The sequence below is a fragment of the Parabacteroides sp. HGS0025 genome (assembly GCF_000969845.1).
In the GTDB taxonomy this organism is placed as follows: Bacteria; Bacteroidota; Bacteroidia; order Bacteroidales; family Tannerellaceae; genus Parabacteroides; species Parabacteroides gordonii.
In genome coordinates this window covers 1-115,343 of sequence record NZ_KQ033902.1, presented here as the reverse complement: position 1 = coordinate 115,343, position 115,343 = coordinate 1, and the positions used below count along the sequence as shown (strand labels likewise).

Sequence of the window (115,343 nt, the reverse complement as noted above, 5' to 3'; positions counted from 1 at the left end):
ACATACGACTGCAATCCTTCGCGGGCTACCGGTTCATCGTCGGTAATTATACATTTTATTTTCATACGCTTTCTATTTCAATCATTAACTTTGCCACAAAATGATCCGGATCATCCTCTATGTCCAGACTATACTTCTCAGGATACAAAAGAGTCAATCTTCTTCTTAGATTCTCCAAACCGATTCCTTTTCGTGGCAACTCTTTTTCTGCATACGGCGGTTTGGAATTAAATATAGTAAATAGGATTCTCTCTTTATTCCACGACATATCCAGATCAATATGATAATCACCACCTACATATTTAAATGCATTCTCAATCAACGGAAGGAAAAGTAACGGATAAATCTTCTGTTCTTTCAACTCCTCTGATATATGGATATTAAGAATCAAGCGTTTACTCATACGCAAACGTTGAAAATTCATATATGTTTTCAGGTAATCGATCTCTTTTTGAATGGGTACTTTCTTATTTCCTCCATATAATTGATAACGCAACAAGTCCGACAACATTTCCAATGTATGACGCGGCATCGTATTCTTCTCGTCAATCTGAAAATAGACTGTATTCAATGCATTAAAAAGGAAATGGGGATGATATTGCGCCCGAAGAAATTTAAGTTCGATTTCGAGTTGATCGACCTTTATCTTTTCCAACTGTAAAGATTGCTGATTATACTCCTTTTCCAGTTTATCATTACGAATGATGATATAATACAGAAAGAAATATAATATACAAACGACATCCGCTATCACATAATCGGCAACCTTATCACCCAGATATAAAATACCAATGTAATCACCCAGATACAATATCAGATTTACACCCAAAAACAAAAACACCAGCAATATAGAATACTCCAATGTGACTGAAATGTTTTTGGCCCGGACTTTTTCCATATAGTAACGACCCTGAAAGTCAAATCCATAACTCATCAATACCGACACTAATAATGCCAGCATATGAAAAGGAACCGAGTCTGCCCAAAATGGATTATGTGCAGGTAAATCAGTCACTAACCGGATGGTGTTAAACATGACAACACCCAGGATCAGCGGAGATATCCAACGGGAAAATGGCTTCATATCCTTTTATTTATTTTATTCTTACAAATTTATTCTTTTACTCTGATCTATATCACTTTTCCGACCGGATTCTTTCGTTTCATACCCTTTGCTGAAGCGCCAGGAGAAAGATACGCCGACAAGGGTGTTATCATACCGTTCTTTGGTAAAAGCCCGTTGCCCCGGCACTGTCAGTTCCATATTGTATCGATAAGAATGGAAAATATCCCGTGCAAACAAACTGACGGTAGCCTTATTTTTCAGGATACTCTTCTGTATTCCGCAGTTTACCTGCCAGACAGGGCTGATTGTGGCCTGTCCCGCCGCCATTCTTCCATTATAATAACCGGATAGCTCGGCACTCCATCCTTTACCGAAGCTAAACTGGTTATTCAGTCCGGCGATCCAGGTATAGTCTTCATTTACTTTATTGGATAATTCCTCCGACCATTGATAACGGTTGTAGACAAATGCAGCATTGGCACTCAAATTCCAGAAAGAAACCGGCGAAAGTACTCCTGTATTCACACGCGGGCCTAACGAGATGGCCCGATTCAGATTGAGAGGAGTAACAAAAACCCGTTTATTCTCCTCTACGATATAACTTTTCACCATTGCTTTACTGGTATAAGAAAACAGAAAAGCGGCCTTGAACAAATCTTTAAACGCATAGGAAAGCTCCAGATTGTCCGTCTTTTCCGGCTTTAACAATGTATTGCCCCGTTCATAAGTGTAATTATCAAATATATAAGTCGACGGATTCAAGTCGCCGTAGTTGGGACGGTTGATACGTTTTCCGTAGAACAGGGATAATTTATTTTCTCCTAAAGCGTATTCCAGTAATACGGTCGGAAACAAATCTATACTATGATCGGAAAACGAAGAATCGCAGGCTACAGCTGTTTGACGCCCTTTATATCTAGTATTCTCCAGGCGAAGGCCGGCTTGTACGGATAATTCACCCAACCGGGCATTCCCTTCTATATAAGCGGCATTGATATTTTCTTTATAAGAGAAGCCCTGGGTCAATCCCTCATTGCTACTCCATGCATTCTGTATACGGTTTGCATACAGGGCTTCGTTATCAATGGAAACATATGACGATTTAACGCCGGCATTCAATACCCAACCATTTTCAAACGGGAATTTCATGTTGATCTGTCCGGCATACAGGTTTATGTTTCCTTTGATATCTCCCCGCATGGAGTCTTGTCTTTCAGTCTGATTGATCAGATTCCGGAAAGAGTTATATATGAATTGATCTTCATCTGAATGAAAGTTCAGGTAGTCGAATGAGGCATCCAGCACTTTGCCAACGGAATCAAACCGATGCGTCAAACTGATCCCGCCGGAAAAATTGATCTTATGCCTGTCATTCAGGTTTAACGTATGTGCCGTCGAATCCGGAGCAGTCTGTGGATACAGGGAAAAAGAAGAGTCCATATCGCCTTCGTTTTCCCCATGAAAAATATTTCCATTGGTTGAAACACCGATTGTCGTTTGAGGGGAGAGATAGAAGTCTACACCTGCCCGATAATAATGAGAGGCATAAGGGGATTCACTATAAGAATCCTGGTACAGCTTCAGGTCAGAAGCCAATCCCGTCAACTCATTGGAATATAAACGGTTTATTTCCAGATCATGCTGGTCGTTTCCCTTATAAAAAGAATATGTCAGGTAAAAATTAAACTTACCGTTCCGCCTGTTTAAAGAAAAGCTACCGTTTCCTTTGCTTCGTATACCTTGTGAAAATCCACCGTTTACCGAGAGATTCAATCCCTGAAGCTTAATCTTTTTCGTATGGATATCGATCAGACCGGAGTTACCGCTGGCATCATAGCGGGCGGATGGGTGGGTGATCAGATCTATCTTGTCAGCCGTAGATGCCGGGGTAGCCTTAAGCAGATTCACCAGTTCCTGGCCGGAAAGATAGGTTTGTTTTCCATCGATCAGGACATTGATACCGCTTATCCCGTTCATATAGATAGAACCATCCTTATTAACAACCACTCCGGGGAGCGTTTCGAGTACCTCATACAGGCTGCCTTGTTTACGTACGACGGATGCATCCAGATGATACGTCATTTTATCCGCTTTTATCTCCAGTTCCGGCAACTTGGCAACCACTACAACCTCCTCGATATCCTGATCGGGAATAGTATCCGGCATAATGAACTGTGCAAAGACATCACTTACATAAAAAGCCAACAGTAATGCGATTAAAAGAAATTTACTTCTGCCCATATCTTTTGTTTTTGTCTCAAAAGTAAATAAGCAGAAACTCCCCGGGAAATTATTGTGACAAACGACAGGAGTTCGTTGACGAATGGTTTATTATTCTTAAATATGGATACGACCAAACAATCTCCGGTCTATGGGAGTACCATATCAAAAGCGACTGGCTTCTGATATGGCAACAAAATGATACGGAATTGATCTTGATCATGACCGATACGGGGACACATGCAGATTTATTCTAAACAGTTTCCTCTTCCTCAAACTCCTGTAATTCTTCCAACCCTTTTTTCATTGCTTCCACCTTCGAAGAGTCCATACGATATTCGACCAAACTCCCTATTAGTGCTGTAAGAAAAGCAAAAACATAAATAAAAGTCATCCTGTTCGCTCCTAACTTCCAAAAATAAAAAAAGATACCACTCAGCAAGACCAAGCCAGATACAACAACAACGGGATATGCAATCCGCATATATTTTTGAAAAAACAATAATCGCCGGAAAGAATACATTAATGGCTTCTTTATATCAATCCGACAAAAAGAGATAAAAGCCGGCAAACCTCCCAATGCAACGACAAGCAGGAGTCCACCTACGGAATAAGCTATAAATAAAGGGGTTCCAAACAAAACAGGGGCAAACACAGCCAACAACAAAGCAATTAAATAGACGCAATATCCAATTACCATCTTCCACTGTAACCGTTGCTGAGCCGTTAATATCCGGTTGGTAATCATATCTTTGATAATTCTCCTATTCAATATCTCATTCTTTTGCAAACGTTCATTTAATATATTCCAGTTCGCTTTTAATTCTTCCAGTTCCATATTCTTTTTTTGATTTAACTGTTCGACATCGTTCTTAGTTTCTCTTTAATACGATTGAGTTTAACGGCCACATTATTACGTGATATACCGGTGATATCCGCCATTTCCTGATAACTTCTTTCTTCCAGCCAGAGCAGGATCAAGGCACGCTCCAAACGTCCCAGGCAATTGATCATCCGGTAGAGCTCATGAAGTTGAGCCGTTTTATCTTCTTCCTCTGCCACCGCTTCCAGGTCGACCGAGATAGGTACCACTTCCGGCCGTGATTTGGATTTACGGAAAAAGGAAATACAAGTGTTCAGTCCGATGCGATACACCCAGGTCGAAGCCTTACACTCGCCCCGGAAGCGGGGAAAAGCTTTCCATAAGTTGATCACGACTTCCTGATACAAGTCGTTCAGATTGTCCGGATCGGTAGCGTAGATATAGCATACCTTATATATCACTTGTTTGTATTCCTCTACAAGTTCTATAAACTCCTTCTCTTGTTGTTGTGCATTCATTAAGCTTGCTCTATCGTATTATTTACTATATCAGTCGTAAAAGAAATCGGATAATTACAGTAAAGGAAGGAAAATTAACAAAATAAATAAAGTCGATTACTGCAAAAGGGTTATTTTTGTCCCTATCGATAAGTAGACCAATCTATTACACATTCAAAGACGTAGCATATGAAAAACTACAAGCTAATCTTTATACTCCTGGCAGTTGTATATGGTGGAAATATACAGCTCCCCGCCCAGCAAATGATTCCCAAGACAATTACACTGACCCAAAAGGCAAAAGAACAACTGGCCGGTAAGCAAATATTGTATATCGAACGGGAACAGTATGCACCCGACCATCACAACACAGCGACCCTATTCCAGAAGGGAGAGATCAACGAGAGTAGTTTCTGCCCGGGAGGAGCCATGCGTATCTATGACGTCAACACCGGAAATATTACCACACTGATAGAACTGAAAGACGGCGTGATACGTGATCCCGAACTGTCTTTCGACGGGAAAAAGATCATCTTCTCCATGCGGAAGAACAAGGACGATTTCTACCATATCTATGAGATGAATACAGACGGAAGCAACATGAAACAGCTTACGTTTGCGGAAGGGATATCAGATATCGACCCGCTTTATCTGCCCGACGGCGGCATTGTATTCAGCTCCACCCGCCAACCGAAATATTGTATGTGCAACCGCCATATCATGTGTAACCTCTACCGGATGGAAGCAGATGGTGCCAACATTACACAGATCGGTGTCAGTACGCTGTTTGAAGGACATTCCTCTCTGCTGAGCGACGGACGCATCCTGTACGACCGCTGGGAATACGTAGACCGTAACTTCGGTGATGCGCAAGGCTTATGGACGGTAAACCCGGACGGGACAAAGCATTCCATCTATTACGGTAACAATACCCAATCGCCGGGCGGAGTAATCGATGCCCGCCAGATCCCCGGAACCGACCAGGTGATCTGTATCTTCGGTTCCTGCCATGACCGCCCCTGGGGTGCACTGGCTATTATCGACAGGAAAAAAGGAGTGGACGGTGTAGAACCTGTCCTGCAAATATGGCCGGAAGAAAGCCTGAAACTGGTAGATAAAGGCGACCTGGACTCTTTCAAATGGATCGAATACTTCTTTGAAGATCCTTATCCGCTGAACGAAAACTTCTTCCTCACCTCACGCACAATCTGGACAAAGCCCGGCGGGTGGATGCACCTGGACTCTAAATCGGGCATCTACCTGGTTGGCCGCGACGGCACACAAGAGTTGCTCCTTGAAGGAAACAGAAGCCTTTTCGACCCGATGATCATCGAGCCACGCCCCAAACCGCATGCAATCCCTTCCAACAGGAACTATACGGATAAGAAAGGTACTTTCTACGTACAGAATGTTTACCACGGCACACATATGAAAGGCGTAACTCCCGGCACCGTAAAATATCTGCGTATCATCGAGTCTCCGGAGAAAAGAACCTGGACACAGAGTGGCTGGGGCGGACAAGGCGAACAGGCTCCCGCCGTAAACTGGCATAGCTTCGAGAACAAACGTATCCTGGGAGAAGTACCGGTAGAAGCCGACGGCTCTGCCAACTTCGAAGTTCCTTCCGGCACCTTCGTCTACTTTCAGTTGCTGGATAAGGATAAGAAAATGATCCAGTCCATGCGAAGCGGCACGATGGTCATGTCGGGTGAGGTAAACGGTTGCATCGGCTGCCATGAAGACCGCCTGAGCATTCCGAGCGCGATGGGTACGACACCGTTAGCCCTGAAGAAAGCCCCGGCCAAGCTGAACGGCTGGATGGGGAAAGCCCCGAAGAACTTCTCCTTCATGGAACAGGTACAGCCGATCCTCGATAAGAGCTGCGTACGTTGCCACGACTTCGACCCGAAGAACCGGGAAAAGCTCGTACTGGCAAAAGACAAGAACCCGTTCTTCAACGCAGCCTATGTCAACCTATACGTAAAGAAAGAGATCACGCTGATAGGCGGCGGCCCGGCTCCGATACAGGAACCGTACACCTGGGGATCGCATGTCAGCAAACTGACCAAAGTGATAGACGGAGATCATCATGGCGTCAAACTGTCTCCTAAAGACAAGGAAGTCCTTTACACCTGGATGGATCTGAACGGCGTTTATTATCCGGTCTACGAGTCCGCATTCGACTCTACACTGGCCGGACGAAGCCCGCTCTTTAACCACGAGATAGAAGAGTTGAAACAATTAACCAATATAAATATCTGGGATCTGAACCACCACGGACGAAAGCTGACTGCACAAATCTCTTTCGACCGTCCCGAAGTAAGTCCCTGCCTGGACGGTATACGGAATGATAAACAGAAGTATTCCCGTGCGGTAGAAATCATCCGCACCGGACAGAAGCGGTTGAAAGCCACTCCTCGGGGGGATATCGAAAAAGACCTTGTTCCTTGCGAACGTCATAAGGCGCAGCTGCGCAAATACGCCGAACGGCTAAAGGTGGAACAGCAAAACTGCACGGTCATCAGCGAACAAGGCAAAGTGTACGACAAATAAGAAGACAAGTGCCTCACTTATGGCACAAAAATGCACTATAAGTGGCACACTTGTGCGCTGCCTGTGGCACAAATGTGCAGACTGCATGGCACAAAACTTCCCTGCATAACTAATTACACAGGGAAAGCAACAAATGGGGAAGAGAGCTGACTATCTGTTGTTCTTGATCAGGTTCATAAACTCCTCGCGGGTCTTTGCCTGCTGGAAGAAGCCTGTGAAATCGGAAGTTGTAGTCAGGGAATTCTGCTTTTCCACACCACGCATCTGCATGCACATGTGCTGTGCTTCGATCACGACCATAACGCCCAGTGGATCGAGTGTCTGCTGGATACAATCTTTGATCTGCATCGTCAGGCGTTCCTGTATCTGCAGGCGGCGGGCGAAGATATCCACCACGCGGGGTATCTTGCTGAGCCCCGTAATATATTTCTTAGGAATATAAGCGACATGTGCCTTACCGAAGAAGGGAAGCATGTGATGCTCGCAAAGAGAGAAGAAATCAATATCTTTCACAATAACCATCTGCTTGTAATCTTCTTCCTGAAACATGGCGGAAGCCAATACCTTTGCAGGGTCTTCGTTATATCCTTTGGTTAAAAACTGCATAGCCTTTGCTACGCGCTCCGGCGTCTTAAGCAGGCCTTCACGTTCGGCATCTTCACCTAACAGATTGAGTATTCCTTTGTAATGGCCAGCCAGTTCCTCACGTGCCGCCAAGGTCTTGTCGTTTATTTCTTCTATCATTTCTTAATTCAACGGGATCTTTACTTCTTCTCTAACAATATACATTTCCTTTCCGAACGAAGGGAAAGCCGTCATCAGCAGGCGCTGCATGTGATAAGCCTCTTCGTGTGAACGGAAATCTCCTACACGCAACTTCCAGAACGGTGCCGTATAGGTAACATAAGTCGGAACAGTCGGGAAAAGTTCTTTGATCTGCTTTTCCTTATCAAACGCTTCGTCTTTCGACTTGCGCTGGTTATTACCGGAGAAAACCTGTGTCCGGAACCCCTGTATCTTCAGGAAAGCGGTGCTGTCCGTCTTTTCCACATTTTCGCCCGACAAGCGTACTCCTACCATATTCCGGAGAGCTTGCGACTGGTTGATTATCACCTCGCCTTTACCCGGTTTCGATGTCTGGAGATCATCGAAGATTGTCTGAACCGATCCGTCGACACTTGTCTGTGCAGACGCTCCGGTCACACAGGCCAGCAACATGAATAATAAAACGATACAAGGGGAATTCTTCATTGTGATTGTTTTTTTGTTTAAAAGAGAGACTTGTCCCCGTGCTTGACACGGGGCCGCAAAAGAACCAGCGACATCAAATAAAGGACACTGTCCGTTCCTTTGCGATCCCGTGTCAAGCACGGGAACGGTCTCTACTCATAATGTCATTAAAATGCTTCGATGATAGGCATGAACTTATCAACAGCCAGAGAAGCACCACCGATCAGACCACCGTCTACGTTCGGTTTAGAGAACAATTCCTTCGCGTTACCGGCATTTGCGCTACCGCCATACAGGATTGTGCAATCGTCAGCTACTGTGTTGCCATATTTAGCAGCCAGTGTAGCACGGATATGAGCGTGGATTTCTTCAGCCTGTTCTGCAGAAGCAGTCTTGCCTGTACCGATAGCCCAAACCGGTTCGTAAGCCAATACGATCTTACCGAAGTCTTCAGCAGAAAGATCGAACAAAGATTCTTTGATCTGAGCGTCTACTACTTCGAAATGTTTGCCTGCTTCTCTTTCTTCCAATACTTCACCGATACAGAAGATCGGAGTCAGACCGTTAGCCAGAGCCAGTTCAACTTTAGTTTTCAGGATAGCCGGAGTTTCGTGATAGTAAGCACGTCTTTCAGAGTGGCCGAGGATTACATATTTAGCACCTGTTGAAGCAACCATAGCAGCTGAAACTTCACCCGTGTAAGCACCTTTTTCCTTATCTGCACAGTTTTCAGCAGCTACACCGATCTTATCTGTATCGATAGCAGCAGCGATGCTTGCCAGATGAGTGAACGGAGTACCGATGATTACATCACAGTTGATAGCTTTGCCTTTCAGGGCTTCGTTTAATCCTTTTGCTAATTCCAGGCCTTCCTGAAGAGTAGTGTTCATCTTCCAGTTTCCTGCAACAATATTCTTTCTCATGACTTAATTAATTAAATATATAAATACAATAAAATCTTTTTATTCTGCCTTATCTTTACGTCTCCGGCGGAAACGAAAGAAGTCGTAAACCCAAACGAGCAGCAAAGGTACGGTAAAAGTTAATAGGATGGTTATTAGCCAGCCATCTTCTTTTTCTTTTGTTTTATTTACGTCGAGATACTTCTCTACTTCGGCCTTTACATGTTCCTCATCGGGGATGTCGTTGTAATGCCATTTAGCCAGTACCGTGCCGTCTTTCAGCAAAACCAGGCCGGGATTCGAGCGGATGATCGTCTTCAGCAGCACTTCATCGGCCATACGGAACGGATATTCGGCTCCGGTGTTGTCGCTCCACTCGTCGATCACTTCCGGCGAAGATCCTGTGACGCAATAGAACGGTAATTCATATTCGAGGGCATAATCGTATACGCTGTTGATCTCGTCGATGCGTTCGTCGTCCGCCGTTTCCAGCTTCGGAGCGATCAACAGAAGGACAGGGTTCGGATTATGCAAGATATCTGCTGTCACATCGTCTCCTTCGGCATTGTAGATATTGAAGGATGCCACAGGCGGTTCATACCCTTTCTTCAACAGCTCGGTCTTCGACTCTACAAAAGTCCAGGTACTGTCATTCTCCGGATAATCTTCCAGTGAGAATTCTTTTTTAACACCATCTTTCTCGTAGACAAATGTATAACGGTATTCATCTTCGGGTGCCCCGTCGGGGATTTCCATCAGGGAAGGAATGTTCGCGCCGATCTTATACGGGCGGAAGTCAATCACCGGCAGATGATTGTAATTCCGGTAAGCGAAGCCGATACCGAAGAAATAGGAAAACAACGCAATAAACCAGTAGACCTTAAAGGTGTAACACTGGAACATCTTGCCGGAGTTCATAAACACCACAATGGCAGCGGCCGACAATACAAGGTTCTTGAAGAAGGTCTCCCAGTTGGAAATAACGATCGCATCACCGAAACAACCGCAGTCGGACACAGGATTGAACAGCGCCAGATATAACGTCAGCGGCGTCATAAACGCCATGAAAAGCAGGACAAGGAAAGAATTGTAACGGCGGTACACGCCCAACAACATGCAAACACCCATAGCAAACTCAGCCGCCGAAAGGGCGAAAGAAGCAAGGACGGTAAAAGGCTGCAGGAAATCCAGTCCGAAAGAAGTCAGGTAATCGCCAATCTTAATGGCTCCCCCCATCGGATCGACCGCCTTCACAAAACCGGAAAAGATAAACACGACCCCGATCAGCAGACGGCTGCACTCTGTCAGTATTTTTATTGCAGTCTCTTTATAGTTCATATATTACTCTTCGCCGTACTCCAGTTTAATCAAACCGAACAGGGCGTAATTTATCATATCCATATAGTTGGCATCCACACCTTCCGAGACGATCGTCTTACCGCCGTGGCTTTCGATCTGCTTCGTGCGATAGATCTTCATCAGGATCAGGTCGGTATAAGAGCTGATACGCATACTGCGCCAGGCTTCATCGTAATCATGGTTCTTGGCATACATCAACTCTTTGGTCTCCGTTATGTACTTATCGTACAATGCCAACGCTTCCTCGTTTGTCATATCGGTCGTATCCGAAAAGCCCTTAGCCAGCTGGATCAGTCCGATCACCCCATAATTAACGATGGCGACAAATTCGGGACGTATCCCTTCATCCACCATGCTCACCCCTTTTATCTCGAGGCTGCGGATACGGTTTGCCTTAATAAATATCTGGTCGGTCAACGACTGCGGACGCATGATCCGCCACGAGGGACCGTAATCTTTCAACTTCTTTTCGAACAACTCCCGGCATTGGGAGATCACTTTCTCAAACTGTTCTTTCGTATCAGCCATATCCTACATTTATTATGCCGCAAAGATAGTAAAAAAACAACAAAGGCACAGATGTATGATTTCATCCGTGCCTTTCCTTTATCTTAAAAATAACTTATTTACAACGGATGGAACGACCTAATTTTAACACGGTTGTTTTAGATATTCCGTTCATTTCGCACAACTTGCTTACGGTTGTTCCGTATCTGGCTGCTAATGCACCTAACGTATCGCCGCTTTTGATGCGATGATAAACAGGATCGGCCGTCTGGGTAGCAGAGGCATTACCTGTCAGTGAGGCAACCGGGGTCGCAGCTTCTACAGTAGTTGTTTTTGTAGTCTTAGCCGCTGTTGTCGTAGCCTTTGCGGTAGCTTGCTTTGCTTCCGGTTTAGCTGCTACGCTGGCACTTCTGCCTGCACTGCAACGGATAGACTGCCCCAGGCGGAGCATAGAAGTACTCTTGATGCCATTCAAACGGCAAAGTTCGTTCACTGTCGTTCCGTACATACGGGCGATCTTACCTAATGTATCTCCGGATTTCACACGGTGATAAACCATCTGGTCGCTTGAGGAAGTATAGATATTACTCTTGCGTCCGTTAATCTTTATATTATGAAATACATAAGTATCCTGGTGGGGAACTCCGTTTTCGAAGTCAATAATGTCGGCCGGGTTAAGAGCCTGTCCCAGAAAGCGGGTTTCAAAGTGAAGATGAGAGCCGGTCGAACGTCCGGTATTTCCACCTAATGCGATCGGATCGCCTGCACGTACAATATCATTTACATCGACAAGTGATTTGGATAAATGCCCGTAAACTGTTTCCAGTCCGTTCGGATGGCGAACTACCAGATAATTTCCATATCCGCGACGTTCGAAGTTACGGATACGTACCTTTCCGTCAAATGCTGCACGGATCGTATCGCCTACCTGAACTTTCAGGTCGATACCCTTATGCATACGACGACGGCGGGGGCCATATTTGGAGGTAACTTTAATCTGACTGTCTATAGGAAGAGTAAAAGCGGAACAATCGATTGCACAGGAGTCCGGCATCTCGATCTTTGAACCGCCACGGAAAGGATCCACCCAACGGGTATCCCAGTTAGAACCGTATAATTCATCTGCCGGGAACAGTAAATCTTCTTTTGCTGCAAGTGATTCATCCACTCTTGCATTAATTTCTGCCAACTCTTTCAGTCCCATATCTTTCCGGATCGTTACGCGGTCAGCCATCAGTTCCGATACGCGCTTATCCATCTTTACGATATGGATTGTCTGCTTTGGTGTCTCTTTTCCTTCCGGATCCTTAGCTGATACAGCCGATACCATCAGGGAGGTACAGCAAACAAAAAGTAGTGTTCTTATCTTCATTTTTATCATTTTTCGAAATAGAATACAGGGGTAAAATAAGTCGTGAAACAGACCCTATTTTTTTACAAATCGACCAAAGTTCGTTATTTTGAGTAAGTTGACAAAATTCAATCCGGAAAAATTTCCGCAATGAAAGTGAAGATATTCAAAAGCGCTCAGCATTCACATTGAAATACAACCGTTTTAAAAGAAACATGTTTCACAACATATCAACTAATCATACTCCAATTTATCTTCCTGGAAAAGAGCGTTTTTAACCTTTCGTTCAAAATCCGGTTAGGTTCGGACAACAAATCCGGGTCTTTGTCCAAAACTTCCAACGCGATATCCCGTGCATATTGGAGGATCTGCCCATCGGCTGCCAGATTGGCTATTTTGAGGTCGAGCCCTTCACCGCTTTGCTGGGTTCCTTCCAGGTCTCCATGACCGCGAAGACGCAAATCGGCTTCGGCTATTTCAAAGCCGTTATTACTGTTCACCATAATTTCCAGCCGCTTACGCGTGTCGTTGCTTAATTTATAGGAAGAGACCAGAATACAATAGGACTGTTCCGCACCACGTCCGACACGTCCGCGCAACTGATGCAATTGCGATAGTCCGAAACGTTCGGCACTCTCGATCACCATGACGGAGGCATTCGGCACATTCACACCGACTTCGATCACAGTCGTCGCCATCAGGATATGGGCTTCGCCCGATATGAATTTCTGCATTTCCGCATCCTTGTCCGCAGCTTTCATCTTTCCATGAACCATACAGACCTTATACTCCGGAAAGACTTCCTTAAAAGTTTCGAAGCCATCTTCCAGGCTCTTATAATCGAGCTTTTCGCTTCCTTCGATCAAAGGATAGACCACATAGATCTGGCGGCCCAGCCCGATCTCCTTCCGCAGGAAATCATACAATTGGGCTTTCTTGTTGTCGTAGCGATGCATTGTCTGGATCGGCTTACGACCGGGGGGCAACTCATCAATGACGGAGACATCCAGGTCGCCGTATAGCGTCATGGCCAATGTCCGGGGAATAGGCGTCGCCGTCATCACCAGCACATGGGGAACAATGGCATTCTTTTTCCATAAACGCGAACGTTGTTCGACTCCAAAACGGTGTTGTTCGTCGATGATAGCCAGTCCCAGCGAAGAAAAAACGACTGTCTCCTCTATCAGGGCATGCGTTCCTATGACGATCTGGATTTCTCCGTTGGCAATAGCCGGAAGTATCGCATTCCGTTCTTTCTTTTTCGTAGAACCGGTCAATAAGGCGACACGGATATCCATATCCTTCAGAAATGCCATGACCGTAGCATAATGCTGGGTAGCCAATATTTCAGTCGGCGCCATCATACAGGCCTGGCAATGGTTATCGACAGCCAGCAACATAGAGAGCAATGCGACCAATGTTTTCCCGCTTCCCACATCTCCCTGCAACAAGCGGTTCATCTGCCGTCCGCTTCCCATATCGGCACGGATTTCTTTTACTACCCGCTTTTGTGCCCCAGTCAGTTCGAAAGGCAGGTAATCTTTATAGAAGGTATTGAAATAATTCCCCACGGTAGGAAAGACTATTCCTTTCAGCTTCAGTTTCCGGAGACTGGCAGTACGGAGGATATTTAATTGTATAAAGAAAAGTTCGTCAAACTTCAAACGTACCTGTGCCTGTTTGAGTTTCTCAGCCGATTCGGGAAAATGAATATTCCGGATCGCCTCTTTCAACGGCATCATCCGGATACGCGACAACACATCCGGGGGAAGTGTCTCGGGTAACTCCCAGTTCAACGCACTTAATAAGGTGTATTGCAGATTTTGTATCGCCTTCGAATGAAGGAACGATTTCTTCATCTTCTCCGAAGTATTATAGAAAGGGGTCAGCCCGGCCGCCACCTGCCCTTCCTGGTCTACCGGATCGATATCAGGATGGGGGATATTATAGATATGCCCGAATTCGGTGGGTTTACCGAAAACGATATACTCTGTACCAGTCTTATATTTATCCGTCACATAATTCAGCCCCTTGAACCAGACCAGATCGATCGTCCCCGTTCCATCCGTAAACTTAGCCACCAGACGACGGGTTCGTCCCTCGCCCACCGTATCATAATACAGGATACGCCCTTTCAATTGAATATAAGGCATATTTCCCGTAATCTCGGCCACCTTATAGAAACGGCTACGGTCAATATATTTATACGGAAAATAAAACAACAAATCTTCATACGAAGATATTCCGGCTTCTTTCCGTAATATCTCCGCTTTCTTCGGGCCTACACCCGGCAGATACATGAGGGATCGTTTGTCGAGATCAAGCATAGCTGTCTATTTGGACAGCGAATTTATTATTTTTATGGTCACAATGCAAATTTATAGCCGATAGAGAAATGCAGACGGGCACAATTTTGATTGATAAAGTTTTGAAGCCAGGAAACGCCGACATAATATTTATGATATTCGATACCACCTTCTACTGCTGTTCCTAGATTTAGAGGAGAAGCAAATCCGATAAAAGGCCCTGCATTCAAACGAACTTTCAAAGTATTATTTACAGGTATCCGAAAAGAGGCATACAGAGGGATATCCAAGCCAAAATTCCAATCGCCGGTTTTCTTATAAGTACCACTAACGGTATTAATCAAAGCCCCCGGTTGAATATAAAACAGATCCGACATCTTAAAAGACGCCATTGCCCCCAAATGAAGCCCCCATACATCCGAATAACTGGCTCCAATACGAGGTTCCAACTCGATCCCTTTTGCATTCCCAGCAGTACACAACAAAATCATCAACACCGACAGCAACAATACTTTTTTCATAACCTTTCTATATTAAATAAATAACAACACTTCAGTTAAAACGAAGTGTTGTTATTTTTATTATAATCAAATTCTCACAAAGGTAAGATTTTAAACGTCTCGCTACTAGAATCGCACTGATTATAAATGGAATTTATAGCCGACATACACTCTAAACAGGATATGCACCACCATTCAAATGAGATTAACTTTCTTATTTAGCGAAATATAATAAAGTTATAATGAGAATTTATAACCTACACCCAAAGAGATCAGATGATCTTTATTACGATCTCTCCGATTCAAATTGGTTTCGTAGTTCATCTTTACCAACCAGTGATTAACTTCCAATGAAAGCATCGTTGAAAGACCAACTTCGAAACGATTATTAAGGCTAGCCTCATATTCCGTAAAAGAGAACTCCTCTTTTTTCATATCATATTCCTGGAGATTTATTTTATGTTTACCTGCTATATTCCAAGCTACATAAGGACCTACACCCAAAGAAAGACTTGAGTTTTGCGCAAACTTCCAAGTATATGTAGCTAAAAGTGGTAATTGCATATAACATCTTCGAATACTAGACTCCCCAATACTAAACTTCTCAATATCTGCTATTTCCACTTTATCATACATAGGTCTATCCAAGTCAAAAACCAGGAAGTCATTGTTTTTTAGCCACATACTCCCACTACTTCCAGTTTCCTTTTTCTGATAAAAATACAAACCAGAACTTAGTCCCCAACCTTTGATATTAGAAAACGAATAATCCACCCCTACTCCTATACGAGGTGAACTTGTTGCTTTCCTATATTCTGTCTTAAACATCGACACTCCCACTTCTGGTGTTATACGAAACTGGGCGCTCATCGTCACTGTCGTTAACAACAGCGCAAATAACAATAATACATCTCTTTTCATAGAACAAATTTATGAATAAAAAGGAGGTGTCAAAATTCCTCCTCAATTATATATCATTTCAGATCATTAGTTGACAAACTAAAACTAGCCTTATAATGCTGATCTTTAGCAGTATCGTTTTTATAAAAATCATAATATGCCGTTATTTGACAACTATGAAAATAATCCAGTGCTGTAAGTGGATAAAGAGCCGGATTAGATGCTTTTTTCACATTTTCAAATCTTGGGATAAATATATTCGGCATTTGTCCACCGTCATTTATAATAACCTGTGCATAACCTGTTCCCCAAAGCATTTCATCATCAAATGTATTTCCCCAAATACCTATTTTCTTTTTCTGAGCTCTTCCAGTCATATACATATTTAAATATGCATACCTATTATCTCGAGATAAACTAAATTCAAACTTCACATGCTCTCTTCTTTTACTCGACACTTTGACCAAAACTGATCTTGACTCATCATTACCCTGATGCACTGCATCATCATAGTTAATATCTTTTGTTGATGCCATTGTAGTAGACGGTACAACATTAAAACGAACAGTATGTTTAAAACGAATATCCTGATATTTTTCCGGATTAGACTCCACGTCAGATAAAGTGATTTGGGAATTCTCCGGTATTTGATAAATATAATCATCAATTACTTTATAAAGAGTGTCACCTATTATAAGTAGACCTTTATCTGAATATAAAGTTTTTCTAACATCATCAAGTCCACCTTTCTCTTCCAATTCTTCTTCGCTATCATCTATAACCTCCACTGAATTCTTCGTATTAAAATCTTTAGTAAGTAAAGATTTATAGCCCAGACTTTCATTCCATTGTATTAACTCATCTGAATTTAATTGATACAATTCTTTGAATACATCAAAATACGAATCATAATCAGGAAAAACAAGAATGTCATTTTCAATTGTCATAACCTCTGCTGAGCGGGTTTTCAATTGACCTGGCATGTTTTCAATAGTCACATCTTCATTACTACAACCCGTAAACAAGAGTAATGACAGCCCCCAAATAGATAATTTTTTTTTCATTTTCAAATTGTTAATTGTTAATAATATAATTAATACCGTATTATAATCTCAAATATTACTCAACACAAAAATATCCCTTAAGTATATGTTCTTTATTAGTAATAATAAGAAGATAATCTCCTTTTTCCAATTCCAAAAGAAAAGTACCATTACTTCCATCAATTACTGAACTGAATATCACATTACCGGAAATATCTTCTATTAATATATCCAATGTTCCCAAGTCTTCTGAAATCTCAAACTCTAATATCCGTTCATCGATATACGCTTCGATTAGAGGGAATATAGAACGAGAGCGATCATCTAAACAAATCTTCTCTCTTTTTGCAAAACCAGCCACTGTTACACATAACAACGCCGTGATGAATAAAAGTTTTTTCATTATTCTAATTGTTTTATTTCCGACAGCAAAGGTATGGAGTCTATGAACGAAGGAGCAAATTTTAAACAGCAAATACATGTACAGCGAGCCCATTCCACAAAGCACGATAACTAACAGATTATCAAACAATAAATACCCCCTGTACATATAATTATATATGTACAGGGGGTATTTCACCCATCCCGAAGTAATACTTAAAGCCCGAAAATGACTTCTTCCAAGGTTGTTTCTGTATTTTCCAAATTTCCCTTTATTCGGATCCTATAACGCTTACGATCAACAGATGTTGGTTGTATATTTAAGAATACAGCCAACTGCTGATTATTCAAACCTAATTTCAGTAAACAACAAAAACGCTTTTCCGTCTCAGTCAAACCAAGAAATTTCTTTTGCAAACCATCCATAAAAAACGGATAAGCCATTCGTAATAACTCATACAATGCCAGCCATTCCTGATCCGTCAACAGATTCTTTTTAGCGTCCTCTATCGATTGGGCATTTTGAATCATTTTTTTATATACCTCCGAATTCTCCAATATACCCTTTCGGATACCTGATATTTTTTCACTTAACCCCTGCACTGCATATTCTTTCTCCTGCAATACATTATTTATTTCCATTTGTTTATTTCTCAACTTCTCATTTTTTTTAGTAAGACTATATTTATACTTAGCAATAAGAATAACAAATATCAAAAACACCAAAATACTACAAATGAAATATCGATAATATCCCAAATCTAATTTCGTATTTTCATTCAATATCTCTGCATATTCATATCGCTTCTCTGCTTTTAGAACATCTGTTTTAGCCTGTAATTCAGCAACGGAATCAGCAAAATGGTTAAAACGTTCATAATAGTCTAACGACAAAGAATAATTACCCAACTCTTTTTCCAGCACATACGATTCGTATAATATACCACCGGTCAGTGGGCGATCAGTCGTTCTATGCAAAATAGCCATTTCTATATATTCACGTGCTTTAGCGTATTCTCCTTTTTCTGTATACAAATCAGCCAATGCCAAATAAGTCGGTGCACTGCCTGCTTCATCATAAGCAATCGATTTAAACAGATAATCTTCTGCCAACGAATAGTTCTTCATTTCTTTATAATTATTCCCCAACCGATTTGTCAAAGAACTCAACAATAAAGAATCATTCATAGGCAAAGCCTGTTGATAAGCTTTCTGAAAATATTTCGAGGCCTCTTCATATTCTTCTTTTAACATATAAAGCCTTCCAATATTCCGAATCGAATAAATATATTTTACGCTATCATTTCCCTGTAGGTAAGATTTACCACTCAGTAAAAGAAAACGTTCTGCCTCATCATAATTATCATCAAAATCATGTAATTCAGCAATCTTATTATACAATTTCCCCACCAACAAATATTTTTTCGCTTTTTTCGCTATCTCCACCGCTTGTAAATACGATTTCATCGCCCATTCGAAATCTGTTTCCTCTTCATAAGACATCCCCAAATACAACAAACAATTCATCTTTTCATCCGGAGAGCCATGCTTTTCAAAATACGCATTAGTCCGTTCCATCTGCGGGACAAACGGCATATCTTCACCCAACTGTTCAGACAATCGGGCATAAATCAAACAGAAATGAGCAAAGGCCTTATCATTCAGCACATCCGGATTCGTAATGCTCTCCAAAAGAACGAAAGCACTATCCGGTTTTTCGGACATAATCAGTTCTTCTGCTTCTTTTATCTTTAAGCGGGCTTCGCTGTCTTTATTACAACCAAAGAACAGACAGGAAAGAAGGAATAGTAATACGGCGTTTTTCATAATTAATACTTGTGTGTCGTTTGGAGTGCAAAATACAAATAAAAATAATAAGTATGTAAATTATGAGAGGGGATTCTCTGAAAGATTATTGACTGTTAATGCCCATTCTAAATTATCTACTGAAGAAATTAAACTTTCCTGCCGATCTATTTTGGATTAGTCGCCGTACTAATTTAAATTAGTACGGCGACTAATCAACGGTTGATAGCCATCAGCCGAATGGCCGATAACTGTCAGCCGTATGGTTGATAATTATCGACCGTATGGCTGACAATTATCAGCCATTAATTTGAATAGGAGATTATTTAAAGTAGAATGGGATAAGCCCCTGATAACTAAGGTCTATTTCGAGAGAGGAAAGATATACAAATTCCCTGTATTTACAAATACATTCAACCATTTTTTTTCTTGAGCGGAAGCCGGGGAAACAGCTTTCTGAAACGGATCAGATAAGTCGTGACATTGCTTCCGGCAATAATGAGCGTGACGGCCAGAATGATCATCACAATGCCACAACCCAGCCGGGGTGTCAGCACTTCGCCGAAGATGGTAACACCGAAAAAGACAGCTGTCAAAGGCTCGAGAGCACCGAGTATGGCTGTCGGAGTAGAACCGATATATTGTATGGCCTGCGTGGTACACAGAAAGGATATGGCAGTGGGAAAGATAGCCAAAGCGACCAGGTTACCCCACAGATACCAGTCATTGGCTATATGCAGGCTCCGCCCGAAATCCACACGGATCAGAAAAAGCGACACACCGAAAAGCAAAACGTAAAAGGTCAGCTTAAGAGTCGCTATATCTTTCAACCTCGGACGGTTCACGCCTACGATATAAATAGCGTAGCTGAGTGCCGATCCCATGACCAGAAGGACACCCACCGTATTGAGTGTCGCACCGCTACCGGTTTGATAAAGCAACCCTATACCTCCTAATGCGAGCATTATGCAAAGGACGGTTTGCAAGGTCAATTTCTCCTTAAAAAGCAGCGACATGATCAGCGCGACCATGATCGGATAGACAAACAACAAGGTCGATGCAATGCCGGCTTCCATGTAATTATAACTTTGGAACAAAGCAAGCGAAGAGAAAGCTACCAGAAATCCCAGGACAACCAACGGCACCAAATCTCTCCGGCATAGCTTAAAATTCCGGCCTCTCGCCTTCAACATAATACCCAGCACCGGAATGGCAAACAGGTATCTGAAAAACAAAACAGAGTCAGGATCCATCCCCGCTTTATAAAGAGGAAGAGCAAAAAGAGGATTCATACCATAAGTGGCAGCCGCTATGGCTCCCAGCATGTATCCTTTCACCTTTGCATTCATATAAGTAGATATTTGCTGATTAATATATCGATAATGGGCGGCAAATGTAGAATGTACTTTTTACATACACAACACCATTAAACGATATTTTCAGAAAAACATCTTGGCAACAATTTATACTTTTCCTTCTTTTAAAAGAATCAGTCCTTCTGCTTCATTTTTCTTTAAGCGATTTCACATCTGTCTTCTCCTTTAACAGCACTTAGACAAGCGCCAAAAGCGGCCTCCTCCTGATACAAAGAAAAAGATAACTTGCATCCGAATAATTCTTCAAATGCCTGACATAGGAGCGGATTTCTCTTAAGGGCATTTCCCGAACCAACGATAACATCTTTCCCATGACGGATATTCTCCGGTAGCCTTTGATAAAAATCATGCAGTTCACGACTGATACCTTTCAGAAAACCCAATATCAAATTTTCCGGAGTAAAATTAGAAAGAGATATATTTTCAATATGACCACGTTTCCACGGAGCAAAACGGGGTCCGTCAAATAGAGTTTCAACAATGGGAAGATCACAAACGTCTTCTTTATAGGAAACAGAAGTCATCACCCGGTAAAGATCCAAACCGCCGGCCTGGAGTTGTTCATCTGATAATGCCGGTAGAAAAGCCCGCAGAGTCTGTTCAAAAAAGTTTTTCAACATAACAAATGCCTGACCGCCACAAAGAGCGGCTCCCACCAATATATATCCACCGCCGGGGAAGGGCCTTGTATCCAGTTCCGGTATTTTTATAAACTTATCGGAGTAGACAGAGATCTGGCTGCTTGTCCCTACGGTTATATGAATAGAATGATGGATATCCTTTACCGATCCGAGGAAAGCGGCCTGGTTATCTCCTATCGCTGAATATACAGGTATCTGCCGCTTATTATAACCACAGCAAGTGGCAGATTCCGACAATTCCGGTAAAATAGAAAGATCGATCCCCACTTTTTCCAGAGCGGCATGATCAAAACACAGGTTTTTCGTATCGAAAAAGCCGATGCTTGCGCCATTCGAGTAATCAGTAAGAGGCGTTTTCTGTCCGGATAACTTCATGACGACATAGTCCATGATCGTACAGATCCGTTTCGCATTGTCGGGAACCAGCCCATTTACCTGGTTATAGAAATGCGTTACCAGACCGAAACCTGTTGCCAGCGCATAGCCTGTTTCTTCCGACAAATAAGCAGCATAGGTCTTATTCTCACGATATAACTGATTTCCTCTTCCATCTTGCCAGGTATAAAGCGGACTGACCGCTTCGCCTTGTTCATTCAAATAAAGTATTCCATGCATTTGCCCCGTAACACCAATTCCTTTAATATCCGGGTAACGGGAAGAGAAATCCTCCATTATTTCTTCCACAATCTCGATGATTCTGTCCGGAGATTGGGTTTTCTCCCAAAGAACCTCCGAGACAATCACTGAGTCGTTGGCGATTGTGAGCGATTCTATTTTGTTCTTTTTCAGATCATAAGCTACACTGCTGATAGAACTGGTTCCGATGTCTATTCCAATAAAGCACATATTTTATTTCTTTAATTACTAATCATTAAATGTATATTCAGGAAAATCCTATCTTTAAATTTTATTATAGAATTTTAGGACACAGCGAATTAACAGCAAAGTTACGTATTTTAGCATGAATGTTCGTCCAATATCTATATTTCGACAGGATTATATCTTTTCATGTATAGATTTAAACTTCAACATAAGAAATACAAGGTAAGCCACACAAACCGTCAACACAACGACAGCTCCGACCTGGCCACCGAGATTATCGGAAGCAAGCCCCATCAGCAATGGGAAAACAGCACCTCCGGCTATTCCCATGATCATCAATCCGGAAATCTCATTGTTGCGTGCCGGCTTATACATTAAGGCACGTGAGAAGATGATCGGAAATACATTCGAGTTTCCTAAGCCGATAAATGCCACACATATATAAATTGTCATCGCATTAAAGCTGAAGTAAAGGCCAAGAATACCTAAAAGCATCAGACAGACGCTAATGATAAAGAAATTCCTGGAAGAGAACCTGGCCAGGATGAAAGTACCTGCAAAACATCCGCAAGTACGGAACAGGAAATATAAACTGGTTGCATAACCAGCTTCAGCCAGCTCCATACCGGTACGTTCAATCAATAGTTTCGGAGCTGTAATATTCACTCCTACATCGATCCCAACATGAACCAATATACCCAAAAACAGGATCAGAATGATGAGATCCCCCAACATTCCGATACACTCTTTAAAAGAGGAAGGCTTACCTTCGATGGCATGTTCTTTGATTTCGGTAAAGTAAAGGTAAAAGACAGCAATCAGGGTGATAACAGCAAAGAGCGGGAAAAGCAGTTTCCAATTGCCATAATGAATCAATGCCTGAGCTGCAATAATCGGAGCAGCAAAAGAAGCTATAGCTTTTACGAATTGTCCCAATGTCAGGAAGCTGGGTAGTTTATTCCCGCTTACGATATTGGTTAGTAAAGGGTTTAATGATACTTGCATCAATGTATTCCCCAGTCCGAGAAGAGAAAAACATAACAGCATGGAAACGCTGCTGTAAGCGATAAAAGGAACACATAAAGCAACAAAGGTGACTATCAGGCTCAGCAGCACCGTCTTTTTCCGGCCGATTTTATTCATAAGTATTCCTGTAGGAACAGAAAAGACCAGGAACCACAGAAAGACCATCACCGAAAAGGCATTGGCTGCCGTATCGGAAAGGTCAAAATCACTCTTCACATAATTCGTAGCTATCCCGATAAGATCTATAAAACCCATCGTAAAGAAGACCAGCATCACCGGGATAATTCTTGCTATCACATTTTCATTTTTCATGGTATTTGTTTATTTATTTGTTTTCTTTTCAATACTTATCAAAGAGGCTTCTTTCAGATTAATATGCCCTGACTCCGTATAACAATCAATCGATTCTATAGCCTCATCCGTAAAACAGAGAGAGGTCATAGCGACTTTATTGTCTCCTGCAAACCATTCAGCCGAGCCCCGATCGACAAGAAGGTACCACTCATCGGCTGGAGGATTTACCCGGTAAGCGGCCCCTAACTGGCTTGTATAATCTTCCGAAAAAGAAATATCCGACAATCGGGAACGATCCACATAGTAGTAATTCATCTCAGCCCGATAAGCAAAGGTTATTTCTCCGCCGGAAGCTGTTCTCAAACGAATGCCATATTCACGGGGATGCCACATCGCATAACGGTCGGATGCATCGAAAACCAAATGAATAACGAAAGGATATCGGGAGACTGATTTTTTATTGAAAATAGTTTGAATACCTGCTATTTCCGTATTCTCGATTTTCCGTGTCTTGCCGTATAAACCGGTCAGTTCACGCACCGGCTTTGAGCAAAGCGTATAATTGTTACCTTCATAAGTCAATGTCAATTCACGGGGGAACGTTATGCTTCCACGCTTCCCGGTTTGTGGTGTCAGATTTGCATATAACCAACAATTCATCCAACCGACCATGACAGTACGGTCATCCGGCAGGTTATTACATAAGATGCCGCCATAATTATCTTTCCCATAATCGACCCAGAGCTCTTTCGATTGTGTCATATGAAAACCGGAGTTATTGAAATCGCCAATAAAATAGCGTGTGCCCGGTGCCCCATCCGACACTCCTTCGTTTACATTGATAAATAATACCCACTTCGTATCATTCGAGCCCTCTATCTTCAGCGGGCTAAGCGTTGAGTTTTCCCAACTTCCCGTTATCTCCATCTCCCCGCCGAACTCATTCAGGCTTTTCCAGTGGATAGCATCCGGCGAAAAATAAAACCGGATTGTACGCCCTGTAGAAACAGTCATTACCCATGCATCTATTTGTTTATTCCAGCAGACATTGGGGTAACGCTTATTATCGGAACCATCTTCCCACTCCATAGCAATATCCGTCCAGGTCATCCCTTCGTCTCTGCTGTATGCCGTTCCAACCGAATAGGGAGAGGAATTGCTGTCTGTACCTTGTTTCGGTTTATAACGGGTGTAGTAGGCGATAAAAACCGGGTGATCCGCAGTGCCTAATCCGGAAGTATTATCCTTGTCGACAATGACACTGCCGGAATAAACCTGGCCGTTCTCATCTGCGGCTATTGCGACCGGGCATTCCTCCCAACGGATCAGGTCTGTACTGACGGCATGTCCCCAACTGATATTCCCTGAAACGACATCCGACGGGTTACATTGATAAAACAGATGGTATTTTCCGTTATGATACACCAAACCGGCCGGTTCTCCCGTCCAGTTCTGTTCCTGTGAAAAATGTATCTCCTCACCGCCAGGAACGTTTCCCTCTCCGCAAGAGGACAGAAGTCCGGTTATTATTCCTATAATCAAAAAAGCAAACTGTTTCATTTTACTATTACATTAAATGTGCCAGGCGATTTTAAAATTGCAGAAAGGAGCCATACTCAGGAAACTGAGCACAGCCCCTACAATCACCGGGTATATTACCATCCGGTATTCTGCTTGTATAATCCTTTCACATAACTGATCTGTACCTGAGGGATCGGGAAATATTCATCCCGGTTCTTTGTAAACTTCGCATCCTTCAAATAAGAACGGCGTGTCTTCTCCACTTCGAAATATTCGTTCATGTATTCTGCGGCAATACCCCAGCGTACAAGATCGAAGAACCATTTACCCTCTGTCGAGAATTCAAGGTGACGTTCCCAGCGAAGAGCCTGCATCGCAAAGTCTTTTGTCCATGCCGGACAATTCACTCCCGGTCGATAAGGTTGAACATCAAACTTACCGGTAGGAGTTCCATCTTCAAACTTCAATCTGCCTGTACTTGCAGCAGCACGCATACGGATCTGATTGATCAGGTTTAGAGCCTCGTCCATTCCTTCTCCTAATTGAATCAGCGCTTCCGCTCTCCACAGCATCACTTCATCCAAACGAAGCACATCCCAGTTCAAGCCTGCTCCCATAAACGGGTTGGTCTTTTTAAAGCAATCGCATGTCGGTAAAACAAGTAGTTTCTGACTCATGGAATAACCATAAACCTCGGGCGTACGTGTCCAATTCTCCTGCATCACATAAGAAGGTTCGTATTTCCAGGGCATCCCCGGAACACAAGCCGTATGCATTAAACGTGGATCCATCGGTATCTTTGCAAAAGCTTCTTTATTATCCAGTGTTTCACCATTGTTGAACTTTTCGAAATCGGGCACTCCGTTCACTGTTTTATACCGGTTCATCATATTCACAGACGGTTGCAGGAATCCGCAACAGCCATAGTCCGAATTAACGGGAGACACCAACCAGGAATTCAATCGTCCCTGAGGAGTATCTGCTGTATATTGGATTGCCCATATAGACTCGGGGCCATTTTCGAACTCACACAAGAAGTTTTCCGCAAAATCAGATGCCAAACTCTTACCGGAGTTATCTATGATATCTTTACACAGACTTGCTACTTCCGTTAGTTTCTCACGATTAATATTCACTACATTGTGCTTATCATCCTGTTCATAAGCGGCAAAAATCAATACTTTCGCCAAATAAGCCTTTGCGGCGAATTTATTCGGGCGTCCTACTTCATCCTGTTTTTCAGGTAAAGTACTCACTCCGTAACGAAGATCCTCTATCAATTTACCCCAAAGTTCCTGATCGGTCAATTCATCGTTGCTTACTTTGTCATACATATCCTGTGGAGTATCCTCATCGATATAAGGGAAGAATTTGAAACATTGCTTCATGTACATGTAGATATGCGCCCGTAAGAAACGCAACTCTGCGATCCGCTGGTCTTTTAACGGGTATTCTTCCGGCGTCAAGGCTTTTACTCTTCTCAAAGCATCATGGATCCTGCCTATCGCTACATAATGAACCCACCAGAGGTTATCCAGGTCTCCCACATTGGTTGACTGCATATATGTGAATGTTTCCCAGCGGTTTCTTTCCGCATTGTCATTTGTACCGGAACCTCCTTTATACGCTTCCCCACCACGAACAGATCCTTCTTCATAGGGCATACCCATCTGTTTATTGAAATGGTTTTGTCCGCAAAAAGAATAAGCCGCATTCACCATCTGCTCAACTCTTTCAGGTGTATTTAAATCTTCATCGGATACAACTCCCTGTGGCTTCGTATCGAGCATGGAATCACATGAGGTACAGAAGAGTAGAGATAAACCGAAAATGGCTATTGTTATCGCTTTCATATTTCATTATATTTTAGAAGTTATTAAAAAGAAACATTTACCCCGAACGTCATAGAGAATGGTAACGGATAACCATTACCGGGAGTTTCAGGATCAAGGCCGGTATAGGCATTGTCACCCCAGGTTTTCTTCAAGGTGAGCACATTATCGGCTCTCAATGAAAGTCTCGCCCTGCTCATTCTCACTTTTGCCAGCACATTCTTGGGTATAGTATATCCTAATTCGATATTCCGGATTTTCATATAAGAACCACTTTCCACATAATAGGTAGAAAAACGTCCTTCGTCATTATAGTTATTAATTGACATCGCCGGGATGGTAGAACCGGTATTCGTCGGAGTCCAGGCATCCAACATACGTGTTCCGTAATTCTCACCGGAAGTACTTAATGCATAGATATCAGTCCATGACTTCCATCCGCTGACATCCAGTTTTTTTCCAAATACTCCATTGAAGAATACAGAGAAATCGAAGTTTTTCCAGTTTAAGGCAACGTTAACACCATATTCAAGGGCCGGATTCTGGTCGCCTAACCATGTTCTATCTTCACTATCGATCTTTCCGTCTTTATTGATATCCTTGTATCGAATACGGCCGGGAGCAGCACCTACCTGCGTAGCATGTGCATCGACTTCAGCTTGAGACTGGAAAAGTCCGTCAGCGATATAACCATACATAGAAGATTTGGGACGGCCAAGAATATTCTGGTCTGTACCGTTACCGGCAAAATTGTTTATTACTTCATCGGGAACATGGATTATTTTCTGCTTATTATGTGAGAATACTCCACTTACGTCAAAGCCTACATCACCAAATTTATCGGTATAGTTCAAGGTTAATTCAAACCCTTTGTTATCAATATCAGCACCATTCAACCACATCTGGGCTCCTTCACCTAAAGTAGCAACAGTACCCGGCTTCATCAGGATATCGGATGTCTTCTTTATATAGTAATCAAACGATCCGCCGAACTTAGAATCAAAGAAACCAAAATCCAATCCAAAGTTATGCTGTGCGGTTGTTTCCCATTTCAGGTTAGGATTGTCTCTTTGAGTCCTGCGAAAACCTGAAGGTAGATTATTTCCGCCTTGCCCTGTAAAGTCATAAGCCGTACCCCAGTTCCAATCTTCCGCATAATGGTCATAGAGAGCCTCGTACATCAGGTAAGCTGCATAATCATCTATACGTGAGTTACCGTTTTGTCCCCAACCGTAACGAAGTTTCAAAATAGAGAAATTGGATAATGCCTCTTTCAGGAATGCTTCATTATTCAGTACCCATCCCAATGAGAATGCAGGGAATGTTGCCCAACGGTTATTCGCTCCGAATACGGAAGAAGCATCGCGGCGGAGAGTAACAGAAGCGAGGTAACGGTTTCCATAATTATAGTTGAATTTACCAAACCAGGATATCAGCGTATTATAACTGGAAGAACCTCCGTTATCCCGGTCTTCTTCACCTGCACCCAATTGCATATAGTCCGGTGTTTCCAAAGCAAATACGCGTCTGCTTCCCCAGTGTTTCTGATAGCTATGGTCTACTGTTTCCTGTCCCAGCATAATATCGAAACCATGCTTATTTATATCAAAGACATACTGCAAAATATTACTGTTATTCCAGTCGAAATTATAGTCTGAAGTTTGAGTTACCTTATTTCGATTTTCGCTCATAAAACCGGAGCTATAAGTCAGATTCATTTCTCTTCTCCAGTAACCGACAAAATCGGCTCCAAAAGAAGAACGGAAAGTCAATCCCTTCAGTATTTCAATGCTGATAAAAGCATTACCGAATAAACGCAGGTTATCCTGATAGTTCTGGTCATTATCCTCAATTAAGCGGACAGGATTCTGACGGTCACTCATACCACCTATAGGGCCGCCCCAACCAATACCATCGACCGTATGAACAGGGACAATAGACATCAAGGATTTACAACCTCCCAGGTTGCCGTCCCCGACATTCGAACTAGTCCTCCATTTGGAAACAGTAAAATTCTCTCCGACTTTCACACGTCCGTCCAACCAACTGTAATCGGTATTTACACGGGCATTGAAACGATTAAAATAACTTCCTTTTATCGTACCTTTGTTATCGTAATAGTCAAGAGCGAAAAGAGCATTTCCGCTATCTGTACCGGACGATAAAGTGACATTATATTGCTGGATCTGTCCCGTACGTAAAATTTCTTTTTGCCAATCCGTATCAGCCGAACGCATAGTCTTTTCGACCGGATCCAGATACTCTCTCCAGGAAACATTGTCCAAAATCCAATTTCCGTTCGAATCCTGATGATCCTGGTATTGATACAAACCACCATAACCATTCACATATCCGATACCCACCTGGTTAGGATCAGCTTGCGAATTATCGTTTTTGATCGCCCAGTATTGAGCAATACCGCGCTGTTCGGTATTCATCAGTTCATAAGGCTTCTTACTGCTTGCCACTGTATAGGATGCCTTAAAATCGACTGTTGTTCCTTTCTTTCCTTTCCGGGTCGTAATAATAATAACCCCATTAGCTGCACGCGAACCATAGATAGAAGCAGAAGAAGCATCTTTCAACACCTGGATCGATTCAATATCCATCGAGGACAGTTCTTCCATGGAACGGGTTGTAGGCGTCCCGTCGATAATATACAACGGGTCGTTGTTGTTTAAAGTACCTTCTCCACGTATACGGATAGTTGCCTTGGAATCGGGAGATCCATTGGTAGAGATAGCCATACCGGCTACTTTTCCCTGAATGGCACGCATAGCATTACCTGCGATATTTGAACGAATCTGGTCGACCTTGACAACAGACACGGAACCGGTCAAATCAGCTTTGCGCTGGCTGGTATAACCTGTTACTACTACCTCATCCAAATTCTGTGCATCTTCTACCAATCTGATCGTTATGTCTTTCGCTGTCGAGATTGGGATTTCCTTCGTCTTATATCCGATAAAGCTCAAAACTAACGTGCCTTGGCTTCCGACATTTAATGAAAAATGTCCATTAGCATTCGTTATGGTGCCATTACGATCTCCATCTTTTTCAACAATAGAAACGCCGGGCATAGGCTCACCGGTCTCATCTAAAACAGTACCTGTCGCAACTATTTTCTGCTGATTGACAGTACCTACCTTATCCACGGCAGATGCATGTCCGGTAATAGCACACAGGGAAAACACAAGTGTCAGGTAACACATTGCTTTTTTCACACGAAATGTTGTTTGATTCATGAAATAGATTTTTAATTGTTATTAAACTTAAGGTGCTTTTTAATATTCGCCTTTTCACTTTGCTCTCAAAGTATTTATCATACTTTCCTAAATCAGATTCATCCACTATTCAAATTCTTCATATATATATAAATTTGTCACTCATTTACATTTACCAAACCTGGCTATTATTTCCCCTGACAGAAAAATATCCAATCAAAAACTCACCTTTTAAAGACAAAAGGGGCCCTGTCAACCGGATAATCCGGATGATTCACACATTATATTCAAATAAGTTTTCCGGGTCTAAAACCCTAATGGAAAGAAGTAGAAGTTTCTAATTTAAAACCATAAACACTAATTTTTAATTTCCTGAATTTGTATATCACGGATAACGGCATTACCGTTTTTCACATAGAAGAAGAGGTTTTTCCCCTTTTGCTCTGGCAAACGATTAAGCACACATCGTTTGTTATTTATAGACACATCAAAAAATTCTCCGTTCACAATCACATCAAGCAAGATAGGTTCATCCAACCCTTCTACACCATGAATGGATGTGTTATGCATTAAAACTGTTTGATTGTCCGGATTTAACTCCAAACGGTAACCATTCTTCCGACCGTCTGTTGCACGCAAAAACAAACCTAACTCTTCATAATTTCCTTTAGGTTCTATCTTCATCGAAATGCGGTAATTATCCGGAAGGTCAGGAAGAGAAGCTACGCCGATATCGCCCGAAGCATTCATTGTTATATTCCCATTGGATACGGAAACAATATTTGCAGGTGAAGATATTTGTATGGCAGGAGTCGCTATCGGGTGCATAGCCGGTAAAACTTCTTTTAAAAATTTGGTAGCCAAGGTTCCATCCGGCTCCTGATACACTTCCCTGAGTAAAATAGTACCACCCCAAATCCTATCCCCGTTATCTTTATCATCCTTACGGCAGGGAGAATAGGCCACTGCAATACGGCGTCCGTCTTTAAAACCGGCTGTTTTATAGACACTTCCAAAATATTCAATCAAGGCCTGTGATTCCGGATATATCCAGGGGCCATACGTATCTTTGGACATCAGATAATAGGTGTGGCCACCAATACTGTATAATAAATAATACCAATCGTTCCACTTAAAATAATCCGCGCATTCGGGAGTTCCGCGTTGTCCTTTCAACGGAGATTCCACTTCCTTCCAGTTTTTCAGGTCAGTTGAAGTAAGATGCACCAGATATCCTCCAAAACCGTCTAAAGAGGGCTCTTTCAAATTACCGGGAATGAACAAATGGAAAAGACCGTTTTCATCCTTAAAGACTTTCGGGTCTCTAAAATCGCGGCTTATACATTCTTCCGGAGCATAATAGAACGGATTGGGTTCCTGCTTTTGATAAGTATATCCGCCATCCGTACTTATTGCATAACTCAGTTGTTCATGTACTCTCTCGTTTTCCTTCACACGCGTTGCATAAAATGCATAGAATTTATCACCTTCCGCAATTACCGATCCTGTACAGATAGACTTTTCCCATTCCTCGTTTTCAATACCTAAAGCAACCGGATAGTGTTTCCAGTTTATCAAATCAGTTGTAGTGCTCAATGCCCACTGATGACCTCCCAAACCACCAAGACCTGCATGATGCCCTTCGTCCAACAGCCAGTACAAATAGAATGTTCCATTATGATAATAAGGCATACAATCACCGGAAAACAGATGTTCTTCTACCGGTTTAAAATATTGCATATGGGTAGTACGCTGAATGGCCGGATTATAATCTTTTACAACCTGTGCAAAAGAAGATATCGTAACTAATAGAAAAGTTGCTAAAAGTCCTTTTTTCATTTGAGTATGATTTAATTTTTATACATTAGTTATAAAGTAAATAACAAAGCAGTATGATAGTCATATTACATTTAGCTAACAAAACATCCCTTGTCTCCCGTTGCAAATATAGAGATCAGATCATAACAAACAAAGAACAATTTACATTTTAGCGTATTTTAATTTATCATATTTATTACATTTACTCTCATACACAATGCACATACGAGAGTAACCCAGAATATAAACCACTAGACAAACTTCAAAACAGAAAAGAATATAACAAGCTGTATATCAAAGCATAGACATCAATATACACTTAGAGATAAAATTTTATATCCTACAAATATTACATTCTTCAAATGTAAACATCGATACTCCCCACTTTAACATTTCGAGAAGAACAAGTTACATCTGTCAAGAATTATATTTTACATTACAAATGCATCCACAGAAAAAAACTTCACATTTGTCACTTATAAATGCAAACTATTTGCAAATAATAATTACATTTGCACATCACTTTAAAATTACCCTTATGGAATCTAAAATAAGCTACAAAGTTATTTACAATACATTAAAAGATCAAATACTCAAAGAAGCATTTCCTCCGGGGTCTATGTTGCCTACGGAACAGACGCTCGCTCAAAAATATTCTGTTTCCAGGCCAACCATCGCTAAAGTATATAATCAGTTACAGGAAGAAGGTTTTATAAAAAAAACGAAAGGGCTCGGTACAGTCGTTATATACCAATGTAAAAATACAACCTATACATTTGGCCTACTTCTACCCGGAGCAGGTGAGTCGGAAATATTCTCCATCATCAATGACCAGCTTTTGAAGCAATCCGAAATCGGAAGATTCAATTGTCTTTGGGAAGGTGCAACAGCAAGTAGCGCGGAAATTAGAAAAACGCTTATTGAAACGTGCTGTGAGAGTTACATAAATAAAAAGGTAGATGGCATTTTCTTTTCCCCACTGGAAAGAGTACCGGATGCATACAATTTGAATTTAAAAATCTGTGCCGCTATACGGGAAGCCAATATACCTTTGATACTTATTGACAGGGATATTCTGACTTTTCCCGAACGAAGTGAATTCGATGTGGTATGCCTGGATAACTTCAGTGCCGGTTGTATCATGGCAAAACATCTGATCGATCAGGGCTGCAATAAACTTCATTTTTTCTATCGTCCTGATTCGGCCAGTTCTGTAGACTTACGCCTTTCCGGTGTTCGTGAAACAGTCCTTAAACATCAGTATTCATTTACGGAGAATAATATTTTTTGTGGAAATCCGGAAGATCTGGACTTTGTCAGACAAATGGAGATCGTTCCCGGGAAAACAGGCATTGTATGTGCCAATGATTCCACTGCAGCAGTGCTCATGTCTTCCTTGGATGCTTTAGGCATCAAAATATCATCGGATATTCTGATGTGTGCGTATGATGACATGAAATATTCCAAGCATCTCAAACATTCATTGACATCTTACAGGCAACCATGTGTGGAGATTGCCAACATCAGCATCGAGTTATTGATGCGGAGATTAAAAGATAACAACCACATTCCCATTACAGCAAACCTGACAGGAGAAATAGTGATTCGTGAATCCAGTCAATTTCTCTAATATTATACAAATTACATTCTGATCCTTTTGATTTACATCAGGCATCAGAAATTACAAATTATTAATTCTAACAGTCACAGTCTTTGAAAAGATTGTGACAGGTAATTGTTACACTTAAATTTCTGGAAAAATGAATACAAAACTTATTACTTCGTTTGCCGCAATCATACTAATTATCAGCAGTATTATTAGTGTCGGCTGTACTGAAACACAAAAGCCGGTTCAGCTAGAGCTCCGATCTTCTCCCTGGAGTTTTACAACCCGGGAAGCTCCACTAAATACCCTCACACAACAGAATGCAAAAGGTAATTTTACATCACCGGGGGATAGTAGTAGTTTCACTATTAAACTGCAGACCGACCTGAAAAAAGTCGCTTCAAAAAAATCGTTACTTACAATTCCGGGCGTATTGGAAGTAAATACATATCAAAACGATCCGGAAGACCGCAAACAACAAAACTATCCGGCCTACCCTATGGCTGATGGTTCCGTACCTGTATTGGAGGCTTCCCTTCTGCTCCATTTACCGGTTCAACCGGAAGAAGCCCGTTATATGCCGGTCGGTATTCCGTTGGCAATGCTGGATAAGCCTGAAGGAGAACATGAAATCGTCCTTCATTTTTCAGGGGTTCGATGGACTATATACGTCGACAATGAACTCCTGGATAATGACTTTCCTTTAGGTTATCCGCAATGGGGAGAACAAACGACCTGGGAAATAGATCCTTCTCTTGTTTCAAAAGCGGAAATATATTTTCCGGGAATTGAACCTCAAAAAACAAATTTAGATACACCACGCACCTCACCGGAAATCCAATACTGGACACCAGAAGGCCATAATTCCTGGGTGGGCGATGTAGCAACCTTCTTCTATCAGGGACGTTATCATGTATTTTATTTGTATGACAGACGCGGACATGCCAGCAAATTCGGCCGGGGAGGCCATTATTTCGAGCATATCTCAACAACCGACTTCAAGACATGGACAGAACATGATGCAGCCACACCTATTGAAGAACAATGGGAAACATTAGGTACAGGTACACCTTTTGTTTTTAACGATAAACTTTGTATCAGCTACGGCCTTCATACGACCCGTATTTATCCAAAAGAGAAGACAACCTTACCACAGTTATGGGATTACTATAATGAACATGGTGCAACAGGCTCCTTCCGTTACGATACGCTATCCGGATTCCCTGCCGGTTCGACCTACTCTATCAGCCAGGATGGTATAAGCAACTTCAAAAAGACACATATATTATTCCACCCATGCGAAAACCCTAGTGTGTACACCGATCCGGAAGGACGTTTACGTATGTTGGCCAACTATGGAGCCAAAGGAACCTGGGAGTCCGGCTCAATCGATGGTGGTTGGTGGTCTGTCAATCCCGGATTTCCTCCGGGAGGTGATTGCACATTCTTTTTCCGCTGGGGAAATTTTGATTATGTAATCGGTGGATTTACCGGCTTATGGTCAAAACCATCCAATGCCGGTGAGGATGAATATACGGATGTAGTCAAACAAGGACTGGATTTTTATAACGGGATGTGTGTACCGGCCATCACAGAAATTGCTGGCGGACGCTTCCTGATGGCTGGTTGGATTCCTATGGTTAACTGGGGCGGGACATTAAACATTCATGAAATGATCCATTACCCTGACGGTCGTATCGGAACAAAATGGATGGAAGAAATTATTCCAGCCACTCAAAAGGCAAAAACTCTGGCTAAAGAAATAATGGAGCCATCTTCCTTTAGTGTTGAAAACCCCTCATTTATGCTGACATTCGATGTAGAGCCAGGAGATGACCTGTCCGGGAAACTCGGAACTTTACTTCTCGGTGCCGACGAAAACGATCACGCCTGTGAAATCCAGGTTAGCCCCAAAGAGAAGAAAGCACAGTATGGGAAAGGTAATCTTCAGAAATTCTCAGAAGCAGAAAAGACATTACGTGAAGGAGGTTATCCAAACCAGGCGCGTGATTATGCCATTGAAAACCTGATCGATACCGACAAACCATTTACAGTTCGTATGATTGTTAAATATGAGGACAAATTTGGCGGTTCACAAATAGATACGGAAATTGCCGGCCAACGTACCATGATATCTTTCCGTCCGGGTTTAAAAGTAGAGAAATTACTTCTTCGCTCAGAACAAACCGGAATTAAAAATGTAAAAATAGCATCTCTCAAATATTAATGATGCTCATTGAAATCTCATGCAGGTTTCAAAATATACTCCCGGCGGAATTAAAGAAGGTTCATTATATAAGAAAATATGAACTAAATTAATTCCGCCAGCGAGTATTCTTATTGTTATTAGCGTTCGCAAGGAACCCTAAGGATCGTAAATGAATTAGGCTGACAAACCATTTCGAAAGAAGAATTCAGGCCTTTCAGTTTTGTTTCTACCGGAACTACTTTCTCCGGATCGGCAAAGCTGTTTTCTGCATCCGGATTTACGGAGCCTAAGGTAATCTGCGTTCCTTCCGGTTGTACTGATTTTACATTTGCCAGATTGATGGAAGTACTCCAGGGCGTATTCTCTCCATTCACCAATTTGATCACGATTTCGTTAGTAGCCTTATCATATCCTGAAACCGCATAATGACGGATCACCGGTTGATACGTATATTCATACTCCAGCTGGTTATCCAGATAGCATTTCCAATGGTTCCCTTTCACTTCAACACGAACATCATACCAGTGATCCGTATGCACGCTCGTTGAATTACGGTAATCGAACAGGGAAACATTCCCGGCAGCATTCCTTTCACCAAAGATTACAGACTCGTTCGTATGGCTACCGATATCGGCCATATAATACTGTTCCTCCCCTTTGGAACCGAAGAAGATACGGAAACCTTCGCGTCCTTCGATCTTCCGTGCTTTTAACTCGATCGTGCAATCGCCAAGCTCTTTTCCATTCAACCAGAGATAAGAGTCGCCTTCTACCTTCGACTGTTTCAGAACTCCGTTATCCACCTTCCATTCACCTTGTGAGGCAGTCCATGCGGAAGCCAGATCGTTCCAGTCTGTCGAATAGAATGTTTTGCCATCCTGAGTCACTTTAAAGTCTTTGAATTCGGCTACCGTATTGCAGGTTCCGATACCAACAATTCCTTGTGTCTGGAAAACAGGTTGTGTTTCGGCAGGAAGAACCTGTGTTTTCAGATTGACGTCCGGACGGTTCTCGGAGAACATTTTCAAAATATGATAGTTGGTACGGCCATATACCGAGTCATTCTTTAAAACGATCAGGTGATTACGCCCATGCCCGTCTGCATTCTCCAACAGAGGAGCGTAAGAAACCAGCTGCACTTTATCGGCATTGCGTTCCACGCCGGTCAGGTAAGCGGCTTCAGCCAGCGAAGAATATAAAGAAGAACGTCCGGTAGCGGCATATTCACCTACATAGATCTTATAGGGATAATCCGCCGGAAGTTTATCATACAGATCCCCGTTACGATAGAACCAGTCGGCTGTCTCATAGTAATGCGGGTCGATAATGTCGATAGGGCCGGCTTCTTTCAGGTACGGGCTGAACATCAGGGCACAGATCGGTGTGATCTGAGGATATTTCTCTTTGATGGCGGCATAGAAACGTTTGTAGTTGGCCGCATAGCGGGAACCGATGTTCTCGTTTCCTATCTCAACATATTTCAGAGGGAAAGGAGCCGGATGTCCATTCTCCACCCTTTTCTTTCCCCAGTAAGTTTCTGCATCGCCAATCGCATATTCAATAGCATCCAATGCTTCCTGGATCAATCCGTCCACCTGGTTATCATCGTAGAAATCCCCGTTACGGAACAGGCAGGACATACCGGCGTTGCAAACGAACATACCGTCGGCATGCACGTCCTCGCAGAATTGTAGGAATTCATGGTATCCGAAACCATACGTACTCCGGTAACCCCAGAGATTATATTCACCCGGACGGGTCACAGGATCACCGATCGTTTCTTTCCATTTGATCCGGTTTTCCATAGTCAGACCTTCCACAATACAACCACCCGGCCAACGGATAAAAGCAGGATGAAGATCAGCCAATGTTTCGGCTACATCTTTCCGCATACCGTTCGGACGGTTCATAAATGTTTCTTCCGGGAACAAAGAGACATAATCCAGGTACACGTTTCCTTTATTCTTAAAGGTAAGTGCCAGGCGGTATTTGTTTCCTGTCGAAGCAGACACAAGTGCGCCTTCATATTTATGCCATTGGTTATCCTTCGTGATCTTAAAGCTTTGCGAAGCTGCCGGCTGTTCGTTTTCATCGATCAAAGAGACAGTTACCTCTTCATTGCTGGCTGCATCAGCTTTCAGGTGAAAAGCCAGTTTATAAGAACTCCCTTCGGTAAGAGCCATATTCCAGTAGCCTTTGTTAATAACCTGTATGTCTCCTGCCGACTTACCCAGTTCCAACTGCAACGCATGGGGCGTAGCCGGATGCAGGGGTTGGTTATCCACGATCTTATAAACAGGCTGACCGGCCGCACAAACCATCTGCCAGCCATTCATCGCCTTATCATCCTGCCATTTTACCTTGAAATTATTGATCGAGTCATTCGAATAGCAAGGCAAGCTTTTAGCCACTGCATATCCATCCTTGTAAGTGGTTCCGGAAGGCAGGTTACCGTCTTCAAATCCACGGTTTACAACCATTTCCGCATATAATCCTCCATCGCCGGAATGAGTGATTTCCTCAAAGAACACACCATACAACGAAGAGGGCACCTCTGCTCCTTCCTGTGCGACATCGATAATAATCTGATCCGACTTAGTACAAGCAACCATCGACAGGCACAACGAGAGCCCTGCCAACCAACCTTGTCTTTTATTCCATTTATTTTTCATTGTATTCAAAATTGATTTAATTATCTACATATTCTACGGTTTGTCGGCATTGTATATCTTCCGCCGACTTTGCAAACATAAATTCAAACTCGCCCGGCTCCGTAACATATTCCATCCGGGAATTCCACAAGCCGAGTTCTATATAGGGTATTGAGAATGTAACACGTTTAGTTTCGCCTGGTTTTAGTTCTATCTTCTTGAAACGTTTTAAAGCAATTACCGGGGTAGTGACACTGCTCACCTTATCATTTACATAAAGTTGCACGACTTCTTTTCCCGTCCGGTCACCGGTGTTCTTCACCTGTACGGACACCTCGATGCTTTCTTTACCGAAAGTTTTCTTTGAGACCTGCATGTCGGAATACTCGAAGGTGGTATAAGACAGACCAAATCCGAAAGGAAATAAAGGTGCCGGTGATGAAAACACATAATCACGTCCGGCCTTTTCTTTTGTACCCGGTTCGCAGTTGATCCCTTTGGCTGAAGGTTTATAATCATAAAAGACAGGAATATGTCCGACAGACTGGGGGATCGTCGCATTCAGGCGACCGGAAGGATTCACTTTGCCGAAGAGGATATTGGCAATCGCTGCACCTCCCCTTTCACCCGGATACCAGGCTTCCAGTATCGCCGGGACATTTTCTTTCTCCCACGAGATACTCCACGGACGGCCATGCACGAGAACCAGAATAATTGGTTTCCCGGTTTCCTTCAAAGCCTGTACCAGTTCACGCTGTACTCCCAGCGGATTGATATCGGTCAGGTCATATCCTTCCCCGCAGGTAAACGGATCGCCCACTTCATTCTCGCCCGGCCCTTTTCCCCAGCCTAACCCGGAAAGGATCACACTGGTTCCACCTAAAACGACAACAACAGCATCACTCTTTTCTGCTGCTTTGACCGCTTCCGGAAAGCCGTCTTTACTCAATCCTGAAATATCGCAGCCTTTGGCATAATGGACATTCACCTGATTTCCTACCGCCTGCCTGATACCTTCCAGGACAGTTATCCCCGTTTTATTATCGCGTGTATAAGAGTAATCACCGTATTGCACCTGATCCGCATTCGGACCGACCACTGCTATATTTTTCAACCGGCTGATTTCCAGCGGGAGTGTATTGTTCTCATTTTGCAATAAGATGATGGATTCTTCTGCCACCTTCTGCGCAAGCGCTATATGAGCCGGAAGATGAACCCTTTTCTTTATATTGGCTACATCAGGATAAGGTTTCTCAAACAAGCCGGCCTTAAACTTAGCAGTCAGGATGCGGCGCACCGAATTATCAATCAGCGATTCCGGGACTTTTCTGTCTTTCACCAATTGAACCAGATGTGTAAAGATATCCGGGCGGGCAGCTTCCAGGTCGACACCGGCCGTTACTGCCATTTTTGCCGCTTCGGCTTTATCTTTGGCTACATTATGAAAGTTATATAGTTGGGACACACCCCCGTAATCAGAGAAAACATATCCCTGGAAATCCCATTCGTCACGCAGAACCTGCGTCAGCAAAAAATGATTTGCATGGGCAGGCATTCCGTCCACCTCATTATAGGAAGGCATCACCGCATATACGTTTGCATCTTTTACTACTTGCTGAAAAGGAGGCAAATGAAGAGCCCGCATCTCCCGTTCACCGATCGAAGACGGTGCCAGGTTGATACCCGCCCACGGCTGGCTGTATCCGGCGAAATGCTTGGCCGTACACATCAGTTTACCGGCAGGAATACCGATACGAGTCTGTTCCGGTTTACCTTGCATACCGGTTACAAACGCCGATCCCATCCGGCCTACCAGATAAGGGTCTTCGGCATAGCACTCTTCATTCCGACCATAACGGGCATCGCGGATCAGGTCGAAAAGAGGGGATAATGCCTGGTCTACTCCCGAAGCGGAAGCTTCATAGGCAATAACAGAAGCCATCTCTTCTATCAATTCCGGATTCCAGGTGCTCCCCTGAGCTATGGCCTGCGGGAATATGGTCGCCCCGTAAGCCAGTTGACCGTGCAGACATTCTGCTATCTGGATGGGAGGAATACCCAAACGGGTATTTTCCCGGGCATGACGTTTGGCACGCGCCGATTGCTCGACAATCTTCTCCAGGCTTTCAAAAGGGCTGTCGCAAACACCGTATACAGCCGGCGAACGCGGGAAATCACCCAATCCGGTCATCGACATTTGTTCCACCTTTTCTTCCAGTGTCATACGGCCAAGCAGGTCTTCGACACGATCTTTCACCGGAGCTTTCGGATCTTTATACAGTTGCGGATAAACTGCCTGTCCGCAAAAGACTGCCAAAAGAATACATATACTTTTTCTGATCATATATTGTTCTTTATAAAAAAAGGGCAAAAGCTCTGTTTGATAAATCATCCAAAAAACTTTTACCCTTTTTATTATTTACATTGAATGATTACCAACCGGGATTGTTCGGCAGTAATTTCGGATTCGTATCTGTTTCGGTAGACGGTATCGGCCACAGCAGATATTTCTCGTCGAATGTAATGCCGCTTTCGTTAGCAAAACTATTATACGCATCGTAGCTGTTTGCCTTTACATTATAAGCTTTACGGGTACGCTGAATATCGAAATAGTCTTTATTTTCGAAACACAACTCATGTGCGCGTTCTTTCCATACAGCCTGCAGGAAATCATCTTTGCTCAATCCGGAAACAGGCGCCAGGTTGGCACGGCTGCGGATAGCATTCACCATATCGTAAGACAACTGGTCGGGAGCCCCGTTTGCCTGAGTATAAGATTCTGCATAGATGAACATTACTTCCGGCAGACGGTATAAAGTAAAGTTGATATCACACTGGCCGGTCTTTGTCGCACCTTCTATATCATAATATTTATACAAGGCCGGAGAACCGAATTCGATAATATTGGTCTTATCGTCACGATGTCCGTCTTTGGTGAAGAACATTTCCTTTTCTTCCGTTCTCTTATCCCCTTTTTCATAAGAATAATAGAAATCCCAGGTAGGCATCAAAGCACCGAACTCGTCATAGATCTTGATGATCTGTTTCATGGTCGGAACGATCATGGATGTGATCTGGTTGGTGGTGATACCTTCCTTATATTGCACCTGGAAGATCAACTCCCCTTTGTTCTTATTATCGTCGTCATGCAGTTTTTCATACGAGTCGAACAGGGAATACCAGGCTGTTCCGGCTGCGCTTGCGTTATAATCCGGACTGGTTGGAGAGACGCAATAGGATTTGTCCAATACTTCTTTAGCCTTTTCGTAAGCCAGTTTATAGTATTCGGCTCCCTTATTCAACGGAGCACCGGCCATATATTGATAGACATCGGCCATAATTGTCTTTACCAAACCTAAAGAAACACGGCCGGTACGGTCGGTTTCCGGCAAACCGGATTCTTCGGCTGCCTTCAAATCGCTCAAGATAGATTCGAATACCTGTTCCTGAGTCGAGCGCTCAGGATACAAATTTTCAGAGTCTGACGTTACAGGTTCCAGAATCAAAGGTATATCGCCGTACAGACGTACCAGATAGTAATAGTAAAGGGCACGCAAGGTATAAACTTCCCCCATCAGGCTCTTCGTATCACCATTTACCTTCTGAATACCCGTGATACACATATTACAATCTGCAATCCCTTCATAAAAACCTTCCCATATATTTTTGAAAGAAGGGCTGTTTGTTCCTGTCGTATGGCGGATATAACCGTTGTTATAGGTACTCTGTCCTAATGTAGTTGCATGACCGCACAATAATTCCAGGGTTACCCAGGGGCCTTCACCATAACCGTCATAAGCCTGCAAAGCTCTCAAACGTTCATAAGCACCATCTACGGCAGTCTTTGCCTGATTAATGTTCTGAAAATAACTATCCTGGGTAAAGTCCGTCTTAGGATTTTCTTGAAGAAAATCCTCACAGGAGGTACCTCCTGCTAAAAGCAAACCGCTTAAAGCGAATATATAAAATTGTTTTACTGTTCTTTTCATGATCGATATTGATTACGTTAAATTAAAAAATTGCACTAAGACCGAAGGTGTAGCTTCTTGCTTTCGGATAATCGTAGAACTGAATATTCTGTGAGAATCCGGTATCCCAGGTAGAAACTTCAGGATCATATCCGGAATAGGATGTGATCAGGAAAAAGTTCTGGGCAGAGAAAGAAACACGCAGTTTGGAGAAGCCAATTTTATTGATCAGCGTTGTTGGTAAAGAATAACCGATAGAGATATTCTTACCACGCAGGAAGGAGCCGTTTTCAACCTTATGCGAGTCGATCAGCGTAGTATATCCGGCACTGGCCAGACGAGTCTGTGCGATCGGAGTATTCTGGTTTTCTTCTGTCCAGGCATTCAGCACGGTCTTTTTGGAGTTGGCAATGCTGGTACGGTCTTCCGAAGAGTGATTGGTATTATTCAGTACGTCAGCACCTACGGAATACTGCAATTCCAGAGAGAAATCGAAGTTCTTATATTGCAGGTAGTTGTTGAATGTACCATAGAAGTCAGGTGTACCGCGACCAATGATCTGTTTGTCGGCATCATTGATCTGGTTATCATGATTCAGGTCTTCATGTTTCAGGTCACCCGGTTTCTTGCCATATTTAGCAGCTTCGTCCGCTTCATTCGTACCCCAGGTTCCTAACAACTTATAACCCCAGAATGAACCGACAGGCTCTCCGACACGAAGAATAACATTCTTACCCAGGAAGTCCGGATCAACCAGTTTATCTTCATTATTTACACCTAATTGGGTAATCTCGTTTTTCAGGAAAGAGATATTAAACGAAGATGACCACTGGAAATCGTTTGTCTTGATGTTTACGGTATTCAATGTCAGTTCTATACCTTTATTTTCCATGCTACCGATATTCGACATCATAGCACGTTTACCGCTGGTTGCAGGAACCGGAGCTTCATACAAAAGATCTCTCGTCTTTTTCAGGAAGAAATCGAGTTCCATAGAGATACGGTTATCCAATACGCCCATGTCGACACCGACGTTCCACTGTTCTGTCTTTTCCCATTTCAAATCCGGGTTTGCCAGCTCTCCGATCACCATACCCGGAGCTCTCTCGCCTCCAAAAGTATAGGTTGTCGAACCTAACATCGCCAATGAACGGTACTGGCCGATATCCGAGTTACCTGTCAAACCATAGCTTAAACGGAGCTTCAAGTTAGACATCCAGTCTTTCGTGTTTTCCATAAATGCTTCATCAATAACACGCCATCCCAGTGCGGCAGACGGGAAGAATGCATACTTGTTATTCTTACCGAATTTGGAAGAACCGTCCACACGACCTGTAACAGTCAATAAATAACGGTTTTTCAGGTTATAGTTGATACGGGCAAAATAAGATTCCATCTGCCATCCCAGATAACTGGAAGCGATAGATTGCGTTTTTGCCTGCCCAAGATTGTTCCAGCTGAAAAAATCGTCTGATAAATCCGCACCGGTCTGTTCCATGCGTGATCTGTGATATTTCTGGTATTCAGCACCGATCATTGCATTGATCGAGTGATCTTCAGCAATAACGGTACTATAAGTCAGGTGATTTTCCCATTGCCAGAAACGACGGCGTTCGCTGTTGACATTCGCCTTGTTTTTACCCATACCGGTACGCAGGCTGATTGTTGTCGGAGCAAAGATAAATTCATGCCAATCGGTATTGGAAGCACCTAAAGTCGTTTTAAATTCGAGCCCTTTCATAAACGTAATATTAGCATATACGTTTCCGTTGAACACGGCACTCTTATTCAGCCATTTCAATTCACTTGCCAGGCTGGCAGGCGTATCGGCATCTTCCATACCGGCAAAATCGGCAGGACGTGCAAAAGTTCCGTCAGCCCATTTAACAGGAATGATCGGAGTTGTTTCGATCATCGTTCTGGGAATATTTCCCGAACCCTGTTCCTGATCCTGGAAGCTCTCGCGGATATCACTGAAGCTCAACATAGTTCCGACCTTCAACCAATCTTTAACCTTCGTATCCAGATTAAGACGTCCTGAAAAACGTTTTTTGTAAGTCGATTTCAGGATACCCTGATCATCCGTATAATTCAGGAAAGCAGCATAAGATGTCTTTTCCGTACCTCCGGTGAATGACAGGTTATGGTTCTGACTTATCGCTACACGGGTAGCTTCATCTTGCCAATCCGTATCGTACAGAGGTTTACCATTGGCATCGAACAATTCGCGGTTACCGTATGTATTGCCAACTTTATAATGTTCGCGAACATATTCAGGACTGAACGAAGTGTATTTTCCAGACTTCCATCCCTCCGGGTCAAACTTTTCTGCATTCTTATAACCAGTATCCCAAACGCTCATAAACTCTTCCGCATTCAACACATCGATTTTGCGGGCCAGTTTACTAACTGAAAGATTGGCATCATAGCTGATGGTCGGCTTTTGTCCCAGTTTTCCTTTCTTTGTCGTAACGATGATAACACCGTTTGAACCGCGTGTACCGTAAATAGCTGTAGAAGAAGCATCCTTTAATACATCGATCGATTCGATATCGTTCGGGTTGATCGCATCCAGGCCGCCACCTTCCCATACGACACCATCCACTACATAAAGCGGGTTACTGGTGGCATTGATAGAGCTATAACCACGAATCTGTATGCTGGTTCGTCCACCGGGGCGACCTGAGTTGGTCGATACGTTCACACCGGCCACACGTCCTGCCAAAGCCTGTTCGACAGTCGTTGCCGGACGTTCCATCAACTTCTCCGATTTGATATTGGAAACAGAACCTGTCAGGTCTGATTTCTTCTGGACACCGTAACCGACCACAACAACCTCATCCAGGTTCTGTGTATCTTCTGCCAGTTTAACGACGATCCGGGAATTGTTTCCCACCGGAATATCTTTCGTCAAATAACCGATATAGGAAATAGTTATAGTAGCCGAAGCCGGAACTTCCAATGAAAAGTTTCCATCGATATCGGTAACCGTACCGATAGTAGTTCCTTTGATGGTGATATTAGCTCCGATAATAGGTTCTCCCAGATTGTCTGTAACGATACCCGTTATAGTACGGTTCTGCTGCTGAACAGAAGCAGTCATCGCTTTTTCAGATAAAATGATCTGTTTATCTACAATCTGATATTCGACATTCGTATTCTTGAATATCTGCGATAAGATATGATTGATATCCCCTCTGTTCACCTTCAGGTTGACAATCCGGTTAACATCCACGGTATTATCTCTGAAAAGGAACGAAAAACCTGTTTCTTTTTCAATCTGGTCGAGCGCTTGTTCAACCGTTACATTTTTCAAAGATAACGAGAGTGAAGTTGTCTGTGAATAGGATACTCCGGCATATAGCTGAGCAGCCAATAAAAAGGAAAATACGACACTTAACTTCATAATGCGGAAAGATTTAAGCAAACATCGGGCATAGTTACCCTTGCGTAATTTAAATAACTTCATAACTTTGTAAATGATTTATATTTATTGTTTTTTTGACAGGTTGGCGCCTGTCAAAAGATGTTTCACACGGGCAAGAATAAGTTGGCGCTTATTCTTGCTTTTTTAAGGTACATTTCTTTCTCTACACCATAGGCATATTTGATTTAAGTATAACATTATATTATTTGTTTCTATTTTTGATACACATCGATCCGTCCCCGGGCAAAGGAAGAGTCGTTGTTCTGTTCCAGCCCTTTCACAGTCCACTCAATAGGTGTTGTCAGCTTCAGATAGTTCAGGATCTGCTCTACCGTCTCTGTCGTAAACGCTGCGCGATACCTGTATTCCTTATCGTTACTTTTATGCAGTACGATATCTACATTATACCGTTTGGACAATCTCTTCAATACCACATCCAACGGGGTATTTCTAAAGACTAACCGCCCGTCTTTCCATCCTATTTTCTCTTCGAGGTTCACGGTCGAGACCGTAAACTCGCCTGTTTCTTTATTGAACAAGGCTTGTTTCTCCGGATCCAGGGAAACAGTCTTATCCCGGCTGATCACGTCGATCTTTCCATTTGCCAGAACAGCCTCTACACTGGATTCATCCTCGTAAGCATTCACATTAAATTTAGTTCCGTAAGCCATGACTCTGATCCCTTCATCTGTTGTAACGTAAAACGGATGCTTCCGATCCGACTGAACTTCAAAATACCCTTCACCCGACAGTTTCACATCCCGCTCCTTGGCATTGAAAACAGAGGGATAACTTAACGAACTGCCCGAGTTCAACCAGACAACAGACTGGTCGGGCAAAACCAACCGGGTGACTGTGCCGGGAGCCGAGCTGACCTGATTATAGGTAACCTGTGCCAGTTGTCCTTTCTGTTCCATATATAAATAAGAAAAGACAATCGACGAAACCAACAACGGTAACAACAAAATAACGGCCACGCGGGAAACAGCATGCATATAAATGTGGCGCGTTTGCTTCTTTTGTATCCGCTTGTCCATCCGCATATATCCCTTCTTCACATCTACTGACCGATATTCCAGAATATCTTCGGAGAGTGCCTTTATTTGTTCTATCGTATTTTTATGATCAACCATTTTCGAGCCTTTTTATAATAGAGACACGTGAAAACGAAAATCACGACAACAAAATCCGTTTTTTTTCAAAAAAAGAAATACATTTGTCACATCATGGAAAAGGAACACGCTGGCGCAGTTAATATTGAGCTCTTATTATGGAACATTTCCACGAATGACGACGAGAGTTCATTTCGTAATTTATTCGAATATTATTACCCGGCATTATGTCTCTATGCAAAGCGCTTTATCAAGGAAAGAGAAACCCGGGAAGACATCGTTCAGGATGTATTTTTTTCTATTTGGGAGAATAGGAAACATATCTCCGTGCAAACTTCCGCCAGGAATTATTTGCTGACTTGCGTACGAAACCATTGCCTGAATTTCCTTCGCCACCAGCCCACAGAGTCTTTCGACCAGATCATACAAGAGAATATTCCGGTATATGCCGAAAACAATGACGATTTCTATACGCTGACCGAATTGCAGGAGCTACTGGCCAAAGCCCTTGCCAAGCTCCCGGAAGATTATCGCCGCGTATTTGAGTTAAATCGCTTTGAAGATAAAAGTTATGGTGAAATTGCCGAGTCGATGGATATATCGACACGGACAGTCGAACGCTATAAAAATAAGGCGATCGAGCTTTTGAAGAAAGAGCTGAAAGATTACCTGCCTCTTTTCATCGGCCATTTATTTTAAAATCCGGCTCTATCCCCGTTCTCTCTGCCTGCATGAATAAGCAGACTCTCTGCAATTATTAAATCAAAAGGTGTCGTTATCTTTATATTTTCCCGATTTCCGGAGACCAGACGGATCGTTTCACCCATCGCTTCCACGACCGATGCATCATCCGTAAAAAGAGAGGAGAACTCCTGTCCGTAAGCTTGCAACAATAAACCGGAACGGAATACCTGCGGTGTCTGTACCGCGAAATAACGGCTACGATCCACCGGGTGAGAGCCTTTCTCATCTGTTTCACGCAACGAGTCGATCATTGGCATAACAGGGATAGCCGCCCCCTTTTTCTCCGCTTCATCAAAGCAGGCTTCGATCACTTCGGGCGAAACAAACGGGCGTACGCCGTCATGCACTGCGACCAGGACTTTTTCATTTCCTTCGGATGCATTTTTAATTTCTTCCGAAAGGAATTCCAATCCGTTCCGGACGGAATGAAAACGCGTCTCCCCGCCATTGGCAATCCGATGAGGCACTTTACATCCGATTTCCCGGCAAAGCATATTCCAATAAGGCTGATGATCTTCCGGAAGCACCAACACCAGTTCGGCCGAAGCATCCCAACGGTGAAACGCTTCCAGCGTATGCATCAGGACAGGCTTCCCTTCGAGCGGGATAAACTGCTTGGGAAGGTCGCCGCCCATCCGGAGACCTTTACCTCCGGCCACGATCAATACATATCTGCGCATTACTCCAATTCCTCCAGTACCTTTTTAACCTCTTCGTCCACCTTATATAGTTTCTCTTTGCACAATTTGATCAGGCGGGTCGCTTCCTTCACCTTCTCGGAAAGGATATCCACATCCAGTTCGCCGTTTTCAATGTCGGCCACGATCTTGCGCAGTTTCTCTACCGCTTCGTTGTACGTTTCTTCTTTCTTTGTCATATATCGGAGTGATTTATTTTTTAACGATACTCTTTACATCACCGTCTGCAAACCGGGTAACCAGTTCGTCACCGGAAGCCAGATCGGTTGCGTGTTTAATTATTTTGCCGTCTTTAAGAGCCAGGCTGTATCCGCGTTTCAGTACATAATCGGGAGAAGCCATCTTGATGAACTGTTCTGTCAACTGGATAAACCGGGTTCCTTCTATGATCCGGGAAACTGTCCGATTCTGCAACTGCATCTGCAATGTATCCAGGGTTGAACGGCGGCGCGACAACATAGCCGAAGCCGACACCGGGAGTTTATTCCCCAACAGCTGTAAAAGGGAGCGATTCCGCTCGATCCTGTTGGTAGCGATAGCAGGAAGACGGGTACCCAGCAATTGCAGGAAGTTCCTTTGCTTCAATAATATACCGGTAGCCAGTTCGCTTACCTCCTCCTGAAGCTCTTCCAGATCCATCGCAGCCGCATCCATACGCCCGATTAGGAACTCAGCCACAGCCGTCGGCGTTTTCATCCGGGTATGGGCTACCATATCCAGGATCGTATCATCACGTTCATGGCCGATACCGGTAATAACCGGCAACGGGAATTGTGCACAGTTAGCCGCCAGTAAATAAGAATCGAAACTATTCAGGTCGGACGTCGCCCCACCGCCACGGATAATCACCACCACATCAAAATGATCGAGATGTTGATAAATACGATCCAGTGCCATAATGACCGACTCCTCCGTCCTTTCCCCCTGCATCAAAGCAGGAAACAGTTTGGTATAAAATGGATAACCGGACTTATTATGTGTCAGCTGATTCAGAAAATCTTCATATCCTGCCGCCGTCGGCGAAGTGATAACAGCAATACGTTTGGGCAATACCGGAAAAGGCAATTCCTTATTGAGCGTAAACACCCCTTCCTCTTTCAACTGACGGATGATCTCCATCCGCCGCCTCAACATATCCCCCATCGTATAGGCCGGATCGATATCCGTCACGGTCAGGCTATATCCATATAATTCGTGAAACTCGATGGAGACCTTCACCAGCACTTTCAGTCCGGATGCGAACAATTGCCCCGTCTCCATTTCAAAATAAGGCTTCAGCATCCGGAACGTTTTCGCCCAGATTGAGCCCCGCGCCCGGGCAACCAGTTGTCCGGTCACCGGATTCTTTTCTATAAACTCCAGATAGCAATGGCCGGAAGCTGCATTTGTCCGTACATCGCTCATTTCGGCACGCACCCAGCAAGTACCCGGAAAAGCTTCGCTGATAGCTCCGCGTACCCGGTTATTTAGTTCCAGCAGGGAAAACTCACGGCGTTCATTACCCGTATATTCCGGATCAATGTTCAGTCCTGGCATATTGAAGTCCTTTCTTATAGGCTTTATACATATTCGGGATGCCATATCCCAGTTCAGCATCAGGCCGTTTGGATTGGCTCGAGACCTGGTGCAGTAAATCTATAATATCTTTATTGCTCAGCCGCGGTAATGCCTGCCACAGGCAAACACCCAATCCGGCCAGGATAGGCGTGGCAAAAGATGTTCCGCTGGCATAACGCACATTACCTTTCGGATCGATCACACAACTACCGGAGCCCAAAGCCACCACATCCGGCTTCACCCGGTAATCGGCCGTAAACCCGACAGAGCTGAATATACTCTTTTTCTTTTCTTCCGTTATCGCCCCTACTGTCAGCACATCCGAAGCGTCCGACGGGAAAGTGATCTTCCCCCAGATTCCGTTTCCCTCATTTCCTGCACTGCAAAACATAAGGATACCTTTCTGAGCCGCCATATGAGCCGCCTGGCTGATCAATGTCGTCTTACCGTCCAGGGCAGACTGATCGTATGACAATTCATCCGCATCGAAAGCAAAATACCCCAGGGAAGATGTGATCACATCGACACCCACACTATCGGCATACTCCACTGCGGCAGCCCAATAGTCTTCTTCTATCGGATATTCCGAATCGCTGTCTTCGCTTTTGATCAGCAGATAGGACGCTTTAGGCGCCGTCCCTACCATGATACCCGGCATATCGGCAGCCAGGCAGGATAAAACCTTCGTTCCATGATCATCGGCATTATATACGCTCTGTCCCGGATACACCACATTGTGTGTACCGATCAGTTTCAGCGAATCGAATACGCTGATACGGTCTACATTCTGGAAACCGGCATCTATCACGGCCACCCGCATTCCTTCACCCTGGAATCCAGCCTCATGCAGTTTTACGCCATTAAGCATTTTAATCTGCTCCCCGGCATATCCGTAGCGATCCTTCAGCGGAGTCTCCGCCGGGAAGAAACGCTCTTCCTGTTCCGCTTCTTCAGCCGTAACCACATTGCTTCCTTTCCAGACCCATTTAACCGAATCGACAATAGCCAGTTCTTTCAAGCGGTCGGCAATAGTGCTGTCCCTGCTCGTCACCACCACGGTCGAAAACCATTTGCTTTGCACAACCGGTTCGGCACCGGCCGACACCAAGGTGTCCAGATAAGAACGTGCTATCGGAAGATCCGACACCGATACCGGCGTACCTGTTTTCTCCCGACGCTGTATGGATTCTTTCGAAAGGAATGCTTCCGGCTGGTCAAGCGTATAGCCGGAATCGCCTTTATCTTTCAGATAGACACGGAAACAATAGCTTTCTCCGGCAGCAAGCCACGAAGAAATGCAACTTAATAATATGACAAGTCCTAAATATTTTTTCATGGAATAAACAATACTCAACCCTACAAAGGTAATAATTGCTATGGAGATAAAAAAGCCCGGCTTCTCGTCAGGAGGGCCGGGCCATCTATAATATTACAAATTATTCGTTCACATTGCAGATAGGGATCTCACGTTTCACGCTCTGGCGTAATGAGATCAGCGTTTCTGTAGCTGTCACCCCCGGTATTTCCTGTATCTTAGAGTTCAGAAGCTCCATCAGATGTTCGTTATCACGGGCATACAATTTGATAAGCATTGTATACGGACCGGTAGTAAAGTGGCATTCAACCACTTCGGGTATTTTTTCAAATTCCGGAACCACGTCCTTATACATAGAACCACGTTCCAACTTAACACCGATATACGTGCAGGTATTATATCCCAGAATTTTAGGATTAATATGATAACCCGATCCAACGATCACATTCATATCAATCATGCGCTGTACCCGTTGATGAATGGCAGCACGAGACACACCACACTCTTCAGCTACATCCTTAAAAGGAATCCTGGCATTCTTTGAAATAATGTTCAATATCTGCCGATCCAGCTTGTCTATTTTCTCCATGTTTTCTATCGCTTTATTATACGCTCTAATTTATTTATATATCAAAAGTATATAATTATTTTCAACAATCTATCATTCTGAAAGAAAAAAGTAGCAAATAAATAATAAAAGCGGGCAATTAATGCTTTTCAGCATAAATTACCCGCTCCTTTATCTACTAAAATGAGAAATTACTTTTTCTGATCGTCTTTTACGATATCCAGTAATTCCACTTCAAATTTCAATACGCTGTTCGGTTTGATACCACGAGTTCCGTGTTCGCCATAAGCAAGTTCAGAAGGAACCCAGATCACATATTTAGAACCAACCGGCATGATCTGCAGGATTTCAGTCCATCCTTTGATCACCTGTCCAACGCCGAATACAGCAGGTTCGCCACGGTCTACAGAGCTATCGAATTTAGTTCCGTCCAGCAGTGTACCTGTGTAGTGTACTTTTACCTGATCTTCAGCAGTCGGTTTTGCACCTGTACCTTCAGTTTCCACTTTGTACTGCAAGCCGCTTTCTGTAGTGATAACACCTTCTTTTGTTTTGTTTTCAGCAAGGAACTTTTCACCTTCTTCTTTCACCTTGTTAGCGTCACGAGCCTGAGCTTCAACAAAATAAGTATTCAGGTAAGTCTGAGCCTGTTCCGGAGTCATTTTCATTCCGGTAGAGTCACCCTTCATAGCTGCTTCGAAACCAGCCAATAAAGCGTCTACATTAGCAGGGCCACCAGGCATACCATCCAGGTTCTGTTTGAACATGCTACCGTTAGCAACACCAATTGCATAGCTCGCGCTATCCACAGAGGATTTCAGGTTCGCGCTCTTTTTTGAGTCACAAGAAGTGGCAGAAACGCCCAATGCTACAATAGCTGTAGCGGCTAAAACACTAATCTTTTTCATTTTTCTCTATAAATTATTTTACTATGTCTAACAATTCAACATCAAATACCAATGCACTGTTCGGTTCGATCGCTTCTCCTGCGCCATGTTCGCCATAAGCCAGGTCAGACGGGATGAACAATCTCCATTTAGAACCTACTTCCATCAGTTGCAACGCTTCCACCCATCCCGGGATTACCTGCGATACACCGAATACAGCCGGTTCGCCACGCTGTACAGAGCTATCAAAGACTGTTCCATTGATTAATGTGCCGTGATAATGACATTTCACCTGATCAGAAGCGGTCGGTTTTGCACCGTTTCCTTTTTGAAGAACCTGATATTGTAATCCGCTCGGTAATGTAACAACACCGGCTTTACCTTTGTTTATGTTTAGAAATTCTTCTCCGGCTTTCTTGTTTACTTCAAATTTTTCTTTCTGTAGCTTCATGAAGTAATCGTTGATCACTTGCTTAGCTTCGTCATAACTGAGTTCAGGGGTCTGATTACCCAAAACATCTTTCATTCCCTTTACAAAGTCTTCAATCTGAAGATCATTAATGCCTGAGTTCTGGAAATTATTTCCGATACTTAAGCCAAGTGCATAACTTACTTTATCCATTCTTTTTCGTTTTCAACTAATTACAAGCTACAAAAGTAATGCTTTTAAGTACACAAACGTCATCAGAAGCTACTTTTTTATTACTTTTGCATCTGTTATGGGAGAACCGACCGTCTTTCATTCTTTACAGACACTATGTAACCGATCTTTACTAATCAATACTACATCTCCATTCCTTACTTTATGTTTCTTTACCGAATAATCTTCCGGTGTATAAATGGCATTTGCTTCAATCATTTGATTTAACTGATTTGCCGACAATCCCAGACACGACCGGATGACAGAAGATAATTTCAGTCCGAAATCGAAAGGTGTCCGAACTTTGAATGTTATAATTTCATTATCGCCGCTTAAAATATCGTCAATCGAAACAGGCTCATGTTGTATCTCATATTCAACACTGCCGTAATCCAACTCGACACTGTTCTTTCTTACCGTTTCAGCAGAAAACGCATATTCCCACGCCACCGCTTCGTCATTCTCAGTAAATTTAAGGTAGAGATCCTTTTTGATCAGTTCGGATTTCGTACGTGACAATATGGTTAAGTTGTATGTGCTGTCACATTCCATACATCTATATATCAGCCACACATCTGTGTTCTTTTTCTGCGAGTTCATCCGGAATTTGCCACTGCAATAAAATCTATCGGAACTACAGCGATTACATTTTCGTTTTAAGATTGGGGTATTTTTGATCTTTATTTCCCATATATATTCTTTTTCCATTTCTATACTGTGCTTAATGTATTGTGAAAAATCCGTTATATCCACACAGCATCACAGCTTATGAAAACCCGAAGGTTGCCATAAACGACAATAGCAGATGCTATCGACCTCAAAGGACGACACTGTGAAGACAAATAATGATATGAAAAACCTGTTCGGGAAGGATTACCCGAACGAATGAACTACTAACCCGCGGTTTATGGGGCTAATATTAAGCCAGTATAAGTCTGAGAATTACTTTCAAAATGTGACTATTATGGTTATCGGGAGACAAAGATAGGTATTCTCCCCATACAACACAAACCCCTGAAAGACGAATCTCCCAGGGGTTGCTTTTTGTCTGTTTTTGCTCTTCACAGAGGTAGAACAGAAGAACTTTATTTCATTACTTTAGTATTAATATCGACCGCTTGTTCGCCTGTCACAGGGTAATTAGTTGATTCTTGTATAGGGCATCAACCGCGCAGTCAAATTTAAATTTATTGATTATAAATAGTTTCTATTATTTTACGATTGCTTTTACAGCAGCTTCACCTTCTACGGCTACTACAACTACACCTGCAGGTGCAGCGATTTCAGCCTTATCAGAAGAAAGAACAGTGTTAGCAACTGTCTGACCAAGAACGTTAGTGATAGTAACTTTCTTACCCTGAGCACCAGAGATGATTACTGCACCGTCAGTAGCAACTATAGATACTTCAGAAGCATTAATTTCATCATTAGCTGTCGGAGTACGAGTTTCATCTTCATTCATGTTGAATACATCAGCATTCTTGATATCTGCAACAACTACAACTACGCCATTCAACCATTTCAGATAACCTGTTTCAACTTTTGATACAGCTTCGCCACCATTCCAAGCCTTACGTCCGGTCTCGATAACAAATGAACCTTCTTCCTGATCTACATAACGGAATGCGTACTTAGCAATGCTGTGAGAATAGTCCTTACGATCCATCGGCAGTTTGTCATAAGTTCCGTTCGGACGTTTCAGATACAATGTATCGTGTGTATGGTAACCTTCTACAAAACCTAACTTAGCCCAATCTTCTCCATCTTCTTCGTTGATGAATTTATTGTTATGCAGGTGAGTTTCACCATATACATAAGCAGAATCCATCAGGTTAACCAAGAAGCGGCCGCTTGTTGTATCAGCTTTGTGTTTAGGATGACCTTCGATATCGCATTCACGATTATCTTCCCAATGTTTAGCATCTACAGCCAACAGATATTCCCAACGATTGTTGTGAGCACGATCTACATAAGCAGTATCTACATACAATGCCGGATTAATTTCCGGGAACTGAACTGCATTTGCAATACTCAGGAATTCACCCTTTTCAAACAATACCTGTGCTTCATCGGCACTTTCGTTACGGAAAATTTTGATTGTATCAGCCATAGCTACTGTACGATATTCAGGAGCTTCTTTAGGCTCTACAGTAAAGATATCGTTTTCAGTCTGTGCATACATATTGTTTGCACGATTCAAAATACCTTTATCTGCACTATCACCACCATATACTTTTCGGTTAGCTATAGTATTTACAGGATCTTCAACCAGATCTTCATTTGTAGAAACTGTTACCAAATTATACTTATCGTTACCAACCATCTTCAATGCAAAGTAGTCAGCGTCAGCAGCATCTGTATAACCAATTTTCTTTGAAGCTTCACCAGTTACATACTTACTGTTGCCATCATAAGCCATATACTCGCCATTAGCAGAGTTCATCAAAGTATATGCCGGGAATTTCAGGATCTTTGATCCTACATCTTCACCATTTACTTTTTCTACAGTAGTCTTGTATGTATTTCCATCGTAATATCCAAGAATACTTCTGATTTCAATTGTATCAGGAGTAACAGATACAACTTCACCATCTACATCCAATTCATGACACATAGCCGGAGTCAATGTCCATTCAGTTGCATTCGCTTTTTCAGTATCCAAACCAACCTGGTGGCTACCAGCATGGTTTTCAACCATCCATGCATTACCTTTCCATACCGGAGAATAGATACCTACATAATAAGACTGATCTTTCAATTCATCTGCATTCAGACGCAGGTAACCGTCGTATTCGTTATAATCAGTATGTGCAATAATTTCGATAGTATCGCCTTGATAAGCAAATACGTCTGTTTCTCCAGGGATACAATAGATTTGCTCTGCATCGAAAGTCCAATAAACAGGAGTCATTCCATTTTCAGTCCGAGTATAGTCTTTAGCTGCAGACGGTTGTTCGCGATTCTTCAGCGTCAGCACCTTATTATCAGCATCATAAGTCATAGCAAACTGAGTTTCCGGATAACCTACCAAAGCTTCGTTTGCCTTCACATAAGCAACATTACCGTAAGCATCCAAACCTAATACTTTACCATAAATTGTCTGATCTTTATCTTTATGTTTTGCAGTTATAGTAAAGAAGCCAGGTTTAGAACCTAACAATGCTTTAACATCAACAATATTGAAGTGACCTAATTCAATAGAAACAGAAGACAAATACGGATCATTTGTATTTTTTTCTGCTGATAAATAGTTTTCTTTTTCTACTTCCAGTTCACCAATTGTATATTTACCACTAGTTGCTGTCGCGCCTGCTACCGCAACTTCAATTCTGGCAACCTTGCTATCACCAGCAGCAAATCCGTCATAAGCATAAACAGTGAACAAATAAGCATAACGATCTCTTGTATCAGCATCTGCCAAAGCTGTTCTTAACGCCTTGCTGGTAATAGCTTTCAGCTTATAACCATAAGTTTTGTTATTACCTACTGCATATTTATCTTTTGTATCAACAACGATATAATTGCCATCAGCATTTACCAAAGCATAAGAAGAATTAGTCGCATTTATAATGTCAGTCTTAGGTGTCAAAAGTCCGATAAACTGATCTGCGTTCAGGCTTTCATCTGCATATTCGATTTTTGCTTCAAAGCTTGCACCGTAGTACTGTTTCAATTGAGAAGCAGTTACGATTGTGTTAGCAGGAGCGTTGACAACAACGATATTTTTACTCTCAAATTTAACAGCTGTTCCACCTAATGCATCGATAGTATTTAGCGTAACAGATCCAGCTGTATAATCAAGAACAAACTTATTATCCTCTTTCTTTAATTTAATTGCGACTTTCTTAGCAGAGCTCATTAAGAAATTTCCATTCTTATTCTTCAATGTAGCATAAGCTGTAGTAGCATCAGACTTAATCATTTCATCAATAGTCCACAAGAAGTTCGACTTCGTGCTGGTTTCATATTCAGCCCAAGCAAAAGTAGTAGTACCACCTAAAGCCTTAGCTGGCTCATCTTTATCCATGAACACATAATAATTACCAGACGTCATTTCTTTAGCCGTTGAAGCTATAGGAGCAACAACTACATCACCAGTTTCAGAAACAGACACCTGAACAGTTCCGGCCGGAGCAGCAACATCTCCCAAAGCGATAGCACCTGTTGCATTACCATTAGCATCTACTGTATTGATCAAAACTGCGGCTTCACTTAATGCTTTTTTACTAACCAAAGCATCTGCTTCTTGTCCTTTAGAAGCTATTTTTTCAATAGCTTCTGCTATTTCCGTCGGAGTTGCACCTTCTACTGTCAAAACTGTAGAGCCATCAGCTTTACCATTTGTGATAACATCTGCTAATGCAGCTTCGAAAGCAGAAAGAGTAATTGTATTAGCTTTTGAAACGACTGCAGCTTCTGTTTCGTCAGCAGCTTTTGTCAAATAAGCAAATTCAACAACATGATTCGTGTTTACTTCCCCATCTTCAAAAACCTCTATGCCATTACGTATAATTACATTAGCATCATTACTGCTAAATGTATTTGTATTAGCGATAGACTTTCCATCCAAACCTTTAGTAATAACGGCAGATTTTGAAGCCACACCTTTTTTGTTTTTCAAAGCATCAAGATTCAAAGGTGCACTATCTGCACTTTCTCCTCTCTGAGCATTCTGATACACCTGACAAGCGATAGAATACCAATAGCCATAACTATCAAAAGCAGTTTGAGCAAAACCCGTAAACTTATTACCTTTAACAGTATAAGCAACTTCTCCACTTTGCGGATACAAAATAACCCCATTTACGATATTAGTCGTATTGCCATCGTTTACTGATGCAGAAAGCTCATTACCAGTAATTGTTGCTTTATCTGCAAAAATAGTAATCGATGTATTATTCCAAAATCCACCTAATACAGCCTGTGAAAGATTATTCTGCAATTTAAGTCCGCTTACAGTTACATCTTCTGCAGCAATCACGATACGCCCTTTAAAGAGATTGGCTACTGAACCAGAGCTAGTCAATGTAATGCCTGCATCTTTAATAATTACGTAAGAAGGAGTTTTCGGAGTTTCTTTATTCGCTTGTTGAGCAGCAGCCGGATACAAATCAACATCTCCGGTTAAAGCAATCACCTTATCATTGCCTAATTCCAGAGAAGTCAAATCCAAAACATTGCCTTCCCCGATCGCATTAATAAATGCAGCAGGAGCAACATCCTTCGCATCCACATAACTAAACAGCGCGCCACCAGTCAGTAAGCCCACTGTCAAAAGTGTAGAAAACTTTTTGTTCATAATTTAAAATTTAATATTAATAATAGTGTTACTTAAAAGCCTACCCATATCGATCGTAAGTGTTGCCATTTGTTAAATGGCGAGCTAAAAGGATCGTTTTTTCTAGTCATTTTGTTTTGGTCATGATCTGTTCGTAATTCGAAACGGGATTTTTGTACAGACTTTCGTATTCTATTGATAAGAAAGAAGATAGGAAGGGAAAGAATTTTATCGATTTCTTTGGTGGTTTGAAAACTATAAGTACCTTTGTTGACGAATTAAAACGATCGTTTTTCCTAGTCACTCCATTTCTCATCCTTACCTTTTGTTTTATATACCTTCAATGCGTTATTACACACCTTGTACCGGTTTTTTCTCTAGTTTCTATACATATATTAAATGTACGCGCACGTACATCTGTTAAAATAGAGTTAAACCACGGCCTTTTTACCATTGCCCTAAATGCTTCGTTAATTATTGTTTCTATTTTAACATTCTTTCCTGGTTTCGGGGTCACCTAAGTGATCTCTCAGGATCGCCACCTGACGGGACGTATACATACGCTGGCCTTTTTTGTAACCTGCTTTTTTCAACTCTGCCAATAAGTCTTCATCTCGATTGATCCACGAAGACAACTGCGATGATGCAGATTTATCTAATATCCCGGGAAAATAGAGTCTGGCCAGTTCTGTATGGCCATATACTCGATTTATAATGATGCTCATATGCTTATTTTATTTATAGCAATTAATAATACTAGTACAATCTGAAACGCCGCCGGATAAAAAATGCATATTGCTGCTTACCAGCGCATATATTCCGAATTTGAGAGTTTCATACTCCATGAGTTCTCCTTTTTTTAAGTTGTTTTACACTTGAAGCACCGAAGGTTAACAGCACGGTGCACAAGCAATGAAGATGTATCGATGTAAGGTTAACTGATTGATGTAAACAAAAAAGCCCGGCCACCGGATATCGCTATCCGGCAGTCGAGCCACCTTTTTCTGTTCTTTCACAAAGTTACTATTTGTTTCTTATTTCATCTTAACGCTTTCCTTTTAGTATGTTAAAAAATATTAGTCGCGATACTAATTCATTTTACCCGCTATATTAATTCCGATTAGTCGCTATACTAGTGTCATTTTGATAATCGGGAAAAACAACAAAAATAGCAGATTTCATAAAAGAACATTCAATTTTCAGTATAACGCCTTGACTTGAAAAGAGAATCTATTACTTTTGTAGCACTTTTAATTCTTTAGACTAACACATATTCTATCATGAAGCAAATAACCTTATTTTGCACTTGCTTGCTATTGGGCATAACATCCTGTAGCAATCCTTCTGTCACGACAACTAACAGTGACATTTCTATTGCCGACTCCATGCTCACCAATATCCTGGAAAAGTATAATGTCGAAAAGTATCATCTCCTTTCAGAAACCTATCCGGTAAACCCGGAGAATCAGGTCACTTATCTTGCCGAAGGAAGCGAACAGAAAAAGGATCAGGAAGTATCGTTCCTGTGGCCTTACTCCGGCATGTTGTCGGGCTGTATCTCCCTGTATGAAGCGACCGGAAATGAAAAGTACCTGAAAGTCCTGGAAGAGCGCATTATTCCCGGACTGGATCTATACTGGGACAATACACGTACCCCGCACTGCTATCAGAGCTATCCGATGTTCAACGGCGAAAGCGACCGCTTTTATGATGACAACGACTGGCTGGCCATCGACTTCTGCGACCTGTACGCACTCACCAAAGACCAACAGTATCTATTGAAGGCGAAGGAACTATACGAATACATCTATAGTGGTTGGGATGAAGTGCTCGGCGGCGGTATCTACTGGTGCGAACAGAAAAAGACATCCAAGAACACCTGTTCCAATGCTCCGGCAACCGTCTTATGCATGAAACTGTATAACCTGACGAAAGAACAAAAGTATCTCGACCAGGCCCTGGCAACCTACCACTGGACGAAAAATAACTTATGCGATCCATCCGACCAGGTCTATTGGGATAACATAAGCCTCGATAAAACAATCGGTAAAGCCAAGTTCACCTACAACAGCGGACAGATGATCCAGGCCGGTGTACTTCTCTACCAGACTACTTCCGACGAAACCTTCCTGAAGGATGCACAAAATACGGCCAAAGGCGCTTACAATCATTTTTTGAGCAAACGTACTGGTATTGACGGAAAAGATGCTTACTTTTACCCCTCAAATCCATGGTTCAACGTTATCCTGCTGCGCGGACTTATCGCCCTGGCAGAGGTGGATAATAATTATGAATATGTAAATACGATGGCAGACAATGCCCGTTATGCCTGGAAGTATACCCGTGACGAGAACGGTTTCCTGGGTAACGACTGGGCCGGAACTAAAAATAAGAAGTTCAAATGGTTGCTGGACAATGCCTGCATGATTGAACTTTTTGCAGAGATCAATAACATTCAATAATCATAAAACAAAAACGTAAACTCACCATGACTACACGTAGAAACTTCCTGAAATCCGGGAGCCTCTCACTGGCAGGGTTGTTAGTCGGACAGAAATCGTTCGCTCACATGGCTGAATCAGCTTCCACCGGTTCTCCGGTTATCTCCGAGACTTCACAGTACACATGCCTTCGCCCGGCTCCGGAAAAACGGCAATTCACTTCGGCAGCCGTAGAAAAGGCGATCAAGGCTACTAAAGCGAAACTGAAAGACCCTAAACTGGCCTGGATGTTCGAAAACTGTTTCCCGAATACGCTGGATACCACCTGCGAACATAAGATGTTGAACGGCAAGCCCGATACTTTCGTCCTGACAGGCGACATCCACGCCATGTGGTTGCGCGACTCGTCGGCACAGGTTTTCCCCCATATTAAATTCGCCAACGAAGATCCGGCGGTAAAGACCATGCTGGCAGGTGTTATCAACCGTCAGACTTGGTGTATCAACATCGACCCGTATGCCAACGGTTTCAACGAAGGCCCGACAGGCAGCGAATGGGAAAGCGACCGTACCGACATGAAGCCGGAACTCCACGAACGCAAATGGGAGATCGACTCGCTTTGCTACCCGATCCGCCTGGCTTACCATTTCTGGAAAAAGACCGGCGACACTTCTCCTTTCGACAAAGACTGGGACAAAGCGATGAAATCGGTCTACAAGACTTTCATCGAGCAACAACGTAAAGATGGCCTCGGCCCTTACCGTTTCTCACGTGTTACCGACCGCCAGGGCGATACTTTGCTGAACGATGGTTACGGTAGCCCGGTAAATCCGGTCGGCCTGATCGTTTCGTCTTTCCGTCCTTCGGATGATGCTTCCTTGTTCGGCTTCCTGATCCCGTCGAATATGTTTGCCGTAACGTCTCTACGCCAGCTGGCCGAGATGATGCGCAACATCAGAAAAGATAATGATTTTGCCCGCCAGTGCGACTCATTGGCTGACGAAGTGGCTGCTGCCATCGAGAAATATGCTATTGTAGAGCATCCGGAATTCGGCAAAGTATATGCGTTTGAAGCAGACGGTTTCCACAATCACGTATTCATGGACGACGCGAATGTCCCCAGTTTGCTGGCTATGCCTTACCTGGGATGTATCGACGTAAACGATCCGGTATACCAGAACACCCGTAAACTGGTGCTCAGCTCTTCCAATCCTTACTTCTTCAAAGGTAAAGCCGGCGAAGGTATCGGTGGCCCGCATATCGGCTTCGACTTTATCTGGCCGATGAGTATCATCATGCGATGCAACACCACCAACGACAACGAAGAGATACGCCAGTGCGTAAAAATGCTACGCGACACGGATGGCGACACCGGCTTCATGCACGAGTCATTCCACAAAGACGATCCAAAGAAATTTACACGTTCCTGGTTCGCCTGGGTAAACACCCTGTTCGGCGAAATGATTTACCGCCTGGTACAAGAAGGTAAAACGGATATTCTGAATAATCTGGGATAAATAGAAATAACCGACTTGGTAAGGGCAGGCTCCAAACCTGCCCTTTGTGCCAAGGGGCTCAAAACAACTGCCTTATGAAAAAGAAATTAGTCATATTGACCGGTGCCGGCATGAGTGCCGAAAGCGGTATCTCCACCTTTCGCGATTCGGACGGACTATGGGAAAAATACCGGGTAGAAGATGTAGCGACTCCCAAGGGATTTACTGCTAACCCCGAGCTGGTACTCAACTTCTACAACCAACGGCGCAGGGAACTGCTGAACACTAAACCGAATGCCGGACATATCGGACTGGCCGAACTGGAAAAGGATTTTGAGGTACATATTATCACCCAGAATATCGACAATCTGCATGAACAGGCAGGAAGCACGGACGTGATCCATCTGCACGGGGAACTAATGAAAGCCTGCTCCGTCCGCGACCTCAACACAACGTATGACATTTCACCGGAAAATCCGGATATTCATATCGGAGATAAAGACCCTCACGGCGTACAGCTCCGTCCTTTCATCGTCTGGTTCGGCGAAGCTGTCCCGATGATCGACCCGGCCATACGCATGGTGGAATCATGTGACATATTCGTCGTTATCGGCACGTCGCTCAATGTTTATCCGGCCGCCGGATTACTGAACTACGTACGCCGCGGCCAGCCTATCTACCTGATAGACCCCAAAGAAGTGAATACCTACCGCAACGATATTCACTTTATAAAGTCCGGTGCTTCGGAAGGAGTTAAAGAGCTTAGTAAAATACTAAAGGTATCCAGACACTAACTCTAAAACGAAACTCTATGCCCCTTTTTGATAATTACTGGAGACAAGATACATTGCTTACCATTGTATCCCTACTGTTTCTCCTGCCGGGTTGCCATGTGGACAAACAAAGTAATTATCCGCCCGAAACCATCACGAAATCCAATCAGGAATTCACTTTCAACCTCTATAAGAAAGTCGTCCAATCCGAAACCGGGAATATTTGCCTTTCTCCTTTCAGTGTTAGTTTCTGTCTGGGAATGATTATGAACGGGACAGAAGGAGATACTTATGACGAAATAAGACAGCTGATGGGTTTTCAGGATAAAGACGGGGACATCAATGAAATTATAGCCCATCTCGACAAAGAGCAGTGGGAAAAATGGTTAAATAACCTCTCGCTCCATAAATTCGAGCTTCACCTACCACGCTTTAAAATGGAGCAAAAGATTAACCTTGAAAAACAGCTAAAGGCATTAGGCATAAAGAAAGCCTTTATTGCATCCTTGGCTTGTTTTAATGTTCAAAATAATATTGCAAAAGAAGTATTTTTAATACATGGATGGACGAATAATGGTTTTGATTTTACATGATAAAAAAGCATTAAAACCGTTCACTGTTCACCTGGCAGAGTGCGACGGCATGCAAATCAATGGATAAGACGCTTATTTCCCAGGTGAATGGTCACTCAAAAAGGTGAATGGTTTATACGAACCTTTCACCCTCGTCTTATCCGGATTACTTATTTTTACAGCTTATACTATTGCTCAGTAAATAAAAGGTCTGAACTGATTAAGGTCAATATTATAGCTTATTTACTTAATGACCAACGTCGATAAGCTTGCTGAGCATCGTCGCAAAGCTTAACAACCAAGGTCGCAAAGCTTAACGATGGCGGTGTCCGGATTTATAAGTAATAACTAAAGAGTTAGTTTGCAATAGGTTTAATGGTAATGGATAATAAGGGGAAAGATACTTTTTAAGTTGCCGGATAAATACTTATATATAGGAAGGTGAATGGTTGGATCCAACCATTCACCTTTTTATCCAACCATTCACCCTGTGTATATGCTGTTAAACAAAATATAATCAATAAGTTATTATGTGTAAGGTGAAGGGTGAAAGGTTTATTGCCTGATTTTGCATGAATAGTTGCTCCGGAGCAAAGATTGACAGATTTTTTATTTTCAATCCTCGATAACCAGGCGAACCCCTACATTATTCACCTTCTGCCAGGGCAGATAAACGCGGCGGGCGGTTGCCGTGGCGTCTTGCGGACGATCCAGCCAGGAACCGCCGCGAGCCACTACCTGACGGGTATTTGCTGCTGCCTGCGATTTCTCATTATACGGATACGGCGCATACATCGAACGAGTCCATTCCTGCAGGTTTCCATGCATATTGACCAAGCCGAACGGGTTTGCCTGATAGGTGTAGCGGTCGGTCGGGATCATCATGCCGTCGTTCACGGTTTCTACTTTCGGGAGATAATCGTAATATTGGAACCAGGGATTATCTTTCTCCATCGGCTGGGGATCGATACCTGTAACCGCCATCTTTTCGAGCTGCACATCCGCCAGGTTCTCATACGAACCGAAGTTGGCACCCATACCGCCATACCAGAAAGGCTGGTCGCTACCACCCCGGCAAGCCCACTCCCATTGTACTTCGGTAGGAAGCGTCACTTTTAAACCGGTCTTTTCCGAAAGTTTGTTGCAATAGTCCATCGCTTCTTCGTAACTTACACGGATAACCGGCTGATCCGGTTTATTGGCCGGATAACCGGGCGTCGTATGATCTTTCCAGAACTGGGCATAGATACGGCTGTCGTGATCCGGTACCAGGGCGTTATACTGTGCATTGGTCAGCTCTTTCTCCGACATCCAGAAACCGGACTTCACATCCGCTTTGAACTCCGGAGCCTGATCGGGATAACCGTTGTTCGATCCCATGACGAATTTACCTGCCGGAACGCGGACGAAAGCGATCTTCACCCCGTCGGCTACTTCGATCTCTTTCCGCAAAGATTTCTCTTTCGATAAGATCTTCTGAATCTCTTCGGCAGACAACGGCCAACCTTTCAGCTTCACCGACTTATGTTTGACAGGAGCGACCTGTTCGGGCACTTCCGGGAGGATCTCTCCTTTACCCTTCAGGAAGGAAGCATAATCGGCCAGTTCCTTACGCCAGTCGACACCCGCATTCGCATACTTATCAGCCAACTCGATACGGCGTTCGTACTGGTCGTATCCGTTCAGCGGATCGGCGTCGAACTCACCGCGTCCGGGGGCATTCATGTCGATCCACATATACAGATGATCCCATTCGTTGTCGGTCAGCTTCACGTTGTAGTGACCGCGTTCCAGGAGACGGACGATCTCACTGGTGGAAGCGTGGTATTCGTACGGGGTCATCACGTACATATCGGCTTCCGGCCCCTGACGGTTCACGTAAGGATGGAAGGCCAGGTAACTCTTTTGCATATAGCGTGTGCCACTCCAGTCGGTAACGCCAACGGAAGTCGTATCCTTAAAGTTAGGGCGACCGGCTTTGCTTCCGTCATGGCAGGCTACGCAGGCACGGTCGAGGATCGGCTGTATCTCGTATTTGAAGGAATAGGAACGGACACCGCCTTCTGCAATGGCCAGTTCATGCGGTTTGCGGGTAGAAGCCTGCACTCTTTTAGGCACAGGAATCGTATTCTGGTCTTCATGGCATCCCACGCAGGAAACCACTTCGCCCGGCATACCGGTCAGCCAGCTACGCATCCATTGCACGGCACGTCCTTCCCCATCGAGCGGTTGCAGGGAGACAGGGGTATTGGCCGGTATTTTGAAGATAGCCGAACCGTCTTCTTCAACCGGAACAGTACCCAGCAGACGTTTGATATCCCAACCGGCCTGGATACCGTGGTTATAATGGTCGGACAAGGTTCTACGGTAAGCATATTCGTAGGCATAGACACGGAATGATTTGATCTCTCCCCGGGGAACGCCTTTCAATCCTTCCCCTTCGTAAATATCCTGGATAAAGACCGTTGCTTCCTTTTCATTCAGCTTGACACGATCGGGGATGGCAGGGGGAACAGGGGTGCTCTTCACCGGAACGGAGTAGATCATACCGGCATTGTCGGCATTGGCAACCAATGTCAGGTTATCGTAAATATCCACCAGATAGATACCCCAACGGCTATAAGGAGACAATTTGGCTGTCACCAGGAAAGTCTCGTCCGTCAGCGGATAAGGTTTGATAAATTGCGGCCATACGCCGTTCACCAGTTCATCTTTTATTTCCGGAATGATCGGACGGCCCCGGAAAGGCAGTTCCTGTATCATTCCTTTTTCCTCCTTACGGCTCTTGGCCGGATCGAAGATCATCAGGCGGCCGGAACGGGCAACGCCGTGATGTCCGGAGATAACGCCGACGAAACGGTTAGTACGCTTGGGTAACGGCTGCACATCGAAGATACTGTTCGGGAACATGGAGCCACTGCCATACAACGATTTCTGCTCCGTCCCGTCCGGGTTCATGTGCATAACGATACGGGAGAAATAATGCGTCAGGTCGGTATATTCCCAACGGACATACATCACCTTCCCGTTAGCCATGACGATCGGGTGCCAGTTGGCATCCTGGTCGAATGTGAGGCGGCGCATATCATGGGTACGGGGATCGTATAAGACCATATTGCCCACGGCATCGCTACCATTTACGCAAGGGACGCCCTGATAGCCGATATTGGAGATTGCCAGCATACGTCCGTCGGGAAGGTAGGTGGCATCAAAAAATTCAAGGTCGGGTTCGGGGATGTTGACGGCTTGCTTCACGCCACTTCCGTCGATATTCATTTCATGTACCTGCCAGCGGCGGGTCGTATCCAGCGCGGTAAATAACAAACGCTGTCCGTCCCAATGGAGCACCAGATCGGTTACGGATGATCCGTCCACTTCCGGTTTGTAAAGGGTTTTCTCCTGCAGGTTACCGCTTTTCAGGCCTGACAGTTCGACCAACTCCGCTTTGAAGTTACGGCGGCTGGCGGAACTCAGGTTCGACCAGTTGTTAGGCTGGATCCCCAGGCTACCGGCTCCCACGAAGTTAGCACGGTCGCCCAGGTCGAATTTAACGGTCAGCATCTTATCCACATTCACATCCGGACTCATCAGAAGTATCTCTTTCTTCAGCGCCAGCGCTTTGTTGGCTTTTTCGAGGCTCGGCTGATCGCCGGTGTAAATTCCGTCGAAACCTCCAGCCAACAGTTTCTTCAGCTCATTCAAGCGGCTTTCTGCCTTACCGGCATCGAAGCTGGATTGTTTTTTCATGACACCGATCGCTTCTTCGATAGCGGCCGGTTTCATCCATTCCAGTTCCGCCTGTACTTCCAACACGGTCAAGACACGGCCTGCCAGGCATTTGTAGGCCTGCATCTGTTCAGACGGCGTACCGGCTGAGGCTGCTTTTTTCAACTCTGCCTGAAAGAAGGAAGCATTCTTCAACTCTTTCAGCATGGCTTCCAGGCCTTTACGCGTCCTGTCCAGTTGCTCGGAGGTTACTTCCTCTTTCGTTTCACAACTGGGTTGTGCGGATAATACGCCTCCACCCAGTAAGCAGAAGGCCACACATCCTGTAATCAATAGTTTTTTCCACATAGACGATTATTTTTTAGTGATAAGTTTATCCATCTCTTTCCCATCCATATATTCCTCATCGGGAGAAGCATACAAACAATCCATAATGATATTTGCCTGCGGGAAAGCAGACAGAATCTTGCGTATGGCCTCCGTCTTCGATGATTTATAGATCGGGGCATTCGTATTCCACAACTGGTCGTGAATATCTTTTTCAGGAGCAGAAACAAGTAGTTCCCTGATATCCATCTGTTTCAATCGCGACAAGTTACTATCCAGGTTGGCCTCATCGTTCAGCAATAACGATACAGCCGGAGCCAAAGTGAAATTAGGACGGTTCACCTCTCCTACCAGTTTCTGAAGGCCTTCGACAGTATCCGGCGTACGGGAAACGGATTGGCGCAGGATCAGGCGGATATTCTTTGCCGCAGCATAGTCGGCCAACGTACGGAAAGACTCTTGCAACGACTGGTAGAATTGTTCCATTGTATAATTGTTCTCGATAGTACGCTGGGTAGAGATCAGCAACTCGTCCGCACCCAGTATTTCCATTTTATCGATGACTCCTTTCATTATTTCCATGCTTTTCTGATAGAACGGGGCATCGTTGTTTACGATACGCAGATCGGGGTACAGGTTCAGCCCTGATGTCAGGTCGACTGTCATCTTCAGTTTCTGACGTCCCAGCCAGCCCGATTCATGTCTCAACACCTCTTGCTCTTTGTCGTGGAGATAACGCCAGTCGATCACCACCCGGTCGTAATGTTCAAAGAATGTAGGACGGGAAAGGATCTCCTCTTTTACATTCTGAATATTCCGCAAGGTAAGAGCCCGGCCGGTGACATTAGGCACAGAAGGGATCTCCGGTATTGCCGTAATATCCGCATCACTCAGCCGGACACGGAAGATACGTACGTTGCCACCTGCGATCCGGTTGCCGGAATTCTTTCCCGGACGGCTGTTCAATGCCACTTTAGGCGTATAACCGATCGCGTTCATTTCAGAACAATCGGTCGGCAACTCACGGATAGAAGTGATCTTTCCGGTTTTTGCACGAAGGGTAAACTCTTTCGGTTCCCAATATTGGTTGGACACCAGCACGGTATATTCGTTGTTATCTTTCGAGCAGGTAACAAGGCTTAGCTCCGGATTGGTATCGAACAGTTGAGCCGAAGCGAAAATGTCCTGCATTAAGGCTTTCGTATGGCCAAGCATCGGATAAGGTTTATCCAGCGGTTGCTCTTCCTTTACCTTCACAGGCAATGCGCATTGAGGTTGTTCCGTAACTCCGTACGGAGAAGCGATCACGGTAACCTTCCCTTTGCCGGCTTTCATTTCGATTGCGGCGGGCTGCTCCCCGCTCTTTTGCAGAACGACGGCGGAAGACGGATAAACCAGTTCGGCCAAGGTATAGGCTCCCTTCTCTGTCAGCGACTTTCCGTTATAAGTGACTGGAGCCGTACAGGTATTCACTTTTCCGGAGGTACGAATGCCGGCTATACCGTCCGGCATATTCTTCAGCGAACCGGCAGTAATAACCAGATGCCCGCCTTCATTTACATAGGCGTTCAGTTTATCATTGATCTCTTTCCCCGGACGAAGCTCATCGGAGATAACCAGGATAGGAAATTGTTTCATTACCCATAACGGGGCATCGCTCATCAGACAATCGGCAATATCGCCGTAAGGTGTGGGAGCGATAAAACCTCTCTCATCCTTATAATAGGAAGCATCCTGGTAGCCAGGATACAGGATATCGAGCATGGCATCCGTCAGATAGTCGGGCTGTTCGTAAGGGAGATTACCCCACACTTTATAGGCCTGCCGGGAATACAGATGGCGGGGGAACGACCAACCGGAAAAGAAATCGGTCATCAAGGCAACCGGCGTGTACATAACGCCCGGATCACCGTATTTGTCGAGCCATTTGACCGCGCTCTGTTGTATCTTACCGATCGGGCTGAGTTTCTTGTCGTCGATCCGCATCGCTCCTTCAAAACCGACTGCCACACAGTCGTACATCAGATGCGTATAGATCAACCGTTTCAGAAGACCGAGAGAGGTTCCTTTCAACGGGCCTCCGCTTCCGTAATCTTCATCTATATTGGTGGCGTTCGAGTCGTAAGTCTTATGTCCCCAGCGGTTCCATACAGAAGCATTGCCAAACCAGTTGACCCCATATTGCTTACCGGCTCCGCGGATAAAAGAGTAATAGATCTGTGAGTTAGGCAAGCCCTGTGCCGTTTCCGCACCGATCAGGGTGTAGACACCTTCCTTCAGGAAATAATGTCCGAAGTTGAGCGAGACAAGGGTAGCCATTTTATTACCCAACTGATCCCCCATCTCCTGGAAATGACGCTGGAAGTTGAAATATTGTTGCTTGCGGTCGGCACCGAGCGGATACATGCGGGGGGCAAAACTGCCTACATACCGGCCGTCCTGTTCACCGTTATCCATTCCCAGCCAGCGGTCGCCCAGCTCCGACTCGAACAGGTCGAGCACCCCGTCAGGAATAACGAACTGTGTCCAGTACCCGCCGGGGCCCGAACCGGGAATATATCCCCAGAGATCGAACAGGTAAAGGTTCCTTTTCTTTATCTCGCCAACAACTTCCTTCAGGTTATCCTGAAAAACCAACGGATAAGACACCCACAGGATATCCCCCAGTTTGTCCTTATCTACCCATTGATCGAGCTTCTGTTTATAATCGCCCGAAAGATCACGAAGAGCGATAAACTGTATCTTGTTATTAAAAAAAGAGGCATCCGGCGATTTCACGTGATAACGGGAGTAATCGGGATGATGGGACGGTGTCATCTGATAAGGATACAGCCTGATACTGTTCTGCGCAAACGATTGGTTGGGATACAACAATCCCAACAGAGTTAGAAGTACTAGAATTTTTTTCATAAGTATAATATATTGTTGTTGCGTTAACAAGCCGACAACCGATAGGGCGATCACTCCTTATCGCAACAAAGGTGCATTTATATTTTGACAACAGGTGTCTATTCGTTCTTAAAAAAGCTGATAATCTACTAATTAGAATATATTTACGAGTAAATAATAACGATTTTCGTGCATATAGCCTAATCGAGAGAGGCGGGAAGATAGTCTTTCAGTACCAGACGAAGCTGTGCCAGGGCTTTCTTCTGATATAATTTTACTGCATTTACGGAAACGCCCATTTCAGCAGAGATTTCAGCATAGGTCAGGTTCTTATACCGACTAAGCTCAAAGACCTTTTTATACTGTGGGGGCAATTCCTTCACCGCTTTGTCGACCCGCTCTATCAATTCCCTGGACAAAACATAATCGAGAGGGGATTCATCCAGCGAGAACAAGGTATTTTTATCTTTTACCTCTTCCAGCTCTATATACTGAAGTTGATTTTTCCTTAGATAACTCAAGCAGGCATTATGAGTAGCTTTGATAAGATATGCCCTGATGGATGTCGCAATCTCCAGCGTGTCCCTGTTCTCCCATAACCAACGGAAAACATCCCCCACCAGCTCCTCGACTATATGTTTCTCCAGGATATAAGAACGTGCTTCATAACACAGAAGGACATAATACTTTCTGAATAAGAATTCAAAAGCTTTATGATTTCCTTGCTGCAACTCCACTAATTCATCACGAGTATCCATCCTAACAGATTATAGATAATGCCACAAACCTACTTATCCACCTAAATATCAACACAATAAATATCACATGACGTTTTAACAAAAACCATGAATGACTAAAATAAACGGTCGTTTTTTTTAGTCATTTTTGTGCAAATCAAACTTATTCATTTTTCAGTTTTAAATGGACTAGTATAGCACACAATATCAGTACTTTTAATGCTCTGAAATGAAAAAGTTTTTTCTGAAAAACAGTGACTAAAAAAAACGACCGTTTTTTTTAGTCACTATAAAACACATCTACACTTATTAATTTTCAATAGACACGCTCGATTTACATAACAAAACAAGCTATTCATTCAGCATTGTCTATCGGCGTCAAGAAGCAAGTACTTATTTATAATTCGAATCTTGAACCAAAACGCCACCTGCTTTATCGATTTCACTTTGTGGTAACGGGAAATAATAGAATGCCGGCTTAAATACCTTCACATAAGTAGGTAAAGCAGGATCTGCCGCTCCATTCACCAGTTTTTCCATTAATTTCCAACGTTTCAACTGGAAGTAACGATGACCTTCAAATACAAATTCGACACGCCACTCATTACGAATACGCTCACGCATCTGCTCCTTTGTCAGGCCTACAGGTAATTCCGGTTGTCCAGAGCGTACACGAACCTTATTAACGGCATTGTAAACTTTTTGAGTCGGTCCATTTGCTTCGTTTTCAGCTTCAGCAATCATCATTAATACTTCAGCATAACGCAGAATAACAACATCTGCATCAGAGATCGTTGAATAACTTGGCATTTCTGTAGTCGGCTGAAGTAATTTCATCATACCGAAACCAGTCTGCATCTGATTGGTTATTGTAATTGGTCCGTTTTCTTCATATCCTTCATCCGGGAAAATGGCTACTCCACTATGGCAAACCGTTTCATACAAACGACGATCACGAATATGAACTCCACCTGCACCAGAAAACAATTTTTCTCTTTCAGCCTTATTAGCGTCCGACAAGGATCCCGTTGCTAACAACGATTCATCAACTGTTGCAGTCAATGGAGATTCCCCCCATTTCAAACCATCCGTACATTCAAAAGCATTTACCAAATCACGGGTTACTCCACATGTTGTCCACGCCCCGTAGTACAAGTCCATACTATGTGTAGTGTTAGGTGCTAAATAACGAACAGAGAACATGATTTCAGGAGAAGCTAACTGTTGCGCAGAAATAAAGTTATCTCTCATTCTATCCGCCAGTTCATATCCCTGAATACCTTCCAGCAACGTTACGATTGTACCCATTTTTGATGCATCCGCATTACCATTATCATCATAAGCTTCGGCCAACATTAAGCGAGCTTTAAACGCCTTCATCGCTCCCGGAGTAAAATACCCGCTCATCTGTGAATCCGAATATGGTTTATCGGGCAAAGCTGCGATTGCCTCATCAAAGTCCTTTATAATCTGAGTATACACTTCAGCACGGGTAGCTTTCGGTTGATACATATTTTCCGTTGTCAAAGAAGACGTCACCAGAGGAACTTCCCGATAACACTGGTACAACCAGGAATAATAGTAAGCTCTCAACGCTTTGCATTGCGCCAGAATAAAACTCTTGTCTGCTTCCGACATATCCGCACCCTGATAAGTTTCCAGATTCTCCATGACCAAATGAATACGGGCAATGCCTCTATAACAATGATCATACATATAAGAAACATATCCGCCGGTATTCGGATCCAAATCACCCAATGCGATTGTTTGTGAACTACCATAAGTAGACTCATTATGCTGACAAATAGAATTATCTGTCAGGTTATCAAAACAAGCTACAATCTGTGACATAACTCCGGGCCATTCATACATCATGGAAAAACTTCCTGCCAATGCTGAATCGAAATCACTTTTCTTCTGCCAGAAAATAGACTGTGATGGTGAAGAAGGAGGATCTTTCTGTAAGAAATCACTACAAGATGTCGTAGAACCCACCAATAAAGCCGAAGCCAATATTATATTTATTACTTTTTTCATTGCATTCTACTTTTAAAATTCAACATTCAAACCAAATGAACAAATCCGGTTCTGAGGATACTGGGCTGCACGACCGTCATCATTACGTTCAGGATCCAAACCATAATATTTTGTAAATGTCAACAAGTTATCTCCGGAGAAATAAACTCTGACTCTCGACATTTTAACCTTATCCGTAACAGATTTAGGCAAAGTATATCCAAAAGTCAAATTTTTCAAACGGAAATAAGAGGCGTTCTGTAAGAAATAACTGTTTGCCCTTGTATTCTTATTACCTCCCAAATTATCGTTATATAATCTCGGATGCTCTGCATTATAAGGATTTTCCTCTGTCCACATGCCTTCTATATATTCACGAGTAGGAGCAGAACCTTGGCGGAAGGGTTGCATCCCCCAGTCAGTCGTATACCATTTCTTTCCGGAAACACCTTGTCCTAATAAAGACAAATCAAAACCTTTCCAACTTACACCGGCATTTACCGAATATTCAAACCCCGGAAAACGTCCGGACATCGGTACACGGTCGTCATTATCGATTACACCGTCATTATTCTGATCTTTATATTTCAAATCGCCCGGCAATGTATTATCATTAAACTGCTTCGGAGAATTTTTCACTTCATCTTCCGTTGCAAAAACTCCGATACATTCCAACATATAATATTCATTATAAGGAAGTCCCTCTCTTCTCAGTTTATAACCATCGATTTCTTCCGCACCAAACTGAGTCAGTTTGTTTCTTGAACGATCGAAATAGACACCGGCATTGTACTGCAAACCTTTGAAAACGCCGTCTGAAATCATGTTATTATAGTTAAATGCGATTTCAAAACCCTTATTTTCAACTTCTCCATTATTTACAGTCGGAGCAGAAAGTCCCAATAAGTAAGACACTTGTGATGAGCGTAAAATATCGGAAGTGGTTTTCTTATACCAGTCAAAAGTCATAGTTAGGCCATTGAATACTTGTAAGTCGACACCTATGTCGGTAATAGTCGTTGTTTCCCATTTTATATCACGATTTGCATAGGCTTTTTGCTGATAACCGACAGTTTCTGTTTTTTTATCAAACGGATAATTGGAAACACTTTCTATCATAGCCTGATAAGGGTACAAACCGATATTCTGGTTACCCAATTGCCCCCAGGAAGCACGTAACTTGGCATTATTCAACCAATTAAGATTCAGCCCTTTAATAAAATCTTCTTCCGTAAGACGCCATCCAGCAGAAAAAGAGGGGAAAATACCCCAACGGTTTTCAGATGAAATACGGGAGGTACCGTCATAACGCATATTTGCTTCAAACAAATAACGTTCTTTAAAGTTATAGTTCAAACGGCCGAATACAGACTGAATAGCCCATTCTTCCTGCTTTCCCCCATTAGACCAGTTTGCATTAGACCCCGCATCGATAACCGGAAGATCAAAAGCAAACTCTTTCCTATAAGCTTTCAATGTTTCATATTTCTCTGACTCCTGGTTGTAACCTGCCATAATATTAAAATTATGATCGGTATTCGGAGTCGTATAATCATATTTCAAATAGGTGTACAGATTTTGATAAAAACGACGCTGATCTTCCACCGTCAAACCATTGCTCCCTTTATCCAGATTTCCAGTCTTTACACCTGTATGGTAATCGTAAACAGGTTCATCCGAACCTCCCCATTCTTTTGACTTATTAGACTCCAGACGGACTGCACCTTTCGTATGCCATGTCAATCCTTTTGCCAGATTCACTTCAACCCATAATTGAGCATTGATATCAAAATTCTGGAATTTTTTAGATGTATTCGATGCAATAATGGCCGGCATATTTTTATTATGGTCTTCGTGCGAATAAGCGGAGCCTGTCCAACGACGCACACCGGATCCATCATCCGGCAACCACGGCATATAGGTCGGAGCTTGTGACATTGTTGATAACAAAACATCATCCTGTCCCTGACGTGGCTGAGAACGATCACCATACATCATGCTGGTATAAGTACCGATCTTGATAAAATCTGTGATCTGGGAAGTCAAATCTACTGTCGCGTTATATTTCTGATACTCGAATCCTCTTAAAGTTCCCGGTTGATTCACAAAATTCAATGCGACGTTATAAGTCGTTTTTCCTGAATTTCCAGCAACAGACAAGTTATGATTCTGAACGACAGCCGTCCTGAACATATAATCCAACCAATCGAAATTCGGATACTGTTCGCTGCCTCCACCATTTCTATAGGCATCGATCTGTTCTTGTGTATAAGCCTTACCCGTTCCGGAATTCTTCTGTGCCAAATTATATAGTTCCATATATTCGACAGAGTTAGTAACCAGATCATACATGCGAGTCGGATTATATAAACCCACATTTCCATGATATGCAATATGTGCTTTACCATCACCGACACCCGCACCTTGTTTAGTTGTAACAAGAATAACACCATTAGCCGCACGGGCACCATAGATCGCAGCTGAAGCAGCATCCTTCAACACGGAAACACTTTCAATAACACTCGGATCCAAATTGGATATACTACCGGGCACACCATTAATCAAAACCAATGGATCTGAACCGGCACTGGAGAAAGTGCCCTGACCACGTACACGGAAAGAGGTAGACTCGTCACCCGGAGTACCCAAACCTTGATTTACACGTAATCCCGGCACCTGGCCCTGTAACATTGTTGCAGTATTTGTTACCGGACGTTTAGCCATATCTTCACCCGTCACGGCCGTTACAGCACCTGTCAAATTCAATTTCTTCTGTGTACCGAAACCCACCACCACCACTTCATCCAGTGCCTGTGAATCTTCTTTCAGGATAACAGAGACAACAGATTTATTCCCAACCGGAATACTTTGCTCGATATAACCTATATAAGAAATCTTCAATGTAGCACCTTCAGGAATATCCAATGTAAAGTTCCCATCCACATCCGTAACCGTTCCGATTGCCGTTCCATCTACTACGACATTTGCACCGATAACAGGTTCGCTATTTGCATCCATAACACGACCTGTAATACGTTTTGTCTGTTGCATCACTGACTCCGGTCCGACTTTTCCGGCACGAGTGATTACAATATGGCGATCGTTGATTTCATAACGAACATTCCGCCCATTGAACAGAACGGCCAGCACTTCATCAATCGATTTATTCGCCAGGGAAACAGATACTTTTTCATCCAGATTCAAGTCTTTTACATCCAGACTGAATGAGAACTCACTTTGACTCTTAATCGACTCAATAGCTTCGCGGATCGTGGCATTTTTAAGATTTAAGGAAAGCATATGTTCAGTCGCATACGTATTTGCGCTAAGAGTGAGCGTTCCGGCAACCAGTAACACACCAGCCAGGTTAGCCAGACGTCCTGCTCTTGTAGCCAATAAGGCCTGAACAGATCTTCTAAATGTTTTTTTCATACTTCACTTGTTTAAGATTTAACATTTTAATTACTTCGCAAAAGGGCCGGAAATTCTATCCGCCCGTGGTTCAAATACATTTACTTCATTCAATTTCTTTTTTAATTGATTAAACTTCTGTTAATTATAAATTCTGACAAGCTCCGGCCTCACCTCATATCTGAACTTATTGCCGGAAGAGAGTATCTCCAATACTTTTTCTATTGTTACATTCTCCTGGAAATCGGAGTAGTAGACTATTTTCTTCAGCCGCTCGTTTTCTATCCGGACAGGTATATCGTACAGGCGTTTTAATTCTTTTGTGATCTCTTCCAATGATACTTTATCGAACACCATCGCTCCGTTACGCCAGTTATCGATATGGCTGGCATCTACCGAGTCGACCGAGACCGTCAGGTCTTCCTTTTTTAATGTAAAACGTTGGTTCGGTTGCAACACGATGGGAGCGGCATCGGCCAGAAAATCTCCGACCTTCACCGCACCTTCCTTGAGGGTTACTTTCACCTCCGAGTCTTCTTCATAGGATTTCAGATTGAATTTCGTACCGAGAACCCTTACTGCCAGTTCTCCGGTATTTACCACAAAGGGTAATTCCTTATTCTTGCTTACTTCGAAATAGCCTTCTCCCGACAGTTCGATACTTCTCGATTCTTTCGCAAAATTCGAATCGTATGTCAGTTTACTGCCTGCATTGAGCCATACCACCGATCCGTCCGGAAACGTGACTTTCGATTTTGCTCCAAGCGGAACTTCAACGACGTATTCTTTATACTCTTGTACAACGGCAGGTATAATTTGTTCGGGTTGCTGCCAAAAGAGAAGGGAAGATATTCCGCCTAATAAAAAGATGATAGCAGCAGCGGAAACTCGCAGGGCATACTTATAGCGGTCTATTCGTTTTATTGTAACATGCTTGGTTTCTTTATCAAAACGCCCGATCGCTTTTTCCACATCAAATCCATCTGCATTCGCAACTATTCCGGCTGCCTTCCAGATACTCACCGCATGATGAAAATAAGTTCTATTCTCCGGATTCGCTTTGATCCATTGCTGTAAAACCGTATGTTCCTCCGCGTTCAGAGAGCCATCCAGAAAAGATTGTATATAATTATCTATTTGATCCATTTTCTTCAATTAAAAAGCGGGAATTTCCCCACTCATTAATTAAAGGCGCAAAAAAGAGGAAGGCGGGTATATCAGTGTTTATATTTTTTGTATAAATCCTGAATATTTATCTGAATGTTAATACTAGCAAAGTCTTCAAAAGCCATTATAAAATGAAAAGTCGAGTATTATATGTACATTATTTTTCCGTATTTTTGCACTCAAAATTCATAAGCACTTATTTATAATGGATCATACTCCTGCTAAGATACCTTCACCCTTACTCTCGCTCGTTCCCATACTTGTATTGGTTGCGCTCCTGTTTGTCACTATCCGTACCTTCGGCAGTGATGCCCTGAGCGGCGGAAGCCAGGTTGTTTTGCTCACGGCTACAGCCGTTTGCTGTCTCATTGCTATGGGATACAGTAAAGTGCGGTGGAAAACGATCGAGCTGGCAATGATCAATAATATTACCGGGGTGGCTACGGCCTTGATCATCCTGTTGATTATCGGAGCGCTATCGGGTAGCTGGATGATAAGCGGGGTGGTTCCTACCTTAATCTATTATGGAATGCAGATCATTCATCCGAGCTTCTTTCTGGCATCGACCTGTATTATTTGTGCGATCGTCTCCGTTATGACGGGGAGTTCGTGGACGACGATTGCCACGATCGGTATTGCTTTGCTGGGTATCGGACAAGCGCAGGGATTTGAAGTGGGATGGATTGCCGGGGCGATTATTTCGGGTGCCTACTTCGGGGATAAGATATCTCCGCTTTCGGATACGACGGTGCTGGCTGCATCGGTAACGGACACTCCGCTGTTCAAACACATCAAATACATGATGATAACGACAGTCCCTTCCATGCTTATCACACTGTCGATCTTCACCATAGCCGGTTTTACACACGAGGCGACAGCCAGCGATCAGATTGCCATGTATTCTGCTTCGTTGAAAGAGACGTTCAATATCTCCTTCTGGCTGTTGATCGTTCCGGTCGTCACCGGGATATTGATTGCCAAACGGGTACCTTCCATCGTCACATTGTTTATTTCGACAACACTGGCCGGTATATTTGCCCTGATATTCCAACCACATTTATTACAGGAAATATCCGGCTTACCCGTACAGAATATGCAATCGCAGTTCAAAGGCTTGCTTATGACGTTTTACGGAAGTACAGGGATTCAGACCGGTAATCCGGATTTGAACGATCTGGTTTCCACCCGTGGGATGGGCGGTATGATGAACACGATCTGGCTAATCATCTGCGCGATGTGTTTCGGCGGGGCTATGACGGCCAGCGGAATGCTGGGAAGTATCACTTCCGTATTTATCCGTTTTATGAAACGTACCGTGGGACTGGTGGCATCCACCGCCATGTCGGGATTGTTCCTCAATATCTGCACGGCCGACCAATATATATCGATCATCCTTACCGGAAATATGTTCAAGGATATCTATCAGAAAAAAGGATATGAAAGCTGCCTGCTGAGCCGTACAACGGAAGACTCGGTGACAGTTACTTCCGTTCTTGTTCCCTGGAATACTTGTGGTATGACGCAGGCTACCATCCTGGGTGTTGCCACGCTCACATATTTACCTTATTGTTTCTTTAATCTAATCAGCCCGTTGATGAGCATAACGGTTGCCGCCATCGGGTATAAAATCAAGCGGACAAATGAAAAGACTGAAAGTATCGCTACTGACTAAAGTAGTTATTGCCATTGCAGCCGGTGTGTTGTTCGGCCAGTTCCTGCCGAATGGTATCGCACGTATCTTTGTAACCTTCAACTCGTTATTCGGGAATTTCCTTTCGTTCTCCATCCCTCTTATCATCCTGGGATTGGTAACGCCTGCCATCGGCGACCTGGGGAAAGGCGCAGGAAAATTGCTGGCTATCACTGCCCTGATAGCATACGGGTCAACGATATTTTCCGGATTCTTTACCTTTTTCAGCAGTTCGGCGATCTTCCCGCATATACTACCTGCCAACGCAGAACTTACAGCGATGGACAATCCTGAAGATTTCATGCTACAACCTTATTTCACGGTAGGTATGCCGCCATTAATGGATGTAATGACAGCCTTGTTATTATCATTTACAATCGGGTTGGGGCTTTCTTATATCAGCGGGAATGCTTTGCGTGAGGCTTTCAACGACTTCCAGAAAATTATTACCATACTGATCGAAGCGGTTATCATTCCTTTGCTTCCCCTGCATATCTTCGGTATTTTCCTGAATATGACAGTCAGCGGACAGGTAATGAGTATTATAACGATGTTCCTGAAAGTGATCGTGGTGATATTCGTTCTTCATGTGCTGCTTTTACTTATTCAGTTTACTATTGCAGGAACTGTCAGCGGTAAAAACCCGTTCCGCTTATTAAAAAATATGCTGCCAGCTTATGCTACCGCATTAGGCACACAATCGTCGGCCGCGACGATCCCGGTTACACTGGCCCAAACGATCAAGAACGGGGTTCGGGAAACGATTGCTATTTTTGTTATCCCGTTATGTGCGACTATTCATCTTTCGGGTAGTACGATGAAAATTACAGCTTGTGCGATGGCTATTATGTATATGGCCGGAGAACCGGTAACTTTTGCAAGCCTGGCGGGTTTCATTATGATGCTGGGAATAACGATGGTAGCCGCTCCGGGAGTTCCGGGCGGAGCGATCATGGCTGCTCTGGGATTACTGCAAAGCATGCTGGGCTTCAACGAGACTTTACAGGCTTTGATGATCGCCTTATATATTGCGATGGATAGTTTCGGTACGGCCTGCAACGTGACAGGTGATGGGGCTATCGCAGTGGTGGTGGACAAGATTGCGGGAAAACAGCAATCTACCGCCAACGTATCTGAATAGCTAACGCTTGCGGGTAACTTCTTCGAGTAGTTCCTGCAAGGTTTCCACACCTTTTTCGCGCATCATCGCAACAGCAATATGGCCACAGGCATAGGCATCCGCCATCGCATGGTGGTGATTTCTCAGATCATAACCACAATAGGCGGCTACCGTATGCAGTTGATGATTTACCAGGAAAGGATACATTTTTCGAGATAAACGGCAGGTACAATAGAACTGATATTTCGGATAAGCCAGTTCATACGTTTCATGCACAGCTTTCAGGCATCCTTCATCGAAGGGGCTGTTATGGGCAACCAATGGTAAATCTTTAATCTTAGGAGAGATCACTTCCCACACCTCTTCAAAATCGGGTGCGTCATTCGTGTCGGCCGGTGTCAGGCCATGAACAGCCGTAGTCCATTGGGTATAGTAGTTCGGATAAGGACGGATCAGGCTGTATACCTGGTCGATTATTTTGTTATCCTCAATAATAGCAACCCCGACACTGCATACACTACAGCGTTTCCCATTGGCTGTTTCAAAATCTATTGCGGCGAAGCGTTCCATATAGCGTTTATCATTATTTTCTACAAAGATAGGATCTTTTAAACACTGGAACACGAAGGCGCCGGGAAAGAACAAAAAAAGTACTTAATAAGTAAGCTTTAATCTACTTAATAAATAGACATCCGTCTACTTATCGAGTAAGTTAACAACTACTTAGTAAGTAAACGCACGCCTACTTACTAAGTAGTTTTTTAGATGTTGCGATATGCTTTTTTACTAATCAGGACGGGGAACAACCATATAGTCTTTCTCCCACTCCAGATACCGTGCTACCATATCTTTCACCTTATCCGGATACTGGTCAGCCAGATTATGCATTTCGCTGCGGTCTTCGTTCAGATTGTACAGTTCCCAGCTTTTCGTACTGTTCGGCCAAACGATCTTCCAACCTGAAGCATCGATCAGGGCTTTCTCGTTGAAATGCTCGAAGCATAATTCGTCATGCCCTTTACGTGTACCGGTTTTAAATATAGGGTTCAAGCTCTCGCCTGCCAAGGGAATTATCTTATGGCCGTTATATTCGGTGGGATATTTTGTACCGGAGATATCCAGGCAAGTTGCCATGATATCCATCACATGCCCCATTTGCGTATTAACACTTCCTTTCGGCTGCTTGATCCCTTTCGGCCAGTGGGCGATCATCGGGGTACAAATTCCTCCTTCATACGATTTCGCTTTCCAGAAACGGAATGGGGTATTGGCGGCATTTGCCCATCTTGCTCCGACTGAAGCATAACTCGTTTCCGGGCCGGGCATTACCTCTTTCTCTTTCGGATAAACAATCTTACGGCCATCGCGTGTTTCTGCCGGACGGTCGTTTTCCCCTTCCGAATAATTCTGACAGTCTTCGTTACTACAACCGTTGTCCGACATAAAGAGGATCAACGTGTTATCCAGCTGCCCATTTTTGCGGAGCGTCTCTATCACACGGCCGATCTCCTGATCCATACGGTCTACCATCGCTGCATGGACTGCCATCGCACGGGCATCCCACTCTTTGGTCGGGTTCTCTTCCCAGGAGTCGGAGAACTGACGGGGAGATAGGAAATTGTCGGCATCACCGAACAGTTTCATCTCTTTCATCCGCTGGTAACGGGCTTCGCGGATAGCCTGCCAACCGTCTTTATAGGTATCCTTATACTTTTCTATATCTTCAGGCAATGCATGCAACGGCCAGTGCGGACAGTGGAAAGCCAGGTACATAAAGAAAGGCTTATCGGTTTCCGCATATTTATTCACGTAGGCGACTGCCGTATCGGCCAGTGCGATCGTGCTGTAATAATCATCCGGAACAGAATTCACCGGTTTATCTCCACTGATCAGGCTGAACGGGTCGAAATAATCCACCACTCCATAGATCGTACCGTAACAATCCTGGAAACCACGGTTGATCGGATAGTTATCTTTGGGTGCAAATTCATCGTGCTGCACCTGGTGTGCCAGCCACTGACGCTGATCGGGGCGCAAAGGTGTTTCAGCAATATGCCATTTACCGACCCAGGCTGTCTGGTAACCGTTTTCCTTCAGAGCTTCGGCGATGGTAACTCCGTTGTGTGTCATCGTACCGCGATAACCCGGCTGATTATCGTCGAAGGTCATACGTCCGATACCTGCCTGATGCTGGTAAAGCCCTGTCAACAACGATGCACGGGTCGGACAGCTACGGCTTGTATTATAAAAATGGGTGAAGCGAAGCCCCTCTGCTGCCAGCTTATCCAGGTTGGGAGTATGGATCTCTCCACCATAACACCCCAGGTCGGAGAATCCCATATCATCCGCCAGGATCACCAGGATATTCGGACGGGAATCCTGTTGGGCAGACAAACCGGGAGCCAATGTTGCCATTGCTCCCAGATAGCCTAATTTTAAAATATTTTTATTCATACGACAATTATATATGTATTGATACTAGCCTATTTTGTCCGTACCTTTCTCTTGGTAAAATACCAGTCGATCACCTTCTTGCTCAGTTCCGAACAAAGTTCCGGATGTTTGGCCGAGAGATCGGTCGTTTCGTTCGGGTCTATTTTGATATCATAGAGTTCGATATTTTTCCCGTCCGAGTCTACCAACAGTTTCCAATCGCCCCGCCGGATACCCAGATGCGGACTCCGTTGTTTCTTTTGGGGTTTATTGAAATATTTGTTACGCCCGAAATCCCACATCATATCTTTGGTACGTCGCTGCTCCTTTATCCCCAGCAATGCCTGGCTCATATCTTCTCCGCTATAATCGAAACCTTCGATCAGTTTGGCTCCTGCAATCTGACATAAAGAGGGGTAAAGATCGACAGCGTTAATAACACTTTCGTTGTCCGTTTCACCGGCTTTGATGGTTCCCGGCCAGCTGACAATAAAAGGCATATTGACGCCTCCTTCGTAGATACTATTCTTCGAGCCGCGGTGTCCATTGGTTCGTGCATTATCGAAAGTCGGTAATGCGCCATTGTCACTGGTGAAGATTACCAAGGTATTTTCACGTATCCCCAGTTGTTCGAGCCCTTCCATCAAACGACCGATCTGTTTGTCGTATTGGGTCAGTACGGCTACGAAGTTATTGCGGCTTGCCCAGGATTCGGAGATCGGGTAGAAACCGGAAGACGGAATCCACGGATCATGCATATCGTCCGGCCAAAGGTTGACGAAACAGGGTTTGTCTTTATGGCGAGCCAGGTAATCCAGGGTCTTATCTACAAAGTAGGCTGTACGATCCCAACGCTGAATGCTGTCTTTTTCACTCCAGATCCAATTGGATGCTGTAATAAGAGGATCAGGATCAGGGCCTTCATACGTCGTCACATATTCATCGAAACCATATTTGGGTATTTGCGGGGCATCGTCGACATCGCGGCCGCCGCCCATATGCCATTTCCCAATATGTGCGGTTGCATAACCGGCGGCTTTCAGCGATTTGGCCATCGTGGGTGCATTACTATCCAGATAGTCGCATTGTTCGCAATCGGCATTCCCTTTCCGCTCGTGCAGGAAAGTGTTAATACCCCACTCGGTAGGGAACATCCCGGTAGTCAGCCCCACACGGGACGGCGAACTCACAGGCGACGAGGTGTAATAATGATTAAACTTCAAGCCTTGCGAGGCCAGTTTATCGATGTTAGGAGTGGCTACCCATCCGCTGTTATAACATGATAAATCGCCTATTCCCATATCGTCCGTATAGATAATAACGATGTTGGGTTTCTGTTTCTGAGCAGTCGCATCCATCGTATGGATCAGGCCACCACAGGCTGTTAATAATAAGATTGCTTTATTCATGGTATACTTCTATGATAATTATAAGGATTCCGTTTGAAAGGATATTGTCTGCGCGGAACAGGCAGGGGATCTTGCAAACGAATGTTCCAAGTTAGTAATTCTTTCAGTAAATCAAGTTGTTCGGATATATATTTTTTATTACCGAACAGGTTATTTATTTCGGAAGGGTCTGCTTTTAGATTATATAGTTCCCCTCGTCCGTTATTATCCATCGCCAACTTCCAGTCGCCTTTTCGCACCATCCGCAAAGAGCCGCTTTGTGTCCAGGGATTAAGACCGTCAAAACTACCTTCTACGTCTGTTCTACAACTTCCGGCATCTTCAAAGGTGAGAGGTTCTTCCATCGTAAAGTCTTCCCCTCCGTATCCTTGCTCCACCATAATACTGGAAAATTCTTCACGAGGATAATCGTCCCCTTTCAGCATCGGCCAAAGGCTACGTCCTTGCACCCCGACAGGAATCTCTGCCCCGATAACACTACATAATGTAGGAAATATGTCAACAATCGACACATGTGCATCCATCGGTTTATTTTGCGGCTTAATACCGTATCCGGCCCAAATCATAGGAATACGGGTAAGCGACTCAGCGACTCCCGAACCTTTACGGATAAGTCCGTATTCGCCGCAATAATCTCCATGATCTGAAAGAATAATAAACAGTGTATTATCATCCTGTCCATACGATTTTATTTCCTCTACCAACCGTTTCATCTGATCATCGATCATACGAACCATACCTAAATAGATACTCCTTAGCAGAGGTATCTGTTGTTGTAAATTCGAACAGGCTTTATCCTCCAACGCTGCCAGAGCCATGTATTTTTCACCTTTCTTTTCCAAATCCATACGAGATGTCAAAAGCGGAGGTAAATCTTCAGGTGGGAACATTGAGAAATAAGGATCACATACTTGAGAAGGAGTGTGGGGTTCAGGAATAGATACCTGGATAAAGAAAGGAGTATCTTTCTGTTGTTGAATCCATTCCAAAGCATGGCTCACAATCTGATAAGGTTGTTGTTGCTCCACTGAAATCGGAGCTGGTTTCAGATAATGCCCCGGAACTTCATTATTAAGGAAACGTGCCAACGCTTTTTCGTCTTCTGTTTCGGGTTTATCTTTTCCTCTGTGCCCATAACCGATGAAATAATCGAATGCCTCATCCGCTTTTCGATATGTATGATTTTTACCAATCAAAGCTGTACGGTATCCGTTCTCTTTTAACATATCCAGCATATCTTTTTCATAATATGCATCAGGAATATTATGATTAGTCCGTACATGAGTCGCACTAGGATATCTTCCGGATAATAAAGAACAACGAGCCGGCGCACTTGCCGGTGCCGCCGTATAAGCTTTATTGAACCACACAGATTGAGATGCTAACGAATCTGCATAAGGAGTAACAGGTAAAGGAAAACCTTCACGGCCACAAAGATCTGCCCGTTGCTGATCTGTAATGATCAGGACGATATTCGGCTTTGTCGATTGGGCAGACACCGAAGTTGCTGCCCAACCAGCCAAAGCCAAACATGTATATAAACAATACTTCATTTTAAACTAACATTAGGCTTAATAGCCATCGTTTTGTTTCAGTAATGAACTAGCATCGATAGCTGACTGGGGTATAGGAAACCAAACATGGAAATCTTGTGCATTAGTAATACCACGATCATGCGCACATTTGATAAACCTATTAGTACGGATCAGGTCTCTTCTCCGCTTACCTTCATTCCAGAATTCCCATTTTCTTTCATTCATTAGTTGATCTACAAATGCATCTTTTGAATTAAAATCGGATAAAGCAACGTTATCCAAACCTGCTCTGTGTCTAATCTGATTCACCAAATCAACAGACTCTTGGTTAGGACCATTCAACTCATTCAAAGCCTCCGCTCTGGCCAATAAAATATCTGCATACCTGAAATAAGGAAAGTCATTACCATGATTGTTGGCTGAAGCATTCGGATCAGGCGGAAATTTCATTCCTCGGGTAGCATCTTTATAATCAACAAGCAAATCTACAACTTTACCTTTTGAATCTTCATATTTAGTTAAAATCCGTCCTTTACGTTGATCTTCAGGAGCAAAACTGTAATAAAAATCATCATAAAAACGATATTGAGAAGCAAAATTCGACCATTTTTCATTAATTACTCCTTCCATACCACCATCAAGGCCTTTATAATAGTCCCAAGGTAAATTCGTTGCTAGGAGAATATTGACACTGGCACTATTGGCCAAATAAGTTTTAGCCCAAATAAACTCTTCATTCTTTTCGTTTTCCAAAGCGAACATTTTATTATAATCCGGACACAGAGCAAACTTATTACTTGACATTACTTCTTTTGCCATATCTGCACAGTTTTGCCACTGATGCGTATTTAAATACCAAATACAAAGCAATGTCTGAGCAGCACCTCTATGAGCTCGTCCATAAGCCGGCTGCTTTCCTGTTTCATAAAGATCAGGAATAAGAGATTTCAACTCGGACTCTATAAACTCTTTGAATTCTTCATCTGTTGCACGGGGTAATTCAAGAGGATCATCCAAACTTTTTCGTATAGGTACCGGACCAAACTGATCCCATAATTGATAATAGGCCCATATTCTGATAAATCGTGCTTCAGCCAACAAACCATTTCGATCCTCTTCACTGTTAAATCCAGAAGCAGTTGGAGCATTGGCTAATACTATATTTGCATTCCTAATCTCTTCCCAATGATTCATCCAGTCAAAAGCCTCTAATGTACTGGAGGAATCCCAACGAAAGTTGATCAAAGGTACAGCCGTTCCATTTTCACCACCGCCGGATTGCCACAAAATATCAGTAGTCATTTCTCCTCTTTTCACAATATTTCGACTTCCTCCATCTTTGGAATATGCATCAGCTAAAACAGATTCAATACCTGATTTTGTAGCCAGTAAAGTACTTTCTGTAAATTCTGATCTGACAGGTTCTTCCAGAATACCTTCACATCCCTGAAGAGAAAGTAACCCACATAAAGAAAACAGATAAACTGCTATATTATTTATTGATTTCATATACTTATCTTTTTATTATTCTTTAAAAATCAATTTTTGCTCCGAAAATGAAAGTTCTGGCACTTGGATATGCGTTAAAATCCATTCGGAAATTAGAGTTACTATTTGGATTAATAGCAGGATCCAATCCAACATAATCAGTAATTGTAAACAAATTTTCTGCTGTTACATATAATTGCAATGACTGAATCAGGCTATTAAATTTAGGCAATGTATAGCTCAAACGGATCGTTTTAAGTCTCACATACGATGCATCTGACAATGTACGTGAATTAACTACTTTACGTCCTTGTTTTAGTGGGTCTACAAATGATGGATATTCATTTGTAGGATTTTCTGGAGTCCACCTATTTAAATAAGGTTCTGCAAATTTATTTCGCCGGAAATTAATAGGGAAATAACTATCTATTAAATTACCATTCAACATATCTACTCCCTGAACACCTTCGAAAAAGACATATAAATCAAAGTTTTTATAGGTAAATGTATTGCCAAAAGACCACTGAAAATCAGGGAAAGAATCACCAAGAACCACTCTATCTGCATCGTTAATAACACCATCATGGTTCTGATCTACATATTTCAGATCACCAGGTTTATAATCTTCTTTCATTTTACTGAAATCATCACCTTCCTGCCAAACACCAGCTACTTCCCATCCATAATAAGAGTTTAATGGTAATCCGGGTTTACGAATTGCAACTTGTTCAACATGGGTATAACCTGCACCAATAATAATTTCATCAATACCACCTAAATCTTTTACTTTATTTCTCATAGAAGTAAATGTGATATTTGATTCCCATTTAAAATCACGAGTATCGATATTAACTGTGTTCAAGAAAAGTTCAATACCTTTATTATCAATTCTTCCAATATTCGATAAAATACTGTTATAGCCGGTTGACTGAGGAACAGGTAACTGCAAAAGCATATCTGTTGTCTTCTTCCAGAAATAATCAATTCCACCGTTAATACGGTTATTGAATACGCCGAAATCAAGACCCAAATTGACCTGGTCGGTTGTCTCCCACTTCAAATCTGGATTAGGAATTTTAGCAGGTCCAGTACCAACAACTTGTTTACCATCCCATATTGCAGAACCAGCCGACTGATAAGTACTTAATGCCGGGTAATCTCCGATCTCCTGATTTCCGGTTCTACCCCAACCTAAACGAAGTTTTAATGAAGTGAGTTGATCAACACCTTTCAGGAAAGACTCATTAGATATTCTCCATGCCAAAGCGGCAGAAGGGAAATAACCGAATTTATTATTCTTACCAAAACGCGAAGAACCATCTGCTCTAAAAGTTACCGTAGCTAAATATCTATCATCAAATGAATAATTTGCACGGCCTATATAAGAAGCCAATCTGTTACCAGTCACAGAGTTTTGCATTCTGAAAGTCTCCTGATTTCCCAGATTTAGGTTCTCCGCTCCTAATGATTCATTCGGAAAATCAGCAGCTCTGTTATTCAAATAACTTGTAACATAACGTTGATAAGAGATTCCCGCCAATGCCCCAAAACTATGTTTCTTTATTGTCTTATTATAATTAGCAGTGCCTTCTACTATATAGTTACTTTTTTCTGAATTCTGATTCGACCCGATACCTCCATAAAAACGGCCTTGCTGAGTAAGGCTCGATACAAAGTTTTTTCTACTTTCATTCATAAAGTCAGTACCCAGATTCAATCTTAGAAATAAATCTTTAGTAATATAATACTCCCCAAATGCTGAAGCTAAAATCCTATATGTATCAGAATAAGATGTCATTCCTTCATCCAATGCTACAGGGTTATCTAGTGTCAAGATAGGTGATGTAGCATAATTGCCTTCCTTATCTTTAACTGGTATTGTTGGATCATAATTATAAGCAGTATACATCACGCCTGCATTTTCATTTACACCAAATCCATTTGCAACAAAATGATCTTTCATATAAGAACCGGTAACATTCATACCAATCTTCAATTTCTCATTAATATCGGATTTCAAATTCAATCTGGCCCCTAATCTTTCAAAACTGGTATTCTTTACAATACCTTCCTGATTTACATAATTGAATGAAGTGTAGTAAAAAGTTTTACTGTTACCTCCGGAAAAAGACAATTGATGTTCGTGAGTAATTGCATTTTTTTGAGTTACTGCGTCCTGCCAATCTGTACCGATACCACCATTTGCAATATCTCCAACCCGATTCGCTTCATTATCCCCCCCGGCATCGATAATTTCATTCAATACTCTTTTGTAATCGGTTGCACTCAACAGATTCAGTTTATTTGAGGGACTCTGAATCCCGATAGAACCGGAATAGCTGACCTTCATCTTTTCTGCTTTTCCACTCTTTGTCGTAATCAAGATAACGCCATTCGCACCTCTTGAGCCATAAATAGCGGTAGCAGATGCATCTTTCAGAATTTCAAGAGATTCAATATCGGCAGGGTTAATGGACGACATCGGATTTCTTGGACTTCTGCTATCACTAAACCCCACAATGGACCCCTGAGATACTGGACGGGAGTTATCGATAGGCACACCGTCAATTACATACAACGGAGAAACACCGCCATTGATAGAACTTGCACCACGGATATTAACAGAGAAACCTCCGCCCGGTTCACCACTGCTCTGAACCACATTTACACCGGCACTCTTACCCAGAAGCATTTGATCGACTGAAGTCGTGGCACCTTCTTTCAAATCATCCAATTTAACAGATGCCACAGAGCCGGTTATATCACTTTTCTTCATCGTGCCGTAGCCGACTACAATTACTTCATCCAGTGTTTGAGTGTCTTCTTTTAAAATAATATGTAATGATGTACTTTTACCGACCTTAACTCTCTGATCCAAATAACCGATATACGAAACACGTAATTCTGCATTTTCCGGAACCTGCAAAGAAAAGTTTCCGTCCAAATCAGTAATTGTACCGTTCGTAGTACCTTCCACTACGATATTAGCACCAATCACCGGTTGCTTAGTCTCATCCACAACGGAACCTTTTATTTTCTGGTCATTGTTTGACTGCTTTGGAGAAGTAGCCTTCAAAGTAAGGACAATCAGGTTATTATTATCCTGTTTGTAGGAAATATCCGTACCAGCAAGAAGTTTGCTCATAACAGACTCTATGCTTTCGTCTTTTGCAGACAGGGTAACAACTTTATCCAGACTGGATAAGTCATTATTATAAAAGAACTTATAGTCACTTAGACGTTCGATTTCTTTTAAGGCCTGACGGATAGATTGATTTTTCAAGGTTATCGTTACCTGAGCGAATAACGACGGGGAGATCAACAATATAAGTAAGATTAATTTAATTGACTTAAATTGCCGTTTTTTAAGGGCATAATATGCCCTAGTTAATAAAATTCTCATAATTTTGTAGACTTAATGGTATTTATAATTGCACTTGATATTTGCAAGATCCCAAGTGCGGTTTATGAACTACGAGATGGGATGGTGCCTTGCATTGTCCCATTCTTTTTGTAATAAATTTATCCTGTATTTTCCATATCGATAAAAATTAAATATTAAACATGGTATTATTTATTATTATTTCAATGCTTTCTCATAATAAGCCTTCTCCTTCATATTCTCACGCAAGACAATCACACTATCCTTTACTTCATACGTCAAAGGCGAAGTGAGAGATAATATCTGTAGAATACTTTCCAGACTTGTATTGCCGGGAGTTCCGGTAAACCGGTATTTCTTCAGTGATTCCGATTCAAATATAATCCGGGTATTGTAATAACGTTCCAATGTATGAGCTATGCTCTCGAATGTTTCGCCATTGAATGTCAACTCATTATATTTCCAGTTTATGTAATCGGCTGCATTATCAACACTACTTTTTTCCATGTGCCTTGTTTGTTTATTGAAAATGATCCTCTCGTTAGGATTTAAGACAAGGCAATCCGAGTCAGTCGTCACTTCTACTTTTCCTGTCCTTAATACAGTCGAAGCATTTCTTTCTTCCTCATACGATTTCACATTAAAGCTGGTACCCAGAGCGCGGACTTCCATTTCTTTTGTCTCCACGATAAAGGGACGATCCTTATCGGGCGTCACTTCAAAATAAGCTTCTCCTTCCAGAGACAAGACCCTTTCTTTTTGATTGAAACGGCTGCCATATGATAGTTTGGAATCCGAATTCACCCATACTTTAGAACCGTCAGGCAATACGATATTCGCTTTCTGTCCTTTTTCAACCGACACGATCATATCCTCCATAATTTGCCGGCTCATGGTATAATAATAAACAGACAGTCCCGTCATCAACAATAAAATGACAACAGCTGCTACACGAGTTGTCCATGAATAGAGACTACGCCGTTTACTTTCTTTTGCGGATAGCTCTTCCTTCTTTTCACGGTTGATCTTCGCCTTTATCTGTCCCAACAATTTTTGTTGCAGGCGGGCATCCATCGTAGAAGAAGCCATGCTCCACTCTTCTTCCGCCCAATTCTGAAACGAACTTTCGCTTTTCAGCCATTGGATAAGTGTTTGCACTTCTTCCGGAGTAGCCTGCTTTTGCAGAAACTTATCGAATAATTGTATGTAATCTGTCTTTTCCATTTTATTGTGTCTATTAAGTATACAGGCAACGAAATAGAATCCGTTACCCGAGTTTACGGTTTTAACTTTTATTAATCAATGAACAAAAAAAGAAGCAAAGGAATAGAGATACTATAGTGACGATCTATCTTGCTACGAAGGAAAGCAATCGCTTTGGTCAACTGCGATTCGACAGTATTTTCAGAAAGATTGAGCTTCGCGGCAATTTCCCTATTTGTCAACAATTTACGGCGGCTCAGAATAAATATTTCCCTGCGGGCAGAAGGCAGTTGTTCGATTAAAGAGTCAATATATTCTTCCAGTAGATGATAGTCCACTTCTTTCTCTGTTGTATTTTCAGTTGGTTCGGTTGTTTTTATTTTTTCCTGATAAAGGTATTCCAACATTCTATGCTGATAGATATTGACAAGTTGATTTTTGGCAATTGTACAGAGATAGGCGCCGAATGATTTGTCTGTATCGATCAATTCTCTACCCTCCCATACCTTTATAAATACAGATTGTACGATCTCCTCCGTCAGATAGGTATCACCCCGGGATATACGCATTACAAAGTTGTAGAGCTTACCACTCCAAACATTATAAAGGTATTCAAAAGATGCTATATCTCCTCTTCTCAGATTACAGATGTGATGTGATTCTTTATCCATAACGTGTACAGTTATCTTTGCAAAGGTAAAAGAATTATCAGATGATAGCACAAAAAAGATAAAAGGTTGCATACTATTTACAAATAGCATGCAACCTTTCCTGAAAAAGTATGTAGGCTTTTTATTCCTTTATTGCCGATAAAGGACTTTCTTCACGACAGTCTTTTTTCCATCTGTAATACGGATAAAGAACAAACCTGAATTATCCGGGACAAAAGAAACCGGACTGTTGGTTTCCATCGTTTTCCTTTTTACCAGTTGCCCCTGTGCATTATACACCTCGATAGAATACTTACCGGCATCGGTGTCCTTTACATTTATGACCAAAGAAGAACCCTCTTGACGGGCTACCACCTCAATCTCCGGTACCCGGATATGATCTGAGGCAGTTTCCATCCCCGGAGAAACAGCTTTAGCAGCATTTACAATCTCACCGGTCGAATGATCGATCAGTAAAACAACGACTTCGATATGATCCTTATTCTGTATATTAAGGGGTAATTCCAGGTCATACGTCGAACTTAATATTTCATCTTTTGTGAATTTTCCGGGAATACTAGACAGCATACCATCAAATCCGGGGAATATGGTACGGGCTACATCCTGATATACCATCCGGGAAGCTGGTACCGGAGAAGGCAACGAACTGAAATCTCCCATAGGACTAGAGCTTCCGGAATAACTATTATTTTGCGCATAACCGGATGCCGTTCCTTTCATATCATTTTCCAGGATAACGAACGCATATACATATTGTGCTTCTTCTGCATCAAAAGCAAATTTAGTTCGAACATTTGCAGATAACATTGTCTTCTCCTCATCCGCATATGATACGGAAACTGCTACTGCAGAAGTGACAGGTTCTGCCATCTCTGACTTATACATGGATTCCAGATTGAAATAAGGGTCTCCCTTTCTTTGCCGGTTCACAAGTATATTAGGCAAGCTTGTAAAGAACCCCAGTAAACCGTCTGCATAAGGTCTCAATCCCATCGGATCATAATTATAGCTATAGTCATGAACTGCTATACCGATAAAAGAATCCGGATATTTCTTCTTCATCTCAGCCATTCCCACAATTCCCCGCGGACAATAGCCGCACCAGGTGGCAGTCAATTCTTCGCCAACAACCACACGACGGTATTCCAATGGCGGAAGATTATTATCCTGTGCACGGGAGACAAAAAGAGGAAATAAGACAAGAAATAAAAGTATAATTTTTCTCATAAGCGATCTTTATTTTCAGATTATCTGACAGATACTTTCCGGGATGTTATAACTTTTCCTCCTTGATAAAGCGCAACGACATAAATACCATTTGCCAAAACAGGCGAACTGATATCAGCATTAGAAGAGAGAGGTTGTTCATAAACCGATATCCCGTTCATATTTACGATACGGAGATCCATATCCTCTGCATCAGGCGCTTTCACATAAATGCGTCCTGCCGAAGCATATATCTTCCAGTCGGCATCAAGGCCAATCTTTTCATTTGCCACAGTTCCCGAATAATTGAAATGAACTTTGACCGATATGCTTTCATCACCGGAAAGTAATTTAAAGATAACTGTACTATTCCCGTATTTGCTCTCATCCAGAATTAAGTAATTAGCATGAAAAGAGGTATTCGTTTCGTTGGGTTCCAATGTAAACTCATCCGATTTGACAACACTTTCCGGATAACAGGTAGTACCTACACACAGCTGGACAGCACCACCTTCCGCCAATTCCAGATTGTCTTTGCTTACCGATACTTTCAGTTGCTTGTCGGTATTGTTACGAATTCCCAATTCCAACAACATCTGCCCCATTTCGGGATCATATTCCGTTACAGTAACCTCCGCTCCCTCTTCAAGAGCTTTATCGTTATACACCCACTGGACATTCTGCCCCCAGGATGACATACAGCACAGCAGTACTGGCAATATAAACAATGCTAATTTTCTAATCATGATACATTCTATTTAATAATTAATACTATTCCTGTTCTATTTCTGTCTTAACAGCCTGAAGAATCTCGTGTGATTTCCGATCATACACGAAAGCCACGATCTGTAAATCTTTCTTTTTCCAGGTGATATCCGGCTGATAAACATATTCCTTCTTTATCGTAGCACCTTCCGTCAAACCGGTTCCCATGCTTTCTCCCCAGGTATCGTTTATCGCATCACGAAACACATGACGGTGCAGATAAGCGGTATTGATCGTATTATCAGGCATCAGCTGGGCATCTACAATATGATCTTCTATGATCCATAACTGCAAAACCGGTTCATTTCCTACTGCCCGGAGAAAATCGACAGCGGCATGGAGTCTTATCTCTTCCATTCCCGGCTGCCACACGGCTTCCAGTTTTATTTCCACAGGAGACTCTTCGCTTAAACGATCAATCACCTGTGAACTCCAGGTCGGAACATTGTTATTTGTCACTTTTCCGTTCGAAGCTACCCGGTCGACCATCGCAGCCGGATAACCATCCGGTTTGAAATAATCGTTATATGCTTCTCCTGCCTTTGTACGGAAGTCTATTTTCCAGGCGCTACCGGATGTATTGGCATAACTTCCTGCATGGATACTCACTGCGATCAGGTGCCCTTCGCACCATTCTTCCAGTCGTGCGATTTCGTCGGCAGCAACCGGGCAATTCACACATTTATGTCCTGTGAAGTCTTCCAGAAGAACGATTTTATTGGTAAAGTGCAATTCGTCTGTCTGGATAACACGATCCTTTTCATCAATAATATCACAACCGGCAACCAGCAGCAATAATGATAAGATATAATATAGACGTTTCCTTTTCATCTGTTAGAAATTAAAATTGTAGGACAACTGAAAACCTCTGCTGGCGGGAACATACCGGCATACACCACCGGCACAATTATATCCTGCCCTTGTACGGCCATATCCTAGCTGGACACGGTGAGATTTATGCGAATAAGTAGCCGAAGCCATATAATAATGCAGATTGGTTTCCCCACTATTATACATATCGGAAACGGTAAACATAAGAGACGGAAGGACAGAGACTTCCAGCAAAGCAAACAGCCAATCGCCTTCATCCTGCCGGGTATTCAGATACTGAAGTTCCCCACGGAAAGTCAATTTACGATTTGCCTGGTATTTACCTTCCAGCACATAGATGTTCGATTTAATCAGATCGCCGTTGGTTGCATGCCCCTCAACTACCCGTTGATTATAACGCTGGTTCATATACATGGCATTCAGTTTCCATGAACGGCTGAGTTTCTTCTCAAACATAATATTGATATCCTGATAATAAAGATTATCCAGGCCGGAAACTTTATGGAGAGCACGGATATGGGAAGCATGTAGCTTGATCAAAGTTCCGTATTTACCACCTAAAGCTGTATGGCGACGGAAGTTATAACTAGCTTCTCCCTGGAAAGCCCACTCGCCCAACGGTTGGGTAGCATACGGATAAAGGGCAGGCAATACATATGTTTGCTGCATGGTGAAAGCCGGCAGATAATTTATAAAGGAAGAAATACCCGTCATCGACCGCAGGCTACGGAAAGCCATGTTCTCACTTCGCTTCACCTGCAACAGGAAACTCATACCTTTTCTGGAATAAGAACCTGAAAGCAGGAGAGCGCTTCCCCGGTCATAGCTGTATTGGTTATCGAACGACGGATCGTTTATCTTCCAGGCATAATCAGCCATCAGGTTATAGCCATTTTTCTGGAACTGCAAACGGGCATCAAAAGCTGCTATATTTAACGGTAAATTCAGTTTCTTATCTGATGCGATATAGATATCTTCTTCTTTCTCATGCTTTCCGGTGTACGACAATCCCAGCAGCAACCGTGCATCCTGTTCTTCCAGCTTCCGCAACCACTGATCCAGGTTCAATTCGGCATCTCCACCCCATAAGAAACTGTCGTTATGATCCCAGTAACGGCGTTGCTTACCACCCAAAGCCTTCAAACGAAGTCCTTTCAAGGGATGCAGGATCAGCCTTCCGCCACGGATCGAATTATCGATACCCAAGCTACGCTCTTCGTAGGTACGTAAAGTCAATCCGTTACCGAACTGTTCATAGAAATCACCGACCGTCAGTTCCGCATTCCGGTAACGTCCGGTGGCATAAAAGTAAGGCACACCCCAGCCGGCAAAGTCTTTTTCAAAACCAGGCAGCGGGTGATCCAGGTATTCGAAACGACCGCCCACCGTTAAATAGTCGGCAACAGACAAGGCCAGATCGACATAAGTATTTGTCAATACCTTATCTTTATAAGAACTGGTTCCGATGGCATTGTCTTCTTCCGGAAACAGGATATCCGACTGGATACTTCCTGTCAGACGTATTTTAGAAGGGTTCTTTCCCGCAGATTGCGTTTGTAATGAGTCAGATACCGGTAATGCCTCCTGTGCTTGAGCTGCATAGATAAACAGAGCCGTCATGATCAGGTAAATCTTTTTCATCCGGACTTATTTATTAACCAGTTTCTTCACTTCATCGAACAAAACGGCATCGCCTCCTTCTGTGTAACCAATATGGCTGGAAACAATATTTCCCTCTCCATCCAGTAAAAATACATGGGGGATCACATTTACTCCCATTGCCCGCTTCAGGTCGCTTCCCGGATCGAGTAATACGTTGAAGTCCCAGGCAGAACCGTCAACCAGCGGTTTTACTTTGGCAACATCCTGTCCCTGATCAATAGAGACTGCGATCAGTTCGACACCGGTTTCTTCCTGCCAGTCTGCATATACTTCGTTGATCGCAGATAATTCACGCAGGCAAGGTTTACACCAGGTTGCAAAAAAGCTAAGTATGACAGGATGCCCTTTCTTGTTCAATTCGGACATATTCATACTCTTACCGTCAGTATCTTTTAATTGAATGGCGGGTAATTGTGCAGAGGCAGAGATACATACAACAATCAATAAGATAGATAGAACTAAGGCTTTACGCATAATTTCATGCAGATTTGGAAATTCATAACTTCTGATCTGCCAAAGGTAGGAAAAGATATAAAAAGAATATCACCGAACCGATAGGTTTTATCTATCAGTCCAGTGATATAATCTATTAGCATCCGAAAATAACATGCAGAATGATATTCCGGGGCTTTATATATTTAAAAGATTACTTGCTGAAATCCCTCGGAGCCGGAACCGGAGCCAACGGTTTACGACTTTGAAGATCCTTCATAACCTCTTCGATCGCCTTGTTCAGCTGTTGGTCTTCGCCGTTCCATTCTTTGACCGGATCATTGTCAATCAGGATATCCGGATCTACACCGTGGTTTTCGATGATCCACTGGCCGGTCTTCGGGTCATAGCTGGTGAAGAAAGGCACGCGGATATCGGTTCCATCCATATAAGGCAGCGGGCCACTGATACCGACAATACCTCCCCAGGTACGTGTACCGATCAGCTTACCCAATCCCAGTGCACGGAAGCCCCACGGGAACAGGTCGCCGTCGGAAGCTGAGTATTTATTGATAAGGCATACCTTCGGGCCTACCTGTACGGCATCAGGAACAGTACCGATATGGTTGGATCCACGACGCATAGTCAGACGATACGGTTCGCGGGAGAGACGTTCGAGGATCATCGGGGAAACATTACCGCCTCCATTGGCACGGTCGTCGATAATCAGGCCTTCCTTATCCAGCTGGGGATAGAAATAACGGGAGAACTCATTCAGACCTTCTACACCCATATCCGGGATATAGATATATCCTACACGACCATTAGTTGCTTTGTCTACTTTCTTGATATTATCCTGTATCCAGTTATAATGATATAAAGAATATTCCTCTTCAAGCGGACTGATCACGATCTTACGGGCTCCTGCCAGTTGCGGTTTGCTGTTCAGTGAAAGTTCGGTGGGTACACCAGCTTTACCGACCAATAAAGAATACATATCTTTCACACTGTTGGTCGGAATACCGTCGATAGCGACAATAAACTCGCCTGCTTTTGCTTCGATACCCGGTTCGGTAAGCGGTGAACGCAGGTCTTTGCTCCACGAAGCTCCCGGAAGGATCTTTTCAAGACGGAAGAAACCACTCTTATCGCGGGAAATTTCGGCACCGAGCAAACCTGTTTGTATACGCTCCGGACGATCCAGTTCACCGGGGTTCACATAGGCATGACCGCAATTCAATTCACCGATCATTTCACCGATCACATAGTTCAGATCCAGACGGGTCTTTACATATGGAAGCAGGACTGCATATTTTTCTTTGATCGCTTTCCAGTCTACTCCATGCATATTCTCTACATAGAATCCATCACGGTAGGCACGCCATGCCTCATCGAAGATCTGTGCCCATTCTTTCGGATAATCGGTAGTAATCTTCATATTGGAAAGGTTGACAGCTTCACTAAGATCCGCTTTGCCGGAAGGGATATCGGTTACATAAAGTTCTCCTCCTTTATAGAAAAGAGCTTTTTTACTGCCGGGAGTTACAGACATGGTAGCACCATCGGCAACGATATCTTCTTTCTGTTTCTCTAAGTCATAGACCTTCGTTCCGCCACGGCCGAAATAATAGACCTTATTTCCATCTGCATAAAAATTAAAATAACGGGACCCTGCCAACGGAAGCTGAATAATACGGTCGGAAAGACCTTCTACATCGATCTTCACTGCCGATGTTTCTGAAGCAGTCTCTTTCTTAGCATCTTTCTTAGGTTCTTCCTTCTTTGCTTTATCTTCTTTGACCGCAACCTGTGCATCTTTTTCAAGGAAAGGAGAAGGAGTATCTTTCGATAGCAAAGCAAGATAAACACCATCCATATTATTATAAACATGGTTCCATTCCAAAGAGCCATAAGTAGGATTGAAATCGCGGGCAGAAGAGAATACCAGATACTTGCCGTCATTACTAAAGACAGGTGAACCGGAGTCGTACCATTTATCTGTTACAGGATATTCTTTCTTATCGGCAATATTATAAACATAGATAATGCTATATTCGTTATTAGCCGGACGGGAATAAGTCAACCATTTGCTATCGGGAGAGAATGTAACATCCCTTATTTCAGCCATCGGATCCTGCACTGCCAGCGTCACCTGCCGGGTTGCGACATCCAACAGGTTAATGCGGTTCTTACGATCGGTATAAACAATTGTTTTTGAATCCGGACTCCATTCGAAAGAGCGGATATAGGTATCGTTATTTTTAGTCAACTGTACCGGTTCACCGCCTGTTGCATCCTGCAGGTAGAGTTCTGTCTCACCTGTCCCGTCGGAGATATAAGCGATCTGCTTTCCATCGGGCGACCATTGTGCTTCGCGATCATGCTGTCCCGGAGAGCGGGTAATATTTTTTGTCACTCCTTTATCTGCAGGCAAATTGAATATTTCTCCGCGGGAAGAAACTACAATACGTTCGCCATCGGGGGAAAGACTTGCCTGAGTAATATATTTTGATCCGTCTTTCTGTTCGCTACGGGCATATATATTATCGGAAGTCAATCGGATATTTACCTTTTCCGGCTTTTTGGACGCTGCATCCATCTTATAGATATAACCGCCATTCTCAAATACGATCGTATTTCCGTTGGCACTCGGGAACTTTACATCGTATTCGGTAAAATCGGTTACTTTACTCGTCTGTTTTGTTTTTGTGTTGTAGACAAAGATATTCATTGTACGGTCGCGATCGGAAATATAGAATATTTCATCACCGATCCACATCGGAATAATATCCTGGGCTACATTATCCGTAATATTCTCTACCGACTTCTTTTCCGGGTCATAAATCCAGATATCGTCGGCCATCCCGCCTTTATAATATTTCCAGGTACGGAACTCGCGCATCACTCGATTGTAAGCCAATTGCTTTCCATCAGGCGAATAGCTACAGAAACCGCCTTCGGGCAAAGGTATTACTTCCGACAGACCGCCTTCCTTATCTACCGTATAAAGTTTTCCGGAAAAACCGTCGCTGATACGGTTGCGGTAAACGATACGGCTGCCATCGGGAGTCCAGGTCATTACAATGTTGTTAGGGCCCATACGGTCACCCAGGTCATCACGTTTGTTGGTCGCAGTATAGGTTACACGTAAAGGTTCACCGCCGGTTGAAGGCATGGTGAAGACTTCCGTATTCCCGTCATACTGTCCGGTAAACGCGATTGTTTTACCATCCGGTGAAAAATGGGGGAACATTTCATAACCAACATGTGAAGTCAAGCGTTGAGCTTCTCCACCTGTTGCCGGAACTTTATATAAATCTCCGGCATACGAAAATACAATCTCGTTACCGTTTGTAGCCGGGAAACGCAACAGGCGAGCGTCGTCCGCTGCCATCATCAGGGCAGGTACTCCGGCTAAAGCGAGCAAAGAAAGAATAAGTTTCTTGTTCATGTTATCTTAGTTTAGTCTATTGGCAAAGGTAAAAAAAGAGAATGGTTTTTAAGTAAGAAACTCATCCGGTATTTGCATTAGGGGGGTAATCGATGCGATCTTTTTTGATACATCGAAGCCGGAAGGGCAGTTCACCTGACAGACATCGCAATCCGTACACATATCCTGCTTCAATCCCAGACCGAGTAGTGTCTCTTTCGACTGTTGGGCATGTTTGTAACCGTAAGCATACATATAGGCACGCATGATATCGGGTATAGGCAATTGCTCAGGACACTGTTCGCGGCACTGACCACATTGTTGACAATATAAAGACTCCTTATCGCATAACGCCTGCAAATATTTCTTTTCATCCTGTGTCAGCTCCATATCATATGCAGCAGCCAGGCATTCATCCAGATGATCATAATTGGTAAGACCGGGAATAACAGTCGTGATATTTTTATTCTGCCAGATCCATTTAAGACAGGCCCGCCCGTTAATTATTTTCTTGCCATCAGCATCTTCCGTTCCTCCTGCCATAGTCTTCATGGCAATAAAGCCCATCCCGGCCTTTACTCCCCGCTCGATCGCTTCATCCGTTTCCTTTATATTCTTCATCTTAAAGTTATAACTGATCAGGGCGACATCATAAATTCCTGTTTCGATAGCTGCGTCAATCAGTTCCGGTTTCTGGTCGTGAGAGGAGAAACCGACAAAACGGGTTTTACCTTCAGCCTTGACCTTTTGCAGGATATCGAGGATACGCTTGTCCTGTATCTTTTCTGCGGTACTGATAGAATGAGTATAGAAAATATCAACATGATCCATTTTAAGACGTTTCAAACTAATTTCAAGTTTGTCGAGCAAGTCTTGCTCGAAATCATCCCTCAACGGATAATCGAACATTACTTTCGTGGCAATAAAACAGGAACTGCGCGGCTTTCCATTGAAAAAGTTACCGATCATTTCTTCGTTCCGTCCGTTCTGGTATCGATGAGCAGTATCAAAATGAATTATCCCGGAATTAAAAGCGGCACGCAATACATTATTGCTATCGGGACGATCAACGCCCATGCTGAGGATAGGAAGTTTTACACCTGTTTTACCTAAAGAACGCATGGGGATTTTTGCCTCTTCATATTCTATTGCTCCCGGAACAGACGCCAAAGCATCCGGAACAAATAATAAACCGGCTCCCGCTACTGTCGAGAGCTTCAGAAAGTTTCTTCGATCGACACTTTTATTTCCCATAACCTGAATCAGAATTAAGTAAACAGAGAATTAAACTGCTCAAATATAGCAAAAAAAATCCCGGAAGCTGTGCCCCCGGGAATTAAATATATAATGTAGTAACAAAGGATTATGCTTCTTCCGTATCAATTCCTTTCCATACAACCGCTGCTATGGCAGCTCCAAGGAAAGGCGCAACGATAAACAACCATAATTGTGAGAGTGCTTCACCTCCCTGGAACAGAGCCGGGCCGATACTACGAGCCGGGTTCACCGATGTTCCGGTAATAGGGATACATACAATATGGATCAAAACCAGCGCCAGACCGATAGCAATACCGGCAAACTTCGTATTTGCTCCTTTGGATGTAGAACCTAAAACAACAAGCAGGAAGATAAATGTAAACACTGTTTCGGCAACGAAGGCAGGAAGGACATTGGTATATCCGTTAGCACCGGTAAATGTCGTGACAGAACCGGAATCTTTTGCCAGTATATACAAGATAGACGACCCGATGATCGCACCGATCACCTGAAAGACCATATACATACCCGCATCTTTTCCGGAAATTCTTTTAGAAAGTAACATTCCCAGTGTGATAGCAGGATTGATATGACATCCCGATATCTTACCGATCGTGTACACCATTGTAAGAACGGCCAGCCCGAAAGCAAAAGCAACTCCTAGTGTTCCAACTGATGCAAAAGGCTGAACTGCCCCTGCAAATACTGCGCTACCGCAACCCATCAGGACAAGTACCATCGTCCCGATCATTTCTGCTAAATACTTTTTCATTAGTGAACTTAATTAGTTTTTAAATAGTATTTGTATAGGAATAAATAAACTATCTCGCCTTATTGACTATACTTTATATTTATTAAACATATACTTATAATAATTTGTTCGGGAATTTCAGTTTCATTTTTCGGAATCTCTTAATTCAAGGCATGCTGTATAAAAATAATCTTGTACTTTTACGGAAATTAATAAACGCATGAAAAAATTACTAGTCTTAACATCGGCGCTTTTGTTTGCAGGCTCCGTATTTGCAGAGAATGATCCGTTATGGATGCGTTATCCTGCCATATCTCCAAATGGTGAAACCATTGCGTTTACGTATAAAGGAGATATTTATACCGTTCCGGTATCCGGTGGTAAAGCCACCCAGTTAACAACACATTCGGCTCATGATACACGCCCTGTATGGTCGCCAGACGGCAGCCGGATCGCATTTGCTTCCGATCGTAACGGAAATTTCGATGTCTTTATTATGGATAAAGACGGGGGAGTACCTAAACAACTAACAACTCATTCGGCAAACGAATATCCGGAAACATTCAGTAATAATAATGAGATCCTTTACTCGGCTTCCATACAACAGGATGCAAAGGATAGCCAGTTCCCTTCCGGTACATTCTCACAGATCTATCAGATTAGTACGGAAGGTGGACGTCCGGTATTATTCTCTTCGCTGGCCATGCAAAATCTATCGGTGAACAAGAATGGCGACAAAATTTTATACAATGATATCAAAGGTTATGAAGATCCGTGGCGTAAGCACCACCAGTCTTCCATCACACGCGATATCTGGTTGTGCTCGCTCGATAAAGACCGTACATTTAAAAAGATAACAACCTTCCGTGGCGAAGACCGTAACCCGGTATGGACTGCCGATGGGAATGCTTTTTATTATCTGAGTGAAGAAAAAGGCAGTTTCAATATCTTTAAGAATGATCTGACCGGAAAGAGTGACAAACAAATCACACAGCATACAACGCATCCTGTCCGTTTTCTGACTTCCGATAATAACGGTAAACTTTGTTACAGCTATGATGGTGAAATATATACGGTAAAAGAAGGTAGTCAACCGGCTAAGGTAAATATACAGATCGTTTCCGACCAAACAGAGAATGATTTGATCCATCGCCTGATGTCGAGTGGTGCAACCGATATCGCCGTAGCACCGGGCGGGAAAGAAGTTGCTTTCATTGTCAGAGGGGATGTATATGTTACATCTGTCGAATATGAAACAACCCGTCAGATAACAGATACTCCGCAGCAGGAACGCAATATCGACTTCAGTCCTGACGGACGCTCTCTGGTTTATTCTGCTGAACGGGGCGAAACATGGGGTATCTACCAAAGCAGCCTCGTACGCAAAGACGATAAGTTCTTTACCTATGCGCAGGAGATCAAAGAAGAGCCATTGGTTGTGACTGATAAAACATCTTTCCAACCTTCCTACTCACCCGACGGAAAAGAAGTTGCTTTCCTGGAAGACCGTACCACTTTACGTGTAATCAACCTGAAAAGCAAACAAGTCCGTACAGTATTGGACGGCAAATTCAACTACTCTTATAGTGATGGAGACCAGGATTATAAATGGTCGCCCGACAGTAAATGGTTCCTGGTCGAATATATTGCGATCGGCGGATGGAATAACAAAGACATCGCCCTTGTAAAAGCCGATGGAAGTGGTGAAGTAACAAACCTGACGGAAAGTGGTTACTCGGATGGTAACCCGAAATGGGTGCTGGACGGAAAAGCAATGATCTGGTCGTCCGACCGTGCAGGCTATCGCAGTCATGGTAGCTGGGGTTCACAGGCTGATACCTACATTATGTTTTTCGACAGTGAAGCCTATGATAAATTCCGTCTGAGCAAAGAAGAACTTGCCTTGACAGAAGATGAAGAAAAGGACGAGAAAAAAGACGATAAGGATAAATCGAAAGACAAAAAAGCAGACAAAAAGAAAGAAGATACTAAAGATGATGAAAAAGAGAAAGACAAACCGGTCGATCCGCTGAAGTTCGATCTCGAAAACCGTAAAGACCGTATCATCCGTCTGACCATCAATTCTTCCAACCTGGGTGATGCCGTACTGACACCGAAAGGAGATAAGTTATACTATTGTGCAGCTTTCGAAAAAGGCTACGACTTATGGGAACGCAACTTCAAGGAAAATAGCACAAAGCTATTAATAAAAGGTGTTGGCGGAGGAAGTATGTTTGCCGATAAGAAAGGTGAAAATTTATTCCTCGTTTCCGGCGGTAAACTGAAAAAGGTCGAGATTAAAGACAGCAAAACGAAAGATATCGACTTTAAAGCCGAGTTCTCTTATCGCCCGGCTAAAGAACGTGAATACATTTTCAACCATACCTGGCGACAGGTAGAAGATAAATTCTACGATCCGACTATCCACGGTATCGATTGGAAAGGATATAAGACAGCTTACAACCGTTTCCTGCCGCATATCAACAACAATTACGATTTCCAGGAAATGTTGTCTGAGATGTTAGGCGAACTGAATGGTTCACATACCGGAGCCCGCTACCGTCCGTCTTCTTCTACTCCGGCTACTGCCTGCTTGGGAGCCTTCTATGATAATAAGTATGATGGCGACGGATTAAAGATTGAAGAGATCATCGCCAAAGGCCCGTTGACAAAGGCGGATACACAGATAAAAGAAGGATGCATCATCGAAAAGATCAATGATACACCAATCAAAAAAGGGGTGGATTATTATCCGTTACTGGGAGGTAAGGCCGGCAAAAAAGTTCTGCTGTCCGTTTACAACCCTACTACAGGCAAACGTTTTGAAGAACAGGTAAAACCGATCTCTTATGGCGAACAATCCAATCTGCTGTACAAACGCTGGGTAGAAAACTGCCGTAAGAAGGTAGATGATCTGTCGGGTGGTAAGATCGGCTATGTACATGTCAGAGGAATGAACAGCGAAAGCTTCCGCGAAGTCTATTCCGAATTGCTGGGGCGTTGCCGCAATAAAGAAGCGGTAATTGTAGATACCCGTCACAACGGTGGTGGCTGGTTGCATGACGATCTGGCAACACTTTTAAGTGGTAAGGAATACCAACGTTTCGAACCGCGCGGTCAGTATATCGGTAGCGATCCATACAACAAATGGTTGAAACCTTCCTGTGTGTTGGTTTGCGAAGATAACTATTCCAATGCACATGGTTTCCCCTGGGTTTATAAAACACTAGGTATCGGAAAATTGATCGGTGCCCCGGTTCCCGGAACAATGACTGCCGTATGGTGGGAAACACAGATTGACCCGTCATTGGTGTTCGGTATCCCTCAGGTCGGTGTAAAGGATATGAAAGGCAACTATCTGGAGAACCAGGAACTGGAACCGGATATCGAAATCTACAACACACCGGAATCTCAGTTGAAAGGTGAAGACCATCAGTTGGAAGAAGCGGTTAAAGTGATGTTGCAAACGGTAAATAAATAAGAATTACATTATAGAATTAAGGAGAGGCGATAAACAGCTTCTCCTTATTTTTTTAATCTGGTATAGCAATGTGGGAAGCGGGAAAATCAAGTTTTTTGTATTTATCCTGCATTTCTTTATCGGTTTCTTCCTTGTCGTTGGTAAAGAATACGGGGGAGTCCTCGAAATGCCAGGTTCCGAGATAGTTCAAGGTATTTTCAGCAACAGTAAATTTGAAAAAGACTAATTCATCGGGACGCTGTTTCTTATTCTTTATCTTTCGTTCCGTTTCAAATATGGAGTCTTCCCCTTTATAGATCGGTTCCATATAAGACTTGCCGCCATACCATTTACTTTCAGTCCACCAGTAATTCAGGATGACATACGTACCCGGTTCGATCAGATAACAAAATTGATTTTCTTTCGAAGTCTTAAAGGTCGACTTTACCCTGAAAACAAATACCTCATTCGTTTCAATATTGATCAGCCGGATATCCTGGGGATAACCACCACTCTTGAACTTCTTCAAACGCTGAATAAATTGACCGTAGAAGGCTGCTTGCCCGGCCGGAATGGTATCGTTCGTTCCCAACTTCTCCAATCTTCGTCCCGGTTGGGCGGCAGCTCCCAATGAAACTATCAGCAATATTGCGATCAGTACGTGCTTCATAAAAGTTCCAACTCTACTTATTAATCAACAATGCTATTTTACATCGAACAGAAAAACGAAACAAAGAACGGTACCGTAAAATCAACCAGTATTCCGTGAAAGATAGAAACGAATACCAAATCCTTTCCTGAATAACGTGTAATAATGGGTAATGTTGTATCCATCGTGGTCGCACCACCGGCACAGATCGGAGCCAGACGACCGAAATACCTGACAAACAACGGGGCACCCAACAACGCGAATATTTCGCGGATAATATTAGCCATCAATGCGATTGTTCCTAATTCTGTTGCCATCTGAACACCCAATGAAGCCTCTTTCAATTCCGTTATCAGGATAGACGACAACGAATAATAAGCAAACCCGCTCCCAACTGCCAAGCAATCGAAAACACTCCATTTACTGATCAGCAAACTGACCAGAGCCGATGCCGTAAGCGTCCCGATAATAGTAGCCAAAGGTACCAGCAACAACTTCGGACGGATACTGCACAATATATCTTTCAGTTTCTTATCACTCCCGATGCTTAACCCGACCTGGAACATCAGCAGATAAAGTACATACATCGTGATATCATTCTCCACGATTACCTGCGGCAGATAACCGCTCCACCCCAGGATACATCCGAGCGCAAAGAAAGCGACAACGATCAGACTTCCTTTCATTCTCTCCTCCTTTCCTTAAAGAAAAAGTGATATACCCCCCAGGCTGCCAATACGCTTCCGAGTGTTCCGGCCAGGGCAAGCAGAAAAGCCTGTCCTCCCAGTGTTGTCAGGTTACTTACAATAGCCTCATTAGCTCCTACCGAAATACCCAGCAGGAATAACAGAAGTAGAATCGTATAGGAAATAGGCTTACCTATCTTTTGCAAAAGCTCCACTTTACGCAACAGGTATCCTATGGCTATACCGCCAAACATAATTCCGATTACCGTGAACATAATTATAATTTTTCGGCAAAGGTAACAGAAAGAGCCTTGCAGTACAAGTCTGCAAGGCTCTACCGGTGTCATATATGATCTACATTTTTACTACTTCCGACGATATACGAAACCCGAATATATTAAACACAGCAATTTTCAATCATAAAAGAAGAAGTCAGCAGCAGGACAAACAGGAGAACAATGATAAACGTCACCAAGGCTGAAAAAGAGTAAAAAAGACGAAGATGTCGCTGTCTCTTTTCCTTTGCAATCCGTTGCAGTACTTTCAAATCGAATTCCTTTCCCAGCGGTGGAAGTATTTCCGCCTCAGGAGTCAGGAACCACGCTTTGTAAGGACGCAACTCCAGCGGTAAAGTGTCTGACGAGAAAAAGTGTCTTAACTCCCGTTCCTCGTCGATGGTGGTGGCACATTCCCAATATTTCTCCAACAATATTTTAATACGGTCGTAGTCCATACCTGTGAGTATATGTAATTTTATCTGACAGCGAAACTCTCTGTCCGCATCTTCTGCAAATTGATAGCCTCCAGAGCCAGATTGCGGGTAACCATCAGGCAGTAGGAAGGGATATCTTCTATCACAATCCAGGCAGCCCGTTCTCCCCACACCTTCAGCATCACGTCCTGAACGATTTGCTCGGAACGCTCTGCATTTCCTGTGATCCTGAAAGCAACCCGCAAGAGGTTATCTTTTAAAGGCAATATCCTTGTTATGAATTCATCTGTTCTCATCTCTGTTATATTAGACGAGTACCCCCCATAAAAGGTTGCAGTTTTTGGTTACTTTTTTTATCAGATTGTAGAAAAAGACCGCTATATAGTTCTTTTTCATTATATTTGTAGCAGTTCTAACAAAACAGTAAATCCGCATATTTAAACTAAATCAATAAATAAACAGTGAAAAAGACAATCTTATTCTTCCAGGCTGCTGTTCTTTGCCTGCTGGCCGGATGTAAACCGGCTCCCAACAGTGGTTTATTAAGCGATGAAATCAAGTATGTCGATCCGTTCATCGGAACCGGATTCCACGGACATACTTTCCCCGGCGCTACCCGTCCGTTCGCCATGGTGCAAGTCAGCCCCGACACACATATCATGGGCTGGGATGCCAGTAGCGGTTATCATTACGATGATCGCGAAATCTACGGCTTCAGTCATACACACCTTTCCGGTACCGGTATCGGTGACCTGGGGGATGTAGCTTTACTTCCTTTCTCCGGTGGCGACTCGATCAAACCGGTCGGCCTTTTCAACAAAGACACGGAGAAAGCGACTCCGGGTTATTATGCCGTACGTCTGGATAACTTCGGCGTAAACGTAGAACTGACAAGTACCGATAAAGTCGGTTTTCATAAATACACTTACGATAATCCCAAAGACCGCCGCGTCATGCTCGACCTGGGGCATATCCTGCAGCCGAACTGGGGACATAAACTGGTTGATAACAGCTACCTGTTCGTAAACGACTCGACAGTGGAAGGTACGGTACGTACGCAGGGATGGGCTCATTTTCATGCCGTATCCTATCGTATTACCTTCTCTGAGCCGATCGAAACGATCTACCAGTATGTCGGAGGCAAACTGCGTCAGGACTCTTTATTCCTGCGCATCAATACGGCTGAAGACTTAAAATTCCATTATAAGTTCCCGGAAAAGGCAGAACCTCTGTATGTAAAGGTGGCCCTTTCTATGGTGGATACCGACGGAGCGGAAAAGAACCTGATGGCAGAGCTCCCGGGATGGGATTTTGAAGCAACCCGTATCAAATCCGCCGAAATATGGAATGATGCGTTGAACGCAATTGAAATTCAGAGCGCTGATCCAACAGTGATGGTTAATTTCTATACAGCACTCTATCACACCATGATCGCACCGTTCGCCTATCAGGATGTAGACGGCCGCTATCTGGGTATGGACAAGAAAGTACATAAAGCGGAACCCGGCTATGTAAACTATTCCGTATTCTCCTTATGGGATACTTTCCGCGCCCTTCATCCGCTGATGACGATCATCAATCCGGATCTGGCAGCCGATTGGGGAAAAGTTCTGGTACAGGGATATAAAGAAGGAGGTATCCTTCCGAAGTGGCCGCTGGCTTCAAGCTACACCGGCTGTATGGTCGGTTACCCGGCTGTATCTGTCCTGGCAGACCTTGTGTCCAAAGACCTGGCAGACGGTGATCTGAAAACATGGGCTGAAGCTGGAGCCCGTTCTTCCGTATATCGCGAAGACCTGGCTGAAAAATTTAAAGGGACACGCGAACTGGATCTGATCACCCTTCATCCGTACTTTAAAGAAAAATACGGCTTCGTTCCGGCCGACTCTGTTCCGGAATCCGTATCATGGGGACTGGAAATGGCTTACGAAGACTGGTGTATCTCACAAATCGCCGCTAAAGCAGGATTAGATTCGCTGGCTAAAGCCTACGCAGCCAAAGGAGAATATTACAAACGTTATTTAGACCCGGAAACGAAAATGATGCGTCCCGTTATGGGTGACGGTTCATTCCGTACTCCGTTCAATCCACGCTATTCAGCCCACATGAGAAGCGATTATACAGAAGGAAATGCCTTCCAATGGAGTTTCTTTGCTCCGCATGATATGGATAACTTCATCGCTACAATCGGTGGCAAGAAAGAGCTGGAAACACGTCTGGATACCTTATTCACTACCTCTTCGCAGGTTGACGGCGAACATGCTTCCGGCGACATCACCGGTCTGATCGGTCAGTATGCCCACGGAAATGAGCCGAGCCACCACATGGCTTACCTGTATAACTGGACTGATTCCCCCTGGAAAGGACAAGAACGCCTGGATTATATCATGCGCGAATTCTATACGAACAAGCCGGACGGTATCATCGGAAACGAAGACTGCGGACAGATGTCTGCCTGGTACGTCATGAGTGCCCTGGGATTCTATCAGGTTGCTCCGGGTATTCCGGTTTATACATTGGGACGTCCGATGGTAGATCGTGCCCTGGTTCACGTAAAAGGCGGCATATTTGAAATCCTGGTGAAGAACAACAGTCCGGAGAACAAATATATCAAAGAAGTTACATTGAATGGAAAGGCACTCGAAACCCCGTTCTTCTCCCATGCCGACATCGTAAAAGGCGGTAAGCTGGTATTTGAAATGACCAATACGCATCCATAAAAAATAAAATCATGTTACTGACTACAACAAACAATATTGAAGGGAAAAAGATCGCCCAATATTACGGGATCGTTTCCGGTGAAACAATTATAGGAGCAAACGTATTCAAAGATTTCTTTGCCGGAATACGCGATATAGTAGGTGGACGGGCCGGTTCATATGAAAGCGTATTGCGCGAAGCAAAAGAAACGGCTTTACAGGAAATGAGCCAGCAGGCTGCACGAATGGGAGCCAATGCCGTTATTGCAGTCGATCTGGATTATGAAACTGTAGGAGGAAGCGGAAGCATGCTGATGGTTACAGCTGCCGGTACGGCAGTTCGATATGAATAAAATTACGGATGGGGGATAAAAGTCCCCCATCTGTTTCTATTCCCCTAAAATTCTTCTGATATGGTTCTTTAGTATGTGAAAAGCCGGTGCCGCCATTGAGCCATGATCGTATCCATCCAATTCATAGATATAAGTATCTTTATGCCCGGCCACCTTCATCATTCTCCAGAAATAAGCATTCTCTTCATAACGTCCCAACATTTCCATTTCGCGGTCACCTGATACGATTATTAAAGGAGGAGCATCAGGACGGACATAATAAAGCGGAGCAAATTCATCTATACTAGGCTGCGTTTCCTTCATTCCCAGCGATTCCCGATAGGCAAAATGGCTGATAGCATGTCCACTGAAAGGTATAAGGGCTGCAATTGAATCTGCATCTATACCGTAAACCTGCAGCCATTTCTTATCCAACCCGATCATATTTGTCAGATAACCGCCCGCAGAATGTCCGGATACAAATATCCGCTGCCAGCTACCGCCATATTCTTCAATTGTTTTAAATGTCCAGGCCACTGCAGCAGCCGCGTCATCAATACAATCTTTAATCGTACATTTAGGCAATAAGCGGTAATTGACTGCAACGACAGCCAAACCACTATTCTTTAACTCTTCCGGAATAAACTTACTTCCACCGGATAAACCACCACCGTGGAACCAAACAACCGTCCCGAAGTCCTTCCCGTTTTCAGGATAATAGACATCCAGCTTGCAACGTTCCAGACCATACGGGTCACCTGTAGTCCGGTAAGGGATATCTTTTACTACAGCATAATTAATACTCTCCTGTGCACAAAGAATAGCGGAGATAAAAAAGAAAACAAATAAGATATAAGACTTGATCATAAAGCATTGATTTTTGGACAAAGATAAACGATTTATCTAAATGCAAAAAGGGATCAACCTTACGATTGATCCCTTTCATTTGTTTTGAGTTCTTGACTCTAAAACGGCGGCTATCTACTCTCCCACTTTTACGCAGTACCATCGACGTGGTTGGGCTTAACTTCTCTGTTCGGAATGGGAAGAGGTGGATCCCCAACGCTATAACCACCTTAATTTCTTTAAGATGTTTGACCTAGGACAACGCTACTTTAACAGTAACCTTCACTTTATGACCTGTATTGCTACTTGCCATCTGCTGATATATCAATCCTTCCTACCGGAAATAGAAAGTCTCGGGCTATTAGTACTACTCGGCTTCGACATTACTGCCCTTACACCTGTAGCCTATCAACGTCGTAGTCTACGACGACCCTATAGGGATATCTAATCTTGAGGCTGGCTTCGTACTTAGATGCTTTCAGCACTTATCCAATCCAGACTTAGCTACCCGGCGGTGCACCTGGCGGTACAACCGGTAAACCAGTGGTCTGTCCAACACGGTCCTCTCGTACTAGTGTCAGAGCCTCGCAAATATCCTACGCCCACGATAGATAGAGACCGAACTGTCTCACGACGTTCTGAACCCAGCTCGCGTGCCACTTTAATGGGCGAACAGCCCAACCCTTGGGACCTTCTCCAGCCCCAGGATGTGACGAGCCGACATCGAGGTGCCAAACCGCTCCGTCGATATGAGCTCTTGGGAGCGATCAGCCTGTTATCCCCGGAGTACCTTTTATCCTTTGAGCGATGGCCCTTCCATGCGGAACCACCGGATCACTATGCTCTAGTTTCCTACCTGATCGAGTTGTCTCTCTCCCAGTCAAGCACCCTTATGCCATTACACTCTACGACCGGTTACCAATCGGTCTGAGGGTACCTTTAGAAGCCTCCGTTACTCTTTTGGAGGCGACCACCCCAGTCAAACTACCCACCATACAGTGTCCTCGCTTAGCGAGTTAGAACTCAAACAACCAAAGGGCCGTATTTCAACGGCGACTCCACAAATACTGGCGTGCCTGCTTCAAAGTCTCCGGCCTATCCTACACATTAGTTGCCCAAATTCAATGTAAAGCTATAGTAAAGGTTCACGGGGTCTTTTCGTCCCATCGCGGGTAATCGGCATCTTCACCGATACTACAATTTCACCGAGCTCACGGTTGAGACAGTGTCCAGATCATTACACCATTCGTGCAGGTCGGAACTTACCCGACAAGGAATTTCGCTACCTTAGGACCGTTATAGTTACGGCCGCCGTTTACTGGGGCTTCAATTCAATGCTTCTCTTGCGATGACATCTCCTCTTAACCTTCCAGCACCGGGCAGGTGTCAGGCTGTATACTTCATATTTCTATTTCGCACAGCCATGTGTTTTTGTTAAACAGTTGCCTGGACCTATTCTCTGCGCCCACCTGTTACAGTGGGACCCTTTATCCCGAAGTTACAGGGTCAATTTGCCTAGTTCCTTAACCGTGAATCACTCGAGCGCCTCAGTATTCTCAACCCAACTACGTGTGTCCGTTTACGGTACGGGTACTCTATGAATATGCTTAGCGGATTTTCTAGGGAGCCTGCTTACGTCCATATTACCTTGTACAAGTACGCGGTATACTGTCAGGTTCGACTCTCCGAGCGGATTTGCCTACTCAGATCAACGTCTACACCCTTTAACTGCCTATTCCGTCAGGCAGCAGGACTGTCACTTCTCCGTCTCCACATCGCTCCATAAAGTAGTATGGGAATATTAAACCATTCTTCCATCGGAATCGCCGTTCGGCTTATCCTTAGGTCCCGACTTACCCTGATCCGATTAACGTTGATCAGGAAACCTTAGTCTTTCGGCGAGGAAGTTTCTCACTTCCTTTATCGTTACTTATACCTACATTTGCTTTTCCAGCTACTCCAGCAAGGGTTATCCCTCACCTTCTACGCCACTGGAATGCTCCCCTACCATCCATTACTGGATCCATAGCTTCGGTAAACAGTTTATGCCCGAGTATTATCCACGCCAAACTCCTCGACTAGTGAGCTGTTACGCACTCTTTAAATGAATGGCTGCTTCCAAGCCAACATCCTAGCTGTCTCTGCAGTCTGACTTCGTTAGTTCAACTTAACTGTTATTTGGGGACCTTAGCTGATGGTCTGGATTCTTCTCCTCTCGGACGCGGACCTTAGCACCCGCGCCCTCACTCCAGGGCAATATATAGTACGCATTCGGAGTTTATCTGGACTTGATAGGCGGTGAAGCCCTCGCATCCAATCAGTCGCTCTACCTCATACTATACTAACCCTAGGCTGCACCTAAATGCATTTCGGGGAGTACGAGCTATCTCCAAGTTTGATTAGCCTTTCACCCCTACCCACAGTTCATCCGAAAGCTTTTCAACGCTTACCGGTTCGGTCCTCCAGTTAGTGTTACCTAAC

General features: G+C 43.4%; 80 protein-coding genes, 2 rRNA genes and 1 pseudogene (1 of these 83 running past the window's edge). 14 read left to right on the top strand and 69 right to left on the bottom strand.

What is annotated here, in order from left to right; genetic code table 11:
- The 3 genes in view from HMPREF1212_RS00415 to HMPREF1212_RS00405 are tightly spaced (at most 21 nt apart) and all read right to left on the bottom strand, a layout consistent with a single transcriptional unit that may run on beyond the window.
- Positions 1-65: the 5' end (the start) of a LytR/AlgR family response regulator transcription factor gene (locus tag HMPREF1212_RS00415; protein WP_046148033.1), read on the bottom strand. It extends 631 nt beyond the left edge of the window; the window shows 65 of its 696 coding nt (coding positions 1-65); the start codon lies at positions 63-65; its stop codon lies beyond the left edge, outside the window.
- A complete protein-coding gene (locus tag HMPREF1212_RS00410) occupies positions 62-1,084 on the bottom strand; it encodes a sensor histidine kinase (protein ID WP_028728264.1) in 1,023 nt (340 codons plus the stop codon). The genes HMPREF1212_RS00415 and HMPREF1212_RS00410 overlap by 4 nt, the downstream gene beginning before the upstream one ends.
- Before the next feature lie 21 nt (positions 1,085-1,105).
- Positions 1,106-3,307 (bottom strand): outer membrane beta-barrel family protein, encoded by a 2,202-nt coding sequence (locus HMPREF1212_RS00405; RefSeq protein WP_046148032.1) that lies wholly within the window; start codon positions 3,305-3,307, stop codon positions 1,106-1,108.
- A gap of 125 nt (positions 3,308-3,432) precedes the next feature.
- Here HMPREF1212_RS00405 and HMPREF1212_RS26500 point away from each other — a divergent pair.
- Positions 3,433-3,543: pseudogene (locus tag HMPREF1212_RS26500) on the top strand (type II toxin-antitoxin system mRNA interferase toxin, RelE/StbE family); the annotation flags it as partial.
- Here HMPREF1212_RS26500 and HMPREF1212_RS00400 read toward each other — a convergent pair.
- Positions 3,540-4,124, bottom strand: coding sequence for a hypothetical protein (locus HMPREF1212_RS00400; protein WP_046148031.1), 585 nt, complete (start codon positions 4,122-4,124; stop codon positions 3,540-3,542). The pseudogene HMPREF1212_RS26500 and the gene HMPREF1212_RS00400 sit on opposite strands and share 4 nt — an antisense overlap.
- A gap of 14 nt (positions 4,125-4,138) precedes the next feature.
- Positions 4,139-4,627: an RNA polymerase sigma factor gene (locus HMPREF1212_RS00395; protein ID WP_046148030.1), complete on the bottom strand. Its 489-nt coding sequence runs from the start codon at positions 4,625-4,627 to the stop codon at positions 4,139-4,141.
- A gap of 168 nt (positions 4,628-4,795) precedes the next feature.
- Here HMPREF1212_RS00395 and HMPREF1212_RS00390 point away from each other — a divergent pair, with 168 nt between their 5' ends.
- A complete protein-coding gene (locus tag HMPREF1212_RS00390; RefSeq protein WP_046148029.1) occupies positions 4,796-7,159 on the top strand; it encodes an HzsA-related protein in 2,364 nt (787 codons plus the stop codon).
- 150 nt (positions 7,160-7,309) lie between these two features.
- Here the strand turns inward: HMPREF1212_RS00390 and folE are convergent, their stop codons facing one another.
- The 19 genes from folE to HMPREF1212_RS00295 form a co-directional block, all read right to left on the bottom strand.
- A complete protein-coding gene (gene folE / locus HMPREF1212_RS00385) occupies positions 7,310-7,903 on the bottom strand; it encodes a GTP cyclohydrolase I FolE (protein ID WP_028728259.1) in 594 nt (197 codons plus the stop codon).
- 3 nt (positions 7,904-7,906) lie between these two features.
- Entirely contained in the window at positions 7,907-8,410 is a 504-nt protein-coding gene (locus tag HMPREF1212_RS00380; RefSeq protein ID WP_028728258.1) for a cell division protein, read from the bottom strand.
- Between the two features lie 146 nt (positions 8,411-8,556).
- Positions 8,557-9,312, bottom strand: a complete 756-nt coding sequence (gene tpiA, locus HMPREF1212_RS00375) for a triose-phosphate isomerase (protein ID WP_028728257.1) — start codon at positions 9,310-9,312, stop codon at positions 8,557-8,559.
- Between the two features lie 39 nt (positions 9,313-9,351).
- Positions 9,352-10,629: a BT_3928 family protein gene (locus tag HMPREF1212_RS00370; RefSeq protein WP_046148028.1), complete on the bottom strand. Its 1,278-nt coding sequence runs from the start codon at positions 10,627-10,629 to the stop codon at positions 9,352-9,354.
- Between the two features lie 3 nt (positions 10,630-10,632).
- Positions 10,633-11,178 (bottom strand): DUF1599 domain-containing protein, encoded by a 546-nt coding sequence (locus HMPREF1212_RS00365; protein ID WP_028728255.1) that lies wholly within the window; start codon positions 11,176-11,178, stop codon positions 10,633-10,635.
- 94 nt (positions 11,179-11,272) lie between these two features.
- Positions 11,273-12,529, bottom strand: a complete 1,257-nt coding sequence (locus HMPREF1212_RS00360) for a M23 family metallopeptidase (protein WP_046148027.1) — start codon at positions 12,527-12,529, stop codon at positions 11,273-11,275.
- A gap of 209 nt (positions 12,530-12,738) precedes the next feature.
- Positions 12,739-14,835 carry an ATP-dependent DNA helicase RecG gene (recG, locus tag HMPREF1212_RS00355; RefSeq protein WP_046148026.1) on the bottom strand — a complete coding sequence of 699 codons (2,097 nt, stop codon included), beginning with the start codon at positions 14,833-14,835 and terminating at the stop codon, positions 12,739-12,741.
- A gap of 38 nt (positions 14,836-14,873) precedes the next feature.
- Positions 14,874-15,335: a porin family protein gene (locus HMPREF1212_RS00350; RefSeq protein WP_046148025.1), complete on the bottom strand. Its 462-nt coding sequence runs from the start codon at positions 15,333-15,335 to the stop codon at positions 14,874-14,876.
- Between the two features lie 216 nt (positions 15,336-15,551).
- A complete protein-coding gene (locus tag HMPREF1212_RS00345; RefSeq protein WP_082099796.1) occupies positions 15,552-16,235 on the bottom strand; it encodes an outer membrane beta-barrel protein in 684 nt (227 codons plus the stop codon).
- A 53-nt stretch (positions 16,236-16,288) separates the two neighbouring features.
- Positions 16,289-17,278 (bottom strand): hypothetical protein, encoded by a 990-nt coding sequence (locus HMPREF1212_RS00340; RefSeq protein WP_046148023.1) that lies wholly within the window; start codon positions 17,276-17,278, stop codon positions 16,289-16,291.
- A 55-nt stretch (positions 17,279-17,333) separates the two neighbouring features.
- Complete coding sequence (locus HMPREF1212_RS00335; protein ID WP_046148022.1) at positions 17,334-17,660, bottom strand: DUF3244 domain-containing protein; 327 nt, start codon at positions 17,658-17,660, stop codon at positions 17,334-17,336.
- Between the two features lie 194 nt (positions 17,661-17,854).
- Positions 17,855-19,465, bottom strand: a complete 1,611-nt coding sequence (locus HMPREF1212_RS00330) for a tetratricopeptide repeat protein (RefSeq protein ID WP_046148021.1) — start codon at positions 19,463-19,465, stop codon at positions 17,855-17,857.
- A gap of 392 nt (positions 19,466-19,857) precedes the next feature.
- Positions 19,858-20,793, bottom strand: coding sequence for a DMT family transporter (locus tag HMPREF1212_RS00325; RefSeq protein ID WP_046148020.1), 936 nt, complete (start codon positions 20,791-20,793; stop codon positions 19,858-19,860).
- Between the two features lie 164 nt (positions 20,794-20,957).
- The gene (locus HMPREF1212_RS00320) at positions 20,958-22,307 is read right to left on the bottom strand and encodes a sedoheptulokinase (RefSeq protein WP_046148019.1); all 1,350 of its coding nucleotides are present in this window, start codon (positions 22,305-22,307) and stop codon (positions 20,958-20,960) included.
- A gap of 150 nt (positions 22,308-22,457) precedes the next feature.
- Positions 22,458-23,621: an MFS transporter gene (locus HMPREF1212_RS00315; RefSeq protein WP_046148018.1), complete on the bottom strand. Its 1,164-nt coding sequence runs from the start codon at positions 23,619-23,621 to the stop codon at positions 22,458-22,460.
- 9 nt (positions 23,622-23,630) lie between these two features.
- Entirely contained in the window at positions 23,631-25,163 is a 1,533-nt protein-coding gene (locus HMPREF1212_RS26225; RefSeq protein WP_052349857.1) for a glycoside hydrolase family 32 protein, read from the bottom strand.
- 95 nt (positions 25,164-25,258) lie between these two features.
- Positions 25,259-26,977, bottom strand: coding sequence for a RagB/SusD family nutrient uptake outer membrane protein (locus tag HMPREF1212_RS00305; RefSeq protein ID WP_046148017.1), 1,719 nt, complete (start codon positions 26,975-26,977; stop codon positions 25,259-25,261).
- Positions 26,978-27,000: 23 nt separating this feature from the next.
- Positions 27,001-30,201, bottom strand: coding sequence for a SusC/RagA family TonB-linked outer membrane protein (locus tag HMPREF1212_RS00300; protein WP_046148016.1), 3,201 nt, complete (start codon positions 30,199-30,201; stop codon positions 27,001-27,003).
- Positions 30,202-30,537: 336 nt separating this feature from the next.
- Positions 30,538-32,019, bottom strand: coding sequence for a glycoside hydrolase family protein (locus HMPREF1212_RS00295; protein ID WP_046148015.1), 1,482 nt, complete (start codon positions 32,017-32,019; stop codon positions 30,538-30,540).
- 517 nt (positions 32,020-32,536) lie between these two features.
- Here HMPREF1212_RS00295 and HMPREF1212_RS00290 point away from each other — a divergent pair.
- Together HMPREF1212_RS00290 and HMPREF1212_RS00285 are read left to right on the top strand one after the other, a co-directional pair.
- Complete coding sequence (locus HMPREF1212_RS00290; protein ID WP_028728239.1) at positions 32,537-33,628, top strand: GntR family transcriptional regulator; 1,092 nt, start codon at positions 32,537-32,539, stop codon at positions 33,626-33,628.
- 130 nt (positions 33,629-33,758) lie between these two features.
- A complete protein-coding gene (locus HMPREF1212_RS00285; RefSeq protein WP_046148014.1) occupies positions 33,759-35,831 on the top strand; it encodes a glycoside hydrolase family protein in 2,073 nt (690 codons plus the stop codon).
- A 119-nt stretch (positions 35,832-35,950) separates the two neighbouring features.
- On the opposite strand, the gene HMPREF1212_RS00280 is transcribed toward HMPREF1212_RS00285, so the two are convergent.
- The 5 genes from HMPREF1212_RS00280 to HMPREF1212_RS00260 all read right to left on the bottom strand — a co-directional run bounded on the left by HMPREF1212_RS00280 (position 35,951) and on the right by HMPREF1212_RS00260 (position 46,992).
- Positions 35,951-38,485, bottom strand: coding sequence for an alpha-L-arabinofuranosidase C-terminal domain-containing protein (locus tag HMPREF1212_RS00280; protein ID WP_052724891.1), 2,535 nt, complete (start codon positions 38,483-38,485; stop codon positions 35,951-35,953).
- A gap of 16 nt (positions 38,486-38,501) precedes the next feature.
- Positions 38,502-40,808 carry a glycoside hydrolase family 3 N-terminal domain-containing protein gene (locus tag HMPREF1212_RS00275; protein ID WP_046150167.1) on the bottom strand — a complete coding sequence of 769 codons (2,307 nt, stop codon included), beginning with the start codon at positions 40,806-40,808 and terminating at the stop codon, positions 38,502-38,504.
- Between the two features lie 88 nt (positions 40,809-40,896).
- Complete coding sequence (locus HMPREF1212_RS00270) at positions 40,897-42,453, bottom strand: RagB/SusD family nutrient uptake outer membrane protein (protein WP_046148013.1); 1,557 nt, start codon at positions 42,451-42,453, stop codon at positions 40,897-40,899.
- 22 nt (positions 42,454-42,475) lie between these two features.
- Positions 42,476-45,838, bottom strand: a complete 3,363-nt coding sequence (locus tag HMPREF1212_RS00265) for a TonB-dependent receptor (protein WP_046150166.1) — start codon at positions 45,836-45,838, stop codon at positions 42,476-42,478.
- A 233-nt stretch (positions 45,839-46,071) separates the two neighbouring features.
- Positions 46,072-46,992 (bottom strand): FecR family protein, encoded by a 921-nt coding sequence (locus HMPREF1212_RS00260; protein WP_046148012.1) that lies wholly within the window; start codon positions 46,990-46,992, stop codon positions 46,072-46,074.
- 93 nt (positions 46,993-47,085) lie between these two features.
- Here HMPREF1212_RS00260 and HMPREF1212_RS00255 point away from each other — a divergent pair, with 93 nt between their 5' ends.
- Positions 47,086-47,670 carry an RNA polymerase sigma-70 factor gene (locus tag HMPREF1212_RS00255; protein WP_046148011.1) on the top strand — a complete coding sequence of 195 codons (585 nt, stop codon included), beginning with the start codon at positions 47,086-47,088 and terminating at the stop codon, positions 47,668-47,670.
- On the opposite strand, the gene HMPREF1212_RS00250 is transcribed toward HMPREF1212_RS00255, so the two are convergent.
- The 10 genes from HMPREF1212_RS00250 to HMPREF1212_RS00200 all read right to left on the bottom strand — a co-directional run bounded on the left by HMPREF1212_RS00250 (position 47,667) and on the right by HMPREF1212_RS00200 (position 59,383).
- Positions 47,667-48,395, bottom strand: coding sequence for a 2-C-methyl-D-erythritol 4-phosphate cytidylyltransferase (locus tag HMPREF1212_RS00250; protein ID WP_046148010.1), 729 nt, complete (start codon positions 48,393-48,395; stop codon positions 47,667-47,669). The two genes, HMPREF1212_RS00255 and HMPREF1212_RS00250, sit on opposite strands and share 4 nt — an antisense overlap.
- Positions 48,395-48,592 carry an exodeoxyribonuclease VII small subunit gene (xseB, locus tag HMPREF1212_RS00245; RefSeq protein WP_028728230.1) on the bottom strand — a complete coding sequence of 66 codons (198 nt, stop codon included), beginning with the start codon at positions 48,590-48,592 and terminating at the stop codon, positions 48,395-48,397. Before xseB ends, HMPREF1212_RS00250 begins: the two co-directional genes overlap by 1 nt.
- Positions 48,593-48,605: 13 nt before the next feature.
- The gene (xseA, locus tag HMPREF1212_RS00240) at positions 48,606-49,949 is read right to left on the bottom strand and encodes an exodeoxyribonuclease VII large subunit (RefSeq protein ID WP_046148009.1); all 1,344 of its coding nucleotides are present in this window, start codon (positions 49,947-49,949) and stop codon (positions 48,606-48,608) included.
- Positions 49,930-51,306: a S8 family peptidase gene (locus HMPREF1212_RS00235; protein WP_046148008.1), complete on the bottom strand. Its 1,377-nt coding sequence runs from the start codon at positions 51,304-51,306 to the stop codon at positions 49,930-49,932. The genes xseA and HMPREF1212_RS00235 overlap by 20 nt, the downstream gene beginning before the upstream one ends.
- 100 nt (positions 51,307-51,406) lie before the next feature.
- The gene (locus tag HMPREF1212_RS00230) at positions 51,407-51,874 is read right to left on the bottom strand and encodes an Lrp/AsnC family transcriptional regulator (RefSeq protein ID WP_028728227.1); all 468 of its coding nucleotides are present in this window, start codon (positions 51,872-51,874) and stop codon (positions 51,407-51,409) included.
- Positions 51,875-52,044: 170 nt separating this feature from the next.
- Positions 52,045-52,761 (bottom strand): FKBP-type peptidyl-prolyl cis-trans isomerase, encoded by a 717-nt coding sequence (locus tag HMPREF1212_RS00225; protein ID WP_028728226.1) that lies wholly within the window; start codon positions 52,759-52,761, stop codon positions 52,045-52,047.
- A 13-nt stretch (positions 52,762-52,774) separates the two neighbouring features.
- Positions 52,775-53,362, bottom strand: a complete 588-nt coding sequence (locus HMPREF1212_RS00220; protein WP_046148007.1) for an FKBP-type peptidyl-prolyl cis-trans isomerase — start codon at positions 53,360-53,362, stop codon at positions 52,775-52,777.
- Between the two features lie 117 nt (positions 53,363-53,479).
- Positions 53,480-53,980 carry a DUF1062 domain-containing protein gene (locus HMPREF1212_RS00215; RefSeq protein WP_316929441.1) on the bottom strand — a complete coding sequence of 167 codons (501 nt, stop codon included), beginning with the start codon at positions 53,978-53,980 and terminating at the stop codon, positions 53,480-53,482.
- A 610-nt stretch (positions 53,981-54,590) separates the two neighbouring features.
- Positions 54,591-58,679, bottom strand: coding sequence for a DUF6383 domain-containing protein (locus HMPREF1212_RS00210; RefSeq protein ID WP_046148006.1), 4,089 nt, complete (start codon positions 58,677-58,679; stop codon positions 54,591-54,593).
- A 467-nt stretch (positions 58,680-59,146) separates the two neighbouring features.
- Positions 59,147-59,383: a DUF4248 domain-containing protein gene (locus HMPREF1212_RS00200; protein WP_046148004.1), complete on the bottom strand. Its 237-nt coding sequence runs from the start codon at positions 59,381-59,383 to the stop codon at positions 59,147-59,149.
- Positions 59,384-59,938: 555 nt separating this feature from the next.
- Between HMPREF1212_RS00200 and HMPREF1212_RS00195 the strand changes: the two genes are divergently transcribed.
- The 4 genes from HMPREF1212_RS00195 (at position 59,939) to HMPREF1212_RS00180 (ending at position 63,961) form a co-directional block, all read left to right on the top strand.
- Entirely contained in the window at positions 59,939-61,120 is a 1,182-nt protein-coding gene (locus HMPREF1212_RS00195) for a glycoside hydrolase family 76 protein (RefSeq protein WP_046148003.1), read from the top strand.
- 26 nt (positions 61,121-61,146) lie between these two features.
- On the top strand, positions 61,147-62,616 hold the full coding sequence (locus HMPREF1212_RS00190) for a glycoside hydrolase family 125 protein (RefSeq protein WP_046148002.1): 1,470 nt from the start codon (positions 61,147-61,149) through the stop codon (positions 62,614-62,616).
- A 74-nt stretch (positions 62,617-62,690) separates the two neighbouring features.
- On the top strand, positions 62,691-63,389 hold the full coding sequence (locus tag HMPREF1212_RS00185; RefSeq protein ID WP_046148001.1) for an SIR2 family NAD-dependent protein deacylase: 699 nt from the start codon (positions 62,691-62,693) through the stop codon (positions 63,387-63,389).
- 17 nt (positions 63,390-63,406) lie between these two features.
- Positions 63,407-63,961, top strand: a complete 555-nt coding sequence (locus tag HMPREF1212_RS00180; protein WP_046148000.1) for a serpin family protein — start codon at positions 63,407-63,409, stop codon at positions 63,959-63,961.
- A 594-nt stretch (positions 63,962-64,555) separates the two neighbouring features.
- On the opposite strand, the gene HMPREF1212_RS00175 is transcribed toward HMPREF1212_RS00180, so the two are convergent.
- The 6 genes from HMPREF1212_RS00175 to HMPREF1212_RS00150 all read right to left on the bottom strand — a co-directional run bounded on the left by HMPREF1212_RS00175 (position 64,556) and on the right by HMPREF1212_RS00150 (position 78,192).
- Entirely contained in the window at positions 64,556-68,014 is a 3,459-nt protein-coding gene (locus HMPREF1212_RS00175; protein ID WP_046147999.1) for an SUMF1/EgtB/PvdO family nonheme iron enzyme, read from the bottom strand.
- A 6-nt stretch (positions 68,015-68,020) separates the two neighbouring features.
- Positions 68,021-70,903 (bottom strand): TIM barrel protein, encoded by a 2,883-nt coding sequence (locus HMPREF1212_RS00170; RefSeq protein ID WP_046147998.1) that lies wholly within the window; start codon positions 70,901-70,903, stop codon positions 68,021-68,023.
- A gap of 179 nt (positions 70,904-71,082) precedes the next feature.
- A complete protein-coding gene (locus tag HMPREF1212_RS00165) occupies positions 71,083-71,640 on the bottom strand; it encodes an RNA polymerase sigma-70 factor (RefSeq protein ID WP_046147997.1) in 558 nt (185 codons plus the stop codon).
- A gap of 372 nt (positions 71,641-72,012) precedes the next feature.
- Positions 72,013-73,656 carry a RagB/SusD family nutrient uptake outer membrane protein gene (locus HMPREF1212_RS00160; RefSeq protein WP_046147996.1) on the bottom strand — a complete coding sequence of 548 codons (1,644 nt, stop codon included), beginning with the start codon at positions 73,654-73,656 and terminating at the stop codon, positions 72,013-72,015.
- A gap of 12 nt (positions 73,657-73,668) precedes the next feature.
- Positions 73,669-77,067: a TonB-dependent receptor gene (locus HMPREF1212_RS00155; protein WP_046147995.1), complete on the bottom strand. Its 3,399-nt coding sequence runs from the start codon at positions 77,065-77,067 to the stop codon at positions 73,669-73,671.
- A gap of 120 nt (positions 77,068-77,187) precedes the next feature.
- Positions 77,188-78,192, bottom strand: coding sequence for a FecR family protein (locus HMPREF1212_RS00150; RefSeq protein ID WP_046147994.1), 1,005 nt, complete (start codon positions 78,190-78,192; stop codon positions 77,188-77,190).
- Positions 78,193-78,418: 226 nt separating this feature from the next.
- On the opposite strand from HMPREF1212_RS00150, the gene HMPREF1212_RS00145 reads away from it, so the two are divergent.
- Positions 78,419-79,885, top strand: coding sequence for a Na+/H+ antiporter NhaC family protein (locus HMPREF1212_RS00145; RefSeq protein ID WP_046147993.1), 1,467 nt, complete (start codon positions 78,419-78,421; stop codon positions 79,883-79,885).
- Positions 79,854-81,044, top strand: a complete 1,191-nt coding sequence (locus HMPREF1212_RS00140) for a dicarboxylate/amino acid:cation symporter (RefSeq protein WP_046147992.1) — start codon at positions 79,854-79,856, stop codon at positions 81,042-81,044. The genes HMPREF1212_RS00145 and HMPREF1212_RS00140 overlap by 32 nt, the downstream gene beginning before the upstream one ends.
- On the opposite strand, the gene HMPREF1212_RS00135 is transcribed toward HMPREF1212_RS00140, so the two are convergent.
- From HMPREF1212_RS00135 to HMPREF1212_RS00060, 16 genes are all read right to left on the bottom strand, one after another.
- Positions 81,045-81,593 carry a 3'-5' exonuclease gene (locus HMPREF1212_RS00135; RefSeq protein ID WP_046147991.1) on the bottom strand — a complete coding sequence of 183 codons (549 nt, stop codon included), beginning with the start codon at positions 81,591-81,593 and terminating at the stop codon, positions 81,045-81,047.
- A gap of 216 nt (positions 81,594-81,809) precedes the next feature.
- Positions 81,810-83,438, bottom strand: coding sequence for an arylsulfatase (locus HMPREF1212_RS00130; protein WP_232430121.1), 1,629 nt, complete (start codon positions 83,436-83,438; stop codon positions 81,810-81,812).
- A gap of 68 nt (positions 83,439-83,506) precedes the next feature.
- Positions 83,507-84,865, bottom strand: coding sequence for a sulfatase family protein (locus HMPREF1212_RS00125; protein ID WP_046147989.1), 1,359 nt, complete (start codon positions 84,863-84,865; stop codon positions 83,507-83,509).
- Positions 84,862-86,418: a sulfatase family protein gene (locus tag HMPREF1212_RS00120; protein WP_046147988.1), complete on the bottom strand. Its 1,557-nt coding sequence runs from the start codon at positions 86,416-86,418 to the stop codon at positions 84,862-84,864. Before HMPREF1212_RS00120 ends, HMPREF1212_RS00125 begins: the two co-directional genes overlap by 4 nt.
- 18 nt (positions 86,419-86,436) lie before the next feature.
- Positions 86,437-87,909 carry a RagB/SusD family nutrient uptake outer membrane protein gene (locus tag HMPREF1212_RS00115; protein ID WP_046147987.1) on the bottom strand — a complete coding sequence of 491 codons (1,473 nt, stop codon included), beginning with the start codon at positions 87,907-87,909 and terminating at the stop codon, positions 86,437-86,439.
- Between the two features lie 22 nt (positions 87,910-87,931).
- Complete coding sequence (locus tag HMPREF1212_RS00110; protein WP_082099794.1) at positions 87,932-91,291, bottom strand: TonB-dependent receptor; 3,360 nt, start codon at positions 91,289-91,291, stop codon at positions 87,932-87,934.
- Between the two features lie 177 nt (positions 91,292-91,468).
- Positions 91,469-92,494, bottom strand: a complete 1,026-nt coding sequence (locus HMPREF1212_RS00105) for a FecR family protein (protein WP_028728871.1) — start codon at positions 92,492-92,494, stop codon at positions 91,469-91,471.
- Positions 92,495-92,565: 71 nt separating this feature from the next.
- The gene (locus tag HMPREF1212_RS00100) at positions 92,566-93,144 is read right to left on the bottom strand and encodes an RNA polymerase sigma-70 factor (protein ID WP_028728870.1); all 579 of its coding nucleotides are present in this window, start codon (positions 93,142-93,144) and stop codon (positions 92,566-92,568) included.
- A 129-nt stretch (positions 93,145-93,273) separates the two neighbouring features.
- Positions 93,274-94,371 (bottom strand): T9SS type A sorting domain-containing protein, encoded by a 1,098-nt coding sequence (locus tag HMPREF1212_RS00095; protein WP_046147986.1) that lies wholly within the window; start codon positions 94,369-94,371, stop codon positions 93,274-93,276.
- A gap of 20 nt (positions 94,372-94,391) precedes the next feature.
- Complete coding sequence (locus tag HMPREF1212_RS00090; RefSeq protein WP_082099793.1) at positions 94,392-95,096, bottom strand: T9SS type A sorting domain-containing protein; 705 nt, start codon at positions 95,094-95,096, stop codon at positions 94,392-94,394.
- A gap of 25 nt (positions 95,097-95,121) precedes the next feature.
- Positions 95,122-95,946 (bottom strand): Omp28 family outer membrane lipoprotein, encoded by an 825-nt coding sequence (locus HMPREF1212_RS00085; RefSeq protein ID WP_046147984.1) that lies wholly within the window; start codon positions 95,944-95,946, stop codon positions 95,122-95,124.
- A 3-nt stretch (positions 95,947-95,949) separates the two neighbouring features.
- Positions 95,950-97,587, bottom strand: a complete 1,638-nt coding sequence (locus HMPREF1212_RS00080; RefSeq protein ID WP_087880882.1) for a DUF6029 family protein — start codon at positions 97,585-97,587, stop codon at positions 95,950-95,952.
- A gap of 6 nt (positions 97,588-97,593) precedes the next feature.
- Positions 97,594-98,082: a TlpA family protein disulfide reductase gene (locus tag HMPREF1212_RS00075; RefSeq protein ID WP_028728865.1), complete on the bottom strand. Its 489-nt coding sequence runs from the start codon at positions 98,080-98,082 to the stop codon at positions 97,594-97,596.
- 172 nt (positions 98,083-98,254) lie between these two features.
- Positions 98,255-101,491, bottom strand: coding sequence for a S41 family peptidase (locus tag HMPREF1212_RS00070; RefSeq protein ID WP_046147983.1), 3,237 nt, complete (start codon positions 101,489-101,491; stop codon positions 98,255-98,257).
- Between the two features lie 48 nt (positions 101,492-101,539).
- The gene (locus tag HMPREF1212_RS00065; RefSeq protein WP_046147982.1) at positions 101,540-102,724 is read right to left on the bottom strand and encodes an aldo/keto reductase; all 1,185 of its coding nucleotides are present in this window, start codon (positions 102,722-102,724) and stop codon (positions 101,540-101,542) included.
- Between the two features lie 109 nt (positions 102,725-102,833).
- A complete protein-coding gene (locus HMPREF1212_RS00060; protein WP_028728862.1) occupies positions 102,834-103,499 on the bottom strand; it encodes an MIP family channel protein in 666 nt (221 codons plus the stop codon).
- 199 nt (positions 103,500-103,698) lie between these two features.
- On the opposite strand from HMPREF1212_RS00060, the gene HMPREF1212_RS00055 reads away from it, so the two are divergent.
- Positions 103,699-106,959 (top strand): S41 family peptidase, encoded by a 3,261-nt coding sequence (locus tag HMPREF1212_RS00055; RefSeq protein ID WP_046147981.1) that lies wholly within the window; start codon positions 103,699-103,701, stop codon positions 106,957-106,959.
- Positions 106,960-107,011: 52 nt separating this feature from the next.
- On the opposite strand, the gene HMPREF1212_RS00050 is transcribed toward HMPREF1212_RS00055, so the two are convergent.
- The 5 genes from HMPREF1212_RS00050 to HMPREF1212_RS00030 all read right to left on the bottom strand — a co-directional run bounded on the left by HMPREF1212_RS00050 (position 107,012) and on the right by HMPREF1212_RS00030 (position 109,281).
- Entirely contained in the window at positions 107,012-107,608 is a 597-nt protein-coding gene (locus HMPREF1212_RS00050; RefSeq protein WP_046147980.1) for a hypothetical protein, read from the bottom strand.
- Between the two features lie 38 nt (positions 107,609-107,646).
- Entirely contained in the window at positions 107,647-108,273 is a 627-nt protein-coding gene (locus HMPREF1212_RS00045; RefSeq protein WP_028728859.1) for a LysO family transporter, read from the bottom strand.
- Positions 108,270-108,548 (bottom strand): LysO family transporter, encoded by a 279-nt coding sequence (locus HMPREF1212_RS00040; RefSeq protein ID WP_028728858.1) that lies wholly within the window; start codon positions 108,546-108,548, stop codon positions 108,270-108,272. The genes HMPREF1212_RS00045 and HMPREF1212_RS00040 overlap by 4 nt, the downstream gene beginning before the upstream one ends.
- 122 nt (positions 108,549-108,670) lie before the next feature.
- The gene (locus tag HMPREF1212_RS00035) at positions 108,671-109,006 is read right to left on the bottom strand and encodes a hypothetical protein (RefSeq protein ID WP_028728857.1); all 336 of its coding nucleotides are present in this window, start codon (positions 109,004-109,006) and stop codon (positions 108,671-108,673) included.
- A gap of 20 nt (positions 109,007-109,026) precedes the next feature.
- Positions 109,027-109,281, bottom strand: coding sequence for a sigma factor (locus HMPREF1212_RS00030; protein WP_028728856.1), 255 nt, complete (start codon positions 109,279-109,281; stop codon positions 109,027-109,029).
- Between the two features lie 165 nt (positions 109,282-109,446).
- Here HMPREF1212_RS00030 and HMPREF1212_RS00025 point away from each other — a divergent pair, with 165 nt between their 5' ends.
- Both HMPREF1212_RS00025 and HMPREF1212_RS00020 read left to right on the top strand, forming a co-directional pair.
- A complete protein-coding gene (locus tag HMPREF1212_RS00025) occupies positions 109,447-111,705 on the top strand; it encodes a GH92 family glycosyl hydrolase (RefSeq protein ID WP_046147979.1) in 2,259 nt (752 codons plus the stop codon).
- A gap of 11 nt (positions 111,706-111,716) precedes the next feature.
- Entirely contained in the window at positions 111,717-112,037 is a 321-nt protein-coding gene (locus HMPREF1212_RS00020) for a YbjQ family protein (protein WP_028728854.1), read from the top strand.
- A 36-nt stretch (positions 112,038-112,073) separates the two neighbouring features.
- Here HMPREF1212_RS00020 and HMPREF1212_RS00015 read toward each other — a convergent pair whose 3' ends face one another.
- The 3 genes from HMPREF1212_RS00015 to HMPREF1212_RS00005 all read right to left on the bottom strand — a co-directional run.
- On the bottom strand, positions 112,074-112,883 hold the full coding sequence (locus HMPREF1212_RS00015; protein ID WP_046147978.1) for an alpha/beta hydrolase: 810 nt from the start codon (positions 112,881-112,883) through the stop codon (positions 112,074-112,076).
- Between the two features lie 101 nt (positions 112,884-112,984).
- Positions 112,985-113,095, bottom strand: a 5S ribosomal RNA gene (rrf, locus tag HMPREF1212_RS00010).
- 107 nt (positions 113,096-113,202) lie between these two features.
- A 23S ribosomal RNA gene (locus HMPREF1212_RS00005) occupies positions 113,203-115,343 on the bottom strand; the annotation flags it as partial.

Bases quoted from the DNA above. Each gene is read 5' to 3' on its own strand.
- HMPREF1212_RS00410 (WP_028728264.1), bottom strand. From the start codon at position 1,084: ATGAAGCCATTTTCCCGTTGGATATCTCCGCTGATCCTGGGTGTTGTC.
- HMPREF1212_RS00405 (WP_046148032.1), bottom strand. From the start codon at position 3,307: ATGGGCAGAAGTAAATTTCTTTTAATCGCATTACTGTTGGCTTTTTAT.
- HMPREF1212_RS00400 (WP_046148031.1), bottom strand. From the start codon at position 4,124: ATGGAACTGGAAGAATTAAAAGCGAACTGGAATATATTAAATGAACGT.
- HMPREF1212_RS00395 (WP_046148030.1), bottom strand. From the start codon at position 4,627: ATGAATGCACAACAACAAGAGAAGGAGTTTATAGAACTTGTAGAGGAA.
- HMPREF1212_RS00390 (WP_046148029.1), top strand. From the start codon at position 4,796: ATGAAAAACTACAAGCTAATCTTTATACTCCTGGCAGTTGTATATGGT.
- folE (WP_028728259.1), bottom strand. From the start codon at position 7,903: ATGATAGAAGAAATAAACGACAAGACCTTGGCGGCACGTGAGGAACTG.
- HMPREF1212_RS00380 (WP_028728258.1), bottom strand. From the start codon at position 8,410: ATGAAGAATTCCCCTTGTATCGTTTTATTATTCATGTTGCTGGCCTGT.
- tpiA (WP_028728257.1), bottom strand. From the start codon at position 9,312: ATGAGAAAGAATATTGTTGCAGGAAACTGGAAGATGAACACTACTCTT.
- HMPREF1212_RS00370 (WP_046148028.1), bottom strand. From the start codon at position 10,629: ATGAACTATAAAGAGACTGCAATAAAAATACTGACAGAGTGCAGCCGT.
- HMPREF1212_RS00365 (WP_028728255.1), bottom strand. From the start codon at position 11,178: ATGGCTGATACGAAAGAACAGTTTGAGAAAGTGATCTCCCAATGCCGG.
- HMPREF1212_RS00360 (WP_046148027.1), bottom strand. From the start codon at position 12,529: ATGAAGATAAGAACACTACTTTTTGTTTGCTGTACCTCCCTGATGGTA.
- recG (WP_046148026.1), bottom strand. From the start codon at position 14,835: ATGCTTGATCTCGACAAACGATCCCTCATGTATCTGCCGGGTGTAGGC.
- HMPREF1212_RS00350 (WP_046148025.1), bottom strand. From the start codon at position 15,335: ATGAAAAAAGTATTGTTGCTGTCGGTGTTGATGATTTTGTTGTGTACT.
- HMPREF1212_RS00345 (WP_082099796.1), bottom strand. From the start codon at position 16,235: ATGAAAAGAGATGTATTATTGTTATTTGCGCTGTTGTTAACGACAGTG.
- HMPREF1212_RS00340 (WP_046148023.1), bottom strand. From the start codon at position 17,278: ATGAAAAAAAAATTATCTATTTGGGGGCTGTCATTACTCTTGTTTACG.
- HMPREF1212_RS00335 (WP_046148022.1), bottom strand. From the start codon at position 17,660: ATGAAAAAACTTTTATTCATCACGGCGTTGTTATGTGTAACAGTGGCT.
- HMPREF1212_RS00330 (WP_046148021.1), bottom strand. From the start codon at position 19,465: ATGAAAAACGCCGTATTACTATTCCTTCTTTCCTGTCTGTTCTTTGGT.
- HMPREF1212_RS00325 (WP_046148020.1), bottom strand. From the start codon at position 20,793: ATGAATGCAAAGGTGAAAGGATACATGCTGGGAGCCATAGCGGCTGCC.
- HMPREF1212_RS00320 (WP_046148019.1), bottom strand. From the start codon at position 22,307: ATGTGCTTTATTGGAATAGACATCGGAACCAGTTCTATCAGCAGTGTA.
- HMPREF1212_RS00315 (WP_046148018.1), bottom strand. From the start codon at position 23,621: ATGAAAAATGAAAATGTGATAGCAAGAATTATCCCGGTGATGCTGGTC.
- HMPREF1212_RS26225 (WP_052349857.1), bottom strand. From the start codon at position 25,163: ATGAAACAGTTTGCTTTTTTGATTATAGGAATAATAACCGGACTTCTG.
- HMPREF1212_RS00305 (WP_046148017.1), bottom strand. From the start codon at position 26,977: ATGAAAGCGATAACAATAGCCATTTTCGGTTTATCTCTACTCTTCTGT.
- HMPREF1212_RS00300 (WP_046148016.1), bottom strand. From the start codon at position 30,201: ATGAATCAAACAACATTTCGTGTGAAAAAAGCAATGTGTTACCTGACA.
- HMPREF1212_RS00295 (WP_046148015.1), bottom strand. From the start codon at position 32,019: ATGAAAAAAGGACTTTTAGCAACTTTTCTATTAGTTACGATATCTTCT.
- HMPREF1212_RS00290 (WP_028728239.1), top strand. From the start codon at position 32,537: ATGGAATCTAAAATAAGCTACAAAGTTATTTACAATACATTAAAAGAT.
- HMPREF1212_RS00285 (WP_046148014.1), top strand. From the start codon at position 33,759: ATGAATACAAAACTTATTACTTCGTTTGCCGCAATCATACTAATTATC.
- HMPREF1212_RS00280 (WP_052724891.1), bottom strand. From the start codon at position 38,485: ATGAAAAATAAATGGAATAAAAGACAAGGTTGGTTGGCAGGGCTCTCG.
- HMPREF1212_RS00275 (WP_046150167.1), bottom strand. From the start codon at position 40,808: ATGATCAGAAAAAGTATATGTATTCTTTTGGCAGTCTTTTGCGGACAG.
- HMPREF1212_RS00270 (WP_046148013.1), bottom strand. From the start codon at position 42,453: ATGAAAAGAACAGTAAAACAATTTTATATATTCGCTTTAAGCGGTTTG.
- HMPREF1212_RS00265 (WP_046150166.1), bottom strand. From the start codon at position 45,838: ATGAAGTTAAGTGTCGTATTTTCCTTTTTATTGGCTGCTCAGCTATAT.
- HMPREF1212_RS00260 (WP_046148012.1), bottom strand. From the start codon at position 46,992: ATGGTTGATCATAAAAATACGATAGAACAAATAAAGGCACTCTCCGAA.
- HMPREF1212_RS00255 (WP_046148011.1), top strand. From the start codon at position 47,086: ATGGAAAAGGAACACGCTGGCGCAGTTAATATTGAGCTCTTATTATGG.
- HMPREF1212_RS00250 (WP_046148010.1), bottom strand. From the start codon at position 48,395: ATGCGCAGATATGTATTGATCGTGGCCGGAGGTAAAGGTCTCCGGATG.
- xseB (WP_028728230.1), bottom strand. From the start codon at position 48,592: ATGACAAAGAAAGAAGAAACGTACAACGAAGCGGTAGAGAAACTGCGC.
- xseA (WP_046148009.1), bottom strand. From the start codon at position 49,949: ATGCCAGGACTGAACATTGATCCGGAATATACGGGTAATGAACGCCGT.
- HMPREF1212_RS00235 (WP_046148008.1), bottom strand. From the start codon at position 51,306: ATGAAAAAATATTTAGGACTTGTCATATTATTAAGTTGCATTTCTTCG.
- HMPREF1212_RS00230 (WP_028728227.1), bottom strand. From the start codon at position 51,874: ATGGAGAAAATAGACAAGCTGGATCGGCAGATATTGAACATTATTTCA.
- HMPREF1212_RS00225 (WP_028728226.1), bottom strand. From the start codon at position 52,761: ATGAAAAAGATTAGTGTTTTAGCCGCTACAGCTATTGTAGCATTGGGC.
- HMPREF1212_RS00220 (WP_046148007.1), bottom strand. From the start codon at position 53,362: ATGGATAAAGTAAGTTATGCACTTGGCTTAAGTATCGGAAATAATTTC.
- HMPREF1212_RS00215 (WP_316929441.1), bottom strand. From the start codon at position 53,980: ATGAACTCGCAGAAAAAGAACACAGATGTGTGGCTGATATATAGATGT.
- HMPREF1212_RS00210 (WP_046148006.1), bottom strand. From the start codon at position 58,679: ATGAACAAAAAGTTTTCTACACTTTTGACAGTGGGCTTACTGACTGGT.
- HMPREF1212_RS00200 (WP_046148004.1), bottom strand. From the start codon at position 59,383: ATGAGCATCATTATAAATCGAGTATATGGCCATACAGAACTGGCCAGA.
- HMPREF1212_RS00195 (WP_046148003.1), top strand. From the start codon at position 59,939: ATGAAGCAAATAACCTTATTTTGCACTTGCTTGCTATTGGGCATAACA.
- HMPREF1212_RS00190 (WP_046148002.1), top strand. From the start codon at position 61,147: ATGACTACACGTAGAAACTTCCTGAAATCCGGGAGCCTCTCACTGGCA.
- HMPREF1212_RS00185 (WP_046148001.1), top strand. From the start codon at position 62,691: ATGAAAAAGAAATTAGTCATATTGACCGGTGCCGGCATGAGTGCCGAA.
- HMPREF1212_RS00180 (WP_046148000.1), top strand. From the start codon at position 63,407: ATGCCCCTTTTTGATAATTACTGGAGACAAGATACATTGCTTACCATT.
- HMPREF1212_RS00175 (WP_046147999.1), bottom strand. From the start codon at position 68,014: ATGTGGAAAAAACTATTGATTACAGGATGTGTGGCCTTCTGCTTACTG.
- HMPREF1212_RS00170 (WP_046147998.1), bottom strand. From the start codon at position 70,903: ATGAAAAAAATTCTAGTACTTCTAACTCTGTTGGGATTGTTGTATCCC.
- HMPREF1212_RS00165 (WP_046147997.1), bottom strand. From the start codon at position 71,640: ATGGATACTCGTGATGAATTAGTGGAGTTGCAGCAAGGAAATCATAAA.
- HMPREF1212_RS00160 (WP_046147996.1), bottom strand. From the start codon at position 73,656: ATGAAAAAAGTAATAAATATAATATTGGCTTCGGCTTTATTGGTGGGT.
- HMPREF1212_RS00155 (WP_046147995.1), bottom strand. From the start codon at position 77,067: ATGAAAAAAACATTTAGAAGATCTGTTCAGGCCTTATTGGCTACAAGA.
- HMPREF1212_RS00150 (WP_046147994.1), bottom strand. From the start codon at position 78,192: ATGGATCAAATAGATAATTATATACAATCTTTTCTGGATGGCTCTCTG.
- HMPREF1212_RS00145 (WP_046147993.1), top strand. From the start codon at position 78,419: ATGGATCATACTCCTGCTAAGATACCTTCACCCTTACTCTCGCTCGTT.
- HMPREF1212_RS00140 (WP_046147992.1), top strand. From the start codon at position 79,854: ATGAAAAGACTGAAAGTATCGCTACTGACTAAAGTAGTTATTGCCATT.
- HMPREF1212_RS00135 (WP_046147991.1), bottom strand. From the start codon at position 81,593: ATGGAACGCTTCGCCGCAATAGATTTTGAAACAGCCAATGGGAAACGC.
- HMPREF1212_RS00130 (WP_232430121.1), bottom strand. From the start codon at position 83,438: ATGGCAACATTGGCTCCCGGTTTGTCTGCCCAACAGGATTCCCGTCCG.
- HMPREF1212_RS00125 (WP_046147989.1), bottom strand. From the start codon at position 84,865: ATGAATAAAGCAATCTTATTATTAACAGCCTGTGGTGGCCTGATCCAT.
- HMPREF1212_RS00120 (WP_046147988.1), bottom strand. From the start codon at position 86,418: ATGAAGTATTGTTTATATACATGTTTGGCTTTGGCTGGTTGGGCAGCA.
- HMPREF1212_RS00115 (WP_046147987.1), bottom strand. From the start codon at position 87,909: ATGAAATCAATAAATAATATAGCAGTTTATCTGTTTTCTTTATGTGGG.
- HMPREF1212_RS00110 (WP_082099794.1), bottom strand. From the start codon at position 91,291: ATGAGAATTTTATTAACTAGGGCATATTATGCCCTTAAAAAACGGCAA.
- HMPREF1212_RS00105 (WP_028728871.1), bottom strand. From the start codon at position 92,494: ATGGAAAAGACAGATTACATACAATTATTCGATAAGTTTCTGCAAAAG.
- HMPREF1212_RS00100 (WP_028728870.1), bottom strand. From the start codon at position 93,144: ATGGATAAAGAATCACATCACATCTGTAATCTGAGAAGAGGAGATATA.
- HMPREF1212_RS00095 (WP_046147986.1), bottom strand. From the start codon at position 94,371: ATGAGAAAAATTATACTTTTATTTCTTGTCTTATTTCCTCTTTTTGTC.
- HMPREF1212_RS00090 (WP_082099793.1), bottom strand. From the start codon at position 95,096: ATGATTAGAAAATTAGCATTGTTTATATTGCCAGTACTGCTGTGCTGT.
- HMPREF1212_RS00085 (WP_046147984.1), bottom strand. From the start codon at position 95,946: ATGAAAAGGAAACGTCTATATTATATCTTATCATTATTGCTGCTGGTT.
- HMPREF1212_RS00080 (WP_087880882.1), bottom strand. From the start codon at position 97,587: ATGAAAAAGATTTACCTGATCATGACGGCTCTGTTTATCTATGCAGCT.
- HMPREF1212_RS00075 (WP_028728865.1), bottom strand. From the start codon at position 98,082: ATGCGTAAAGCCTTAGTTCTATCTATCTTATTGATTGTTGTATGTATC.
- HMPREF1212_RS00070 (WP_046147983.1), bottom strand. From the start codon at position 101,491: ATGAACAAGAAACTTATTCTTTCTTTGCTCGCTTTAGCCGGAGTACCT.
- HMPREF1212_RS00065 (WP_046147982.1), bottom strand. From the start codon at position 102,724: ATGGGAAATAAAAGTGTCGATCGAAGAAACTTTCTGAAGCTCTCGACA.
- HMPREF1212_RS00060 (WP_028728862.1), bottom strand. From the start codon at position 103,499: ATGAAAAAGTATTTAGCAGAAATGATCGGGACGATGGTACTTGTCCTG.
- HMPREF1212_RS00055 (WP_046147981.1), top strand. From the start codon at position 103,699: ATGAAAAAATTACTAGTCTTAACATCGGCGCTTTTGTTTGCAGGCTCC.
- HMPREF1212_RS00050 (WP_046147980.1), bottom strand. From the start codon at position 107,608: ATGAAGCACGTACTGATCGCAATATTGCTGATAGTTTCATTGGGAGCT.
- HMPREF1212_RS00045 (WP_028728859.1), bottom strand. From the start codon at position 108,273: ATGAAAGGAAGTCTGATCGTTGTCGCTTTCTTTGCGCTCGGATGTATC.
- HMPREF1212_RS00040 (WP_028728858.1), bottom strand. From the start codon at position 108,548: ATGTTCACGGTAATCGGAATTATGTTTGGCGGTATAGCCATAGGATAC.
- HMPREF1212_RS00035 (WP_028728857.1), bottom strand. From the start codon at position 109,006: ATGGACTACGACCGTATTAAAATATTGTTGGAGAAATATTGGGAATGT.
- HMPREF1212_RS00030 (WP_028728856.1), bottom strand. From the start codon at position 109,281: ATGAGAACAGATGAATTCATAACAAGGATATTGCCTTTAAAAGATAAC.
- HMPREF1212_RS00020 (WP_028728854.1), top strand. From the start codon at position 111,717: ATGTTACTGACTACAACAAACAATATTGAAGGGAAAAAGATCGCCCAA.
- HMPREF1212_RS00015 (WP_046147978.1), bottom strand. From the start codon at position 112,883: ATGATCAAGTCTTATATCTTATTTGTTTTCTTTTTTATCTCCGCTATT.